The organism is Paenibacillus sp. GCM10027629, from assembly GCF_042676425.1.
GTDB classification, from domain to species: domain Bacteria; phylum Bacillota; class Bacilli; order Paenibacillales; family Paenibacillaceae; genus Paenibacillus_K; species Paenibacillus_K terrigena.
Genome location: NZ_JBHTGZ010000009.1, coordinates 289007 through 404349, shown reverse-complemented (window position 1 = coordinate 404349; position 115343 = coordinate 289007). Strand labels below are relative to the sequence as shown.

The 115343-nt window shown below is 47.6% G+C and carries 113 protein-coding genes, 1 tRNA gene and 1 other annotated feature (1 of these 115 cut by a window edge); of the genes, 23 read left to right on the top strand and 91 right to left on the bottom strand.

The window, feature by feature from the left end:
- Positions 1-238 precede the first annotated feature (238 nt).
- Positions 239-496: a post-transcriptional regulator gene (locus ACFQZR_RS11140; RefSeq protein ID WP_018757063.1), complete on the bottom strand. Its 258-nt coding sequence runs from the start codon at positions 494-496 to the stop codon at positions 239-241.
- A gap of 185 nt (positions 497-681) precedes the next feature.
- Here ACFQZR_RS11140 and spoVB point away from each other — a divergent pair, with 185 nt between their 5' ends.
- Positions 682-2310, top strand: coding sequence for a stage V sporulation protein B (spoVB, locus tag ACFQZR_RS11135; protein ID WP_379345758.1), 1629 nt, complete (start codon positions 682-684; stop codon positions 2308-2310).
- Between the two features lie 8 nt (positions 2311-2318).
- On the opposite strand, the gene ACFQZR_RS11130 is transcribed toward spoVB, so the two are convergent.
- Positions 2319-3047 carry a DUF421 domain-containing protein gene (locus tag ACFQZR_RS11130; protein WP_379345756.1) on the bottom strand — a complete coding sequence of 243 codons (729 nt, stop codon included), beginning with the start codon at positions 3045-3047 and terminating at the stop codon, positions 2319-2321.
- A 200-nt stretch (positions 3048-3247) separates the two neighbouring features.
- Between ACFQZR_RS11130 and ACFQZR_RS11125 the strand changes: the two genes are divergently transcribed.
- Both ACFQZR_RS11125 and ACFQZR_RS11120 read left to right on the top strand, forming a co-directional pair.
- A complete protein-coding gene (locus ACFQZR_RS11125) occupies positions 3248-3640 on the top strand; it encodes a TIGR04086 family membrane protein (RefSeq protein WP_018757060.1) in 393 nt (130 codons plus the stop codon).
- Positions 3641-3714: 74 nt separating this feature from the next.
- Positions 3715-4554: a phosphatase PAP2 family protein gene (locus ACFQZR_RS11120; protein WP_018757059.1), complete on the top strand. Its 840-nt coding sequence runs from the start codon at positions 3715-3717 to the stop codon at positions 4552-4554.
- A gap of 89 nt (positions 4555-4643) precedes the next feature.
- Here ACFQZR_RS11120 and yajC read toward each other — a convergent pair whose 3' ends face one another.
- The 32 genes from yajC to ACFQZR_RS10960 all read right to left on the bottom strand — a co-directional run bounded on the left by yajC (position 4644) and on the right by ACFQZR_RS10960 (position 34045).
- Positions 4644-4949 (bottom strand): preprotein translocase subunit YajC, encoded by a 306-nt coding sequence (gene yajC / locus ACFQZR_RS11115; RefSeq protein ID WP_379345753.1) that lies wholly within the window; start codon positions 4947-4949, stop codon positions 4644-4646.
- A gap of 49 nt (positions 4950-4998) precedes the next feature.
- Complete coding sequence (gene tgt, locus ACFQZR_RS11110; protein ID WP_379345751.1) at positions 4999-6135, bottom strand: tRNA guanosine(34) transglycosylase Tgt; 1137 nt, start codon at positions 6133-6135, stop codon at positions 4999-5001.
- A gap of 23 nt (positions 6136-6158) precedes the next feature.
- On the bottom strand, positions 6159-7187 hold the full coding sequence (gene queA / locus ACFQZR_RS11105; protein WP_379345749.1) for a tRNA preQ1(34) S-adenosylmethionine ribosyltransferase-isomerase QueA: 1029 nt from the start codon (positions 7185-7187) through the stop codon (positions 6159-6161).
- 10 nt (positions 7188-7197) lie between these two features.
- Complete coding sequence (locus ACFQZR_RS11100; protein ID WP_379345747.1) at positions 7198-9291, bottom strand: SpoIID/LytB domain-containing protein; 2094 nt, start codon at positions 9289-9291, stop codon at positions 7198-7200.
- 54 nt (positions 9292-9345) lie between these two features.
- Positions 9346-10356 carry a Holliday junction branch migration DNA helicase RuvB gene (gene ruvB / locus ACFQZR_RS11095; protein WP_314587157.1) on the bottom strand — a complete coding sequence of 337 codons (1011 nt, stop codon included), beginning with the start codon at positions 10354-10356 and terminating at the stop codon, positions 9346-9348.
- Positions 10357-10433: 77 nt separating this feature from the next.
- Entirely contained in the window at positions 10434-11057 is a 624-nt protein-coding gene (gene ruvA / locus ACFQZR_RS11090; protein ID WP_314587155.1) for a Holliday junction branch migration protein RuvA, read from the bottom strand.
- The gene (gene ruvC, locus ACFQZR_RS11085; protein WP_379345744.1) at positions 11050-11556 is read right to left on the bottom strand and encodes a crossover junction endodeoxyribonuclease RuvC; all 507 of its coding nucleotides are present in this window, start codon (positions 11554-11556) and stop codon (positions 11050-11052) included. The genes ruvA and ruvC overlap by 8 nt, the downstream gene beginning before the upstream one ends.
- Positions 11557-11674: 118 nt before the next feature.
- The gene (locus ACFQZR_RS11080) at positions 11675-12817 is read right to left on the bottom strand and encodes a cation:proton antiporter (RefSeq protein ID WP_379345742.1); all 1143 of its coding nucleotides are present in this window, start codon (positions 12815-12817) and stop codon (positions 11675-11677) included.
- 109 nt (positions 12818-12926) lie between these two features.
- Positions 12927-13529, bottom strand: coding sequence for a BofC C-terminal domain-containing protein (locus tag ACFQZR_RS11075; RefSeq protein WP_379345740.1), 603 nt, complete (start codon positions 13527-13529; stop codon positions 12927-12929).
- A gap of 137 nt (positions 13530-13666) precedes the next feature.
- The gene (locus tag ACFQZR_RS11070) at positions 13667-15031 is read right to left on the bottom strand and encodes a LysM peptidoglycan-binding domain-containing protein (protein ID WP_379345738.1); all 1365 of its coding nucleotides are present in this window, start codon (positions 15029-15031) and stop codon (positions 13667-13669) included.
- 221 nt (positions 15032-15252) lie between these two features.
- On the bottom strand, positions 15253-16134 hold the full coding sequence (gene pheA / locus ACFQZR_RS11065; RefSeq protein WP_379345736.1) for a prephenate dehydratase: 882 nt from the start codon (positions 16132-16134) through the stop codon (positions 15253-15255).
- 2 nt (positions 16135-16136) lie between these two features.
- Positions 16137-17099 (bottom strand): homoserine kinase, encoded by a 963-nt coding sequence (gene thrB, locus ACFQZR_RS11060; protein WP_379345734.1) that lies wholly within the window; start codon positions 17097-17099, stop codon positions 16137-16139.
- 36 nt (positions 17100-17135) lie between these two features.
- The gene (locus ACFQZR_RS11055) at positions 17136-18422 is read right to left on the bottom strand and encodes a homoserine dehydrogenase (RefSeq protein WP_379345732.1); all 1287 of its coding nucleotides are present in this window, start codon (positions 18420-18422) and stop codon (positions 17136-17138) included.
- A 27-nt stretch (positions 18423-18449) separates the two neighbouring features.
- Complete coding sequence (locus ACFQZR_RS11050; protein ID WP_379345730.1) at positions 18450-18887, bottom strand: ACT domain-containing protein; 438 nt, start codon at positions 18885-18887, stop codon at positions 18450-18452.
- 198 nt (positions 18888-19085) lie between these two features.
- Entirely contained in the window at positions 19086-20399 is a 1314-nt protein-coding gene (obgE, locus tag ACFQZR_RS11045) for a GTPase ObgE (protein ID WP_379345728.1), read from the bottom strand.
- A 12-nt stretch (positions 20400-20411) separates the two neighbouring features.
- Positions 20412-21137 (bottom strand): Spo0B domain-containing protein, encoded by a 726-nt coding sequence (locus tag ACFQZR_RS11040; RefSeq protein WP_379345726.1) that lies wholly within the window; start codon positions 21135-21137, stop codon positions 20412-20414.
- A gap of 181 nt (positions 21138-21318) precedes the next feature.
- The gene (gene rpmA / locus ACFQZR_RS11035) at positions 21319-21630 is read right to left on the bottom strand and encodes a 50S ribosomal protein L27 (RefSeq protein WP_018757042.1); all 312 of its coding nucleotides are present in this window, start codon (positions 21628-21630) and stop codon (positions 21319-21321) included.
- Between the two features lie 22 nt (positions 21631-21652).
- Positions 21653-21985 (bottom strand): ribosomal-processing cysteine protease Prp, encoded by a 333-nt coding sequence (locus ACFQZR_RS11030; RefSeq protein WP_379345723.1) that lies wholly within the window; start codon positions 21983-21985, stop codon positions 21653-21655.
- An 11-nt stretch (positions 21986-21996) separates the two neighbouring features.
- A complete protein-coding gene (gene rplU, locus ACFQZR_RS11025) occupies positions 21997-22308 on the bottom strand; it encodes a 50S ribosomal protein L21 (protein WP_018757040.1) in 312 nt (103 codons plus the stop codon).
- A 199-nt stretch (positions 22309-22507) separates the two neighbouring features.
- A complete protein-coding gene (locus ACFQZR_RS11020) occupies positions 22508-23746 on the bottom strand; it encodes an Rne/Rng family ribonuclease (RefSeq protein ID WP_379345721.1) in 1239 nt (412 codons plus the stop codon).
- Positions 23747-23780: 34 nt separating this feature from the next.
- Positions 23781-24635 (bottom strand): M50 family metallopeptidase, encoded by an 855-nt coding sequence (locus ACFQZR_RS11015; protein ID WP_379345719.1) that lies wholly within the window; start codon positions 24633-24635, stop codon positions 23781-23783.
- Positions 24628-25524, bottom strand: a complete 897-nt coding sequence (locus tag ACFQZR_RS11010) for a peptidoglycan DD-metalloendopeptidase family protein (RefSeq protein WP_379345717.1) — start codon at positions 25522-25524, stop codon at positions 24628-24630. Before ACFQZR_RS11010 ends, ACFQZR_RS11015 begins: the two co-directional genes overlap by 8 nt.
- A 244-nt stretch (positions 25525-25768) precedes the next feature.
- Complete coding sequence (locus tag ACFQZR_RS11005; protein ID WP_379345715.1) at positions 25769-26917, bottom strand: FtsW/RodA/SpoVE family cell cycle protein; 1149 nt, start codon at positions 26915-26917, stop codon at positions 25769-25771.
- 5 nt (positions 26918-26922) lie between these two features.
- Complete coding sequence (gene minD, locus ACFQZR_RS11000) at positions 26923-27717, bottom strand: septum site-determining protein MinD (RefSeq protein ID WP_379345713.1); 795 nt, start codon at positions 27715-27717, stop codon at positions 26923-26925.
- 5 nt (positions 27718-27722) lie between these two features.
- The gene (minC, locus tag ACFQZR_RS10995; RefSeq protein ID WP_379345711.1) at positions 27723-28388 is read right to left on the bottom strand and encodes a septum site-determining protein MinC; all 666 of its coding nucleotides are present in this window, start codon (positions 28386-28388) and stop codon (positions 27723-27725) included.
- A 61-nt stretch (positions 28389-28449) separates the two neighbouring features.
- Complete coding sequence (gene mreD, locus ACFQZR_RS10990; protein WP_379345709.1) at positions 28450-28968, bottom strand: rod shape-determining protein MreD; 519 nt, start codon at positions 28966-28968, stop codon at positions 28450-28452.
- An 18-nt stretch (positions 28969-28986) separates the two neighbouring features.
- On the bottom strand, positions 28987-29829 hold the full coding sequence (gene mreC / locus ACFQZR_RS10985) for a rod shape-determining protein MreC (protein WP_281167124.1): 843 nt from the start codon (positions 29827-29829) through the stop codon (positions 28987-28989).
- A 24-nt stretch (positions 29830-29853) separates the two neighbouring features.
- Positions 29854-30888 (bottom strand): rod shape-determining protein, encoded by a 1035-nt coding sequence (locus ACFQZR_RS10980; RefSeq protein WP_018757031.1) that lies wholly within the window; start codon positions 30886-30888, stop codon positions 29854-29856.
- A 71-nt stretch (positions 30889-30959) separates the two neighbouring features.
- Positions 30960-31649, bottom strand: a complete 690-nt coding sequence (gene radC / locus ACFQZR_RS10975; protein WP_018757030.1) for a RadC family protein — start codon at positions 31647-31649, stop codon at positions 30960-30962.
- 60 nt (positions 31650-31709) lie between these two features.
- The gene (locus ACFQZR_RS10970; RefSeq protein WP_379345705.1) at positions 31710-32309 is read right to left on the bottom strand and encodes a Maf family protein; all 600 of its coding nucleotides are present in this window, start codon (positions 32307-32309) and stop codon (positions 31710-31712) included.
- Between the two features lie 124 nt (positions 32310-32433).
- Positions 32434-33684: an SPOR domain-containing protein gene (locus ACFQZR_RS10965; protein WP_379345703.1), complete on the bottom strand. Its 1251-nt coding sequence runs from the start codon at positions 33682-33684 to the stop codon at positions 32434-32436.
- A gap of 154 nt (positions 33685-33838) precedes the next feature.
- Entirely contained in the window at positions 33839-34045 is a 207-nt protein-coding gene (locus ACFQZR_RS10960; protein ID WP_018757027.1) for a DUF1657 domain-containing protein, read from the bottom strand.
- A gap of 142 nt (positions 34046-34187) precedes the next feature.
- Between ACFQZR_RS10960 and ACFQZR_RS10955 the strand changes: the two genes are divergently transcribed.
- From ACFQZR_RS10955 to ACFQZR_RS10940, 4 genes are read left to right on the top strand one after another with little or no spacing between them, the layout of a single operon-like run.
- Positions 34188-35048, top strand: coding sequence for a DUF421 domain-containing protein (locus ACFQZR_RS10955; RefSeq protein ID WP_379345700.1), 861 nt, complete (start codon positions 34188-34190; stop codon positions 35046-35048).
- 38 nt (positions 35049-35086) lie between these two features.
- On the top strand, positions 35087-35578 hold the full coding sequence (gene spoVAC, locus ACFQZR_RS10950; RefSeq protein ID WP_379345698.1) for a stage V sporulation protein AC: 492 nt from the start codon (positions 35087-35089) through the stop codon (positions 35576-35578).
- Positions 35578-36597: a stage V sporulation protein AD gene (gene spoVAD / locus ACFQZR_RS10945; protein WP_379345696.1), complete on the top strand. Its 1020-nt coding sequence runs from the start codon at positions 35578-35580 to the stop codon at positions 36595-36597. Before spoVAC ends, spoVAD begins: the two co-directional genes overlap by 1 nt.
- A 52-nt stretch (positions 36598-36649) precedes the next feature.
- Entirely contained in the window at positions 36650-37270 is a 621-nt protein-coding gene (locus ACFQZR_RS10940) for a YitT family protein (protein WP_379345694.1), read from the top strand.
- Between the two features lie 92 nt (positions 37271-37362).
- On the opposite strand, the gene murC is transcribed toward ACFQZR_RS10940, so the two are convergent.
- Genes murC through ACFQZR_RS10925 form a run of 3 tightly spaced genes read right to left on the bottom strand, consistent with a single transcriptional unit; the run spans position 37363 to position 42816 of the window.
- The gene (gene murC, locus ACFQZR_RS10935; protein ID WP_379345692.1) at positions 37363-38739 is read right to left on the bottom strand and encodes a UDP-N-acetylmuramate--L-alanine ligase; all 1377 of its coding nucleotides are present in this window, start codon (positions 38737-38739) and stop codon (positions 37363-37365) included.
- 7 nt (positions 38740-38746) lie between these two features.
- Positions 38747-40126 carry a bifunctional folylpolyglutamate synthase/dihydrofolate synthase gene (locus tag ACFQZR_RS10930; RefSeq protein WP_379345690.1) on the bottom strand — a complete coding sequence of 460 codons (1380 nt, stop codon included), beginning with the start codon at positions 40124-40126 and terminating at the stop codon, positions 38747-38749.
- Between the two features lie 20 nt (positions 40127-40146).
- Positions 40147-42816 carry a valine--tRNA ligase gene (locus ACFQZR_RS10925; protein WP_379345688.1) on the bottom strand — a complete coding sequence of 890 codons (2670 nt, stop codon included), beginning with the start codon at positions 42814-42816 and terminating at the stop codon, positions 40147-40149.
- A 116-nt stretch (positions 42817-42932) separates the two neighbouring features.
- Positions 42933-43208, bottom strand: a binding site (T-box leader).
- A 133-nt stretch (positions 43209-43341) separates the two neighbouring features.
- On the opposite strand from ACFQZR_RS10925, the gene ACFQZR_RS10920 reads away from it, so the two are divergent.
- Positions 43342-43506: a hypothetical protein gene (locus ACFQZR_RS10920; RefSeq protein ID WP_379345686.1), complete on the top strand. Its 165-nt coding sequence runs from the start codon at positions 43342-43344 to the stop codon at positions 43504-43506.
- Between the two features lie 206 nt (positions 43507-43712).
- On the opposite strand, the gene ACFQZR_RS10915 is transcribed toward ACFQZR_RS10920, so the two are convergent.
- The 21 genes from ACFQZR_RS10915 to ACFQZR_RS10815 form a co-directional block, all read right to left on the bottom strand.
- On the bottom strand, positions 43713-45047 hold the full coding sequence (locus tag ACFQZR_RS10915; RefSeq protein WP_379345684.1) for a LysM peptidoglycan-binding domain-containing protein: 1335 nt from the start codon (positions 45045-45047) through the stop codon (positions 43713-43715).
- Between the two features lie 305 nt (positions 45048-45352).
- Positions 45353-46231: an RluA family pseudouridine synthase gene (locus tag ACFQZR_RS10910; protein ID WP_379345682.1), complete on the bottom strand. Its 879-nt coding sequence runs from the start codon at positions 46229-46231 to the stop codon at positions 45353-45355.
- Positions 46228-47526 carry a glutamate-1-semialdehyde 2,1-aminomutase gene (hemL, locus tag ACFQZR_RS10905; RefSeq protein WP_379345680.1) on the bottom strand — a complete coding sequence of 433 codons (1299 nt, stop codon included), beginning with the start codon at positions 47524-47526 and terminating at the stop codon, positions 46228-46230. Before hemL ends, ACFQZR_RS10910 begins: the two co-directional genes overlap by 4 nt.
- A 17-nt stretch (positions 47527-47543) precedes the next feature.
- The gene (gene hemB, locus ACFQZR_RS10900) at positions 47544-48539 is read right to left on the bottom strand and encodes a porphobilinogen synthase (protein WP_018757014.1); all 996 of its coding nucleotides are present in this window, start codon (positions 48537-48539) and stop codon (positions 47544-47546) included.
- Positions 48540-48597: 58 nt separating this feature from the next.
- Entirely contained in the window at positions 48598-50151 is a 1554-nt protein-coding gene (gene cobA / locus ACFQZR_RS10895; protein WP_379345677.1) for a uroporphyrinogen-III C-methyltransferase, read from the bottom strand.
- Positions 50152-50155: 4 nt separating this feature from the next.
- Entirely contained in the window at positions 50156-51097 is a 942-nt protein-coding gene (gene hemC / locus ACFQZR_RS10890; RefSeq protein ID WP_379345675.1) for a hydroxymethylbilane synthase, read from the bottom strand.
- A 52-nt stretch (positions 51098-51149) separates the two neighbouring features.
- Positions 51150-51818 carry a precorrin-2 dehydrogenase/sirohydrochlorin ferrochelatase family protein gene (locus ACFQZR_RS10885; RefSeq protein ID WP_379345673.1) on the bottom strand — a complete coding sequence of 223 codons (669 nt, stop codon included), beginning with the start codon at positions 51816-51818 and terminating at the stop codon, positions 51150-51152.
- A gap of 5 nt (positions 51819-51823) precedes the next feature.
- The gene (gene ccsA / locus ACFQZR_RS10880) at positions 51824-52651 is read right to left on the bottom strand and encodes a cytochrome c biogenesis protein CcsA (protein ID WP_379345670.1); all 828 of its coding nucleotides are present in this window, start codon (positions 52649-52651) and stop codon (positions 51824-51826) included.
- A gap of 14 nt (positions 52652-52665) precedes the next feature.
- Complete coding sequence (gene hemA / locus ACFQZR_RS10875; RefSeq protein WP_379345668.1) at positions 52666-54066, bottom strand: glutamyl-tRNA reductase; 1401 nt, start codon at positions 54064-54066, stop codon at positions 52666-52668.
- 170 nt (positions 54067-54236) lie between these two features.
- The gene (locus ACFQZR_RS10870) at positions 54237-54779 is read right to left on the bottom strand and encodes an S-adenosylmethionine decarboxylase (RefSeq protein ID WP_379345666.1); all 543 of its coding nucleotides are present in this window, start codon (positions 54777-54779) and stop codon (positions 54237-54239) included.
- 122 nt (positions 54780-54901) lie between these two features.
- A complete protein-coding gene (gene speD / locus ACFQZR_RS10865) occupies positions 54902-55300 on the bottom strand; it encodes an adenosylmethionine decarboxylase (RefSeq protein WP_018757007.1) in 399 nt (132 codons plus the stop codon).
- A gap of 309 nt (positions 55301-55609) precedes the next feature.
- The gene (locus ACFQZR_RS10860) at positions 55610-56197 is read right to left on the bottom strand and encodes a non-ribosomal peptide synthetase module (protein ID WP_379345664.1); all 588 of its coding nucleotides are present in this window, start codon (positions 56195-56197) and stop codon (positions 55610-55612) included.
- 179 nt (positions 56198-56376) lie between these two features.
- The gene (gene yihA / locus ACFQZR_RS10855) at positions 56377-57015 is read right to left on the bottom strand and encodes a ribosome biogenesis GTP-binding protein YihA/YsxC (RefSeq protein ID WP_379345663.1); all 639 of its coding nucleotides are present in this window, start codon (positions 57013-57015) and stop codon (positions 56377-56379) included.
- Between the two features lie 32 nt (positions 57016-57047).
- Positions 57048-59387, bottom strand: coding sequence for an endopeptidase La (lon, locus tag ACFQZR_RS10850; RefSeq protein ID WP_379345662.1), 2340 nt, complete (start codon positions 59385-59387; stop codon positions 57048-57050).
- 358 nt (positions 59388-59745) lie between these two features.
- On the bottom strand, positions 59746-61479 hold the full coding sequence (lonB, locus tag ACFQZR_RS10845) for an ATP-dependent protease LonB (RefSeq protein WP_379345660.1): 1734 nt from the start codon (positions 61477-61479) through the stop codon (positions 59746-59748).
- Positions 61480-61789: 310 nt separating this feature from the next.
- Positions 61790-63220, bottom strand: a complete 1431-nt coding sequence (locus ACFQZR_RS10840; RefSeq protein ID WP_379345658.1) for an alanine/glycine:cation symporter family protein — start codon at positions 63218-63220, stop codon at positions 61790-61792.
- 222 nt (positions 63221-63442) lie between these two features.
- Entirely contained in the window at positions 63443-64546 is a 1104-nt protein-coding gene (gene ispG / locus ACFQZR_RS10835) for a flavodoxin-dependent (E)-4-hydroxy-3-methylbut-2-enyl-diphosphate synthase (RefSeq protein WP_379345656.1), read from the bottom strand.
- 120 nt (positions 64547-64666) lie between these two features.
- Positions 64667-65926, bottom strand: a complete 1260-nt coding sequence (gene clpX / locus ACFQZR_RS10830) for an ATP-dependent protease ATP-binding subunit ClpX (RefSeq protein ID WP_018757000.1) — start codon at positions 65924-65926, stop codon at positions 64667-64669.
- 12 nt (positions 65927-65938) lie between these two features.
- Positions 65939-66529, bottom strand: coding sequence for an ATP-dependent Clp endopeptidase proteolytic subunit ClpP (clpP, locus tag ACFQZR_RS10825; RefSeq protein WP_018756999.1), 591 nt, complete (start codon positions 66527-66529; stop codon positions 65939-65941).
- A 380-nt stretch (positions 66530-66909) separates the two neighbouring features.
- Complete coding sequence (tig, locus tag ACFQZR_RS10820) at positions 66910-68196, bottom strand: trigger factor (protein WP_379345653.1); 1287 nt, start codon at positions 68194-68196, stop codon at positions 66910-66912.
- 190 nt (positions 68197-68386) lie between these two features.
- Positions 68387-69331: a hypothetical protein gene (locus ACFQZR_RS10815; RefSeq protein ID WP_379345651.1), complete on the bottom strand. Its 945-nt coding sequence runs from the start codon at positions 69329-69331 to the stop codon at positions 68387-68389.
- Positions 69332-69442: 111 nt separating this feature from the next.
- Between ACFQZR_RS10815 and ACFQZR_RS10810 the strand changes: the two genes are divergently transcribed.
- Positions 69443-69519: transfer RNA gene (locus tag ACFQZR_RS10810), tRNA-Arg, on the top strand.
- Positions 69520-69894: 375 nt separating this feature from the next.
- Here the strand turns inward: ACFQZR_RS10810 and ACFQZR_RS10805 are convergent.
- Positions 69895-69993 carry a YjcZ family sporulation protein gene (locus tag ACFQZR_RS10805; RefSeq protein ID WP_379345649.1) on the bottom strand — a complete coding sequence of 33 codons (99 nt, stop codon included), beginning with the start codon at positions 69991-69993 and terminating at the stop codon, positions 69895-69897.
- Between the two features lie 362 nt (positions 69994-70355).
- Positions 70356-70463, bottom strand: a complete 108-nt coding sequence (locus tag ACFQZR_RS10800; RefSeq protein ID WP_379345647.1) for a YjcZ family sporulation protein — start codon at positions 70461-70463, stop codon at positions 70356-70358.
- A gap of 286 nt (positions 70464-70749) precedes the next feature.
- Here ACFQZR_RS10800 and ACFQZR_RS10795 point away from each other — a divergent pair, with 286 nt between their 5' ends.
- The 3 genes from ACFQZR_RS10795 (at position 70750) to ku (ending at position 73310) form a co-directional block, all read left to right on the top strand.
- Positions 70750-71511 carry an SDR family oxidoreductase gene (locus ACFQZR_RS10795; RefSeq protein ID WP_379345645.1) on the top strand — a complete coding sequence of 254 codons (762 nt, stop codon included), beginning with the start codon at positions 70750-70752 and terminating at the stop codon, positions 71509-71511.
- A gap of 242 nt (positions 71512-71753) precedes the next feature.
- A complete protein-coding gene (locus ACFQZR_RS10790; protein WP_379345643.1) occupies positions 71754-72320 on the top strand; it encodes a TetR/AcrR family transcriptional regulator in 567 nt (188 codons plus the stop codon).
- 132 nt (positions 72321-72452) lie between these two features.
- Positions 72453-73310, top strand: coding sequence for a non-homologous end joining protein Ku (ku, locus tag ACFQZR_RS10785; RefSeq protein ID WP_018756993.1), 858 nt, complete (start codon positions 72453-72455; stop codon positions 73308-73310).
- A 65-nt stretch (positions 73311-73375) separates the two neighbouring features.
- On the opposite strand, the gene ACFQZR_RS10780 is transcribed toward ku, so the two are convergent.
- The gene (locus tag ACFQZR_RS10780; protein ID WP_379345640.1) at positions 73376-74254 is read right to left on the bottom strand and encodes a LysR family transcriptional regulator; all 879 of its coding nucleotides are present in this window, start codon (positions 74252-74254) and stop codon (positions 73376-73378) included.
- Positions 74255-74383: 129 nt separating this feature from the next.
- On the opposite strand from ACFQZR_RS10780, the gene ACFQZR_RS10775 reads away from it, so the two are divergent.
- Together ACFQZR_RS10775 and ACFQZR_RS10770 are read left to right on the top strand one after the other, a co-directional pair.
- On the top strand, positions 74384-75664 hold the full coding sequence (locus tag ACFQZR_RS10775; protein WP_379345638.1) for an adenylosuccinate synthase: 1281 nt from the start codon (positions 74384-74386) through the stop codon (positions 75662-75664).
- 21 nt (positions 75665-75685) lie between these two features.
- Positions 75686-75925, top strand: a complete 240-nt coding sequence (locus ACFQZR_RS10770) for a helix-turn-helix domain-containing protein (RefSeq protein WP_379345636.1) — start codon at positions 75686-75688, stop codon at positions 75923-75925.
- Between the two features lie 168 nt (positions 75926-76093).
- Here ACFQZR_RS10770 and ppdK read toward each other — a convergent pair whose 3' ends face one another.
- The 8 genes from ppdK to ACFQZR_RS10730 all read right to left on the bottom strand — a co-directional run bounded on the left by ppdK (position 76094) and on the right by ACFQZR_RS10730 (position 85549).
- Positions 76094-78802 (bottom strand): pyruvate, phosphate dikinase, encoded by a 2709-nt coding sequence (gene ppdK / locus ACFQZR_RS10765; RefSeq protein WP_379345634.1) that lies wholly within the window; start codon positions 78800-78802, stop codon positions 76094-76096.
- Between the two features lie 226 nt (positions 78803-79028).
- The gene (locus ACFQZR_RS10760) at positions 79029-79229 is read right to left on the bottom strand and encodes a hypothetical protein (RefSeq protein ID WP_018756988.1); all 201 of its coding nucleotides are present in this window, start codon (positions 79227-79229) and stop codon (positions 79029-79031) included.
- 156 nt (positions 79230-79385) lie between these two features.
- Positions 79386-80015 (bottom strand): RNA polymerase sigma factor, encoded by a 630-nt coding sequence (locus ACFQZR_RS10755; RefSeq protein WP_379345631.1) that lies wholly within the window; start codon positions 80013-80015, stop codon positions 79386-79388.
- A gap of 46 nt (positions 80016-80061) precedes the next feature.
- On the bottom strand, positions 80062-81570 hold the full coding sequence (locus ACFQZR_RS10750; protein ID WP_379345629.1) for a sensor histidine kinase: 1509 nt from the start codon (positions 81568-81570) through the stop codon (positions 80062-80064).
- Complete coding sequence (locus ACFQZR_RS10745) at positions 81516-82196, bottom strand: response regulator transcription factor (RefSeq protein WP_379345627.1); 681 nt, start codon at positions 82194-82196, stop codon at positions 81516-81518. Before ACFQZR_RS10745 ends, ACFQZR_RS10750 begins: the two co-directional genes overlap by 55 nt.
- 188 nt (positions 82197-82384) lie before the next feature.
- Positions 82385-83542, bottom strand: a complete 1158-nt coding sequence (locus ACFQZR_RS10740; RefSeq protein ID WP_379345625.1) for an ABC transporter permease — start codon at positions 83540-83542, stop codon at positions 82385-82387.
- Complete coding sequence (locus tag ACFQZR_RS10735) at positions 83520-84260, bottom strand: ABC transporter ATP-binding protein (protein WP_379345623.1); 741 nt, start codon at positions 84258-84260, stop codon at positions 83520-83522. The genes ACFQZR_RS10740 and ACFQZR_RS10735 overlap by 23 nt, the downstream gene beginning before the upstream one ends.
- Positions 84257-85549: an efflux RND transporter periplasmic adaptor subunit gene (locus ACFQZR_RS10730; RefSeq protein WP_379345621.1), complete on the bottom strand. Its 1293-nt coding sequence runs from the start codon at positions 85547-85549 to the stop codon at positions 84257-84259. Before ACFQZR_RS10730 ends, ACFQZR_RS10735 begins: the two co-directional genes overlap by 4 nt.
- Positions 85550-85703: 154 nt before the next feature.
- On the opposite strand from ACFQZR_RS10730, the gene ACFQZR_RS10725 reads away from it, so the two are divergent.
- Complete coding sequence (locus ACFQZR_RS10725) at positions 85704-86627, top strand: DMT family transporter (RefSeq protein ID WP_379345619.1); 924 nt, start codon at positions 85704-85706, stop codon at positions 86625-86627.
- A 181-nt stretch (positions 86628-86808) separates the two neighbouring features.
- On the opposite strand, the gene ACFQZR_RS10720 is transcribed toward ACFQZR_RS10725, so the two are convergent.
- On the bottom strand, positions 86809-86931 hold the full coding sequence (locus tag ACFQZR_RS10720; RefSeq protein ID WP_379345617.1) for a hypothetical protein: 123 nt from the start codon (positions 86929-86931) through the stop codon (positions 86809-86811).
- 176 nt (positions 86932-87107) lie between these two features.
- On the opposite strand from ACFQZR_RS10720, the gene asnB reads away from it, so the two are divergent.
- Positions 87108-88952, top strand: a complete 1845-nt coding sequence (gene asnB / locus ACFQZR_RS10715) for an asparagine synthase (glutamine-hydrolyzing) (protein ID WP_379345615.1) — start codon at positions 87108-87110, stop codon at positions 88950-88952.
- 53 nt (positions 88953-89005) lie between these two features.
- On the opposite strand, the gene ACFQZR_RS10710 is transcribed toward asnB, so the two are convergent.
- Positions 89006-89263, bottom strand: a complete 258-nt coding sequence (locus tag ACFQZR_RS10710; RefSeq protein ID WP_379345613.1) for a hypothetical protein — start codon at positions 89261-89263, stop codon at positions 89006-89008.
- Positions 89264-89794: 531 nt separating this feature from the next.
- Here ACFQZR_RS10710 and ACFQZR_RS10705 point away from each other — a divergent pair.
- Both ACFQZR_RS10705 and ACFQZR_RS10700 read left to right on the top strand, forming a co-directional pair.
- Complete coding sequence (locus ACFQZR_RS10705) at positions 89795-91714, top strand: acyltransferase family protein (protein ID WP_379345611.1); 1920 nt, start codon at positions 89795-89797, stop codon at positions 91712-91714.
- A gap of 197 nt (positions 91715-91911) precedes the next feature.
- Positions 91912-92997, top strand: coding sequence for a GNAT family N-acetyltransferase (locus tag ACFQZR_RS10700; protein WP_379345609.1), 1086 nt, complete (start codon positions 91912-91914; stop codon positions 92995-92997).
- Between the two features lie 68 nt (positions 92998-93065).
- On the opposite strand, the gene ACFQZR_RS10695 is transcribed toward ACFQZR_RS10700, so the two are convergent.
- The 3 genes from ACFQZR_RS10695 to ACFQZR_RS10685 all read right to left on the bottom strand — a co-directional run bounded on the left by ACFQZR_RS10695 (position 93066) and on the right by ACFQZR_RS10685 (position 95701).
- Positions 93066-93692: an XTP/dITP diphosphatase gene (locus ACFQZR_RS10695; RefSeq protein ID WP_018756974.1), complete on the bottom strand. Its 627-nt coding sequence runs from the start codon at positions 93690-93692 to the stop codon at positions 93066-93068.
- 8 nt (positions 93693-93700) lie between these two features.
- A complete protein-coding gene (gene rph, locus ACFQZR_RS10690) occupies positions 93701-94462 on the bottom strand; it encodes a ribonuclease PH (RefSeq protein ID WP_018756973.1) in 762 nt (253 codons plus the stop codon).
- 162 nt (positions 94463-94624) lie between these two features.
- Positions 94625-95701, bottom strand: a complete 1077-nt coding sequence (locus tag ACFQZR_RS10685) for a GerMN domain-containing protein (RefSeq protein WP_379345606.1) — start codon at positions 95699-95701, stop codon at positions 94625-94627.
- A 189-nt stretch (positions 95702-95890) separates the two neighbouring features.
- On the opposite strand from ACFQZR_RS10685, the gene ACFQZR_RS10680 reads away from it, so the two are divergent.
- The 3 genes from ACFQZR_RS10680 to ACFQZR_RS10670 all read left to right on the top strand — a co-directional run bounded on the left by ACFQZR_RS10680 (position 95891) and on the right by ACFQZR_RS10670 (position 98750).
- Positions 95891-96451, top strand: coding sequence for a phosphatidylglycerophosphatase A family protein (locus ACFQZR_RS10680; protein ID WP_379345604.1), 561 nt, complete (start codon positions 95891-95893; stop codon positions 96449-96451).
- Positions 96452-96547: 96 nt separating this feature from the next.
- Positions 96548-96994 carry a Dps family protein gene (locus ACFQZR_RS10675; RefSeq protein ID WP_018756970.1) on the top strand — a complete coding sequence of 149 codons (447 nt, stop codon included), beginning with the start codon at positions 96548-96550 and terminating at the stop codon, positions 96992-96994.
- A gap of 532 nt (positions 96995-97526) precedes the next feature.
- Complete coding sequence (locus ACFQZR_RS10670) at positions 97527-98750, top strand: RNA polymerase sigma factor (protein ID WP_379345601.1); 1224 nt, start codon at positions 97527-97529, stop codon at positions 98748-98750.
- Positions 98751-98818: 68 nt separating this feature from the next.
- Here ACFQZR_RS10670 and ACFQZR_RS10665 read toward each other — a convergent pair whose 3' ends face one another.
- The 3 genes from ACFQZR_RS10665 to ACFQZR_RS10655 are packed head-to-tail and all read right to left on the bottom strand — an operon-like array spanning position 98819 to position 101011.
- The gene (locus tag ACFQZR_RS10665; RefSeq protein ID WP_379345599.1) at positions 98819-99799 is read right to left on the bottom strand and encodes an MBL fold metallo-hydrolase; all 981 of its coding nucleotides are present in this window, start codon (positions 99797-99799) and stop codon (positions 98819-98821) included.
- A gap of 12 nt (positions 99800-99811) precedes the next feature.
- Complete coding sequence (locus tag ACFQZR_RS10660; RefSeq protein WP_379345597.1) at positions 99812-100540, bottom strand: class I SAM-dependent methyltransferase; 729 nt, start codon at positions 100538-100540, stop codon at positions 99812-99814.
- Positions 100541-100588: 48 nt separating this feature from the next.
- Entirely contained in the window at positions 100589-101011 is a 423-nt protein-coding gene (locus tag ACFQZR_RS10655; RefSeq protein WP_379345595.1) for a MarR family winged helix-turn-helix transcriptional regulator, read from the bottom strand.
- A 210-nt stretch (positions 101012-101221) separates the two neighbouring features.
- On the opposite strand from ACFQZR_RS10655, the gene ACFQZR_RS10650 reads away from it, so the two are divergent.
- Both ACFQZR_RS10650 and ACFQZR_RS10645 read left to right on the top strand, forming a co-directional pair.
- The gene (locus ACFQZR_RS10650) at positions 101222-102433 is read left to right on the top strand and encodes an MFS transporter (RefSeq protein WP_379345593.1); all 1212 of its coding nucleotides are present in this window, start codon (positions 101222-101224) and stop codon (positions 102431-102433) included.
- 60 nt (positions 102434-102493) lie between these two features.
- Positions 102494-102913, top strand: a complete 420-nt coding sequence (locus ACFQZR_RS10645) for a universal stress protein (protein ID WP_379345591.1) — start codon at positions 102494-102496, stop codon at positions 102911-102913.
- A gap of 74 nt (positions 102914-102987) precedes the next feature.
- Here ACFQZR_RS10645 and ACFQZR_RS10640 read toward each other — a convergent pair whose 3' ends face one another.
- The 14 genes from ACFQZR_RS10640 to ACFQZR_RS10575 form a co-directional block, all read right to left on the bottom strand.
- On the bottom strand, positions 102988-104517 hold the full coding sequence (locus tag ACFQZR_RS10640) for an amino acid permease (RefSeq protein WP_379345589.1): 1530 nt from the start codon (positions 104515-104517) through the stop codon (positions 102988-102990).
- Positions 104518-104551: 34 nt separating this feature from the next.
- The gene (locus ACFQZR_RS10635) at positions 104552-104677 is read right to left on the bottom strand and encodes a hypothetical protein (protein WP_018756962.1); all 126 of its coding nucleotides are present in this window, start codon (positions 104675-104677) and stop codon (positions 104552-104554) included.
- Between the two features lie 32 nt (positions 104678-104709).
- Positions 104710-105612: an ethanolamine ammonia-lyase subunit EutC gene (gene eutC, locus ACFQZR_RS10630; RefSeq protein ID WP_379345587.1), complete on the bottom strand. Its 903-nt coding sequence runs from the start codon at positions 105610-105612 to the stop codon at positions 104710-104712.
- 35 nt (positions 105613-105647) lie between these two features.
- Entirely contained in the window at positions 105648-107009 is a 1362-nt protein-coding gene (locus ACFQZR_RS10625; protein ID WP_379345585.1) for an ethanolamine ammonia-lyase subunit EutB, read from the bottom strand.
- Between the two features lie 296 nt (positions 107010-107305).
- Positions 107306-108814 carry an ethanolamine ammonia-lyase reactivating factor EutA gene (locus ACFQZR_RS10620; protein ID WP_379345583.1) on the bottom strand — a complete coding sequence of 503 codons (1509 nt, stop codon included), beginning with the start codon at positions 108812-108814 and terminating at the stop codon, positions 107306-107308.
- The gene (locus tag ACFQZR_RS10615; protein WP_379345581.1) at positions 108811-109470 is read right to left on the bottom strand and encodes an ANTAR domain-containing response regulator; all 660 of its coding nucleotides are present in this window, start codon (positions 109468-109470) and stop codon (positions 108811-108813) included. Before ACFQZR_RS10615 ends, ACFQZR_RS10620 begins: the two co-directional genes overlap by 4 nt.
- Positions 109467-110930 (bottom strand): sensor histidine kinase, encoded by a 1464-nt coding sequence (locus tag ACFQZR_RS10610; protein ID WP_379345579.1) that lies wholly within the window; start codon positions 110928-110930, stop codon positions 109467-109469. Before ACFQZR_RS10610 ends, ACFQZR_RS10615 begins: the two co-directional genes overlap by 4 nt.
- Positions 110931-110979: 49 nt before the next feature.
- A complete protein-coding gene (locus ACFQZR_RS10605) occupies positions 110980-111429 on the bottom strand; it encodes a EutP/PduV family microcompartment system protein (protein WP_314587015.1) in 450 nt (149 codons plus the stop codon).
- A 1-nt stretch (position 111430) separates the two neighbouring features.
- Positions 111431-111772, bottom strand: coding sequence for an ethanolamine utilization microcompartment protein EutS (gene eutS / locus ACFQZR_RS10600; RefSeq protein WP_018756955.1), 342 nt, complete (start codon positions 111770-111772; stop codon positions 111431-111433).
- Positions 111765-112085 (bottom strand): EutN/CcmL family microcompartment protein, encoded by a 321-nt coding sequence (locus ACFQZR_RS10595; RefSeq protein WP_379345576.1) that lies wholly within the window; start codon positions 112083-112085, stop codon positions 111765-111767. The genes eutS and ACFQZR_RS10595 overlap by 8 nt, the downstream gene beginning before the upstream one ends.
- A complete protein-coding gene (locus ACFQZR_RS10590; RefSeq protein ID WP_379345574.1) occupies positions 112072-112926 on the bottom strand; it encodes a hypothetical protein in 855 nt (284 codons plus the stop codon). The genes ACFQZR_RS10595 and ACFQZR_RS10590 overlap by 14 nt, the downstream gene beginning before the upstream one ends.
- Positions 112907-113659: a phosphate propanoyltransferase gene (gene pduL / locus ACFQZR_RS10585; RefSeq protein ID WP_379345572.1), complete on the bottom strand. Its 753-nt coding sequence runs from the start codon at positions 113657-113659 to the stop codon at positions 112907-112909. Before pduL ends, ACFQZR_RS10590 begins: the two co-directional genes overlap by 20 nt.
- Before the next feature lie 11 nt (positions 113660-113670).
- Entirely contained in the window at positions 113671-113958 is a 288-nt protein-coding gene (eutM, locus tag ACFQZR_RS10580; RefSeq protein ID WP_018756951.1) for an ethanolamine utilization microcompartment protein EutM, read from the bottom strand.
- A gap of 52 nt (positions 113959-114010) precedes the next feature.
- Positions 114011-115343 carry the 3' portion of an aldehyde dehydrogenase family protein gene (locus tag ACFQZR_RS10575; protein ID WP_379345570.1) on the bottom strand. Its footprint extends 146 nt past the window's final position, so 1333 of the gene's 1479 nt are visible here — the last part of the coding sequence; its start codon lies beyond the right edge, outside the window; it ends in the stop codon at positions 114011-114013.

Sequence of the window (115343 nt, the reverse complement as noted above, 5' to 3'; positions counted from 1 at the left end):
TTCCTATTATAGCGACGCTCTAAAATCGAGTCAATTTATGACGTAATATGGCACATTTGCCAAACTCGCATCGAAGCCTTTTCATTTCCTTATAATGTAAGAAAAACCTCTATCGAAGTCAATTCACAGGGCTGTTCGACCACATTTAGAGGTAGTTTTTATCTACAATAGTAAAGTTATGCAACAGCATCAGCGCTTCATAAAGCTGCACTTGCCTCGCGTTGAGAAAAGCCCTCCTTTATCCAAAAGGAGAGCCCTTAAATGCAGCCATCGTCATATAATTCATAAAGCTTGTCGCTTTTAACGATAGAATATCATTCACCACTTGATGGAGCTGTGGCATGCCTTTCTTAACATATTTATTACTCACACATTCCCAGATTTCTTCTGCCGTGACATGTTCATATCCAATTAAATGAAACTCCTCGGCCTTGCTCTGGCATAGCTGTGCAAATACCTCATCTAAATTTTGGTCTGATTCCCAATCATTGCTCATTGATGCGTCCCTCCTAACCTTTCGGGAACAAGCTTGTCCAATCAACCCTTGTGATGTAGTATTCGATCCTTCATCAGGGTTATCCTGCCCACGATCGGTCCTCGTGAAAAATATAGTTCGATCACCCTCTGCATGTCAAGCATCTTTCATGCATAGATATGAATGGACAGCCTGGAGCTTGACTCATGCGCATAAAAATGAAGAAGGAAGAGGGATCCCTATTGCGCAAGCAATCTTTTATTAAAGGAACTATGATCTTACTCGCTGCCGGTATTATTAATCGAATACTCGGGTTTATCCCTCGCATTACGCTTCCACGTGTCATTGGAGCTGAGGGAGTCGGCCTGTATCAATTAAGCTACCCTTTCCTCATCGTCATTGTAACCATCATTACGGGAGGCATTCCACTTGCGATTGCCAAACTCGTCGCCGAAGCCGATTCGCAAGAAGATGACGCAAAGGTTCGTAAGATCCTGACGGTATCCCTCATTTTCACGATTGGGATCAGTTTGCTATTCACTTTGTTATGTATTCTATTTGCCCCTTGGATTACGACACATGTGCTCACGGATTCTCGCGTCTATCTCACCTTCCTCAGTATGGCGCCAATGATTCCGGTGATTGCGGTCTCGTCTGTCTTCCGCGGATATTTCCAAGGCAAACAAAATATGATTCCTACCGCAGCTTCAGGGATTATCGAGACGTTGGTCCGTATCGTTGCGATGCTCACTCTGTCTTATCTATTCCTGCCAATGGGTATCGAGTACGCAGCAGCAGGTGCTATGTTGGGTGTCGTGGCCGGTGAATTCTGCGGATTCTTCACTTTGTTCTGGCACTATTGGATTAACAAAAGATCAGCAGCTAAATCCTTCAAAAACGATACGTCGAATGCACCTCAAACAGATGCAGTCACAGATAATCAAACCGGCGTTCTGAAACGTATTATGGGTATCTCAATCCCCGTCACCGCAGGTCGACTCGTCGGATCGCTATCGTATCTTTTTGAATCCATCTTAACGATGCAGAGCCTTGCCATTGCAGGCATCGCCACCGGTATCGCAACGGCTCAATACGGAGCACTGCAAGGGATGATCATCCCGATCATCATGCTGCCTGGCGCACTAACTTACTCGCTGGCCGTATCTCTCGTTCCTTCGCTATCCGAGGCAGCTGCACGGAAGGATTCGAAGACAATCCACAAACGACTTCATCAGGCCATTCGACTCTCGCTGGTCTCCGGGGCTCCTTTCGCGATCATTATGTTCGTCCTAGCAGAGCCGCTGTGCCTCTTGCTCTATAATAACGGCGAAGTCGCGAACATGCTCAAATGGATGGCACCTGTTGCGCTATTCATTTACATTCAGGCACCTTTACAAGCTGCGCTACAAGCTTTGAATGAACCTGGTAAGGCCCTGCTCAATACATTCATTGGCGCGGCGATTAAATTGATCCTGATCGTCCAGCTCGCTTCCAATCCGGATTTAGGCATCTATGGTGCCCTTATTGCCATCATGGTGAATATTCTCGTCGTCACGATCCTGCATCTTCAGAGCGTTATCCGTGTCCTTCACTTCCGGATGTCGTGGTTGGATCTGATAAAAGTCGGTGCTTCGATGATCATTATGGGCGCAGTCGTTCAATTTATTTTCCGGCAGCCCAGCTTGAGTCTGGATAACTGGGCCCGCATGCTGATCGCTTGTACTGCCGGCCTTATCATTTATTTGGTCATGATGTTCCTCGTCAAATTAGTGGACAGACATGATATCATTCGGATCCCGATTATCGGCAAATTTTTTCAGAACCGCGCCTCCTGATTAAATATCTACCCCTTCTGCCTTGTATCAATGAATAGTTGTCCTTTATGGTCAATCGTGCAGAAGAATACCTCTTTGAAATCTTGAACGCCTTTTTCTTGAATTTTATTTTTGAGCCAGAACCGCGTCTTCTCGATTTTCTCTAGGTTCTCATCCTGCACTTTCCCATCCATAATCAAAGGTAACGGAAGTGACGCATACTTGATTTGATCCGCATGAGGAATCGCGTTCGTATGTCTATGAGAATCAGCCGGATTGGATGAATTATCGTCATCTGATGACTCTTGCTCTTTCTTCAAAATAACACTTAGCTTCCCTGTCGTCTCCAGCATCGCGAATTGCACATCATTTAAATTCTCTATCTGCTGATCCCTAAGCTGCTGCATCAGATCATCAAGTGTATAGCGCTGTCTACGCATTTCATCCGCATCGAGCTTCCCATTATTCATAATCATGCTCGGCCTGCCGTCGAAGAGAAGACGAACCGTCCGATTCTTGAGTGAAATGTAGGCGATGCTCACTTGAATCACCAATAACGTTAGAATCGGCAAAATCCCGTCCCATAGCGGACGCTTCACATCATCCAAGACGAAAACGGCACTCTCGGCAATCATAATGGAGATCACCAGATCGAATACCGATAGCTTACCGATTTCGCGTTTTCCCATCAGACGCAGCACCAGAAATACAATGAAGTATACGAGCACTGTACGAAAAATAACGGTCAGATTTTCCATTCCGCCCTATACCTCCTAGGTGAATTGTTGTGATTGCCCTGGCTTCATGTATCTGGTATTCTGACCGCCGCTGGCTCGACTCATACTTCGAATGCCGGTTTAAAAAAATGGAAATGGATTGCATCCTTGTACTAATTTATACAGCCTGACCATACACTGTTGGTAATAGATGTAGTTCAAAATAGAGGAGGGATTTACGCATGAATCCGATTAACCGTGTCTCGAAATTCCATATTTCCAGTCCGATTCTTTCGGGATTAACGTATGCTTTTATCTGGATGACGTTAGGAGCACTTGCTCTATCCATGCTGCTCTGGCTAAGCGGTATGCAGGAAGAGAATCTCCCGAAATACAGCTATATTCTCCATGGCTTTGCCCTCTTCATCGGTGGTATGACATCTGGACGCCGTTCGGAGAAACGCGGTTGGTACTATGGCGGGCTGCTCGGCATTCTCTACTGTCTCATTGTCATGCTTATTAGTTTCCTCGCTTATGATGCTGGATTCAATGTCTCCGTCCTTGTGATGCTTGTCGCTGCATTCTCTATTGCAGCCATCGGTGGCATGCTAGGTGTTAATATGAAAAGATCGTAATGTTTCTTCCTGTTAGATATGTGATATAATGTTGCAGGTATCACAATCGCAGTTTAATAGGGAGGCAAAGTACGTTGGTTTTATTTCATTCCATGCAGATGGTAAGCTTGCTGACTGCTGCAGCTTTTATTCTGCTTATATGGTTCGGAGCCATGAAGAATCCGATCAAGATTGCTGGAATTTTCGTCCGCCAACTTTTCAGTTCTCGTAAATATTTATTTCATATCATTGCACTCATTGCGATTCTACTACTCAACAATGTCGAATTGCAGATCGAAAATGCCATGAATCTGACATGGGATTTCACACCGATGATTCACCAGCTTGAAGGGAATTTCGTTCAAACGGTTCAACATTTTTTCGCAAATAACTGGATTACGACGGTTGTCGGTTTTTTTTATGTCGTTATCTTCCAAACATTGCTACTCTCTTCCTTGGCTATCTATACAGCGGAGAAAAAAGATGAAATGGTCTATGCTACGATCTACGCGGTCATTATCAACTATGTCATCGCCATTCCATTCTATCTCTTCTTCCCTGTCAATGAAGTCTGGTCCTATGCGCCAGCACAGGTACAATTCTTAATGCTGGATGTCTATCCGAAATTCGAAGAGCAGTACAGAGCATTATCAGGGCTCAACAATTGTTTCCCAAGCCTGCATACATCGATCTCCGTCACACTTGCCATTCTGGCGATTCGTTCGGGGAACAGACGATGGGCCATCTTCACCACAGCAAGCGCAGCCATCATTGTATTCTCTATTTTCTATCTAGGAATTCACTGGTTGACCGATATGCTCGGTGGAGTAGTACTCGCCGTAACAGCTTCATCCATCGGATATTGGTTCGCACATCGAGGTACTGTGCAGTCACCAGCAAGGCTCCGTGTACCAAATCGAGATGTGGGACAATAACAGTCGATCAATTAGCGCGGAAATGTGAATAGATGCGAAAAAGAGCTCTCTTCCTAAGAAGAGAGCTCTTTTGGTGTCATGCCTATGTACTAGGATGCGTCTGAAGTTTTTGTAATTGTACTAATCGCACTGCGATCGAAAGTAAGCTTCGTCGCGTCATTCACAAGTAGAACAACAACATCTTCCGTAATTTCATGAATTGTTCCGTGCAGACCGCCGATTGTTACGATCTTATCGCCTTTTTTCACTGCGCTAAGCATCGAATTGCGCGTCTTTTGTTTCTTCTGCTGTGGACGAATCAATAAGAAATAGAACACAGCGAACATCAATACGAATGGTAAGATCATTCCCCAAATACTACCGCCAGCTGCTGGAGCTGCTTCTGCTAATGGCATCGTTATCCCCCCTTTCAAAGGCTTTCACTGATATATCACAAGCGGATTCTTAGAACCCGCTTTCATTCTCATGCATGCCGTATTGTTCAAAGAATTCATCTCTGAAATCAAGTAAACGATCATCTCTAATCGCTTGTCTCACATTTCGCATCAAATTGATAAGGAAATGAAGATTATGATACGTTGTCAAGCGTAGACCAAAAGTTTCATCTGCCTTGATCAGATGTCTCAAGTAAGCACGGGAGTAATTCTTACACGTATAGCAATCACAATTCGGGTCAAGCGGACCAAAATCGCGAGCAAACTTTGCATTACGTACGACAAGTCGACCTTGGCTTGTCATCGTCGTTCCATTCCGTGCAATCCGAGTCGGCAGCACGCAGTCGAACATATCGACACCGCGAATGGAACCTTCGATCAGCGCATCCGGTGATCCAACCCCCATCAAATAACGTGGTTTGTTCACAGGAAGTAGTGGTGTCGTATAATCGAGCACTTCATACATCAAATGCTTCGGTTCTCCGACGCTCAATCCACCAATAGCATAACCCGGGAAATCCATCGAAGTCAAATCAGCCGCGCTCTGTCTGCGCAGATCCTCGAACATACCACCCTGCACAATAGCGAACAACCCTTGATCATGCGGACGTGCATGGCTCTTCAGGCAACGCTCCGCCCAACGTGTCGTGCGCTCTAGGGAATTCTTCACATAGGAATGTTCCGCCGGGAATGGAGCACATTCATCGAATGCCATCATAATATCCGAACCCAGTGCATTCTGAATCTCCATGGCAACTTCCGGTGATAAGAACAGCTTATCCCCGCTCAAGTGGGAACGGAAATGCACGCCTTCTTCGGTAATCTTCCGCATTTCTGCCAAGCTGAACACTTGAAATCCGCCGCTGTCTGTGAGAATCGGACGATCCCAATTCATAAACTTATGCAGACCGCCTGCTTCACGAACGATGTCGTGACCTGGACGTAAGAATAGGTGATACGTGTTGCTCAGAATAATGTGAGCATCCATTTGCTTCAGTTCTTCAGGGCTCATCGTCTTCACGGAAGCCTGAGTACCTACAGGCATAAAGGTCGGTGTCTCAATGACCCCGTGAGGCGTGTGTACACGGCCGAGACGCGCGCCCGATTGTTTACAAGTCTTAATATGTTCGTAAGTAATAGCTGCCATTTTATCGCTTCCTCTTGTACCGTCTAGTAGATAAACATTGCATCACCAAAGCTAAAGAACCGGTATTCATGTTCAATGGCTTCTTGGTATGCTCTTAATATCGTTTCTCGTCCTGCTAATGCACTCACGAGCATGACAAGTGTAGATTTGGGTAGATGAAAATTCGTCATGAGCGCGTTCACGAGTTTGAACGTATATCCTGGGTAAATAAAGATCGACGTCCACCCGCTGCAAGCTTCAATTGGCTGATCACCAAATCGTGTACCAATCGTCTCTAATGTTCGTGCTGACGTTGTTCCTACAGCAACGATGCGTCCCCCACGATCTCGCGCAGCTTGTATGAGCGCAGCCGTCTCCGGGCTTATCGAATAGAATTCCTCATGCATAACATGATCTTCGACCCGCTCCGCAGACATCGGACGGAAAGTTCCTAGACCGACATGAAGGGTAATATAAGCGATCTGAATTCCTTTGGCCTCAATTCGCCCCAGCAGCTCCTCGGTAAAATGCAAACCTGCTGTTGGCGCTGCCGCAGAACCCTCGTGCTTCGCGTATACTGTCTGATAACGCTCACGGTCATCCAACTGCTCTTTAATATATGGCGGCAATGGCATTTGACCCAATCGATCCAATATTTCATTAAAGATGCCGTTGTAATGAAAACGCATCACGCGCGCGCCCATCTCGCCCTCAGTCTCAACGGTTGCTGCTAACTCATCGCTGAACTGAATGACGGTACCAATCTTAGCCCGTTTCGCCGGCTTGACTAGCCCTTCCCAGCGGTCATCTCCAAGGTTCTTGAGTAGAAGCACTTCCATCTTCGCACCTGTATCTAGCTTCTCCCCGAAGATTCGTGCAGGGATGACACGTGTATCATTTAAAACCAAGGTATCGCCTGGCTCCAAATAATCGATGAGCTCTGAAAAAACATGATGTTCAATATGGCCTGTTTCTTTATGTACAGTAAGCAGCTTAGATCCTGTGCGATCCAAGAGCGGTGTCTGAGCTATCAAATGCTCTGGTAAATGAAAATCATATAAGTCCACATTCATGATCGCTATTTCATTCCTTAACCAAATTAATATCTTTATAATAGTATTGCAATATCGATTGGTAATCATACCCTTGATCTGCGAGGCCTTTCGCGCCCCATTGAGACATACCAACCCCATGTCCATTTCCAGTACCGATGAAGCGGTATAATGCTTCTCCTGTGATCACATGAACTTGCCCATGCCCACCCATAATGAGGTTCGATCCAGGATTCAACGCAGCATTGCCTTTGCTCGTTGCGGCTTGAACCTTACCATTGCTGCTTGCCAGCGTTCGAGTTTCCCCGTTCGCACCTAATATAGTATAACTGCCCGTTTCTTCAATATCAAATCGGGTACTTGGCAGACCATTCAATGCACTGCGAAGTGTGTCTGGATTCTTGACATCGAATACTTGTCCATTAACCTTGATCTCGGTCACACGATCAGATGGACCACGTCCTGATACTTCAAGCCGTGCAATCGAACTTCCAACGGGGGTCTTTGATTTACCCGACATGGCTTTGACTAATTCGTCCGACGTGTATGGACCTCGAATCCAATTCATCGTATTCGATTGAATCGTTTTGTCCAAGATCACGACTTCCGTACCGATATTTACGATTGCCACCGGTTTCACATCGGCTTGAATAAGTGGGATCTCTCGAAGATTCGTCCCATCGGTTGTAATCGTATAAATCGGTAAGCCTGCATCCGTCTTCCTTCCGGAATCCTTCACCTGATCTTCCCGTACATAACCTGTCGTGTTATCACTTAGCATCACACGATACCAATAAGGCAATCCCTTTTCAGCGACATCATCAGGACTGTCGACACTCACGAGATAGGAAGTTTTATTGCCCCAAATTTCGGAGCTATCTGCAGTCTTCCCACCGCTATTCGAGGAATAGACCGGTTCGATCAGTTTGCCGCCAACCTTCATAACGAGCCCTGTCGTCGCCTCGACAGCCGCATTCGTATTCGGATGCTCCTTGTCCATGCCATAATAGGCTTGACTCTGGGTTGTATCGACTACTTGACCAATCTTGAATTTGTTGCCTTGGAAGAGTGCAAACGTACGAGCCGCTACGGCCTGAGCCTTAAGCGATTCCGCCGGCCAGGAGGGCGAGACTTCCATCGCGACGACAGAATATAGATACTGTTCAAGCGGTAATTCATTCACAAGAGCTAGTCGATTATTATAGGCGCTAATCTCGAAGCTCCCTCGATACGTCCGATTACTTCGTTCCGATAATTTGATTCCCGAAGACGAGCCGTTAATCCACAATTTCGCACCTGCAGGTCCACTCATCGAATATTGGGGTATTGGCTCGCTGCCATTGGCATAACCAACGGTTACGTTATCTCGAGCAAGCAGCCCCATTTGCGAAGCATCTACAGGTTGAAGAGACATGCCTGGCAGCTTTTGTGCTGCTTGATTACGAAGGGCATTCAATTCGGCTTGATCCGCAGCTTGTCCGACCCATACCGCGAACTGCAAGCCTCCTCCGGTCTTCGTGATGGCGATATAAGCATCCATCCCGGCGTCGAGTATTTTCTGCTGAACGGCAGCAGCTTGTTGTTCCGATCCATAACTTCCTGCTCCGAGATGCAGATTTCCCGTAATGACGGGCTTATCTTTCTTATAGTAAGCAGCCAAGCTCGCATCAGTTGTCACGCGGTCACGAACCTTACTCGCTTCAGCAGCACTGACATAATCCCCGAGAACGATTTGATAAGTTGCCACGCCTTGGCGGCGCACCATCATGACCGAAGGGGCTTCCTTCATCGCTTGCAGTCGATTCACTACGCCGTTTACTTCCCGTGTGTCCGTCGTCTCGAGTACCTTCACGGCATACGCATCTAGGCCGAATTTCACCGATTGATTCGCACTCGCATTAAGCCAAGGATCGCCTTGAACGCCGATGTGAAATCCACTTGCTGACGTGAGTGTCACCGTTGATTGAATAGCTTTGTACTGACTGCCTAAATCGGCAAAGATGACGACACGGATCTGATCCGCTTGCTCCGATGTTGTAGCTTCCTTTGCAGATATCGAATTCATCATCATTGGTGTTGTAGCAATAGATAGTGTGAGTATGGCCGCTAAGCCTACTTTCCCCATGAAAGAACGTGCTCTACCTCTCCCTAGTAAGTACATGAGTTCCTCCTCAGCAATTTACTTGTTGTGATCTGTAGGCATAGGAATGCCAAGATGTCTGTATCCTAATTCGGTAACCATTCGACCGCGCGGTGAGCGTTGCAAGAACCCGATTTGCAGCAGATAAGGTTCGTAGACATCTTCAATCGTCTGACTCTCTTCCCCAATGGTCGCTGCAATCGTATCAAGCCCTACTGGGCCTCCTCGGAAGTGACGAATCATCGCCGTCAACATCTTATGGTCGATTTGATCGAGTCCTGCTTCATCCACTTGAATCATCCGTAAGGCTTCATTTGCGATCGTCGCTGTAATAATACCGTCCCCGCGCACTTGCGCGAAATCCCGCACCCGCTTCAGCAGACGATTCGCAATCCGCGGTGTCCCACGGGATCGAAGCGCGATTTCTTCCGCCGCATTGCCCACAATTTGAACGCCAAGAATATCGGAAGCGCGCGACACAATGAATGTTAATTCATCCACCGTGTAGAACTCTAGACGGCTTACAACACCGAAGCGGTCTCGCAAAGGCGCAGACAAGAGTCCCGCACGCGTCGTCGCACCGATCAGCGTGAATGGCGGAAGATCTAACCGTACGGATCGAGCGCTAGGTCCTTTACCAATCATAATATCAAGCGCGAAATCCTCCATCGCAGGATAGAGGACTTCTTCGACCGTACGATGCAGGCGATGGATTTCATCGATGAACAACACGTCATTCTCCTGCAAATTCGTTAGTAGCGCTGCCAGATCGCCAGGACGTTCAATTGCTGGACCTGAAGTTGTGCGTAGATTGACGCCCAGCTCATTGGCAATAATGTTCGACAATGTCGTCTTGCCAAGACCAGGTGGCCCGTACAGCAGCACATGATCCAGCGCTTCCTTACGCATCTTCGCGGCTTCAATGAATACTTTCAAATTCTCTTTCACTTGGTTCTGTCCGATATATTCGGATAAATAACGAGGGCGAAGGCTCAGCTCCACCGCTTGATCTTCCATCATTAAATTCGCCGATATGATTCGATCATCCATTACAGTTCCTTTCGCTCCCCTCGATCACTAATTATTCTGACGTCAGCAATATCCGAAACGTTGCATATCACGTCGAATTAACCCTTGAACAACAATTGAAGCGCCCGTTTCATGAGCGTATCTACGCCGTCCTTGTCGCTCGCATTGTCCTTCATTGTATGCCATACACGATCCAACTCCGCTTCGGTGTAACCGAGTGCTTTAAGCGCTTCTTTGGCTTCTGGCCATGCGCCGCCGCCAAGTGCTGTATCGGTCGCTGTTCCCATCAAAAGACCGCCTGCCGATACATCCAGCCCAAGTCCGATATGATCCAGCTTGTCCTTCAAATCCAGCACCATCCGTTGCGCCGTCTTCTTACCAATACCCGGCAGCTTCGTAAGGAACGCTAAATTCTCTTGCTGAATCGCTGCCACGAGCGTCTCCGGGCGTCCGCCAGCGAGCACCCCTAAGGCTACCTTCGGTCCAATACCAGACACGTCCAGCAGACGACGGAAGAGCTTCTGTTCTTCGCGTGAACTGAACCCGAACAATAAAATGGCATCTTCACGCACATGATGGTGAATATAGACCGTCACCGATTGATCACTCTTCGCAAAAAAATACGGATTCGGGCAGAACACCCGATATCCTACACCTTGTACATCCAGCACAATATATTCTGTCTCTAAATGAGCAACTTTGCCATGTAAATAATCAATCATTTCGCAATACCTCGGCTATTTTATTATTTAATGTACTAGAATGAGCGTGGCATACAGCGACCGCAAGCGCATCCGCCACATCATCTGGCTTCGGAATGGCCTTCAACTTGAGGAACATGCGAACCATCTCCTGCACCTGCTTCTTCTCTGCCTTTCCATATCCGACCACAGCTTGTTTCACTTGCAGCGGTGTGTACTCCGCTACAGGAATCCCGCGCTGCACAGCAGCGAGAATTTGAACCCCTCTTGCCTGCCCTACAGTAAAGGCCGTCGTAACGTTCCGATTGAAGAACAACCTCTCCAGTGCCATCGCATCTGGTTTATATTTATCAATCAACTGCAATGTTGCTTCATAGACCTGCAGCAGACGCTCCTCCGTAGGTGTATGCGCCTCTGTCTGAATACATCCATACTGAACAGGGGTTAGCTTACTCCCCTCTTTATCAATAAAGCCAAAACCGACGATCGCAATCCCCGGGTCAATTCCCAAAATACGCAAAAAAAATCTCTCCCTCATCCAATGAAGCGAACATATGTATCCACTTCATTATAACAAATGTTGATGAGGAAGAGAACTTTAATATTTAGACCTTATGGATACCGTATCAATTTGAACCCTATTTCGACTTCGACTGGAACGACAATTTAAGCATCGGCGGCGTTACCAATGTCGTCAGAATCACAACGATAACAAGCGGTGTAAAATACTCTTGCGCCAGTAAGCCTGATGACAATCCGGTCGTCGCAATAATGAGTGCCACTTCACCGCGCGAGACCATCCCTGAACCGATCCCGATCGATGAACGGAGATCAAATCCTGTTAGACGCGCCCCAAGTCCCGAACCAATCAATTTGGTAATAATCGCAACAATTGTAAAAACGATAATGAACCAAAGTTGACTGCCGACACCATCAAAGTTGACATCCAGCCCAACACTGACGAAGAAAATAGGGACAAAAATCGCATATGCAATCGGCTCTAAACGATGTTCGACATCGTGCTTATATGGGGTCTGTGAGATCGCGATCCCCGCAGCAAATGCACCGATGATTCCAGCAACACCAAGCCATTCCGCCAAATAAGAAAAGCCAAAGCATATTATCAATGCACCGCTGATGAGCGCTTCCGTTACGCGAAGCGGCGCGAATATTTTCATAATCCAAGGTACAGCAAAGATTCCAAGCACAGCAGCACCGGCGAAGAACAGAACTTTTTTCCCGATAACCATGCCAAGGCTTACGTCGGCACCACCGCCGAGCAAACTCATCATAAAAGCAAGCAATATCACAACCAAGACATCGTCAACAACGGCCGCGCCGAGAATGGTCGTCCCTTCACGTGTACTCAATTGATTCATATCTTTCAATGTCTGTACAGAAATACTCACCGAAGTCGCACAGAGCAATAACCCCATAAACAAGGAATAATTATTGCTAAGTCCAAAGAACAAACTTGCACTATACCCTCCGATAAACGGTAAAATAATTCCACCGAGTGCTACAGCGAAGGCAGACTTCCAATTTTTACGCAATTGAACCAGGTCTGTCTCAAGTCCCGCAATGAACATTAATAAGAGTACGCCAATCTGTGCCAGCTCTTTGATCAAATCCCCGTTCTGAATCCAGCCTAGAAGTGCAGGCCCAATAATAATACCTATGATTAATTTCCCCAGCACGGCAGGCTGGCCCAGCTTCACAGTTAAGTCCCCCGCCAGCTTCGTACATACTAGAATAATTACCAATTGTAACACCAAATCCATCCGATCAACCTCCATCACAATCTAACTGTCTGAACATGCAGCTTCGTATATATCATTCCAAAAAAAAGAAGGACGTTATTCACGCCCTCTTCATATCTAATACGTACAACTACGATTTTCGTTTCATAACTTTCTCAGATTGCTCCATGGCATAGTCACTAAATGTAGACAGAACACTATGGTACTCGTCCACATCGCTTACACGAATTCCGCGGTGCAGTTGGTCTAAGACCGATTTTGGAAGCGAACTTTCCATAGAATCAATATCGACCTGAAAAAATGTTCTCATCACTTTTTCTTCTTTTGGAGGTCCATCATAGAGTGTTAAATTCCCATTCTTATCTACACTAATGTACCCATTCTTCTTGCATGTTGCTGACAAATCCTCAATTTCCTCTGTTATCCATACCTTGCCTGCTTCATCCGTCTTCCCACTCCATTCCGGGTGACGCAGCATCAATTCAATAATTGCATTCGCACTCATCGTCCCAAGGTTTAACTGCTCTTGACCACATACATAGGTACGAGTCAAATAAACTTCTCGATCCTGACCTTCCTCTCGAAGTTTCGCGATCACAGGATCTGACGATCCCGTAGCAGATGTATGATAACCGATAGCAAGCAGCATAATCAGCAATACGAGCAGACCGAGCGATAATAAGGGACGTTTGATTCGACGCAGACGCTTTTTGATTTGTTTCCAACTATTCATCAAATTCACGATAATCCCCTTCTATCCTAATTTTCCCCTAGTGTAGCCATGGAACCATCGATTTATACGATCACCTGGGTGTAAAATAGAAAAGCCACCCTTATTCACTCTAAGGGTGGCTCCATAATGGGCATGAATTAACCGTTAATCCAAGGCATACTGCGCGATTTCCTAGGCTTCACTTGCCGGCGTGAGCTGCTGCTCGATTTCTTCGAAGAAGTGCGTGCCTTCCCTTTGGACGAGGATCGGCTCTCGGAAGATTTCGTACTGCTCTGCTTTGCAGGTTCCGTCTTCGCTGGAGTTGGAGCTGCCGCTGAGGTTGCCTCAGGCGCAACCTCATCCTCTCGAGGGTGACATCCGCAATGCCCTGACATATGATCCATCGGGCTTACTGGTTGAAACTGTGAACCGTACATGTCGGTTCCGTAAGGCATACCGTAAGGATTGAATGGCATTCCTGGCATGCCATATCCAGCTCCTGGATGACCGTATGGATGCATCTGCATACCGTAAGGGTCCATCTGCATTCCGTAAGGGTCCATCATACTATAAGGATTCATGCCGTATGGCATTGGATAACCATCACCCCCGCCTTGCGGCATACCACCCCAATTCGCAGATGTATTCACCTGTGGCACTTGCGGCAAGTCATAGAGCGATATCGCTTCTGTCGCAGGGACTTGGAATTGAGCGAATAATTCCTCTGACATGCCTTCCCCTGAGTGGCCTTTGTACATGTCATAAGGCATATGTGTTGACAAGGTATTGCAACCGCAATTATTCGTCGGCATTGTATATACCGGCTGATGATGCGTCTGATGCACCTGGTAATGCGGTAAATTATCGCCGCCCATATGCATACCTTCATGATGCATACCATGGTGATGCATACCTTCATGATGCATACCATGGTGATGCATACCATCATGATGCTTACCATCGTGATGCATACCATGGTGATGCATACCATCATGATGCATACCATGGTGATGCATACCATCGTGATGATGTTTGTGATGAGCCTCATGCATAGCCTGAGAGACGCCTGGGAAGGCATTATTGACGGGAGGAGATACGTTCATACCCCCGTCATGCATCGGCATGTTCGGGTCCATCTGTGGCATCATGTGCGGGTCCATCATGTGCGGGTCCAGCGGCGGCATTCCACCCGTTACCTTTGGAATGTACACGACCTCACCGACCGATAACGTATTCGGATCCTTTAATTGCGGATTCGCCATTAGCATATCTTGCAGCGGAATCCCCCATGCTTTTGCTAACTTCCACAATGTATCGCCTTTCTTCACATCGTGTTTATGCATCATTTCATATTCTGGTTTCACCGGTTTTGCTTCCACAGGGATTTTGATTTTCATCCCGACTTCAAGCTTATTCGGATCCTTCAAATTGGGGTTTGCATCAATCAGTTTTTGAAGGGGTACTTCATATTTGGTTGCTATGGTGTAGAGCGTATCCCCTTTTTTTACAATGTGAATTTTCACGCGTAAGAACCTCCTACATTTTTTTAGCGGAAAATGAGCCCCAACCGTCTGCATTTCACTACAAAAGTTCCTAACACAGTACAAGAGCCCGGAACCAATTAATACATCCTATGCAATATCTGGGCATTTGACATCCCCTCACACAAAAAAATTCCCCGAGCCTTCGCCGCTCGCGAAGATTCGAGGAATTATAAGAGTCCTTTGGTTATTGAGAAGTCTGATTATGACGTATAAGCCGTGTCAAACGTATAACTTGGGTAGCATCCGAGCACGCGAACTTGCGAGCCAATTGCCTCAATTTCAGCAATCGCTGCAGGCAGCAGAACTGAATCCATCGAAGCCAGTACATCAATATAGAAATAATAATTACCTAACTGTTTCTTGGTCGGCCGTGATTCAATCCGTGACAAATTGATTCGGCGCCAAGCAAATGCCGATAAAATCTGATGCAAGGCACCAGAATAATCTTGCGGTGGCGTGATCAGAATACTCGTCTTCACTTGGTCTGAAGGTGCGATGGGCGCCGTCTTCGGACCGACAAGCAAGAAACGAGTGAAATTGTTCTGATGATCCGTTACCTGCGGAGCCAGTATATCGAGACCTTGGCTAGCTGCCCCGAGCGTTGTGCCGATCGCAGCGATTCCTTCGCCCGGATGTTCTTTCACCTGCTTTACCGCTTCTGCTGTACTGCTAAGATGTTCGAGCTCCGCATGCGGTAAATATTCGCGAAGGAAATTACGGCATTGGGCAATGGCAACAGGATGCGACATCACTTTACGAATTTGACTGTAGTTCAGTGATCCATCCGCATTTCGTTCCAGTTCACTCAGTCTTCCAATCAAATTCTGAATGGAAGGATAGACCCATTCGGCTTGAATCGGCAGATCGACTTCATGGACGAGCCAGTCCATATGTAGACTCACAGAGCCCTCAATCGTATTCTCAATCGGGATCACACTATAATCGGTCTTGCCTTCAACTGTAGACATGAATACATCCGAAATCAATCTGTGATGCACCATTTCCACGGGCTCTCCCCGAAAAATGTAAGCCGCAGCTTCATGGGATACCGATCCCTGGGGTAACAATGCAATACGAACCATCCTTACATGTCTCCTTTAACAACGTCCATGAACATTCGACCCTCGATATCTGGAAGAGCAACAGTACCTTCAATACTTGGTTTCAACCACAGGGTCGAAGCGGTAATCTGTTCACGGTTCAATGTATCCATCAAAAATTGCTCTAATTGTTCCTCACGTGACTCGCGTTCATCCACGAGTGCAATAAGTGTAGGTCCAGCACCACTAAGTGCAATGCCAAGCGCACCATAGTCGGCTGCCTTGTCCAGAATCTCGCTCATACCCGGGATCAGGGAAGCCCGATAAGGCTGGTGGATACGGTCCCGCATCGCGTGACGAATCATTCCGAAATTCTCTGTTGCGAGCGCTGCGACAAGCAGTGAAGAATGACTCACATTAAAGATCGCATCTCCCATCGAGAACTGCTGCGGGAGAATGTTCCGTGCTTTCTCTGTCGCAAGTTGGAACTGAGGGATCGCAACAAGCGTGGTTAGATGAGGACTCGGCGTGAGACGGATGTGATGGGCCTGTGTTCCATCCCATGTCGCAGCAATAATCCCACCATATAATGATGCCCCAACATTATCCGGATGCTTCTCCAGCGCTGTAGCCAGCGTGAAGATTCGTTCCTGCGGCAGCGCATAGCCGATCAGCGCATTCGCAGCGAACATCCCGCCAATAATGGCGGATGCACTGCTCCCGAGTCCACGTGTCAGTGGAATATCGCTGTACATAGAGATTCGCAGCTCAGGAACCGAGACCCCTGCATCATCGAATATCATTTGCGCGACTTTATAGATTAAATTACGTTTGTCGGTCGGAATCCCACTGAGTTCTTCCCCATATAAGGAAATCGAAGTCTCCTCCGCTGCAGACATTTCGATGTAGGAATATAGCTGTAACGCCATCCCCAGTGTATCGAACCCAGGTCCCAAGTTCGCTGTGCTGGCTGGCACTTTGACAATTACACGTTCGTAAGCGTTCATTTTCTTTCTCCTTCTAGCTTGCTTGCAAGTTCTTAATTAACCTTCGACTCGATATACACTCTTAATTTTGCGAATTACATCGAGCTTCTCGAAATGCTTCAAGACTTTATCCATGCTCGCCTTGCTCGCATCATGCGTAATGATAATGATTTCTGCTTCCGGATTATCTGGATTTGGCTGCTGCAATACCGATGCCAAGCTAACTTCGAACTCTGCAAATACTTGCGTAATACGTGCGAGTACGCCTGCTTTATCTTGAACATGCAAGAGAATGAAGTTCTTGTACTCAATTTGTTCATCCGTCTTAAGCTTCTTCTCTTTGTACGTAACTATAGCTTGCTGCCCATTCACGCCGAGCTTTAAGTTCTTAATGACCGCGACCAAATCCGCAACGACGGATGTAGCTGTTGGCATCTCGCCTGCACCAGCGCCATAGAACATCGTCTCGCCTACCGCTTCACCATGGACATAGACCGCATTGAATACACCGTTGACCGAAGCAATCGGATGCGATTTGCGTATCATAGTTGGTTGAACGCTTAAGCTAATATGCTCATCCTGACGCTCAGCGATCCCGAGCAGCTTCAATTCATAACCAAGGCGTTTCGCGTAGAGGATGTCCTCTTTGGATACGCTGGAAATTCCGCGTACTGACACATCTTCGAGTGCCACATTGGCACGGAAGCCAAGCGTTCCCAAGATCGCCATTTTACGTGCTGCATCTAGACCTTCAACATCGGAAGTCGGATCCGCTTCGGCATAACCAAGCTCTTGCGCTTCCTTAAGCACATCGGCATAAGATGCACCCTCTTGACTCATCTTGGTGAGGATAAAGTTCGTCGTACCGTTCACGATCCCCATAATTTTGAGAATTCGATCCGAGGAGAAGCCCTCAGACAACGTGCGAATAATAGGAATACCCCCGGCAACGCTAGCTTCATAGAAGACATCGCATTGATGTTCTTTGGCCTTCGCCAAGATCTCAGGTCCATGAAGCGCCATTAAGTCCTTGTTCGCCGTTACGACATGTTTGCCGCGCTCAAGTGCCTCTAATAAATATTCTTTCGTTGTCTCAATGCCGCCCATCACTTCAACAATAATATCAATATCGGGGTCACGAATAATGTCCCATGCGTTCTCAGTCATTTTATGATGCGGCACCGAGATGCTGCGGGATTTGTCTACATTCTTCACCAATACTTTCTCGATAATGACCTCGGATCCTACTTGACTCTGCAAATCACTCTGATGTCCTTCTACAATACGGACTACGCCTGTTCCAACAGTCCCTAGCCCCAATAGCCCTACTCTGATCGGTTTCATGTCTATTCCTCCTGTCTATTCATTCGATTAACCTTGACCTATGATGGTGGCTCGCTTCACACCTTCATGCGATCGAAATGCTTCGAGCAGCGCTGTCAGGTGATCCCCCATTCGAGATGTCTCCACAGTGATAACGACATTCGCCATCCCTTGCAATGGAATCGTCTGGTGAATGGTCAGTACGTTCCCTTCAAATCCTGCCACAAGTCCGAGCACTTTGGACAGCACACCTGATCGATGCTCGAGATCAACCGATATTGTCACAATCCGTTCGCGATCCAACTGATTCACCATGAATATCCCGTCTTTATACTTGTAAAAAGCACTGCGGCTTAATCCCACTTGCTCCGCTGCTTCATTCACCGTATGTGCAGATCCCTCGGCCAATCGTTGTTTGGCCATCACGGTTTTGACAAGTGCATCAGGTAATATATCTTCACGGACCAAAAAAAAACGTTCGCTCACTACAATGTCCTCCTATCGAAGACTTTTGTTCGTATATAGTGGACATTATAACGAATATCGGTGATCCGAGCAATAGTTAAATTCATTATACAAAAAAATGCGAGGACTCGTACAAAAAATACCAAACCAAACATCTATCGCATCGTTCGTGAACTCGAAAAAAAGCCCCTTCGGTCCAACACCGAAGAGGCTTTCATATTAATAATAGTAACTGCTTCCTTCAACAAACTCGAACTCGAAATCGCCGATACGGATGATTGTTCCGTCAACTGCACCGCGTTTACGGAGCTCATCGTCAATCCCCATCTTACGAAGTGTCCGCGCAAACCGGAGGATCGCATCGTGGGAGTTCATCTGCATCCGTTTCATCATACGTTCTACGGCTTCACTCTCAACAACAAACGTCTCGTTCTCGCGACGAATCGTAAACTGCGCTTCTTCTGTCTTCTCGAAGCGATACACCTTACGTTCCTCAACCTCTGCGACTTCTTCCACAAGCACCGCCTCTGGAATCTCTTCCAGAATCGTAGCTGCACGATACAAGAGGTCTTGTATACCCTGTCTTGTAAGGGATGAAATCGGCAAAATTTCGATATCTGGACGCACTTCTGCGACCTTCTTGCGGAATTCCTCCAGATTGTCAGCCGAATCCGGCATATCCATCTTATTCGCAGCTACAATCTGTGGCCGCTCGGATAGCTTCGCATTATAGAGGTCCAATTCTTCATTAATCTTAACCCAATCCTCGAATGGATCACGGCCTTCCGAACCCGCCATATCGACGACATGGATAATAACACGTGTACGCTCGACGTGACGCAAGAATTCATGGCCGAGACCAACGCCTTCATGCGCTCCTTCGATCAGACCTGGCAAATCCGCCATGACGAAGCTGCGTCCATCTCCAACATCAACAACGCCGAGGTTCGGTGTAATGGTCGTGAAATGATACGCACCGATTTTTGGCTTTGCACCCGACACAACTGAGAGTAACGTCGATTTCCCTACACTTGGGAATCCAACAAGTCCTACATCCGCCATGACTTTTAGTTCAAGTACGATGTAACGCTCTTGGCCTTCTTCCCCATTCTCCGCAATTTCCGGCGCTGGATTATTCACCGTCGCGAATCGCGTGTTGCCTCGACCACCGCGTCCACCGCGGGCTACAACAACCTGCTGTCCGTGACGCGTCATGTCCCCGATGACTTCTTCCGTATCTTCATCAATAATAACGGTTCCTGGCGGGATTCGAACGATGGTATGCTCTGCATTTGCACCATGCATACTCTTGTTGCGCCCTTTAATCCCACGGTCTCCCTTGAAATGACGCTGATAACGAAAATCCATCAACGTGCGTAATCCTTCATCTACGCGGAAAATGACATCGCCACCGCGTCCGCCATCACCACCCGAAGGTCCACCTTCCGGTACATACTTCTCCCGACGAAAAGAGACGAGTCCATCGCCGCCGTCGCCGCCCTTAACGAATATTCTAGCTTTATCTACAAACATCGTTTCACCTCATTAGGATTCACAAGGCACAAATAAATGCAAGGTCGCAGCATCTTGCTCCACTCGCATCGTACTGCCTTGAATAACCGATTTCACTTTACTGCCCCAGTCGCTATCTTGCCTTATCTCACCATGATATCGGAAACTGATGCAACATTCATTGTTATTCTTCTCAAACATTATATATAAAATTTGCGGCTCCCCAATCGTCGGCACAGCACATTGACGCGTCGCCCATACCATTTCTTGTACCGCTCTCGACAACGTCTCCTGAGGTACGGTCAAAGGAATTTCCGCCAAATTGAGCTCGTCCACAATATCTATCTCAAGCTGAATCTCATTGCATGTCGTACGGAAAGATTGGAAGAACAATACCAAGGTGGGTATGCCGAGCTTTGCAACCTTACTCTCGGCGTGCATGCGATCTCTTATTCTTTCCACGCTTCGAACTAATTTATCATGCTTCTTCAGCTGGATATATCCTGAAATAATCTGCAAATCGTTCATCCAATCATGTCGATGATGATTCATCGTACGAATGGATTTCAATTGTTCAGCACGTATGATTTCCGCTTGTTCCTTACGTACGGACCATTCCATGACTAAGCCTGCGATGATCAGCCATAGGATCAACATTATGACACTCCATACAAGCCATTGCTGGATTATGACTACGATGAATAAAGGGATGACTAAAGACACCATCGCCGTCATTCGCATCGTTCTCCAATAGTTCACCGTCTCCACATTCCTCTTCCATGAATTGTCAAACGAAACCCTATACAGTATAGCATGTTCATCATAGCTAAGAAAACCCCACACAGTGGGGCTTTAACTACGAAGCCGATTCTGGTACTTTGCGAGGGGCCCCGGAATTTCAAAAAAGCCCCCGGCTTGCGCCGAGGGCTCTTATACCGAATTATACTTCGAGTGCTGCTGCTACTGGAGCTGCGTCCACTGGGTAGACGCTCACTTTTTTGCGATCGCGACCCCAACGTTCGAATTTCACGACACCTTCCACTTTCGCGAAAAGCGTATCGTCTTTACCAATACCAACGTTGTTACCTGGGTGAATTTTTGTTCCGCGTTGGCGAACCAAGATGCTTCCTCCAGTAACGAATTGACCGTCAGCACGTTTAGTACCAAGACGTTTGGACTCTGAGTCACGTCCGTTCTTTGTGGAACCTACACCTTTTTTCGATGCGAACAATTGAAGATTCAACTTTAACATGTTGTCTACCTCCTATTCTTAGTTATTTTTTGTCATGTATTTCAATATACGTTCCGTATGATCCTGCGATCGTATTTAACATGACCACCATCGACTCCAACAGCAATTGTACCTTCGCAGATGTGTCCGGAGAATCTACAGAAGTTACCCTTCCGCTAAGAAATCCGTTCTTCATCTTGCTATCGAGCACAACGCCTGTTAAAGCTTCAATCGAATTTACCGTCCCTACGCTCACGGCCGATACGCCTGCACAGACAATATCTTCACCATGTTTCGCATAGTTTGCATGTCCGTTAATTGAGAAGCTCTCAATTGAACGATCACTTGGATTTCGCGTAATCTTGATGCGTATCATACCGCACCTTCTTATGCTTGGATTTTTTCGATTGTTACTTTAGTGTAAGGTTGACGATGACCTTGTTTTTTGTGGTAGTTCTTTTTCGGTTTGTATTTGAAAACAGTGATCTTTTTACCTTTAACGTGCGATTCTACTTTCGCAGTTACAGTTGCACCAGCAACGACAGGAGCTCCTGTTACCAAGCCCTCACCTTTCGATACTGCCAACACGCGGTCAAAAGTTACGTTCTCGCCTTCACCGGCATTCAATTTCTCAATGAACAATACATCGCCTTCTTGCACTTTGTATTGTTTACCACCTGTTTCGATAATTGCGTACATATTCGTGCACCTCCTCATGTCTCAGACTCGCCCGATTTAGGGTGACTGCGCCACTCATCCGAAGATTCATGCGCTGTACTTAGGAACCCGTCCAGTGCGGTTACAGCATGTGTCGCAATATTTACGAAACACATACCTAAGCATATTACCATACTCATCAGCATAAATCAACGGTTATCCCTAGCAGAAAACCATATTTTTATAGGCGACTGTTGATTCTTCCCGTCCCCTTACAAACCGAACAAGGTTCTGTAAAGGGATTCATCGCATGGTCGCGAACTTTTTTGCGGGTCATTTCGAGCAGCCCGAGCTTTGTCCATCCCAGGATTAAATGCTTGGTTCGATCACTGCGCATTAACAGCTCAAGCTTGTCCCAAATATCTTGCCGATGCCGTTCCATATCCATATCAATAAAATCAATTAATATAATTCCACCAATATCGCGAAGTCGAAGCAACCTAGCAATTTCTTCGGCAGCTTGCATGTTCGTCTCGTAGACGGTATCTTCCAGCGTATTCGATCCAATATACTTACCCGTATTAACGTCAATGACCGTCAACGCTTCGGTATAATCAACGACCAGATAACCGCCATTACGGAGCCACACTTTGTGTTCGAAGGCTCGGTCGAGCTGCTCCTTCACACCATAATGCGTTAGTATCGGCTCACTGCCTTTATAGATCTCAACACGATTCGCCCAGTCAGGCAGCACGCGAGAGAGGAAGGAAGCGATCTCTTCCTTCTGAACAAGATCATCAATGATGACCCGTTCGGTCTGCGGTGTGAACATATCCCGAACCAACCGCTCAATAATGCTCAAATCCTGATGGAGCTGTGCTGGCGCTGACATTGCCGCCGCACGTTCTTCAATCTGAATCCACAATGCGCGAAGCAGTTGAATATCCGATTGAATCGCTTCCTTGCTTTCTCCTTCTGCGACGGTGCGCAGGATCAGCCCTTCACCTGGCAGTCGTGCTTGATCGCCGATCTGCTTCAGACGATTCCGCTCAGCTTCGAGCTCTATTTTCTTCGACACGCCAATATAGTCCGCATGCGGCATATAGACGAGCCATCTGCCTGGCAGCGAATAATGCGTCGTAACGCGAGCTCCTTTGCCACCTAACGGCTCTTTCATGACTTGGACAACAATCTCCTGGCCGGCCTGCAGCAATTGTGAGATGGATGGCTTAACTTTCGGCTGCTTCTCCAAATGCGGATGAAGCACATCATCAATATACAAGAATGCATTTTTCTTTAATCCGATATCTACAAATGCCGCCTGCATACCCGGAAGCACGTTCACAACACGGCCTTTATACAAATTCCCCACCAATTGCCTGCCTTGCGAATTCTCAATTGTAAATTCAACGAGTTGTCCATGTTCCATCAATGCCATTTGTGTGATCTCTTGTTCGCAATGAACAATGATCCTTTTCACATGGATCACCCCTGACTTTAGCCCATTTTTCCATCTATTTTACCATGAAATTCGCGAAATAAGAATCAACAAGCCGTTGCTCTGGTAATACAGCGACAATCTTCCCCCGATCATTCAGTACGTAAATCAGATGATACTTACTCTTCATAAATAGACGCACAACACCGCCCAAAGGTTGCTCTGATCCGACGACAATTGGATATGCAATTGTTCCCTGTTTCATTCGCAGGAGCGATAATCGATCCCGATTCGTCATGAACCGCACAAAGCGGTAAGGCACATTTCGATAGTCTGTCCAGTTCGCATAGATCAGAAAAATACCGATAACGAGCAGATTCAAATGAATAGGTTCTCGGTAATAAAGGGGCATCAGAGCGAAGCCAATCATGAATAGGCTAAAAGCCATACTAATTCGGCCGCACCAAAGCAATGTACGATGATAGGACACAAATAGGCTGCATAGCGCTTGTACGATACGCCCTCCATCCAAAGGAAGCACAGGCAGCATGTTAAACAAGGCGATCATCACATTCGCTTGAACGAAGTACTCTGTCCATGCCTCACTCCAGAACCCCAACATATGAAGCCCATAAGCAGCGCCAATCATAAGCAGGTTTTGAACCGGGCCCGCTAGAGCTACGATAATCTCCTCATGACAAGGAGCCGAGCCTCCTTCATCCGTGACAGCTACACCACCGAAAGGCAGAAGCTTAATCTCTTGTACCTTCCATCCGAAAATCGTCGCCGCAGCTGCATGCCCTAACTCATGAATCAAGACAATCCCGAACAACGTAATCATTTCAATGACATGGCCTGTCAATAGTGAGGCGAGCATGATCATGATGAATAAAGGATGCACGGAGAATGAGGTTCCTCTCCATTTAATCAAAGGAGATCACATCCGTTGGGTCAATAAATCGGTCACCTTTTTTAATCGCAAAATATAAAAGGCTCTCCTGCTCTTCAGCGGATAACGTTCCTAAAGGTTGACCCCCTTGAACCCAATCATTAACTCTGACATCTGCAGCCTGTAAACCACTATATATCGAGCTTAAATCATTCGCATGCTGGACGACGATTCGATACGTACTGTTCTCACTCGGAGTCACCTCGATCACCTGACCTGCATCCATCGCCTTTACAACAATCGGATTCCCGGGTTCAGCTGCAGCAGCTTCGATTTCAACACCTTTCAAAGCTACCGTGTAGGGACTCGTAATCTTCCCATGAAGCGGCGGATAGAGCACGGTTGATGTGTTCACTTTGGTTGCATGATCCTCAGCTGCACCGAAAATTGGAATGAAGGAAGGCGCACCGTGGAACGTCTCATCATACCAGACAGCAATCGCCCCAAAATTCATCTCCTCGTTCATAGCGCTTACGACAAACGCCTTTACCTTAGCGGTCCACGGCTGATTCACTTGAAACGTCGCCCATAGGGCAGCAAAGATCAACGCAGAGAGCATGAATTTGATTTGCAACGACTGTAACCAGCCGCTTGATGTTCGATTGACCGGTGGATCCGAACCATTCGATGGGGAAGCTTCTCCAGCAAGCTGTGAGCGCCACAATCGATTCTGTTCCTTCCATGCAATTTCAGGATCTGCATTCGCATCTGATGAAATATTAGGCACTGGCGTCGGATTCCTGTATGCAGGCGGTGCATAAGCTACAATACGATTCGGTGCTTCTTGCGCCTTGGTGACTGGCAAGCTGTCATCTGTTAATGCCTTCATACGGGCTTGTCTCCGTCTTCGAACATTATCTTTAATCTCCATCCGTAGTCCCCCTTCTTAGAGGTTGTCTTAGTATCATAAATATGACAAGCACACGATGATTATGAATAAGAAGATACGCTTATCGTCATTGAACGGACGATAAGCGTATCTTCGAAAAATATAAGAACAGTTTATTCGTGAAACTTATAAACACTTATATTTCAAAATAACCCCACAAGTTGCTTTGCGTGAGACCCACGAAACCTCTTAAACATGCAAAAAAGCCATCGCGAGATGCGACAGCTTAATCTTCAAGTGCATATTTTTCTTGGTAAATCTTGACGCTTAGCACAATCCCAATACAAAGCATGTTGAGCAACAGCGAGGTACCACCATAACTGATAAATGGCAGCGTGATCCCAGTAATTGGCATAATCCCAATCATCATTCCGATATTCTCGAAAATCTGGAACACGAACATCGAGACAATACCGATGATAATATAAGCTCCTCGCTGGTCATAACACTGGAAGGCAATCAAGATCATCCTATAAATCAATAAGAAATAGAGCAGGAGCAGCACCGAAGCCCCTTGGAACCCGAACTCTTCCCCGATCACAACAAAGATGGAGTCCGAATACGGATATGGCACGAACTTCTTCTTAATCGATTCCGATTGCATATAGCCTTCGCCTGTGAGGCCGCCAGATCCAATCGCAATCATCGCATTATTCGATTGATGCTTCTCATCTTCTGTCGCGGAAGCTGGATTCATGAATGTATTGATCCGCTGGTACCAATGGATTTTGTCTTTGGCTTCCAAATAATCCTTAATATCTTGATTAAAGGTATTAAACAAGAAGACGAACAGGAATGCACCAGCGAGCACAGCCCCGAGTCCAATGACAACATGCGTATAGCGAACATTGCCGATCCAGAACATCCCGAGCAGGATCACGACGTAGATAATCGCATTCCCTAAGTCCGGTTGAATCAATACGAGCAAGAATGGGATGAAGGTTAGGAAACCGATTGGAATGACATCACGCCTAAAACGAAGTGGATCCCCTGATCTTCGGCCCATCAAATATGCAACCATGACAATAATCGCAAGCTTCATCAATTCTGCTGGTTGAAACTGTAGCCCGCCCGGCAGCTTAAACCAGCCGACAGCACCGTTAATTTTGGCACCTAGGAAGAACACGGCGATAAGAAGCGCAACTCCTAGAACGTAGAAATAAATCCAGCCTTTTAGCAATAATCGATAATCAACGAGTGCAATCCCCAGCATGATGGCAAATCCGCCGATATAGAAATACATCATTTTTAAATGAGACCCGACGAACTTGGGATCGCTAAACGTAGCACTCTTGATGACAAATATGCTAATGACCATAAATATGCCTAAGATGATAATGATCGGCCAGTCTAATTTTTTGAATTTATTTACCAATTACATCAGCCCATTCCAAAAAACTTCTTCATGCGCTTGAACATGCCTGGCTTGCCATCAAGCAGCATAAGTGGGACGGTGTCCCCAACAATACGACGCGCAATATTCCGATAGGCAATCGCTGCTCTTGAATCAGGGTTCATCACGGTAGGCTCCCCGCTATTCGCAGCTTTGATTACATGCTCATCATCCGGTACAATGCCGATTAAGTCAATCGCCAGTACTTGGATAATCTCATCAATATCGAGCATCTCGCCAGATTTCACCATATTCTGGCGTATCCGGTTAATGACCAGCTTCGGTGATTCAATATGCGAGTTCTCGAGCAATCCTATAATGCGATCCGCGTCACGTACAGCGGCATTCTCCGGTGTTGTCACGACAATCGCCTGATCTGCACCAGCAATCGCATTCTTGAAGCCTTGCTCTATTCCTGCCGGGCAATCGATAATGACATACTCGAATTCTTTCTTCAATTCCAAAATAATATCTCTAACCTGCTCCGGCGATATCGCATTCTTATCTTTCGTCTGTGCTGCCGGCAGCAAATAGAGTTCTTCAAACCGCTTGTCCTTCACAAGAGCTTGGCTCAGACGGCAACGACCATCAGCTACATCACACAGATCATAAATAATCCGATTCTCCAGCCCCATGACGACATCCAAATTACGAAGACCAATATCTGTATCCACCATACATACTTTGCGGCCGAGTAATGCGAGAGCAGTACCTAAATTCGCGGATGTTGTTGTCTTGCCCACTCCGCCTTTTCCTGATGTGACGACGATAGCCTCTCCCATGCGGACTACACTCCTTTAAATATATGGGTATCTTTGCGCAACCGCGCAATGTTCTGTATTTTATCAATTTGCATATGGCCTTCTTGAAGGTATGCAAATTCCATATTGGACTCTTTGATTTCCCATTCATCCGGAGGTCTGCTGATCACATCGGCAATCCGTAGCTGTGTCGGTGAGAAATAAGACGCAGCAATAATCGCATCGACATTTCCCTCAATTCCTGCATGCGCCATTCCCCGAAGTGAACCCATCACATAGATATCCCCGGTACAATTCACCGTTCCGCCTGGATTCACATCCCCTAGAAACAGAAGATTGCCGACGTGATGCAGCACTTGCCCTGAACGCACCACCCCGGTCATGATCTTCATATCATTCTCACTCACAGATGCGATCTCAGGCTCATCCGATTCAATCGAACGAATCAACAAATTCCCCTTTTGCTTCAGAATATTCAGAATCTCTTCCTTCTCTGCATCCGATATCGCCCTTGCACCGAGCTTAACATCAACATGCATAATCGGTCCTGTCAAAATATTCTGATGCGAATGCTCTAATTTATATTGCAAATCTTGTATAAGTGCTGCGAATTCACATGTATCGTCCAGCAGGAACACAAGGCCGTCTTTCATTCCTTTGATTGTAACATGATGTTGTTTTGTCGTTCCCATATTTGCCTGTCCCTCCTCCCTAATCAATTCGTCCTAGGGTAAGAAAGTTCCTGCTTATGCCTTAATCTTCTTCAAGCTTCGGTCGAAATTCTTGGTCGAGTACTTTGCGAACCGGAACATATACAATAAGAGCAAATAATAACTGCAGGAAGGAGCTAGGAATAATTTGATAAGCTAGCGCCCAATCGTAGGACATATGGTTCACTTTGAACATCGTGTAAATCAAGAATATGATCGAGTCGAACATCCAGCTGCCGAGGATCGAAACCACGATCATCCATCCGATGCCGAGCCGCTTCTCGCCGAATACTTTGCCGATTAAATAACCACAAAGCCCCATACTGAACGAATATACCCCTATCATATTCCCATAATGGATCACATCATGAAGGAGACCGAAGATTAAACCGATAACCAGCGCTTGATATCTCGTGGTATACATCGCATAGAATAATACAATGATAAAGACAAAATGAGGGATAACTCGCATTCTCCATTCCACTGGAATGATCCACGGCATCACCGTGCCCTCAATGATTAATAACAAGATCATAACGACAATCATCCATTTACGATTCATCCGAGCGATTCCTCCACGTTAAGGTACCACGACGAACAGTTCTTTCCAATTATCGAAATTCGCTGCTGGTTTGATCGTCGCTGTATGAGTTAAGCCGTAGTCTCCGACTTGTCTGGAAATAACCGTTCCCATAATGAGTCCGCGTGGAAATGCTTCACCGATCCCCGATGAGACGATCGTATCACCAACGGCAAGCGGGTCCTTCTCATCAATCTTGGTCATGAGATACGTGCCTGTCTGTGGATCGTAACTCTCAATAAGTCCAAACGACTGGTTCTCTTTACCGATGGCCGTTGCCGCAATCGCATTGGAATTCGGATTCTTTTCGTTCAGGTCTGTAAGCAGCTTCACCGTACTCGTAAGCGGCGATACATGACTAATCGTGCCGACCATGCCATCGACGGAAATGACAGCCATATTCGGCTTCACACCGTTCTTCTCACCGATATTGATCGTAATGTTCTTATTGTACGGATCCTGATTCACCGACACGACCTGAGCAATGCGGTAATCATATTTATACAATTTCTTCTGTTCTTCTGTAAAATGCAGTTCTTTCTGGTATCTCTCATTATCAGCAGCAATGAAATTATAATTCGCTTTGTCGCGAATATAGTGCGAAACTGCGATTTTCAGCTGTTCATTTTCTTCATAGATATGGTTCAGGTCGCGAATATCTTCAAACAAGCCCGCTATAAAGCCAGCGGGCTTGTAAAATAAACTTTGAGCGAACCCAAACGTATCGTTAATCATCTTCTCAGGAAATGTTAAGTTCTCTCGTTTGTTACTCAGCGTAAAGCCGAGAAGCGAGATGAATATAATCATGCCGAGCAATAATATGAACAATCGTTTATTCCCCAATAATTTAAACAGTTTAAACACCTCTTATCGTTTCGAGCGAACCGCCGTACTGCTTTTGGATTTAAATAAGTGGATGTTCTCTAGCGCACGACCGGTACCTTTTGCTACACAATCAAGAGGATCTTCCGCAACAATAACCGGCATACCTGTCTCACGTGCAAGCAATTTATCGAGATTACGCAGCAATGCGCCGCCACCTGTCAATACGATCCCGCGGTCCATAATATCCGCTGCGAGCTCTGGTGGACATTTCTCAAGTGTTACCTTCACCGCATCAACGATAGAGTTCACGGTATCCTGCAACGCTTCTGTAATCTCATCGGAGGTGATCGTGAGCGTCTTCGGAAGTCCAGATACGAGATCGCGTCCACGAATTTCAACCGTCTCGACCTGATCAAGCGGCAATGCGGAAGCAATATCGACCTTAATTTGCTCAGCTGTACGCTCACCGATCATGAGGTTATAAATCCGTTTGATATATTGAATGACAGCATCATCCATCTCGTCGCCTGCAACACGAACCGAACGACTTGTTACAATTCCGCCAAGTGAAATGACCGCAACTTCTGTCGTACCGCCGCCAATATCAACAACCATACTGCCTGTCGGCTCCCATACTGGAAGATCTGCACCAATCGCTGCCGCGAATGGCTCTTCAATGGTATAAGCTTCACGCGCACCTGCTTGCTTCGTCGCGTCTTCAACCGCACGTTGTTCTACAGCTGTAATCCCTGAAGGTACGCATACCATCACGTTCGGATGACGCGGGAATACAGAGCGCTGCTTCTGAGCTTGTCTAATAAAATATTTAATCATTGTTGCAGTCGTATCGAAATCCGCGATAACGCCGTCTTTCATCGGACGAATCGCGCGAATGTTCCCCGGTGTACGACCGATCATTTTCTTAGCCGACTCACCAACAGCTTCTATTTTTTTCGTATCTGTACGGATCGCCACAACGGATGGCTCGCGAACAACGATCCCTTTTCCTCGAACATATACAAGTGTATTTGCAGTTCCTAAATCAATTCCTAGATCTTTCGTGAAGCTTCCAAACATGCTGTAATCTCCCTTTCTTTCCTGTAACTCTTCATCGTTTATCTTATCGTGCTGATAATTTAAATATTATATTACATAAGTCCCTGTTCCTTCAAACTTATGTAACGTTGATCACCAATCACGAGGTGATCAAGCACCTCAATGCCAATAATATTGCCGGCCTCGACGAGGCGCTGCGTAAGCTGAATGTCTTCTGGACTGGGCGTTGGATCGCCACTTGGATGGTTGTGAGCGCATATTACTGATGCGCTGCTGCACTTGATGGCAGCTCGGAAAATTTCTCGGGGATGAACGATTGAAGCATTTAAGCTTCCCATCGACAGTGTCTCTTGTTGGAGAACATGATTTTTGGTATTGAGAAATAAACATACAAAATGTTCTTTCTGCAAATAACGCATTTGTTCCATGAGCAAATCTGCTGCATCCGACGGCTTTCGAATGGTAATCTTCTCATTCATTGTCGCTCTTGACAAGCGACGACCAAGTTCAATACCTGCCTTTAATTGAATAGCCTTTGCAGGTCCGATGCCTTTGATTTGTGTCATTTCTTCTACGGTCATATCTACCAAATGGCGAATGTTACCTACTTGCTTAAGCAGCCGTTCAGCGACGCGAACAGCGGATTCTCGCTGTGTTCCTGTGCGAAGAAGAATTGCTAGCAATTCAGCGTGACTAAGTGCGCTTGCCCCATTCTGTATCATGCGTTCTCTTGGACGTTCTTCATGGGGGATATCGCGCAGAACAAGCCCTTGCGAATCCATGAATTCCCCTCTTTCATTGTTGAAATAATCCTAGAATACATCTTCCATAAGTTAGCTTCCTTAAAGTACTTCAATGCCAAATTTAGTGAGCATATCACTAAGCAAGGATAACGGCAGACCCACGACGTTGAAATAACATCCGTCGATCGACTCTACAATCGTTGAACCTAATCCTTGTATCGCGTACGAACCCGCTTTATCCATAGGCTCCCCACTTGCGACATACCGCTGCACTTGCTGTTCTGTTAAATGCTTCATTTTGACATACGTAACACGGTGAGATACATGGGTCTCCCCTGTCTGCGCATCAATACAAGCCACACCGCTATACACCTGATGTGTCTTTCCTTCCAGCAGATTCAGCATCGATATCGCATCTTCTGCATCCTTTGGCTTGCCAAGGACACGATAATCAAGCACCACAATGGTATCCGCACCAATGACAATGCCTTGATCGCCCTCCTGCAGCATTTGATGCACAGCCTCAGCCTTGCGAAGCGCCAATTGCTCTGCGACCTGTGCCGGCGACCAATACGTCGGCGTGGTCTCATCGACATCACTCACACGAATTTCGAACGGGATATTCAGAACGCGAATAAGCTCTTGTCTTCGTGGTGATGCAGACGCTAAGATGAGGCGACGTTGATCCCTATTCAGCATTTTCGACTCCCCTTCACCATTATTTTACACCTTTACACATTATACTTATATTTACGGTTTAACACAAACCAAAAACCGACAGGCGCCTTTAAAATCAGGTCCTATCGGTTAGATATACTTTATATCACACCGCTTGCATAGACGCCATCCAATTTTTCTCACTTACCACGAACGCCATCAATGCGGATTGAATGTTCCAAAGATGGGATGTCGACAGCTGCTTGCCGTATTCATTTAACGAGATAATTGCCGTGTTCATCGACTGGGTCATTTTCCCCCAAGCTTCCTTCGAAGACTCTGGCAGGCCTTTGACCGCCGCTGTACCAAGCTCTGTCCATTTCTGATGTGCATCCTTAATAGCTAACAATTCTGCCTGTGTATAAGCCGTAGGGTCTTTACGCTCTAGCTGCGCTGTTGACATCTGTAATAGAATTTGAACCACCTGATCGCTCTGTTTCAGGAATTGCTCCATCTGCGACGCATCACCAGCATACATCAATTGCGTCGTCTCCGGCAGCTGCAAATCTCGAACATAGAGCTCAGTTCCTTGCAATGCCAGTTCAGCTTTCATCAATTGGGCCTCTTCACGCGATGCCGCCATACCGGCATACACCCGGTTCTGATCCGTAGTATCTCCGAACGCGGCCAAGCCTTTATCCGTCAACTCCTGCTGCGCAGCATTTACACCTGCTAGATCTTTGAAAACACCGTACTGCAGCATATAATAGGTCTTCGCATCACGTTGAATCGTTACGTTAACCGCTTCACCTGGTGTGGTCGCTTCTTGCTTCACTCCGGACTCCGCCACCTTACCTGAAGTCTGAACACTACCGCTTGTACGAACATTATCCGATAAGCCCGACTTCACATCCGGCAGACTCACTTCCCCTTGAAATAACGATAATACAACGAAGCCGAATACAGCACCTGTCACAATTGCGCCAGCGACAGAGGCAACGACTTTAACCCATGAAGGATTTCTTGTTTTACGATAAAATCCACCGACTGGCAGCTCCGTCCATTGTACACTATGCCCTTCTTCACTATGATTTCGTAATTCAGCATCGGATCGTTCTATTTGTTCCTCTGAATCATGGATCATATCCACAATCCGCGGCTGTGACTTTGGAGGGATGACTTCGGGCTGGATCGAAGAGGTTTCGCCGCGAATCAACTTCTCAATACGGTTCGTCTCTTCATCGAATGTGGGGTCCCATGCACCAAAATCGGAGCTGTACCTCTGGATCGGAACAACATGACCGACCGTCGTTGACTCTACAGTTTCTTCTACTGAATCATTATTAGGAATGATCTCTGTGCCTCCCGACTTACGCGGCGGATCATCGAAGCGAAACGTCATTTTGGCCTTACTCATGCTTACCCTCTCCCTTGTCCAATCTTCTAATATCATTCTTATGATAGAGTTGAGAGATTTATAACCGTTTATCCATGGCATGACAAAAAAATCTCGATCCTCTGCTGCTGCAAAGAATCGAGATTTCCCACTCCTGTCCTTCTTATCGAAATGTCTAGAACCCTTTAAATTGCGGCTCTTCATTTTCGAGTTGTTGTACGCGGGCTTCAACTTGCGATACGACTGATTGTGTCGACTGCGCAGCGGACTCGAACATTTTTTTCGCTTCTTGATTTTGCGTTTCAAGCGCGAAGGATTCTAGACTCGCTTGAGCACTTTTCAAACTTGCTAAAGTGGTTTTCACTTGGGATCCAACGGTCATTTCTCACACCTCCTTTTTACAAATACCACTCTAATGTGTCCGAATGTCACAAGAATATTCTTCTCACTTTGCGGGAACATTTCATATGAATCCTGTTCACAACTTTTGACAAAACATTAAAGGGGAAGGAGTCGAAATAACGATGCCTGAATGGTTAGAAGCTGCCCTTCGTACATTGGTGGCTGTTTTGGTTCTGTTTTTCTTCACCAAAGTATTAGGAAAACGTCAGGTCGCGCAGCTATCTCTGTTCGAGTACATTACGGGGATTACGATTGGTAGCCTTGCTGCATACATCTCCATGGATTTAGAGAAGCATTGGGGGCTTGGTATTATCTCCCTCGCCGTGTGGGTTGGTGTATCCTTTATCATTGAAATGATACAGTTGAAGACCAAAAAGCTTCGGGATTTTATAGATAGCAAATCTCAGATCCTCATTAAGGACGGTAAAATTCTTGAAGATAACTTGAAGAAGGTTCGCGTTACCTCCGATGAGCTATTATCCCAGCTGCGCAAAAAGAACGTGTTCAATGCGGCAGACGTTGAATTTGCCATTATGGAATCGAACGGGGAGTTCAATATCTTGCTCAAGCGCGAGAATCAACCGCTTACGCCAAAGCATTTGGGCATTAAGGTCTCACCTGATAAATCACCAGAGGCTGTTATCATGGATGGAAAGCTTATGGATGAGGGATTAGCAGCATTCGGTTACAACCGTAACTGGCTAAATCGAGAGCTAGAGACTCTTGGCGTGGCCATCGAGAACGTATACTTAGGTCAAGTGGATTCGTACGGACAGCTGTATGTCGACCTCTATGACGATCAAATCCAAGTGCCTGAGCCACAGAAGAAAGCAACCCTGTTTGCGACACTGAAAAAATGCGAGGCCGATTTAGAATTATTCGCGTTATCCTCGGAAAATGAAGCTGCCAAGGCGCTTTATACACAATGTGTGGAGCAAATGGACCAGGTCATCGCAGATATGAGACCTTTGCTTACCCGTTAATGCATTGATCTGTTTAGATTTTGAAGGAGGTTATGGTTTTGTCGGAAAAGCAGAAGAAACAGAAGTTAACACCCGTGCAGCAGGAATATCAAGCCCTTGCGAAACGAATTGAACCCAAACGAACGATCTTTAAGAACTGCGTGCGGGCATTTCTGTCGGGTGGGCTCATTTGTCTCATAGGTGAATGTATTACCAAAGCCTTTATCACATGGGGCGGATTTACGGAGAAAACAGCAGGAAATCCAACCGTAGCCATCATGGTGCTCTTGTCGGTCATCTTAACGAGCTTCGGGGTCTATGATAAAATCGCCCAATGGGCTGGAGCAGGGACTGCAGTTCCTGTTACAGGATTTGCGAACTCCATGGCATCAGCAGCAATCGAGCATCGCAGTGAAGGCGTCGTACTTGGCGTGGGCGGGCAAATGTTCAAAGTGGCAGGGCCTGTTATTGTCTTTGGTACCGTCGCAGCCTTCATTGTCGGGATCGTGCATATGATTCTTCAGTTCAACGGAACGGGGGCCGGGTCCTAATGACACTAAGAGGACATCAATCTTGGATATTCGAGAATAAGCCTCGCATATTCGGAAGCGCATCGGTTGTAGGTCCTTTTGAGGGACAGGGCCCACTAGCGAATGACTTCGATATTATCCATGGCGACCTCATGTTAGGTCAGAATACATGGGAAAAAGCGGAGAACAAGCTCATCGAAGAAGCAGCCAAAATCGCCATCGAAAGCGCCGGATTAACGAAAGAGCAAATTCAATTCTATGTCGGAGGCGATTTGCTCAATCAAATTATTAGTTCAAGCTTTGCAGCTAGAACCCTCAGCATCCCTTATCTAGGGGTATTTGGCGCTTGTTCCACTTCGATGGAGAGCCTTGCACTCGCCTCGCTGATCGTAAACTCTGGCTCCGCTCACTACGCTTTAGCTGTAACAGGGAGCCACAATGCAACCGCTGAGAAGCAGTTCCGTTATCCGACGGAATATGGGTCCCAGAAACCGCCAACCGCTCAATTTACTGTCACGGGTGCAGGAGCTGCCGTCGTCTCCAAACATGGCGAAGGCCCTCTCATCACCTCTGCTACGATTGGGCGTGTCATTGATATGGGCATTACAGACCCCTTCAATATGGGTGCTGCTATGGCGCCAGCAGCCGTAGATACCATTCAAGCGCATTTCCGAGATTTGCGGATTGAACCTGGGCATTATGATCTAATCGTTACAGGGGATCTAGCGAAGGTCGGATATGAAATCGCAAGTGAACTGCTCAAGAAACATCACATCCCTATGAATCAGACGGATTTCCGGGATTGCGGCATGATGATCTATGACTATGAGAAACAATCCGTCCAAGCGGGAGCTAGTGGATGCGGATGCTCTGCTACCGTCACTTACGGGCATTTGCTCAAGCAGCTTCGAGCCGGAACGTGGAAACGAATTCTCGTCGTTGCCACCGGTGCGCTTCTATCCCCAATCTCTTATCAGCAAGGTGAAAGTATTCCTTGTATCGCACATGCCGTATCCATTGAATATGACGGGACAAACTAGCATATACATCAGAGAAGACCAAGAATTTATTCGGTTGTCGAAAGTGGAGCTGATGAAAGTGCAGTTATTCAATAAGATTGTTGCGACGATCGCGGGAAGCATGCTACTCGCGATCGGAATCAATCTATTCCTAATCCCCTACAATGTTCTCGATGGAGGCGTTATCGGCATCGCGTTAATTCTCAATTACTTGTGGAAGGCGAACATAGGCATCACCTTTATTCTGTGTAGTTTACCGATCCTGGTGCTCGCCTGGTTCAAATATCGCCATTTTTTCTTCAGCAGCTTCCCAGGCATGATTATTTCCTCCGTTTTCATTGACCTATTCTCAGGCATTAGCCATAACCTCCTTGCTCCGTTGCACATCCATCCCATTACCAGTTCCTTCATTGGAGGGATCTTTATGGGGGTCGGATTTGGCATCATGCTTCGAAACAATATTAGCACTGGCGGAACCGATCTGCTCGCCAAATACATCGCGGATAAATTATCCGTTAATGTAGGATTCACCATTTTCATTCTGGACGGACTCATTATTACCCTGGGTGGTCTATTATTCTCGCCCCGAACCTTCTTCCTATCCATTCTGACCATTACCATCGGAGGCCTCTCGACAGGTGTTTGCTGCTATCGGAGAGCCCCTCGCGAAGTCACATTACCTTGGAAAACATAATTCAAATCGATAGCAACGCCAAAAAACGTCCAACCCATAAGGTTGGACGTTTCTATTGAACGATAGATATGTCTGAATCGAGAATATAACGATTAGACGCGTGCACGCAGTGCCTTTGCTAGACCATCTGCTGCCTTCCAAATATCGCCTGCACCCATCGTAATGACTAGATCGCCAGGTTTCACATCCTCGCTTAACTTCAATAATACTTCTTCCTTCGTTGGAATATACTTCGTGTTCGGATTGCTGTTCTGAATGATCATATCAACAAGTCTGGACGAAGTAATCCCTTCGATCTGCTTCTCGCCTGCAGGCGAATAGATATCTGTAATAATAACCTCATCTGCATCACCAAAAGCTTGACTGAACTGTTCCAGCAGGAAATATGTCCGTGTATAGCGCTGCGGCTGGAACACTGCGATAATACGTTTACCCGTGGACTTCGCCGCTTGGATCGTTGCTTGAATTTCAGTCGGATGATGCGCATAGTCATCAATGACGAGAATATCATTTACTTCACCGAGCACTTGGAACCGACGTTTCGCACCACGGAATTCCTTAATCGACTCTGCAATGGCATAGAATGGAATGTCCGCTTGCATGCACGTAATAATCGTTGCCATCGCATTCGAAATGTTGTGTCGTCCAGGTACTGACAGCTCGATGGTCCCGAGTGGAACATCTTGATAGGTAAAGGTGAACGAGCTCTTGCGATCGCCGAGTACGATATCTGTCGCCCGATAATCCGCAGGCGAGTCGATGCCGTATGTAAGCACATCACATTGGAGATTCGGAATCATGGCTTGCAGAATCTCATCATCTGCACATACGATCGCTTTGCCCCCAGGCTTCACTTGATTGAGGAAACGTACGTAAGCTTGTTTCAACTTCGCATAATCCCCGTCATAGTTCTCCAGATGATCCGCTTCAATATTCGTTACAAGTGCCAGCTGCGGATGATACTGCAAGAAGGAGCCATCGCTCTCATCGGCTTCCGCGACAACATAGTCGCCTTTTCCCGCCTTCGCGTTAGTCCCCATATTCATAATCTCGCCACCGATGATATAGGTCGGGTCCGTACCGCATTGCTCCATGACAAGTGCGATCATTGACGAGGTCGTTGTCTTGCCATGCGCACCCGCTACAGCAACGCCTTTACGGGTATTCATTAACCGTGCTAACATCTGTGCACGATGCAGAACCGGGATATTGAGCGTTTCCGCCCTTACGCGTTCCACATTATCTTTGGCTAAAGCCGTTGAATAGACGACGAGGTCAGCCCCTTCAACATTATCCGCCGTATGGCCAATATATATTTTGGCGCCTTTCTTAGCAAGCTTCTCTGTTAACTCTTGAGCAGCGACGTCTGAGCCCGTTACAGTGTAACCCATCTCTAGCATTACGCGAGCAATCGCGCTCATTCCGTAGCCGCCAATACCGATAAAATGAACATGTTCTGTTGTATTCAAGAAATCCTCACCAACCTTTTTCAGAATCGGTTTGATACAAAATATAAGATCGTACATCTGCGATTAAATACAAAGTACCGGAGACAACGGTTAGATCTGCAGGAGCTGCCATAGACGCAAGCTTTGCAAGCGCCGCCTTCCAGTTCGGTTCGATGATGATCTGAAGATCAGGACGCGGCGACTCTGCCAATACGTTTTGCACGATGGCGTAGAGATCCTCCGCATTCATTTTTTTACGGAAATCAGGCTCGGTCAAAATGAGCGTATCCACTATTGGTAGTATATGCCGTAAATAGTCTGTATGATTCTTCGTTGATAACATTCCCATCATCAAATGTACACGCTCGTACGTATACGTCTCGCGCAGTGCTTGTGCGAGGGTTGCTGCACCTTCAGGATTATGGGCCCCGTCAACTAATAGGCGCGGCTGCTCCGAGATCATCTCGAGCCGTCCAGCCCATGCAGCTGCTCGCAATCCTTCCAGCAAATCTTCAAAATCAATCAGCAATGCATAATATTGTTTCAGTACTTCCAGCGCCATCACTGTTACACCAGCATTTTTAATCTGATGCGCACCATTCAATTGAATCGTTAACTGCTCCAACGTACGGAACGGTCCTTGGAACTTAAAAACTTGTTGATTCTCTTCACTTGATAACGTCGTGAGACGATATTGATCATTCATTAAGTACAAAGTTGACTTCTGGTGCTGCGCCGTATTACGAATCACTTCAATCACTTCAGGCTGCTCCACGGAGCTAACGATCGGCACGCCTGGTTTGATAATCCCTGCCTTTTCCCGGGCAATCGCCTCAAGCGAATCGCCGAGAATATCCATATGATCGTGGCCGACATTCGTAATAATCGAAATGATCGGTGTTACGATGTTGGTCACATCCATACGTCCGCCAAGGCCTGTCTCCCAGACGACAAAGTCAGGGAACACAACCTTCGCATAATAGATAATCGCAATCGTCGTCGAGACCTCGAACATCGTTGGTGATCCCAATTCAGACGCGGCTATCTCTTCAACGAGAGGCCTCAAAGTATTCGTGATCGCTAGCAAAGTCTCTTCAGGAATGTTCGTGCCATTATACTGGAAGCGATCTGTAAACTTCGTAATATACGGTGATGTGAACGTTCCGACATCATAGCCCGATTGACGAAGCACAGAGGTAAGAAACGCACACGTCGATCCTTTACCGTTCGTCCCCGCGACATGAATGAATTTCAATGTGCGCTCCGGATGCCCGAGCCGCTCCATCATCAGCTCAATACGCTGCATACCAGGACGAATCCCGAATGGAATGAGTCCGTTAATCCAATCTACTGCTTGTTGGTATTGGTCGAAAGGGGCTGTCGTTACAGCCCCGCGATTGTCCGCCATGGTGATCTCACCCTTCACTCTTAGCTTTGCAGCTCTTGAATGCGTGCAAGCACTTTGTCAAGCTTATCGGAATAATCCTGCTGTTTCGCGCGCTCTTCTTCGATGACTTTAGCAGGTGCTTTGGCAACAAAACCTTCATTGGCAAGCTTCTTATCGACACGTTCAACTTCGCTTCTTAAATTCTTCACTTCTTTTTCAAGACGCTCAATTTCCTGCGCAATATCGATCAACCCTGCAAGCGGAAGATACAGCTCGGCGCCCGTCACGATGGCTGTCATCGCTTTTTCTGGCACAGCAATGTCTGTAGAAGCTTCGAACTGCGAAGTGTTACAGAAACGTTTGATGTAGCCTTCATTGTTACGGATAATCGCATCACTCTGCGCATCAGCCGATTTAATGACAAGTTCAATTTTCTTGCTCATCGGAACGTTCACTTCTGCACGTACGTTACGAACAGCGCGGATAATGTCCATCAGCAAGTTCATTTCTTTCACGGCATCCGGAGCTTCCAATTTCTCATCGTATGTCGGCCAAGCAGCAAGCGTAATCGTCTCGCCTTCATGCGGCAAATGCTGCCATATTTCCTCGGAAATATAAGGCATGAATGGATGGATCATCCGCTGTGTACGATCAAGCACGTAGGACAATACGGATTGGGTCGTACGTTTCGCTTCCGCATCCTCACCGTAGAGGCTAAGCTTCGCAAACTCGATGTACCAATCACATAGATCATCCCAGATAAAGTTATACAAGAGGCGTCCTGTCTCACCAAATTCGTAAGAATCCATCAGACGTGTAATATCGCGTGCAGTTTCGTTCAAACGGTGTAGGATCCAGCGATCCGCCGTTGAGAGATTGCCGCTGATATCGATCTGATCAACCGTGAAGCCTTCAAGATTCATCAACGCAAAACGGGAGGCATTCCAAATTTTATTGGCAAAGTTACGAGCTTGCTCAACCCGCTCCCAGCGGAAACGCAGGTCTTGCCCTGGCGTGCTGCTCGTGGAGATCATATAGCGCATGGCATCTGTACCGTATTTGTCGATAACCTCAAGCGGGTCAACACCATTGCCGAGGGATTTGGACATTTTGCGTCCTTCGGAATCACGAACAAGACCATGCATTAATACATCTTTGAATGGAATTTCATCAGTGAATTCCAGCGCCGTGAAGATCATGCGAGCAACCCAGAAATAAATGATGTCGTAACCTGTTACGAGCACATCAACCGGATAGTAGCGTTTCAAATCTTCTGTATCTTCTGGCCATCCAAGTGTTGAGAAAGGCCATAACGCTGAACTAAACCACGTATCCAGTACATCCTCGTCTTGTTTTAGGTTCGCGCTGCCACATTTGCAGCAAGCCGTTACATCTTCATGCGCCACATGAAGCTCACCGCAATCACTACAATACCAGGCCGGAATACGGTGTCCCCACCAGAGCTGTCTGGAAATACACCAGTCACGAACATTCTCAATCCAGTTCAAGTATGTTTTCTCGAACCGATCCGGTACAAAGTTAACGCCTTCGCCTGACTTCTGCGCTTCAATCGCACGTTCAGCTAATGGTTTCATTCGTACGAACCATTGTGTTGAGAGATACGGTTCAACCACAGCTCCGCTGCGCTCGCTATGTCCTACCTGATGAACATGATCTTCAATCTTGATCAATACACCTAGTTCTTTCAAGTCATTTACGATTTGCTTCCGGCAATCCGCACGATCGATTCCTTGGTACTTACCAGCAAGCTCGTTCATGACGCCTGACTCATCCATCACTGTGATTTGTGGAAGATCATGGCGAAGACCCATTTCAAAGTCATTCGGATCATGTGCTGGCGTAATTTTCACCGCGCCGCTTCCGAAGTCTTTCTCAACATAATCATCCGCAATCACCGGAATTTCACGCCCAACAATTGGAAGGATAAGCATCTTGCCAATCATATCTTTGTAACGTTCATCTTTGGGATGAACTGCAACCGCTGTATCACCGAGCATCGTCTCCGGACGCGTCGTTGCCACTGTGATCGAACCGCTGCCATCTGCAAGTGGATATTTCAAATGATACAAATGGCCTTGTACTTCCTTATACTCTACTTCAATATCCGACAATGCTGTGCGTGCTGCCGGATCCCAGTTAATGATATATTTGCCGCGATAGATCAAGCCTTTTTCATAGAGCTTCACGAAGACTTCACGTACCGCTTTGGACAGACCCTCATCGAGTGTAAACCGCTCACGGGAATAGTCGAGTGACAACCCCATTTTCGCCCATTGCTCACGTATCGTGTTCGCGTAAGTTTCTTTCCAATCCCATACTTGCTCTAGAAATTTCTCGCGTCCCAGATCATGGCGCGTTACGCCGCCTTCACGCAGCTTCTGCTCAACTTTCGTCTGTGTCGCAATCCCTGCATGGTCAGAACCTGGCAACCACAACGCATCATAACCCTGCATCCGCTTCGTACGCACAAGAATATCTTGCAATGTAAAGTCGAGCGCATGCCCAATATGAAGCATTCCTGTTACGTTCGGCGGTGGGATCACTATGGAATACTTCGGCGCATCCGGACGTTGACCTGCTTTGAAAAATTCATTTTTCATCCAGAAATCGTACCACTTCTGCTCGGCCGCTTTTGGATCATACGTCGTTGGCATTGACGTCTGGTTTTTATTATCCTGTGCTTCTGACATGATAAACCCTCCATTTATTTACATTCAGAGTCTACACCTACACGTTCAATCCATGTATAAGTCTATAGGTAAAACCAATAAACTTGGGAGTTGAACAAATAAAAAAACCCTTCGTCTCAAAGGACGAAAGGATATCTTCCGTGGTACCACCTTTGTTTCGCATACCGCTAACAAACATCATCTACCTTATAGCATGCGACACTCAACAGATAACGGCTGCAACCGGTTTGCACTAGCTCTTCCATTCATCGCAGATACATCTGCATCTAGAAGGATTCGAACAAACAACTCCAGGGCGACTTCAGCAACTACATCCTGCGGAGCCTCACAGCGTCAGTCAGCTCCACTCTCTGAAGGGTTCGGTGCCTACTATTCCCTTTCAATGTCTTTCCTATATAGAATATCCAATATTTTATCATTTAAATCCCTCATCGTCAATCATTGCAAGCAGATGCACAGAAGCTAGGCTTCCTAGTCATACCAGCTCGTCAATCCTCATAGAATACGATAAGGTGGTGGTCCAACGTGGAACGATGGTGGTACAAAAACCGCTATACCGTCAAAGGCGTCATTTTCCCTTTAATCTGCATCCAATTTGTCCATACCCTCATATTACCTACGGGTTTTGGTGTCTTCGTCCTTTTTGCACTGTTCTTAATCTACTTAGGATTTTTATTTAACGTCTATTAGCATACATCATGTCTGGGAGGCTTTGCAGGCGAGGGTCTGTAAGGCCTCTTTAACATATATAAGGCAAGACACTCACAGAACAGCAAAAAACCCCTCACCTGACCCGGTCGAGATTCTCTCGAAGTGGCTCTGGTTACGGGGCTCGCTCATCCGATCCACGCTGAACATCATGATCATCGAATGTCATTTTGCTCCACTCAATTCAATTATGGGATATACAAAACTTGACCTTCCGCTATCGTATGATCATTCAATCGATTATATAACAGCAGTTCACGTGGATTCATGTTATAGCGATCGGCGATCATATCCAAGGTTTCTTCCCGCTGAACTATACAAATCTTTAACTTGCGGAAGGCTCTCTTCTCATCTTCATGATTCAAGAACAGACTCTTCCATTCGACTTCTTCACCATTCGAACTAGAACGCAGCTTCTTCGCTTGCTTCTCCAGTTCTTCCACGGCATGACGCGTCTCAATTTCCTTGATATTCTTACTCGAATAGAGCAGCGCACTAAGACCCATATTATTAGCATTCTCAGGTTCTGGCTCTTTCTTACTGTTAAAAGCAACCTTGAGCGCTTTCTTCTCTTCCTCGATCCGCTCTTCAAGAGAAAGCTCCTCCGCTTCGGAGCTCGTGTTCTCCTCTACTAACCCGTAATCATAGAAAGGTGCCTGCTGTGACTCTTCGATCGGGTGCTCCGAATTTGAAATAAACACTTTTTCTTTTTCTTGCTCAATCGGTTCTTGAGGTGTGAATTCCAGACGAGGTTCCTTGTCCGTCTCAAGTGAATCGATCTGTTGTGGCTGATCGCTGAGCGTTACCTCGGCAATGCGTTCCGTCGATTCACGATCTTCTTGCTCAATCCGATTCTGACTATCCGCTCCCTCGGCTTGAACGGTTATAAATTCGGGGTGAAACGTTATACCTTGATACTTCTCTTGCTCAATCTCTTGCTCAATCTCGTGCTCAATCTGTTGCTCACGCTCGTACAAGCTGACGGATTCGAGAATATCGCCAACATCATTATTCTTCGAGGCCTGGAACGCCTCTTCCGGTACGTCTTCTTCCGATTGGGAACGGAAATCCTTCGGTGCAGCTGCCTGAACTTTTGCCGGCTCGGTCTGGTGAACAACGGTAAATTGCTCGGCCATCCAAGGCGATTGCTCCGGCTGTGTAAGTTCAATCCCTTTGAGCGACAGTACGCCATTAATGTTAATCGTTCGCGTCGATAGCAGATCCACATCGAAATTCTCAATCTCGACTGAAATATCGTCCAGACTTTGTACTCGATTCATTGGCAATGTAATTTCCACAGGAATAAAGTGCGCGAGGGTAAGCGTTGAACGCTGCTCATCATCGCCTTTATATACGCCAGACAGCAGCAGATTGCCGCGCAGCGTTGCGTGGTCTCCATGCGGAACGACTTGAACATTCGGAACAAGCTCGATCTCTTCTAATTCTTGTATCCCAACTACTTCATCTGATAAGTGAACCCGCTCGTAAATGTCAAATCGCAAACCATAGGATTGATCAAACAAAACGAGGTCCTCCCTTCTGCATATAAACCTAAATGACCATCATTGTCAGATGGATATCATGACTACTTACATTTATCTATATGCCTGGAAGGAAAGAGCATGCCATATATTTTTAAAAAGTGGGACAAAGTTTATGAACTTCGTGGAAATTTGCTATCTTAGCAAAAAAGAACCTGGCCGTTGGCCAGGTCCTTCAAGAAACTGCTACGTTCGAGCACGTGAAAGGAGGAGTACGGGGTTCCACCCGCTGTTGAAATTCGTGTTCATTGAATGAAGTTTAGCGATTATCGTCAGATCCAACACGTTTATGTATTCGAGCCACTGAACTTCGCATACAGCTCCTTGAACATCGACGTCCATGGCGCCTTAACCTCAAGCCGCTCTCCGTACATCGGGTGCTCGAAGCGAAGTAATTCACCATGTAACGCCTGATACGCTGCATGCTCATCGCTGCCGCCATAGAGGGTATCTCCGAGCAGTGGATGGCCCGCATGACTCATATGGACGCGAATCTGATGGGTTCTTCCTGTCTCAAGCTGAAGACGTACTAGGCTCACTCCTGCATGCGGGAATGTCTCGATTAGCTCAACATGGGTCACTGCATGATCTCCTGTTGGCGAGACACGACGCCGCTGCTTATGATGACGATCTTTACCGATCGGCGCATCAATCTTGCGCAGCTTAGGATCAACGATCCCCTGCACGAAGGCGACATAAACCCGTTCAATCGCTTTCTCACGCATCGCTTCATCGAGTCGAACTTGGCTGAACTCATTTTTCGCATACAGGACCGGGCCTGTCGTATATTCATCCAGCCGATGAATATGCCGGACGCGATGCTGCTGTCCCGAACATGTATAATAGCTGGCTACGGCGTTCGCAAGCGTCTCCACTTGATCCGGCACCGTGGGATGTATGAGCATCCCTGCTGGCTTGTTCACCACCATACAGAAATCATCTTCGTACAGAACCTCAAGTTCTGTCCAATAAGCCGGGATCGGATCCGTCTCTTCTGGAAACAATCGGACCCGCAGGCGATCTCCCGCCTTCACGAGATCACCCCTATGAGCCAGCTTCGATGCAAGCTTCTCCGGTAAATGAAGAGACGACTGCGGTGCAGTCGTCACGAGCCATTCCCCTTTGCGTATCCATTGTTCCGGGGATAGATAACGTTCCGGAATCATAGCTGCTTGAGCGCAATGTAGTTCGCTTCGATCGTCGCATCGATATCTGCATCGCTATGCGCCGCAGAGACGAACATGCCCTCGAATTGCGATGGAGCGATACTTACACCCGCATTCAGCATATTGCCGAAGTAGCGACGGAAATGATCCAGATTCGCTGTCTTCGCCGTATCATAGTTAATCACGAACTGATCTGTAAAGAACGGACAGACCATCGATCCCACGCGGTTTATCGTCACGGGAATACCCAATTCTTTGGCATTTTTCTCAAATCCAAGATGCAATTTCACCGCTTGCCGTTCAAGCTGCTCATACACATCTTGCGTTAGAAGCTTCAAGGTCGTATACCCTGCAATCATCGCTAGAGGATTACCGCTTAGCGTTCCTGCTTGATAGATCGGACCGGATGGAGCCATCTGTTCCATAATTTCACGTTTACCGCCATATGCGCCTACTGGCAGACCGCCACCGATCACTTTACCCATACAAGTCAAGTCAGGCTTAATGTCATACAATCCTTGTGCACAGTTAATATGTACCCGGAATCCTGTCATGACCTCATCGAAGATCAACAAACTGCCGTATTGTGTGGTGATATCACGCAGCCCTTGCAAGAACCCAGGCAATGGCGGAACCACACCCATATTTCCTGCAATCGGTTCAACGATCACGCAAGCAAGCTCTTCACCGTAGCGTTCAAAAGCAACACGCACCGACTCCATATCGTTATAGGGCACCGTAATGGTATTCGAAGCTACGCCCTCAGGTACGCCAGGGCTATCTGGAAGTCCGAGTGTCGCTACACCGGAACCCGCTTTGATCAAGAGACTATCGGCATGGCCATGATAAGAACCTTCAAATTTCAATACTTTGCTGCGTCCCGTGTAACCCCGAGCCAGACGGATCGCACTCATCGTCGCTTCTGTCCCCGAGTTCACCATCCGCACAATATCCACCGAAGGTACTCGTTCGCACACAAGCTTCGCCATTAACGTCTCAATTTCAGTCGGCGCACCGAAGCTTGTTCCTTTGGAAGCAGTCTTCTGAATCGCTTCAATCACTTCTGGATGGGCATGCCCCATAATGAGCGGTCCCCAGGAACAGATATAATCGATGAAGCTGTTGCCATCAATATCATAAATTCGCGAACCCGCCGCATGATCAATATATAACGGTGTTAAACCTACCGATTTAAATGCACGAACGGGGCTGTTTACGCCACCTGGAATATATTTTTTCGCCTCTGCAAAAGCTTCTCTAGCACGGTCATCTTTACGTGTTTGAAGATTGTCCATTTCGATTCCTATCTCCTTTACTTCAGCCATCTTGCCGCATCTTTGGCAAAATACGTAATGATTAAATCAGCACCCGCACGCTTCATACCGATCAACGTCTCTAGCACAATGGCCTTCTCATCGATCCATCCATTCTGTGCAGCCGCTTTGACCATCGAATATTCCCCACTTACGTTATAAGCGACGAGCGGAAGATCAAACTGATCTTTGAGCGTACGAATAATATCCATATAGGCAAGCGCAGGCTTCACCATCAGCATATCCGCACCTTCGAGCACGTCGGATTCTGCTTCACGAAGCGCTTCTTGTGCATTGGCAGGGTCCATTTGGTACGTCTTGCGATCCCCGAATTGCGGCGCCGAATGTGCAGCTTCACGGAACGGGCCGTAGAAAGCCGATGCGTATTTGACCGAATAAGACATGATCGCAATATGAGCGTAACCCGCTTCATCCAAGCCCGCACGAATCGCCTGCACGAATCCGTCCATCATATTCGATGGCGCAATAATATCCGCACCTGCCTCAGCTTGTGATACAGCCGTTTTCACGAGCAGTTCGAGCGAAGCATCATTATCCACTTCACCATGCAGCTCGCCGCAGCGATCTTCCACATGCACCATGCCGCAATGTCCATGATCTGTGAACTGACATAAGCAAGTATCCGCCACAACGACAAGATCTGGATATCTCTTCTTAATATACCGCGTCGCTTGCTGTACAATACCGTCCTCCGCATAGGCAGATGACCCTACAGCATCCTTGGTCTCAGGTACGCCGAACAGTAGTACCGAAGGAATGTTCAAGCTGACGATCTCATCGATCTCTGCATCCAATTGATCCATAGACAAATGATACACACCAGGCATCGAAGGAATTTCTTCACGGACATTCGTTCCGTATGTAACAAAAATCGGCGCAATCAAATCATTTACCGTTAGTACCGTCTCACGCACCATGTTGCGAATGCCTGCCGTACGGCGCAGACGGCGATGTCTCACGATTGGAAAACTCATTAAGGTACCCTCCTAGAAGTGAAATCAATATATAGTTGAAATGAGAACACAAACATGTTTATCTTTTCGCTAAAGCGCAAAGCGCATGTACAAGCGATTCAATCGTTGCTTCTTCCGATATGGCTGACACGGTCAGCCCTGCTGCTACGGCGGTCTCCGCTGTGAGAGGCCCAATACAAGCGATCTCCACACCGCTTAGCATATCAGCTAAATTGGTAACGCCTAGCCGTTGGAAAGCTCGAATGAAATTCGTAACCGTCGAGGAGCTCGTAAATGTAATCATATGAATGTCACGGGCCTCAAGCTGTTCCAGCAGCTCTCGTCCTTCTTCATTATCGTTCACTTGAACCGTCTCATATACCTTCAGATCCGTCACATCAAGACCCAAGCTATGCAACTGCTCTGGCAACCATTTGCGTGCAAGGTCTCCTCGAGGAAGCAGCACGCGCTGCCCTGGATTCAACTCCGTACGAATTGCTTCTAGAATACCCTCTGCCCGATATTCTTCCGGCAAGCATTCTGTCATGATCCCACGAGATTCAAGGGCTTCTGCCGTCTTCGGACCTACCGCTACCACACGTGCTCGCGTTAACCGCCGGATATCCATCCGATTCTCACGCAGATGCTCGAAGAAACACTCTACCCCATTCACACTCGTAAAAATAGCCCAGTCATACGACTCCAGCTGATGCATCGTCTCACGGATAACAGCAAGCTGATCCGGCGATGAGGTACGCCTTGTCTCAATGACAGGAAATTCGACCGGTTCCCCGCCAAGATCATCGATGTGCTGCACAAGGTCACTTGCTTGCGATCTGGCACGTGTTACGAGTACCCGTCTTCCGAACAGAGGCTGATGCTCCACCCATTTTAATTTCTCACGCTGCAAGACCACATCGCCGACCACGATAACCGCGGGAGATTGGAAATTCGTCACTCTGACTTGCTCCGCAATCGTTGCAAGTGTTCCGACGAGCGTCTCTTGCTCGGGCCGCGTCCCCCAACGAACGAGGGCAACGGGTGTCTCCGGCGACCTACCGTGCTTCATCAATTGCTCACTTATGTAATCGATCTTCGCTACACCCATCAGAAATACAAGTGTACCTGTCGCATTCGTTACTTTGTCCCAATAAATAGATTTATCCAACTTATCTGGACTTTCATGCCCTGTGATGACGGAGAACGAAGAGGCAAGATCACGATGTGTAACTGGGATTCCCGCATAAGCTGGGACCGCAATCGCAGAGGTAATGCCCGGCACGATCTCATAACCAATATCATGCTGTCGTAGCAATTCGGCTTCTTCCCCGACACGTCCGAATACCGTTGGATCCCCGCCTTTAAGGCGTGTAACCACTTTACCCTCCAAGGCAAGATCAACAAGCAATTGATTGATGTCTTCTTGCTTCATTGTGTGCCGATCCGGGAGTTTGCCGACATAGACCTTCGTCGCGCCTGGTTTCATATATTTGAGCAACCTTGGAGAAGCAAGACGGTCATATACGATGACGTCTGACCGCTGAATGCACTCCAGACCTTTTAATGTAATGAGCTTGGCATCTCCCGGCCCTGCGCCGACAAGATAAACGATTCCTTTCCCCAATCCGTCCATCTCCCTACTGATTCAATTCCGCCAAAATTCGGTCTGCTCCCTGTGCTATAAGTTGATTAGCCACCTGTTCCCCTAGCTGTTCAGGGTTATTCCCGCGAAGCGTTTCTTTCAGTATAACACGTCCATCAGTTGTGCCGACCATCCCTGTCAATTCAATCACAGGATGCTGTTCATCATCCGACACGAGCGTCGCAAATGCGCCAATCGGCACCTGGCATCCGCCGTTCAACCGTCCAAGGAAACGACGTTCAGCTCGAACCGTCAACGCAGTCGAGTGATCATTGAATAGCTGCAGCAATTCGCGAACCTCAGGATCATTCTCCCGGCACTCAATCCCAAGCGCCCCTTGTCCAACCGCTGGCAGACATACATCCGGTGACAAATGTTCTGTTATCCGATCTTCCCATCCCATACGAACAAGCCCCGCTGTTGCGAGCATAATCGCATCAAAGCCTTCTGTCTCCAGCTTCCGCAGTCGAGAATCAATATTTCCGCGAATCGACTCCAATTTCAGGTCAGGTCGTACATGCTGTAATTGCGAAGAACGACGCAGACTGCTCGTTCCTACTTTGGCTCCAAGCGGAAGCTCCGACAGCTTGAGTCCTTCACGAGAGATAAGGCAGTCCCGCGGGTCTACGCGCATCGGTATAGCACCATTCATGAGGCCTGCTGGCAGCTCCGAAGGCATATCCTTCATACTGTGAACAGCCATATCAATCACTCCATCGATTAGGGCCTGTTCAATTTCCTTCACGAACAGCCCTTTGCCCCCGACCTTTGACAAGGTAACATCTAGAATCTTATCGCCCTTTGTTACAATTTTATGGATCTCGAATTGATAGGGCAGTCCATGCTTCTTACAGATTTGTTCCAACTTTACTATGACTTGTCCTGTTTGTGTCAACGCAAGTGCGCTCTGCCTTGTTCCTACGATCATCTTACGCATCGTGTTGCCTCCTCGTTCTGACTTGCAAATATAGCAATATTAGATTTAGCTTTTATTCGATCACAGCAATCTGTTCCTTTATCCATTTCTCCATCCACCCTGAATCCGCTGGAGGAAAGACACCTTGCTCGATCTGCTCTAACCAGTTCAGCTCAAGCATCTGCTTCATCAGTTGTCCTCGAACGCCAGCATCAGGAATGCTGCGTTGTATCATGTAACGCAGATCAGCTAGTACATTCAAATAAACCTCATATGCCTCACCATACTGCGCATCAATCTCTGACACAATCCGCTTCGCAACCTCTGGGCTCGCCCCCGAGGTCGATACCGAAATAATCAATTTCCCTCGCCGCATCGTGCTCGCATTCACAAAGTTGGAGCTGCGTGAGGAACTCGCAACATTGACCAGAATGCCTAGAGCATGCGCATCGATTGAGACACGCTCATTCACTTCCTCCGAATCGGTCGCAGCGAACACGATTTGAGCCCCTTCGAGGTCCCCAGGTTGATAGGTTCGATTCCTGTCCGTTATTCGCCCTTCTGCGATCCATTGGTCGATTTGCGGGGAATAGTCACTGCTGACAACATGCACCTTCGCCCCTGCTTCGAGCAAGCCTCGAATTTTACGTTCCGCGATACGTCCACCGCCAATGACAATGCATCGTAGGTGTTCCATCTGCAGTAATATCGGATAAAACACCGCGTCCGAGGCCTCTTCCATAGCAATCACTCCCATATCCAATGATGGAATGTAGAGAAAGAATTCACTGCGAAATTGATCACCATGAGTGTGTATGCAAGCAGCGCCCACCGTGCCAATCGATATCCTGTATGCTTGAGTGAAACTCTTTTAATAAAATAATACACGTAACAAATCGCGGCCACGAGCGTCAGCAGCACCTTCACATCGAGGAGAAGATTCAACTTTTCTTCCATATAAATCGATGAGATAGCGACTGCTAGTGATAGGATCAACAGTGGCGTACCAATCATGATCGACAGATTCGCGTAGCGATCGATTTTCTCCAAGCTCGGCAATCGACGAACGGAGTCATCCCACTGCTTTTCCTTCAGCTTCCGGTGTAAGTACATGTACATCCCTGAGAATATGCTCCCAATCGTAAATGCAGCAAAACTGCATATCGCAAACGCAACATGCAGAATTAGAATTTCTTTGACAATCTGCCAGTGTTCTAACCGTTGCTCCCCGATCGGACTGCTAAATAAATTAAGTAAAAGTACGGCAAACCCTATTACGTTCACGATAAACACGATATATTCAATCTTAAAAAAGAGACTGATGAGCAGCGAGATCGTGACGAGTAACCAAGATAAAAGAAACATAAATTCAAGTACAGACAACAATGGAACGGCCGGCTGCTCAATTAATTTCCCTGCAAGGAAGAGTGTCTGCAGGCCCCATACAAAAAGAAGAAGCCCCGTGCCCATCCGCTTCGCACTCCGATTTGGCTGTGCAAAATCGGAGAAATAAAACAGAAGGCTCAGGGCGTATATATAGATAATCGCATCATACATCCAATTCTGAGTTAACATCAAACCTTCACCACCTACTTCGTTACGGTCGCCCATGCAAATCCAGATTTTGATCCGGCAGACGATCTTTCGTTCATTCTCATCTCGGGTGATGATGGTTGCTCAAGTGCCTTGTTCTGACGCTGCTCTTCTGCTTCCGCCTTCTCCATCTGCTCTTCGAGCGCGAAAATCTGCGTGAACATTTCGATTGCCTCGTCGCCGTTCTTCTCTACAGCCATTTCCTTAATCCGAAGAATCGGATCATGCAGCATCTGATTGACAATACTCTTCGTCAATTTGCGGATGACCTTCGCTTGTCGTTCATCCAGATCCGGCAGCTTCTTGAATAGGCTCTCCATGGTGTCTTGATGGATTTGCGCTGACTTCTGCTGCAAAGCATAAATGACAGGGCTAACGCCAAGGGTCTTCAGCCACTGACGGAAAGCTTCTATCTCCTTCGCAATCATCGCATCAATCTTCGTCGCTTCCTTCCGGCGAAGCTCGAGATTGCTCTCAACAATCCCCTCAAGATCATCAATATCGTACAAGAACACATTCGGTATCGAACCAATCGCAGGGTCTAAGTCACGCGGCACCGCAATGTCGATCATGAAAATCGGTCGATTCTTGCGCTTCTTCATGCTCTCCTGTACTTGCTTCACATCCAGCACGAAACCATCTGCCCCTGTCGAGCTAATGACGATATCCACCTCATGAAGCAGCGATATCCCGCCTTGAATCGAACAAGCCCGTCCATTGAACTTCGACGCTAATTGTTCCGCACGCGTTAGTGTACGATTCGCGACGATCACTTCGTCCGCTCCGTTCGCATACAAATGCTTCACCGTTAACTCGCTCATCTTCCCGGCACCAAGAATGAGAACCTTCTTCTTCGAAAATTGCCCGAAGATTCGTTTGCCGAGCTCCACCGCCGCATAACTAACCGAGACAGCAGCTTCACCAATGGTCGTCTCCGCATGGGCACGCTTGGCCATCGTAATGGCTTGTTTGAAGAGCATGTTGAACCATGTTCCAGTTGCTCCGTACTCTTGTGCAAGCAGGAAAGCATCTTTCATCTGCCCAAGTATTTGCGTCTCCCCAATGACCATCGAATCAAGTCCGCTTGTTACTTGGAATAAATGCTCCAGTGCGCGATCATCCTCATAGATGTACAAATAATTTGTAAATTCTTGACGAGGAATCTGGAACCATTTCTCCATAAAGCTGCGAATGAAATGTCCGCACATGTGCAGACGATCCACAACAACATAAATTTCCGTCCGATTGCAAGTCGCAACAATCACACATTCTAGAACGCTTTTCGTTGCCTTAAGTTGTTGTAACGCCTCTGGTAAAGCTTGTTCGGCAATGGCGAACCGCTCCCTCACTTCGACCGGGGCCGTCCGATAATTGAGTCCGACCGCTAAAATGTGCATTGTGTCACCTGCCTTCTCTATCGCTATATCATGTAAATTATATCACAGTTCGACAAATCCATTACGTTCAAATTTGAAAAAATTATGAAATGGGAAACATTCGTATTTAGTGTAGACCTAAGCTCTTTCACTTATACCAAGACCGACGCCCCATGTTACAATCTATTCCATTAAGGATTCATATGCTTCTCCAGAAGTCCCCTCATTGCTTCATCCGCTTCCGTTACGATGACCGCTTCTGAGCTAACCAACTTACCGCTACCTGTTATGAGCTGCTCGTAAGCTTCGTAGAGCTCTCCATATCGTTTCTGAACCTCCTGCAGTAAGACCTTCTCCTCTTCATGCAGCGGACGGTATCCTGCGATCTGAACACTCGTAATAAATTCGAGCAGCTTATTCAAAGACTCTAATCGCTTCAAATGATCGTTCCCATATGCCTTCACGAGTCGGTCATGCGTATAGTTCGCCGAATAGATCGCGAGCTTGACGGCATCCAATTGGCTTGTATTCTCAATGGCAGACGCTTCATTTAACGAATTCTGTACTAGACCCATTTGAAATGAGGCGACTTCGTAGAGCATTCGTCCCGCATCTTCCTTGGCATCACTACCACCTATCAGCTTATAAATCTGATAAGACGGCCAGACAATAACGAGAAAAACCATAACGACGATGAACCATTTTCCTGATATTCGACTTTGACCTCGGCGCATACTTCGAACCCCTTTGCATGTACATTGTTCAACCTTGTACATTCTATGGGGTTCCGAGAAAACAAATAACCATGGAGATGAATCAATCTTCTCCATGGTTATCTATCACTTGCTATGGCGTACTATGCGAATTGAGTTTGCTTCATCACAGGGTTCTCAACTTGAAGCTCCCCGATACCGCGAACCAATTTTTTCGCATACGTTTTATCCGGTTTAAGTACGGATACCAGGTAGTCAATTGCAACTTGCGGGTCTACTGTCTCGCCGCATGTATAACAATCAATTGCAGCAAAACCTCTTTCAGGATACGTGTGAATCGAGAGATGACTCTCAGATAACATTACTAATACCGTTGCACCTTGTGGTTCGAATTGTTTGGCTTGAACAGACAGCACAGTTGCACCGCTAGCTTCAGCCGCCTCTACCATTTGAGCTTGCAAAAATTCAGCATTGTTTAGGAGTTCAAAATCAACACCCCAAGTGTCAACTGCAACGTGTCTTCCGAAAGTTGAATATTCCATCTTCCGGTTCCCCCTTCCTAGGAATAAAATGTTTGAAAAATTTCATCCGCTAGGACCTACGTCATTCACTTCCCGAGGGAAAACTCTCTCGCAACATACAATGTCCTGAGTGAATCCTGGTTCCTATATTCTTTTCAACGAGAATAAAAATAACATCTTCTGCCCAGAAAAGCAATACTTTTTTTTGGTGATTATTTGAAATGAGCTGGAGCCCTCAGCCCCGTATACAACATATGCAATTCACTTGTATATGTGTCAATACAAAAAAAGGAATCCTCACGGACTCCTTTGTGATATAAGTGCACGATTTTACGCTTCTAGTACGAATAATTGCTGGGTATACACGCTTAACTTCGCATCAATTTGGGCGATCTGTTCAGGGTTCTCCGCCCGATTTCTTGCATCGAGCAACATATTAATCTGATCTTGGATCCCCTCAATCTCAGCTTCCACTTGACACTGATTAAATAATTGCTGCAATTGACCAAGTGTATCTTTATACTCGAATACGAGACGATCTTGACCATCCACATGTTCAATAATTCGAGATACTTTGCCCTGATCATACTTGTATTCCATCGTATATCCTCTGTAAATTCGATTCACGATCGCGTTTCCTTTAAACGCTGCTAGCGCTTGACGCATCGCATTGGTCAACTTCGGTTTAACCAGACGGCAGGACGTTTCACATACATACGTCTTCGCCTTCCGTTGAAACGGTAACCGAATCTCCTCCCCTGCACCATCCTCAAGAACAACTTCTTGATTGCCGTTATCGAGCACGAGCACATACGAATGGATGTGCTGCTCTTCAAAACTATGCACAAACTTGGACATCTCTGCTTCCGTTAACTGTAAACTGGCTTTAACATACTCTGTGGCCAACCGTTGACCCATACAAATCTCCTCAATTCTTTAACTTACAACTTCGAAAATTCAATGCCTTAAGGATATTATACACTACCAAGCACAATTATTCCTGCTCATCAGCATTGATTTTTCTTCATTTTTCACGAAAAATACGTATTTATCCGTGAAGAAATTGAGGTTTTAATGAAGATACTCTGTTTCCTACACTAACTTTGAGGATTCCCTACATCATCTGTTGAATCTTCCACAACTTCCTCTGCCTGCTGTGTGTAGCGGCTAATAATTTCCCACAGCTCGTCCTTGCCCAGGCCGAGTTCTGACGAGAACATGACCATTGGATTCTCTGCGGTCAACTGCAGGTCATTTTTGATCACTTTCATATGTTTATGCCACTGACTCTTCGGCAATTTATCCGCCTTGGTCATAACGACGCAGGTCGGGATTTCATAATGAATCAACCACTCACGCATCATGATATCGTCTTTGGAAGGTGGATGGCGTAAATCTACAACTTGAAGCACCAATTTGAGTGTATCGCGCTCCAGCAGGTAGCGTTCAATCATTTTTCCCCACGCTTGACGCTGAGTCTTTGATACTTTCGCATAACCGTATCCCGGAAAGTCTACAAAATATAATAAATCATTAATGCGGTAATAGTTCAGACATTGTGTCTTACCGGGCTGCGAGCTTGTCCGCGCCAGGTTCTTGCGGTTAATCATACGGTTAATAAGCGAGGACTTCCCAACATTAGAACGCCCTGCCAGAGCAATCTCCGGCAAGGCATCATCAGGATATTGGTCAGGTCCTACAGCGCTTATGATGAATTCTGCTTGTGTTACTTTCATGTCGTCTGTAATTCCTTTCTTGTTCAACAACTTTATTCGGATAACGTAATAGGTTCTACAAGCGCGTGTTCCAGGACTTGATCCATATGTCCGACGAGCACGATGGTCACGTCTTTCTTGACGCTGTCTGGAATATCCCGCAGATCGCGTTCATTCTCCTTCGGAAAGAGGATCTTCTTAATCCCGGCACGATGTGCTGCAAGAGACTTTTCCTTCAGGCCGCCAATTGGGAGCACACGACCACGCAAGGTGATCTCTCCTGTCATCGCAACATCCTTCGATACATAACGGTTCGTAAGCGCTGAGATCAGCGCTGTTGCGATCGTAATCCCTGCGGATGGTCCATCCTTCGGAATCGCGCCTTCCGGCACGTGAATGTGTACATCATATTTTTCATGGAAATTCGGTTCTAGCTTCAGCGCTTCCGCACGTGAACGCGTATAGCTGAACGCCGCTTGAGCTGATTCCTTCATGACATCCCCAAGCTTGCCTGTGAGCGTCAGCTTCCCGGTTCCCGGCATTACGGTGACTTCGATATTCAACATTTCTCCGCCAACCTCTGTCCAAGCAAGGCCTGTCACTGAACCGATCTGATTCTCTTCTTCTGCATGACCATATCGGAATTTCGCAATGCCCAGATAATCCTTCAGATCATCCGGTGCAATGACGACCTTCTCATGCTCATGAGCGACGATTTGCTTGGCAGCTTTCCGGCAGAGCGCGGCAACCTGCTGTTCTAGATTACGAACCCCTGATTCCCGTGTATATTCACGAATAACCTTTAAGAGTGCAGCATCCTCGATCTCGAGCTGTTCGGGCTGTAAGCCGTGTTCCTTCGTCTGCTTCGGAACCAAGTATTGCGTTGCAATTTGTTGCTTCTCGAGTTCCGTGTACCCCGGAATATATAGCATCTCCATCCGGTCAAGCAGTGGTCTTGGGATATTGTGCACCGCGTTAGCCGTCGTCACGAACATGACATTCGATAAGTCGAACGGCAGCTCAACGAAATGATCGCTGAAGGTGCTGTTTTGTTCAGGATCGAGCACTTCGAGCAGCGCAGCAGACGGATCACCGCGGAAATCCGAAGCCATCTTATCAATCTCGTCAAGTAAGAACACTGGGTTCATAGAACCGGCTGTTTTCATGCCTTGAATGATTCGACCCGGCATTGCTCCTACATAAGTACGTCTATGCCCGCGGATTTCCGCTTCATCTCGAACACCACCGAGCGAAATACGCACGAACTGTCGACCAAGTGATCTTGCAATAGAACGCGCCAAGGAGGTCTTTCCGACCCCAGGAGGCCCTACAAGACAGAGAATCGGACCTTTCAATCGTTTTACCAGCTGCTGCACCGCAAGGTATTCCAGCACGCGTTCTTTTGGCTTATCCAGACCGTAATGATCCTCATTCAATATTCGTTCCGCTTCCTCAATATCCAGATGGTCTTCCGTCTTGTTCGACCACGGCAAAGACAATAACCAATCGACGTAATTACGGATTACGCCGCCTTCTGCTGAAGAAGCAGGCGTCTTCTCGAGACGATCAATCTCCTTGTTGATCTTCTCCTGCACCGACTCCGGCGCATTCAATTCCGTGAGCTTCGCACGCAGCTCCTCGACTTCGCCGAGGCGTCCTTCTTTCTCACCAAGTTCCTTCTGAATGGCCTTCATCTGTTCGCGGAGATAGTACTCCTTCTGCGTCTTCTCCATCTGCTTCTTCACGCGTTGGCTGATCTTTCGTTCAAGCTCCAGCACTTCACGCTCGTTATTCAGGATGTCGAGCAGCTTCTCCAGCCGTTCTGTCACATCAATCGTCTCAAGAATTTCTTGCTTATCCTTCATTTTGAGCGACAAATGACTTGTAATCACATCCGCGAGGCGCCCAGGTTCTTCAATATCTGTTACGGCAGCAAGCGTCTCCGGCGTTACTTTCTTCGACAGATTTATGTAGTATTCAAACTGGTTGAGCACCGTACGCATCAGCGCATCGGTCTCCGCATCGGATAATTCTTGTTCCGGCAGCTCCTGCACCGAGACTTCGAAATATTCCGCATTATCCACATACTGTAGGATCTCAGCACGGATTACACCTTCAATCAATACACGAATCGTACCATTCGGCAGCTTCAGCATATGTTTAACCTTGGCAATCGTGCCAATCGAGTAAATATCATCCTGACCCGGATCTTCAATATTGACGTCCGATTGAGAACACAGCAGAATCATATTATCATCTACCATTGCTCGCTCTAAAGCCTTAACTGACTTATCCCGTCCCACATCCAAGTGCAATACCATGCTAGGATAGACAAGCAGTCCCCTTAATGGCAGTAGAGGGATACGGCGACCTTTTGCTTTATTTAGGCCCATGTGTTTCGCACCTCCAGTGGCTCTCAATAAGATGTTTATAGAGGAAGTTCAAAAAGTCCCCTTTTGCACGAAGAATAGCAGGGAGCAAACTCGACATCGAATCTTGCATTCAACTTCGAACAGCTTATGCTTACGATGCATGTTCCCTCAGAAACATTCAGGTACTCATGTAGGTACTGCCTACATTCCGTTCCTCCTTCTTCACTTTCATACAACCTAAGTATCGCTTCGGAGATAGTTTTCTTCGAAAACTCTTTCAGGTGCTGAAAAGCCGGCTTTTTGAACCTGCATTTATAACATTTTATCAAATGTTGCTTAAAAAAACCAATTGCCCTGATAGTGCCGCTCAATCAAGCGATTATACTCCGCCGGACTCTGTGGAACGCACATCATCCATCGATTTGGCCTGCAAAAACGACGTCGCAGGCGGCGTGATAAAGAGGTCCTTATCCTGTGGAAGCTCTAACAGAACTTCTTGTACCGCTTCACCGAATACATGCTGGAATACCTCTTGGATTGTGTCAACAGGAATGACTTTCAGACCGTTCAAGCCCGAGAAAATCTCCTGCCAATTCTCCCGAGGGATAATGACGGTTGTTGCCCCCGCTTGGAAAGCAGCCTCTACTTTCGCAATAACCCCGCCAATCGGCTTCACCTTTCCGTGTATGCTCACTTCCCCTGTCATCGCAAGCTTATTATCAATCGGAACATGGTTCATCGCTGACGCAATCGCTGTAGCCATTGCAATACCAGCTGAAGGACCATCAATCGGCGTTCCGCCCGGGAAGTTCACATGCAAATCAAAGCTATACGGATCGAGCCCAATGGTCCGAAGTACAGTTAAGACATTCTCAATGGATCCCTTCGCCATACTCTTCCGGCGCAGCGTACGCGACCCTCCGCCCAATTCTTCTTCGTCGACGACCCCTGTAATGTTCACTTTCCCTTGACCCGGTTTACTTCTTATCGCCGTTACCTCAATCTCCAACAGCGTGCCCATATTCGGCCCATAGACGGCAAGACCGTTCACGAAGCCAATACTTGGCGCTTGCGGAATTTTACGATCAGGACGCGGTGGGATTTGACTGCTATTTACAACCCACTCTACATCTCCGGATGTAATCGAATTACGTTTCTCAGCCATCGCAAGTCCTGCAGCCAGCTGGATGACATTAACGGCTTCACGTCCATTGGTTGCATAACGCGATACTACATCTACCGCTTCAGGACATGGATCGAACCCAATTTTACGCACGGCATCCGATGCAATCACCCGAATTTCTTCCGGAAGCAATGGACGGAAGAAGATCTCCATACAGCGCGAGCGAAGCGCAGGCGATATCTCTTGCGGCGAACGTGTCGTTGCCCCCACAAGACGGAAGTCTGCAGGCAAGCCATTTTGGAATATGTCATGAATATAGACAGGAATATTCGTATCCTCGGAGTTATAATAAGCACTCTCCAAGAACACCTTGCGATCTTCTAATACTTTTAACAGCTTATTCATTTGGATCGGATGCAATTCCCCAATCTCGTCAATAAACAAGATGCCGCCGTGCGCTTTGGTGACCGCACCTGGTTTGGGCTGCGGAATGCCAGCTACCCCCATTGCTCCTGCACCTTGATAAATCGGATCATGCACAGACCCAATCAACGGATCGGCGATCCCTCGTTCATCGAATCTTGCAGTGGTTGCATCAATCTCTGTAAACTTCGCATCTGACAAAAATGGAGAATTTGAATTTTTCTTCGCTTCTTCTAGGACGACACGCGCGGCGGCTGTCTTCCCAACACCCGGTGGTCCGTATATGATGACGTGCTGCGGATTTGCACTGCATAGCGCAGCCGTCAGCGCCCGCAAGCCGTCCTTCTGTCCTACAATGTCCCGCATCGTTGTCGGTCTTGTCTTCTCCGCGAGCGGTTTCGTCAGGGAAATCGAGCGCATTTTGCGCAGCTTATCCATCTCCTTACGTGATTCGCGATCCACAGCCGTCCGATTCGTTTTTTGCGATCTTAACAAGTTCCAGAAATAAAGGCCGATAATAATCGCAAAAAATACTTGAATGAACATTAACGCCATACTGAAATCCATCCATCATTCCTCCTCAATGCATCCTCGTTATCTCTCTTGAATCAAATCTCTTGAACAGCACAAAGAAACCGAGAAAGTGTAATACGTCATAGTATTTCCCTTTCTCGGCTCAATTAACCGCTTAGAGGTAATTCAAAAATCATCTTTTGATCACGAAGTATTCCAAGAAGCCTACTCGACATCGAATCTTGCGTTCACCCTCGAAATCCGGTACTCATGTAGGTTTTGCCTACACTCCGTTCCTCTTTCTTCGGCTTCTCGCAACCTTCTCGGTGCTGAAAAGCTGATTTTTGAATCTTATTTCATTTTTTTAATTACTTTTGATCTCCCAGCACTCCGCATGCTTCAAACCTGGAATGCGATCCGCCGTAAATACCGGATCCAGTCCCTGCTTCCTCTGTTCTCGATAATCCTTGAGCGCTGCGAGCGCATATTTGCCAATCAGCGCAATAACGATCAGATTAATGAGCGCCATAAAGCCCATGAACAGATCGGCCATATCCCACACGAGCGAGACCTTGGCTACGGATCCTAGAATGACCATGGCAAGCACGATGAGCCGATAGATCAGCATCCAGATTCGTGTATGACGTCCTTTGCTTATGAATTCAATATTACTCTGACCATAATAATAGTTCCCAATCAAGGAGCTAAATGCGAACAAGAAAATGGCAAGACCAATAAATCCATTCGCCCAGTCGCCGACTTGTGAAGCTAGTGCTTGCTGCGTTAATTGAATACCATCATAATCCCCGCTCGTATGAACGCCTGAGAACAGAATAATGAACGCCGTCGCGCTGCATACGAGAAGCGTATCTACGAATACCCCGAGGGATTGAATCATCCCTTGCTTAACCGGATGGCTTACGCTTGCCGTAGCCGCCGCATTCGGTGCACTCCCCATCCCGGCTTCATTGGAGAATAGACCGCGCTTGATCCCCATCATAATCGCTGTACCGAGACCCCCAGCAGCCGCCTCTTTCCAACCGAATGCATGCTCTATGATTAATGCGAACACGCTTGGAATCGCCGTGAAATTCATGACAATAACAAAAAGTGCTAATAAGATATACCCTGTTGCCATAATCGGTACGATGATGGAGCTTACTTGTCCAATTCGCTTCACGCCGCCGAAAATTGTAAGTGCCAGCATAATAGCGAGGACAATTCCGATCCATAACGGATCCCACCCGAACGACCCTTGAAAGGCAGAACTCATCGTATTGACTTGTACCGCATTAAAAACAAACCCGAAGCTAAATGTAATTAATATAGCAAAAATAATGCCTAACCACCGCGCATTCAGCGCTTTTTCCATATAATAAGCAGGTCCACCTCGGAAGGCCGATCCGTCTCGTTCTTTGAAAATTTGGGCTAGTGTTGACTCGATAAAGCCGGATGCCGCGCCAAAAATCGCCATAACCCACATCCAGAACACGGCGCCAGGTCCACCTAGTGATATGGCAATCGCTACGCCCGCAAGGTTCCCTGTTCCGACCCTTGACGCTGTACTAATACAAAAAGCTTGGAAGGATGAAACGCCCTTTTTGCCTTCTGCATCGCCCTGTTCCTTCTCCACTAATAATCTCAACGTCTCACGAACCGCCGTCACTTGCACAAACCGAGAACGAATCGAGAAGTATACTCCTAATGCGATAAGGATCGCGATTAGAATGTAAGTCCACACGAAATCATTCAATACTATTATTTGCTCATGAATCCACTCCACGAAAGCTTTCATCCCTTCTTCTGCCGAATCTTGATGTCATGTTTCTTGACATAAGATACATTTTAACGTAACTTTCAGAAAATGAACACTTTTTTATCGTTATTCACCTTATATAAATTTTACCTTTCGCAGATCTGCCACAAACTATACAAAATAATCCCACCTATACCAACAAAAAAAGCATGCCCTCCTTCTGCATGAGGACATGCGAATGAAAGACATGCTATGTGTTTATTAAGCGTGCTGTTTACGTCCTGGAATTTCTCCCGTACGATTATACACGTCAACGATTATATCTATTTCTTTCTTCAATTCATTCAATAGTTCCGCTTCTGGCACCTTACGGATCATTTCTCCATAACGGAATAACATCCCTTCACCGCGCGCGCCTGCAATTCCGATGTCAGCTTCTCTCGCTTCACCCGGGCCATTCACGGCACAGCCCAACACAGAGACTTTGATCGGAACCTTAATCTTCGCGATGTACTCTTCGACTTCGTTAGCAATCGAGAAGAGATCAATATCGAGACGCCCGCAAGTCGGACAAGAAATTAAAGTCGCTGCGTTAGAAATCAAACCGAATGATTTGAGAATTTCTCGTGCAACCTTCACTTCCTCCACCGGATCCGCACTCAAGGAGATACGTACCGTCGAACCGATGCCCATCGATAAAAGCGCACCGATCCCTGCAGCACTCTTTACAGCGCCTGTGAACAAGGTTCCTGCTTCTGTAATCCCGAGATGAAGCGGATAGTCAAAGCTCTCCGAAGCCATCCGATAAGCCTCAATCGCCATCGGAACATCCGATGCTTTAAGAGAGACGATAATATCGTGAAAATCAAGTTCTTCCAAGATTCCGATATGGAACTTGGCACTCTCGACCATCGCTTCGGCCGTTGGATAGCCATACTTCTCAAGCAAGTGGTTCTCAAGCGAGCCCGCATTCACGCCGATCCGAATCGGAATCCCCTTCTCTTTACATGCCTTAACGACCGCTTCAACCTTCTCACGACGACCGATATTCCCCGGATTAATCCGTACCTTATCAATCCCATTCTCGATGGCCGCTAATGCAAGGCGATAATCAAAATGGATATCCGCCACGAGTGGAATATGAATCTGCTTCTTGATCTCCTTGATCGCCTCTGCCGCTTCCATATTGTTCACCGTTACACGGACGACTTGGCAGCCTGCTTCTTCGAGACGAAGAATCTCCGCCACGGTTGCTTCCACATTTGCCGTCTTCGTTGTACACATGCTCTGAATGATGACTTCATCACTGCCGCCAATCGTTAGGTTGCCGACTTTGATCGGTCGTGTCTGCTTTCTCAAGAACATATTTATTCTCTCCCAAGAACGTCAAAACTCCACCCGTCATCCACCAGCGCTACCTAGCACGGATTTCCGAATGAACAAGTGGAGAATTTGAGTCGCGTTATATATTCACTTCACGCCAGCTTAGGCGCTCTCTTCTTTTTTCTTGCTCGGTTTCTTCGCAGTCAACTCAGGCACAACTTTCTCCTGAATGACTTTCTCTGTAATGACGCAGTTCGTAATATCGTCGCGCGATGGAACTTCGTACATTACATCTAGCATAACACCTTCAATAATGGAACGCAAACCGCGTGCACCGGTATTCCGCTTAATCGCTTCTTTCGCGATGGCTTCTAATGCCGCATGCTCAAACTCCAATTTGACGTTATCCATCTCAAGTAGCTTCTGGTATTGCTTCACAAGCGCATTCTTCGGCTCGGATAAAATGCGAACAAGCGTGCTCTCATCCAGTGGCTCAAGTGTCGAGATGACAGGCAGACGTCCTACAAACTCAGGAATTAATCCGAATTTGAGCAAGTCTTCCGGCAGTACCATCGATAGATACTCGCCTGGTTTCAATTCTTTCGTGCTATCTCCAACGGAGTTAAATCCGATGACTTTCTTACCAATCCGGCGCTTAATCAACTGCTCTAGGCCATCAAATGCCCCGCCGCAGATGAACAAGATGTTCGTCGTATCGATTTGAATGAACTCTTGATGTGGATGCTTCCGTCCGCCTTGCGGAGGAACCGATGCAACCGTACCTTCAAGAATTTTGAGAAGTGCTTGCTGCACGCCTTCGCCAGAAACATCACGCGTGATCGAAGGATTCTCCGATTTGCGAGCAACTTTATCGATTTCATCGATATAGATAATGCCGCGTTCCGCTTTTTCTACATCGTAATCAGCAGCTTGGATTAGCTTCAGCAAGATGTTCTCAACGTCTTCACCCACATATCCCGCTTCCGTCAAGGAAGTTGCATCCGCGATTGCGAACGGAACGTTGAGGATTTTGGCCATTGTCTGCGCAAGCAACGTTTTACCTGAACCTGTGGGTCCAACTAATAGAATGTTACTCTTCTGAAGCTCAACATCTTCGATCTTGCTTTGGGTGTTAATTCGTTTGTAATGGTTATACATCGCCACGGATAATGACTTCTTCGCTTGCTCTTGACCAATGACATATTGATCTAGAATATTGCGGATTTCCATTGGCTTCGGAATATCTTTGAGATCGATATCCTCATCGTGACCAAGTTCTTCCTCCACAATCTCTGTGCAGAGCTCGATACACTCATCACATATATATACACCAGGACCAGCTACGAGCTTACGCACTTGTTCTTGCGATTTGCCGCAGAACGAACATTTCAGCTGACCTTTTTCTTCGTTAAACTTAAACATGGAATCCCCCCCTTAGTTCAAAATGGGCCGAGTGAGAACTTGGTCAACCAGACCATAAGCTACGGCTTCTTCTGCACCCATAAAATTGTCGCGGTCTGTATCACGTTCGATCTTCTCAAGGGGTTGACCCGTCGTATCCACATAAATTTGATTCAATTTCTGCTTCGTCTTAATGATCCAATCCGCATGAATCTTAATATCGGTCGCTTGACCTCTCACACCGCCTAATGGCTGGTGAATCATCACTTCACTATTCGGCAAGACGAATCGTTTGCCTTTCGCTCCAGCTGTCAAGAGTAGAGAGCCCATACTTGCAGCTAGACCGACACAGATCGTTGATACATCCGGTTTGATGAAATTCATCGTATCCAAGATACCCAATCCAGCTGTTACCGACCCACCCGGGGAATTGATATATAGTGAGATATCTTTCTCCGGATCTTCGGCTGCCAAAAAGAGGAGTTGGGCAATGACTGTATTGGCTACATCATCATCAATCGCACTCCCCAAAAATATAATGCGATCCTTTAACAATCTCGAGTAGATATCGTAAGATCTTTCGCCTCGATTTGTTTGCTCTACAACCATAGGTATCAGATTCATTTGACCAACCTCTTTTCCTCTTCAATTAGTGAATTACTGTTATTTTATCACGTTCCAGGTGCCATGTCATTTCCTCTGCAACGACGCTATTACATTCTATGTATCATGGTACTGGAAATTGTGTCTTGCACGAACCTTGGGGCACAGCAATATGTGAAAAAACAATGGGTTGAACGTGATTACACCGCCTTCAAATCCATTTCGCTAGCGAACGACTTATAAGCCTTGCGAAGGCAAAGCTATCATAGGCTGCATGAGCGACTCGAAGTAGATGACCTCAACGTTCATTATGTATGTATTCATGTCTTACGAAGGCTGAATTGGTACAAATAAAGGCACGCATGTGATATACGTGCCTTATTGACCTGCTTCAGTTGTGATTAGTTCTTGCTGTTATCAACAAGGAATTGAACCGTTTTACGGATTGCAACTTCCTCTTGAAGATTTGCAAGGGAACCGTTCGCGCTCAAGATGCTGCGGATTTCGTCTGTGGAGCGTTTGTACGCTTCAGCCATTTTCGAAAGTTCTTCCGTTACATCTTCTTCCGTCGCTACGATGTTCTCTTCTTTTGCGATTTGCTCAAGAACAAGGTTGTTGCGAACGCGTTTCTCCGCATCCACTTTCATTTGACCTCTCATGTCTTCGATCGTTTGACCGGAGAATGTCATGAACATGTCAAGGTTCATACCTTGTGCACGAAGACGGTTGTCGAAGTCGCGAACCATTGCATCAACTTCAGTGTCGATCATTGGCTCAGGAATTTCAACTTCAGCTGCTTCTGCTGCTTTCTCAACGATTTCGCCTTCACGTTTCGCTTCGTTTTCTTTCACTTTGCGATCAGAGATTTGTTTTGTCAAATCTGCTTTGAACTCGTCAAGTGTATCGAACTCGCTTACGTCTTTAGCGAACTCATCATCAAGAACTGGAAGTTGCTTGCGTTTGATTTCATGAAGCTTCACTTTGAATACCGCTGGTTTACCAGCAAGTTCTTCAGCGTGGTACACTTCAGGGAATGTTACATCAACATCTTTGAAGTCGCCTGTTCCAAGGCCGATCAATTGCTCCTCGAAGCCTGGAATGAACGATTTGGAACCAAGTTCCAAGGAGTAACGCTCGCCTTTACCGCCTTCAAATGGATTACCATCAACGAAACCTTCGAAGTCGATAATAACTGTATCGCCTTCTTTAGCTGTATCTTCGTCGATAACAACCAATTCAGCGTGACGTTGTTGAAGACGCTCAAGCTCAGCAGCTACTTCTTCGTCTGTAACAGTTACACTTTCAACTGGAACGGAGATACCTTTGTATTCGCCCAATTTCACTTCAGGCTTAACCAATACTTTCGCTTTGAATACGAAGTTCTCGCCTTTACCGAATTGTTCAACATCGATCTCAGGACGATCAACAGGCTCGATGTTCGTCTCCGCAACCGCTTCAGTGTACACTTCCGGAAGCAAGATATCGATTGCATCTTGGTACAAACTTTCAATACCAAATCTTTTCTCGAAAATAGGGCGTGGAACTTTACCTTTACGGAATCCAGGCACAGCTACTTTCTGTACAACTTTTTTGAATGCCTTGTCCAAGGCACCTGTAACGCGCTCTGCGTCAACTTCAACTTGTAGAACCCCAAGGTTCTTCTCTATTTTTTCCCAGCTTGCTTTCATTTTATGCCTTCCCCTCCAAAAAATTCACATGGCTCGATGCACATGATCAGCGTTTTCGTTGATTCAATGCGCAAGACCCATGACTCGTCCACGTTCGAAACAACCATTATATTATATACAACATCTCGACTTTAAGCAAGAATGCGACTTGACAGAAACCGCCTAAAATGCGTTTCCTCTCTATAGTTCGTTATTCCATGCGTAATAGCGGGCTTTCGATTAAGTTTTTGAGGTGCTTATGCGCTTGCTCCATTCGGAACCTTAGCGCGTCCGTAATTCCGTAATACTCCCTAATTTCGATACGTTCTGCATCGATGTCATGGCCGCCTGACAGCATCTCTCTCATCCAAATATGCAGCGCCGCCGCCCAAATATCAATCGTCGCATCCTCATCGGCCAGAATACTTCGGTAAGCAGGTGTACCGTACATTGCCATTACACATTGCTGCCATAGATCTAACGCAAGTAATGAGAGCCCAGGATCTTGTACCTCTGTCTGCTCTCGGACCCGTTCTGGGACACTGCGTACCGCGGATGGAAAATCATCATATCCAACAGGCGTATCTTGAATCTCGAGTTCTACCGTCTCTTGGCCGCGGGTGAATTGAATGGTCCCTCTGGCCCCGCGTTTGCGCAGCGTCTGAAGAATATGGAACTGCAGCAGTGCAGGAAGCCGCTCCATAACCAACCACGAACGCAGGACGTCATCGATCTCGGGGTGGTCCAAATAAGTGAGCTGCTCTAGCCCTAACAGCTTCTGCGGCGTCAAGGGACCGTTCACGATGCTATCGAGAAGCTTATTCACATAATCAGGGTCTTGGTCCACCTTATTACGAAAATACTGCTCAGCCATGTCTCCTTCGCTCTCGTCCACTTCATCCAGCGGAACTCCTTCAATCGCCCCGGCATCTGGAAAAGCCCCGAGCAGCCAGTCCAATAGAGCCTGCCATTCGGTCTTATGCTGTTCAACGCCCTGACAACCCAGTAGAAATTGAAGCAAACGAACGGCTTCTCCATACTGTTCTGTCTCCAGAAAACGCGTCAGCTGAATCTGATACACATCCAGCATCTTTGGGAATAATATAATATTGTTCGGATAGGTGTCTTGCTCATGCGATTTCGTAATAAGATGCACCAACTTTCTCCTATGCAACGCGTGCTTATTCTGATCAAAACTAATTATACCGAATAAAATTAAAATTTTCTATTGCACTTCATCAAATCTTTTGTTACAATAGGTTCTGTTGTCCCAGTAGCTCAGCTGGATAGAGCAACGGCCTTCTAAGCCGTCGGTCGGGAGTTCGAATCTCTTCTGGGACGCCATTTATTCTTAAATTACATAGATTGATTGTATAGATAATAAGCCGTAAACCTTTGATAATTAAGGGTTTACGGCTTTTTGCTTTATTATACATAAGGTCATTAGAATACGTTTGAATACGATAGAAGCTCATATCACTTTACACATTTTTTACACATGAATTTCTGCACTAAATAACCCGGCATAACCGGGTCTATTCCATGAAATATTCAGCTATCATTCCCCGTTAAGTTAATCTGTCACTGCAAATTTAACCTATGTAATCGAAAGAAGAAAGAACACTAGTAGTTAGTTATTGGCTTAGGAAGCCCCGGATCACTCCGAGGCTCTTTTCATTTCTATATCCACGTTTTCATCATCAGGCACTAATTATTCTGTTATACAAAACCAATACATGCACAAGAGACAATTACTAACAAGATGAACAATACAAGGATAGTACCTGTGCTTGTAAAGCGTTCACGAAACTCTCCCATGATAACACCTCCCTGTTTTTGAGTACATGTTATGTTATGAAGGCTGAGCTCACTTTGTTTGGATGGTTGTTACCGGTTATTCCACTATATTGGAATCAAGATAACCATCGTCTGATCCTCGGTGCAGAAATTACGGTTATTTTCAGAACGGATCGCAACGCGAGTATGACGATAATGCCCTCGTCTTCGGAGTTTTCCCGTTAAGTTAATCTGTCACTGCAAATTTAACCTATGTAATCGAAAGAAGAATGAACACTAGTAGTTAGTTATTGGGTTAGGGAGCCCCGGATCACTCCGAGGCTCTTTTCATTTCTATATCCACGTTATCATCATTAGGCACTAACTGTACTTTATCGGCATTATTAGATACCAAAACCACCAATACATGCACAAGAAACAATTACTAACAAGATGAACAAAACAAGGATTGTACCTGTGCTTGTAAATAAACCTCCACGGAAATCACCCATGTCAACACCTCCTTATTATTAAGTACACGTTATGTTATGAAGGCGGATCTCACTTTGTTTGGACGATTGTCACTGGTTATTCCACCTAAATTGGAATCAAGACATTCATCGTCTGATCCCGTTAAGTTTCAGAAATTTTCTTTTCCTTATCTTTCAGTCATGTTGCACAGAGAGAATAGTAATAAACCCCCTTTTCTTTAGGAGCTTGAAATTTGACACGAACCCGAAGACATCTCTATAATTTTTAATGAACAACTGTTCAATAAAATTTTCGGAGGGACTCGTCATGCGTTTAGAAGGTAAAGTAGCGGTCATAACAGGAGCAGCATCAGGTATGGGGAAAGCGATTGCGGAATTATACGCAAAAGAAGGCGCAAGTGTTGTCGTTTCCGATTTGAACATTGAAGGTGCGGAAGCTGTTGCGAGCAGCATTATATCAAGCGGGGGTAAAGCCATCGCCATCAAAACGAACGTCGCTGATGCGAACGATATTAAAGCGATGATCGATCAGGCCGTCAATGAATTCGGAACGCTCGATATTCTGGTGAATAATGCCGGCATTATGGATAACATGGCTCCTGTCGGAGACGTGGAGGATGAGAGATGGGATTTCATCTTTGAAGTGAATACGAAAGCGGTCATGCGGGCCATTCGCACAGCGCTTCCGATCTTCCTGGCGAAAGGAAAAGGCGTCATTATTAACACGGCGTCGACGGGCGGCTTCAGCGGCGCGCATGCCGGGGCAGCTTATACCGCTTCCAAGCATGCGGTGGTCGGCCTCACCAAGAATACGGGCTTCATGTATGCACAGCAAGGCATTCGCTGCAATGCGATTGCGCCTGGAGCAACCATGACGAACATCGCTTCCACGATGAAAAATGTCAACGAGTTTGGCGCTTCGCGAACACAGGTGACGCAAGGCGTCATTCCACGTGTCGGACAAGCGGAAGAAATCGCGCAAGTGGCTTTGTTCCTGGCATCGGATGAATCAAGCTTCGTGAACGGCGCGGTGATTACGGCGGATGCCGGTTGGACAGCGGGCTTCTAATACGAGCAATCGACAAGAGTGTTAGCGGAATTCTAACATCATATCGAATTTGAATGTAAGGCTGTAGACAGCTTGGCTGCTTACAGCCTTTTTCACATGCTATCATGAGCGCACTCTCGGTCATGTACATTTCGTAGGCAACATTATATAATCACTTCATTGAAAATTATTGAACAGATAATAATAGAGTTGTTCATTAAGCGGATCATAGCCGTGATTTAAATAGGAGATGAATACCGGGAATGAATGAAAGTGATTTAAGGGTCATTAAAACAACACAAGCATTTCAACGGGCGCTGCTCGCGCTATTAAAAACAAAAACGCTCGAATCTATCTCTGTATCCGCCCTTTGCCGGGAGGCCGGGGTCAATCGAGGCACGTTTTACTTGCATTATAAAGACGTCGAAGAAATTTTTGACGAGCATCTTCAACATTTGCTTCAAGATTTGGAGGATTCGTATTACGAACCCTATCGGCACGATAACCAGATCACCCCAAACCGTTTGGACCCTTCGACGATTCGGATCTTTCATCACGTGAAGAAGTACCAGCCGTTCTATGAGATCGTGTTCAATCGGAAATCATCGCTGACCTACTACTACTCGCTGCTGGAGAAAATAAAAAGCTTAATGCAGCAAAGCGCATCGTCTTACCCGCTAGGTCATAAAGACCTCTCGTTGCTTCTCTCTTATCAAGCGAATGCGATAATGGGTCTGCTCATCCAGTGGTGTGAAGACGGTTTTGCACACAGCCCCGAATATATGAACGAACAGCTCACCTACATCTTGGGGGCGGAGGTTAAGACATAAGGTCACATGGAAAACTTTCGTCTGTTCCGGATAAGCAAACGGCATTCCTACACGTGAATTTTCTAAATACTTGGTATCAACCCCTCCCCATGCGGATATAAATGATAAAAAGAAGTGTTGGAGGGGAAACGAATGCATACGGTCTGGAAAGGCGCGATCAGCTTTGGCCTAGTCAACGTGCCTGTGAAAATGTTCTCAGCAACTGAAGAGAAGGATATCTCGATGAAGACGTTGCATAAAGACTGCGGCTCACCCATCAATCATGTGAAGACGTGTCGGACATGCAATACAGAAATCGCATCAGAGAGCATCTTCCGCGGCTACGAATATGAACCGAACAAATACGTTACTTTCGATAAAGACGAGTTGGACAAACTGCTGCCGGAAGCGAATAAAGCGATCAAAGTTTTAGATTTTGTCGATCTGCATGAGGTGGATCCGTTATTTTTCCAGAAATCTTATTATCTTGGACCGGCTGAGACGGGAGCTAACGCATATAGCCTGCTTGTAGAGGCTCTTAAGCGTTCCGGCAAAATCGCCATCTGCAACGTCGTGATCCGTTCGCGAACGAACCTCGCCGCCCTACGAATCATCGATGACTGTATCGTGATGGAGACCATCTATTACCCCGATGAGATTAGACCGATTGGACAGGTTCCCAATCTGCCGTCCCAACCTGAGATCAATGAAAAAGAACTAGCGATGGCACAACTGTTGATTCAACATCTATCCAGTTCATTTAGCCCGGAGAAGTACAAGGACGAGTACCGTCATCAGTTGGTCAACCTGATTGAGAAGAAAATTACGGGTGAAGAAATCACGGTGGCGCCAGCAGCAGCTCAATCGAATGTGCTTGACTTGATGGCGGCCCTTCAGGCTAGCATTGATGCAGCCAAACCAGCCGAAGTCGTGGCAGAGGTCAAAAGCACGAAAAAGAAAGTAACGAGCAAAAAAGCGATGAAGTCGTCGCCGGAGGAGTCTGTTTCATAAAAAAAGAGTCTCGGGATCCCGGGACTCTTTTCATGTGTGTGAATCTATGCTCCCCTCACATCCACTCACAACAGCATTTCATAAATCTGTCTTGCAGCCGCAGGCAGCGGCGTGCTCCGCAGCTTGATGATACCCACCCGTCTTGGGGGGATCGGCGTCTGAAGCTTAATCTCATATAGTGATTGATCAGACAATTCCGCTTCAACAAATTCTCGCGTAACGCAGGACACCCCAAACCCACTCCGCGCAAACTCTACCAGTAGATCAACACTTCCGAGTTCAATTTCGGGCTTCAGGACAAGACCCTGCGCGGCCACAAACCGATCAACATAGGTACGCGTACTACTTCCCTGCTCTAGGGAAATGATGGGGTGCTTGAGCAAGTGTTCAAGTGAAATCGGGGACTTCGATAAAAACTTAAACTTCTCGCCCGTCACGAAGCAATCGTGAATCTCCATACTTTCTTGCACATCGATTTGATGATCTGTGATCGGCAGATTGACGATCCCAATATCGATCTTCCCCTCTTTTAACAATCCGATAATTTCCCTTGTCGTCCGGTTCGTCACTTGGATCTTGATCTGCGGGTAAGCTTCATGGAACGTCTGCAAATGTGGCAATAGAAAATGCCTGCATAGCGTATCACCCGCGCCAATCTTGACCTCCCCTTCAGTTAGCTGCTGAATTTCGGCCATTTTTCGTTCGCCGTTGAGTATAAAATGGTAGGCTTGCTCAATATAAGTGAAGAGAACCTCGCCTTCAGCCGTTAATCGCACACCCTTAGACGTGCGGAAAAACAATTGTCCTCCTAGCTTCGCCTCCAGCTGCTTGATGGAATGCGTCACAGCAGGCTGCGTGATGAACAACTCGGTCGCAGCCTTGGAGAGACTGCCTGCTTTGGCCGTTATATAAAACACCTGATACAATTCCATATTCTGAATCAAAGGGGATGTCACCTCTCCATGTATAAATCAGATTAATATCAACTATTATAAATATTAATTATATTAATAAGGGGAACTTTATTATACTGAAGTTAGAACGAAATTCCAACCATGAATAGGAGTGCAGAAATGACAGTTACAGCGATTGTGGGTGCCAATTGGGGCGATGAAGGAAAAGGTAAGATTACGGATGTGCTTGCGGCGAAATCGAACTATGTTGTTCGTTATCAAGGAGGAAGCAATGCAGGACATACGATTATTAATCATTACGGAAAGTTCGCGCTGCACTTGCTCCCATCAGGCGTATTTAATCCGGGCGTAGGCAATGTGATTGGGCCTGGCGTTGCACTGAACATTCCCAATTTACAAAAAGAATTAAACGAATTGATCTCCCGAGGCGTACCTGCGCCCAAACTTCATGTATCGGACCGCGCACAGGTTGTTCTTCCGTATCATATTTTGTTCGACGAATTAGAGGAAGAACGCCTTGCAGATCGCAAGTTCGGCTCTACGAAGCAGGGTATCGCGCCATTCTACTCGGATAAATATATTAAACTCGGTATTCAAGTCAGCGATTTATATGACGAAGAACTCCTTAGAACCAAGTTACTTCGTTCACTTGAAGCGAAGAACGTGTTGCTTCAGCACTTGTACCATAAACCGGCCTATGAGATTGAAGGACTCATGAACGAATTGCGCGAGCAAGCAGCCTTCCTGAAGCCCTATGTGAGCGACACAACAACGCTATTGCATCAAGCGTTGAAGCAAGGGGAGCAAGTCTTGGTGGAAGGACAATTAGGAGCCCTTCGCGATCCTGATCACGGGATCTATCCTTATGTCACTTCATCTTCTACCTTGGCTGGCTTCGCTCCTGTCGGCGCAGGCGTGCCTCCCTATGCAATGACACGCATTGTCGCAGTAACCAAAGCTTATTCCAGCTGTGTCGGCGAAGGACCATTCGTCGCAGAAATCTTCGATGAACCAGCGAACGAATTGCGCAGACGCGGCGGGGATGCAGGCGAATTCGGCGCAACAACCGGAAGACCGCGCAGAGTTGGATGGTTCGATGCGGTAGCTACGCGCTATGGTTGCAAGCTGCAGGGCGCAACGGAAGTGGCACTGACGAACCTCGACGTGCTCGGCTATCTGGATGAAATTCCAATCTGCACAGCATATAAAAACAACGAGCAGATTACGCAAGAATTCCCAAATACGCCGCAACTGCAGAAATCCGTACCTGTCGTAGAGACGATGCCAGGCTGGAAATGCGATATTTCCCATATCCGTTCGTTCGACGAACTGCCATCGGAAGCGAAACAGTATGTAGAGCATTTAGAACGCTTAATCGGCGTACCTATTCGCTTCATCTCCGTCGGTCCAAACCGTGAGCAAATGATGGAACGCGCGTAAAGGAATGGAGGCGATCACGATATGAAGCTTGAATTAGGTCGTTGCTTATTGATGGATCGGTTAGACGAAGCGAATATGACTATCGATCAGCTCGCGCAGAAACTGCTCCTTCGACCGGAGCGGTTAATCGACTTGGCTGAGAACAAGCGCATCATGTCGCTCAAGATCGCCTTATCCATCGCAGATACGATCGGGTGTGAGGTGAGGGAATTGTATGAGGCTTTTCCCTCACCTCACCTTGCGCCCTCTCGAACAGAATAGCTTACTCTGAGCATGCCAAAAAGGCTTCTCTCATCGTAGTTCATCTACGTTGAGAGAAGCCTTTCCAACTATATATGACCTCCGAAGCTTACAACCAGCCTACTGCCTTCACCTTCCTCCAGCAAAGCGTTGCTCGGCAAATAGGCGGTCACAATATCTCAATACGCATTATACCGCTTTTCCTTTCACCTGCACTGAAGCCTCTTCCACGCTCCGCTCCTGCGCAATAACAGCCTGCGCCGCTGCAATACGAGCAAGCGGAATGCGGTATGGCGAGCAGCTCACATATTCGAGCCCAATGGCATGGCAGAATTGAATCGATTGCGGATCACCCCCGTGTTCCCCGCATACCCCTGCCTTTAATTGGGGCTTAACAGATTTACCCGCCGTGTTCGCAAGCTGAATCAATTGACCAACCCCATCCTCATCAAGCACCTGAAACGGGTTATGAGGCAGAATGCGATGGTCCAAATATTGCGATAGAAATTTCCCTTCCGCATCATCACGGCTGTAACCAAGCGTCATCTGGGTCAAGTCATTCGTCCCGAACGAGAAGAAATCCGCATGAACAGCGATTTGACGAGCCGTTAGCGCAGCACGCGGTACTTCAATCATCGTGCCGACTTTGTAGGCGCATAGTTGCAATTGCATCTTGCTCAGTATCTGACCCGCGATCTGTTCAATCCGATCCCGGAAGAACTTCAACTCTGTTACATGACCGACGAGCGGAATCATGATCTCTGGTCGAACAATGATCCCACGCTCCAAGCAGCTTGCCGCCGCCTTAAAGATGGCCTCAATCTGCATATCGTATACTTCTGGGTAGACAATACCAAGCCTGCAGCCACGCTGCCCCAGCATCGGATTGACTTCTTCCAAGGCTTCCACCTTCTTCATCGCTGCTTCTACTCCAGCGATTTCACGAGCCATTCCGACCTGCCCGCGTAGTTCTTGCAATCTATCTTGCAGTTCCTTTCGTTTCGGCAAAAATTCATGCAGAGGCGGATCTAGTAGTCGAATCGTCACCGGCAGCCCTTCCATTGCTTCGAACATACCTTCGAAATCCGATTGCTGCATTGGTAATAACTGTGCCAAAGCATCTCGCCTTGCTTCAGCATGATCTGCAAGAATCATGCGCTGGACAACAGGAAGCCGCTCCTTATCGAAGAACATATGCTCCGTGCGGCAGAGACCGATCCCCTCCGCGCCGAATTGTCTGGCCACTTGTGCATCGTGCGGGTGATCTGCATTCGCTAGTACGCGCAGCGCGCGAACTTCATCAGCCCATGCCAGCAACTCCGATAATTCCTGCGTCATCTCTGGTTCCTTCAGCTCGAACTCGCCTAGACAGATCAAACCGCGATGACCATCTATTGTCACCCAATCTCCCTCTTGAATAACCTGATTCCCGATTTGGATGCAGTGCTCTGCTTCAAGGAATTGAATCGTCTCACAGCCGCAGACACACGGTTTCCCCATCCCACGCGCCACGACCGCAGCATGACTCGTCATCCCGCCCCGAAGCGTCACGACGCCTTCAGATGCCAGCACCCCTTCAATGTCCTCAGGTGTGGTCTCCGGCCGAACGAGAATAACCCGCTTCCCTTCCTTGCTCCAAGCTACGGCTGTGTCGGCATGGAATGCGACTTGCCCAACCGCAGCCCCAGGCGAAGCAGGAAGCCCCTTCGCAAGTGATTGTTGCTGTGCCTCTTCGCTAATTGCCCGATGTAACAATTGTTCCAGGTGCATCGGGTCTATTCGCTCAATCGCCTGCCGCTTCGTAATGATCCCTTCACGTACCAAATCCACAGCAATCTTTAATGCCGCCTGTGCATTTCGCTTCCCGCTGCGCGTCTGAAGCAGATATAACTTGTTATGCTCTATCGTAAATTCAATATCTTGTATGTCTTGATAATGAAGCTCAAGCTGCTTCACCGTTCGTTGCAATTCGTGATATACGTCTGGCATGACCTGTTCAAGCGCTGCGATCGGCATCGGTGTTCGAATGCCCGCAACGACATCCTCGCCCTGTGCATTTAGCAGGAACTCCCCGAACAATGCATTCTCTCCTGTAGATGGGTTTCTCGTGAAGACAACACCCGTTCCGCAAGTATCGCCCATGTTCCCGAACACCATGCTCTGCACGTTCACAGCCGTACCTTGGTCATCCGGTATCCGGTGTAATCGCCGATATACCTGTGCTCTGGTATTATTCCACGAGCTGAATACAGCTTCGATGGCAAGACGCAACTGATCTACGACGTCCTGCGGGAAGATTCTACCGGTCTTCAATTGAACGAGCAGCTTATATTCCTGCACCAGCTGTTTTAAGCCATCTGCTGAAATCTGTTCATCGCGTAATACCCCTTCACGTTTCTTCATCCGTTCTAGTTGATGCTCGAACAGCTGCGAATCTACGCCCATAACCACATGACCGAACATTTGAATTAATCGGCGATAACAATCAAAGGCAAACCGCGGGTTGCCTGTTAGTTCACTGATTCCGACAACCGTCTCATCATTTAAGCCAACATTTAGAATTGTATCCATCATCCCTGGCATGGAAGTTACTGAGCCCGAACGGACAGAGATGAGCAACGGCTTATCCCGTTCACCAAAAAACTGTCCCTTCTCGCGCTCGAGCTGTGCTAACCCCATCAGAATTTGATGCATAACATCATCATTTAACTGATTCCCATCCCGGAAGTAAGCGAGACACGCTTCCGTCGTCACCGTAAACCCTGGAGGAACGGACAGACCTGCACGCGTCATTTCTGCGAGATTTGCCCCTTTGCCACCGAGTAAATCTACCATTTTTGCATGACCTTCTTGAAAAGCAAATACACATTTGCGGTTCACCATCGTTGCCATGTTCATCGCCCATTTCCCCCCAAATAATTATGATGTCATAAATATAACTAAATAAAGCTCATATTGCAATATATAATGCATTATTTATTTATTATGACACATTAATAAGTGGATTTTTGGTGAAAATAGCGTCCATTTATGCACACAAAAAGAAATAAGCTGTCCAAAAAGTCATACCATATGACCCTTTGGGCAGCTTATTTATATCGATCAGCATTGATCAGCTACATATTTAATTGTTCAAGACACTATGCAGCAGCGCATCTACACTCTGCGGACGTCTACGTTTCTTCGGCTCAATGACCTTCGTACGATTCAGTTCCTCTGCTCTTGCACCGGTTCTACCATCGCTAGATTCAATCTGACCGATAAGTCCCATGATCCGATCCATATCCAAATAAGGAAAAAATTGATTTCGATTATTGCTGCTCATGTTGCCCACTCCAATGATTATTAATACCGGTCATCCTGCAAGCGGAATCCCGTACGATTGTTAAAAAAAACGACAATATTCATTGTATACCATTTTCCATCAAAATTCTACATAAAACAAGAAAGAGCAGCCTTTATACTAGCTGCCCTCTACATCCTATCCTTGTGAGACATTCGACAACATTTTGCTCGGGTCACCCTTCAATACAGCATATACCCACCGTTCAACGCGGGATGGATGCTTGGCGTCTTTCGGCCTCGTATGTTGAGGCCGCTTTGGCGAACGAAGCTTCGTCCGCGTTCGATGAAGGGCTGACTTCACGGCCGGAACCGATATATTATGCATGACTGCAATCTCTTCCATTGAGTAACGGAATACATCCTGCATCAAGAACATCTCCATATGGCGCTCAGGAACTTGGTCAGCTACATGCTCCACAAGCTCGCGTACTTCCACATAACGGTTTGAGTCCACACCGCCAACCTCGATCTGCTCGCAAGGGATGATACGCCCCCGGTGCTTACGATACATGTCGACCCAGATATTTTGAGCCATTCGGTAGAGATAAGCCTTCGTAAATGGCACCGTGCCGCAGCATACCTTGTTACGATAGACGAACGCTTTTAACAATACTTCCTGGTACAGATCTTCTCCTTCCCAAGTCGATGCAGCAACATATATACAATAAGAGCGCAGCTCATCGAGATACGGCGCCACTTCCTCCATGAAATCTCGGTTTCGCTTCACCTTGCTTCGATCCGCGTAATGGACTGACATTTCCATCATGTTAAGTACCTCCTTTTATCCCGTGTCCTAAGCTATTCTTCATGCCTTATGAATCAGAATGACTTGCATACGGTAGAGCAAATGTAAATTGCGTGCCTTCACCAAGCTCACTCTCCACCTGAATCGTCGTTCCATGACGTTCGATGATGGTCTTGACAATGGATAATCCGATTCCGGTTCCATTGCGCCGTGTTCGAGCTTGATCAGCTTTGTAGAATCGATCCCAAACCCGTTCCAGCTGTTCCTTCTCCATGCCAATCCCATAATCTTTCACGATAATGACGGCCTGATCGCTCGCGATCAAATCCACGAGAATCGGCTTGCCATCTGGGGAGAATTCAATGGCATTCTGGATCAAATTCGTAAGAACCTGCTTAATACGGTCTGGATCGCCATAAACTTCGATATCCTCTGCCTCTCCTTCCGAGACCAATCCCGATTTCGGATAGACGCGGAAAATCACTTGATGATTCACAAACTGCGGCTCCATACTCGCAAGCACTTTGCGAATCGTCTCCGTGACATTAAAGGGCCGAAACTGCATCTCTAGCTGCCCGTTATCGATCTTGCTCATATCGAGCAAATCATTCACCAGTCGAATTAACCGCGTATTCAAATCTTTGACGATGCGCAAATAATGCTTCATCCGCTGTTCCGGAACGGTCCCATCCAGGATTGCCTCCATGTAACCATTCATTGATGTAAGCGGAGAACGCAAGTCGTGGGAGACATTCGCAATGAAATCTTTACGCATCCGGTCTACCCCTTCTAGGTCATGCGCCATCTGCTGCACCGTGCTCGCCAGCTCACCTAGTTCGTCTTTGGACTTGAGCGGGATGAACGGCTTGAAATTTCCTCTGGCAATCGCCTGCGTCGCTTCGGTCAGCTGCTTCACCCGCCGCGTCAACTGACGCGACAAGATCAACGTGAAGATAAACGATACAATGAGGGTTACACATATCGCCATGAGCATTCGACTGTGAAATCTGGAGAAATCAGCCTGGAATGCCCGCGATATCACCACGACCGTCCATTTTGGCTTCCCATTGATCAGCACAGAGCCAGCCGTGAACATTTCCTTGCCGTCCTCTTTGTCGATGATATACTTGCTCTGTGTCATCTCTGTGTCTCGTATGACTTCTCGAATCAGATTAGGGTCCGGCTGCAGATCAGCCCGGTTCTCATTGGCGATGCGAAGAATGACCTTCCCTGTCTTCCGATCGAATAGATACAGGGAACGCATCTCCTTCGGAACAACCAAGGATAGTCCGGCATACACGGCATTTTTACTCCAACCTTCGACATAGGCTTGTTCAATGTAGTTCGTAATATCTTTCAACTGACGTAGATCTTGATCTCGATGCGAATTTAATAAGTCGCCACGGAAGAACCAGTTAAACACCAAAGCTAGTGTCAACGTCGAGACGATCAGGAACCCGAGAATGGTTAGTAATATTTTGGTGAAAATACCAAACTTCCACTTCAGCTTCGGCACGCGTATCATGAGGTCACCTCGAACTTGTAACCGACGCCCCAAATGGTAACGATCCGCCACTCCTCGGTTTCACCCAATTTCTCCCGAAGCCGCTTAATGTGCACATCGACCGTGCGGAAATCGCCCGCATAGTCATGTCCCCATACCTGATAGAGCAATTGCTCACGCGTGAACACTTTATTGGGATGGGTCGCGAGTCGATGCAGCAATTCCATTTCTTTGGGCGGCAGCATATATTCAGCATGATTCAACACAAGTTTGTACTCATCCATTCGAATAGTTAAGCCCGGATACTGAATAATCTCCTGTACTAGACCTGCCTGCGTTCTGCGAAGCACGGCCTTGAGGCGGGCAATCAGTTCCTTCGGATCGAAGGGCTTCACGATATAATCGTCCGCACCAAGCTCAAAGCCTTTGAGCTTATCGTAGCTCTCTCCCTTGCCTGTAATCATTAGAATCGGCACGTTGTTATAACGCCGAATTTCTCTGCATACCTCGAAGCCATCCATTTCCGGCAGCATGATATCTAGCAATACAATATCAGGCGGATTCGCGAGGAAGAGCTCAACCCCCTCACTCCCCGTCTCCGCCATATCGTAATCAAATTGATGTTTATCCAAATATAAGGAAAGCATATCGCGAATAAATTCATCATCCTCAATCACAAGGACCTTTGGCTGCCTCATCCCTCGCACATCCTTTCCCAACGCCTTATGATCACGAAGATTAATCATGAAGTAAATTCGGCATCGAATCTTGCATTCAACTTCGAAGTCCGATGCTCATTTAGGTTTCGCCTAAACTCCGCTTCTCCTTCTTCAGTTTCATTCAACCTTCTCGGTGCTAATAAGTCGATTTTTGAACATTTCTATCCTTAATCGTACCTCAGCGCATCTACTGGTTTCAAATTTGCTGCTTTGTTCGCCGGGAATATGCCGAAGAAAACGCCTATAAAGACGGAGAATCCAAAGGAGATCAAGATGATGTTGAGCGAAGCCTGTACGGTAAGAGAGGTGATTTGGCTCACAAGAACACCGCCGCCAAGCCCGACCAGAATCCCGATCATGCCGCTAATTCCGCTGATCACGATCGACTCAATTAAGAATTGGAGAAGAATATCGCGTTTCTTCGCGCCAACGGACTTGCGTATACCAATCTCACGCGTTCGTTCGGTCACGGAGACCAGCATAATGTTCATAATGCCAATGCCGCCGACGATTAAGGAGATCCCCGCAATGCCACCAAGCGCTATAGATAACGTATCCGTGATCGAACTGACCGTCTTGAGCATTTCCTTCTGATCGGTCACCGTATAGCTATCATCGGTAGATCGAAAGATCTGGCTTAGCTTCTGTTCCGTACGTGCCTTAACAATAGACGTCAGATCTCCCGTCTCGGCCTGCATATAAATTGTACGAATTCCTTTGGAACGCAATAATCGCTGAGCAGACGTGAGCGGAACCTTGATCGTATTGTTCGAAGAGCTCTTCTCTTCCAATAATCCGACCACCTTGAAGCGCATTCCGTTCAGCATCACATAAGAGCCGACAGGATCGCTCGTGCTGAACAGGTCCGTTGCCGTCTCCGTACCGATCAGTGCGACCTTCTGCGAGTAATCCACGTCGATCGGGAGGATGAACCGCCCGCTCTGCACCTTCGTCGAGCGGACCTCTTCATAATCTGCCGTGATGCCTTCTACCGAGACGTTCACATTCTTATTCCCGTTCTTCGCTTGAACATTGCCGCTCACCGTCGGCGCAACCGCATTGACCCCTTCGATCTCTTCAAAGGATTGGGCTTGTTCGTAGGATACCGACGTCTGCACCCCCCGCCCGCTGATGGATACGGAGAGCAAATTCGATCCTAATCCCTGAACCTGCGCCGTGACGGCACTCGTCGCGCCTTGCCCAACGGAGACGAGGAGAATGACGCAGGAGACACCGATAATAATGCCCAGCATTGTCAGCAATGTCCTCGTCTTGTTCGATAGAATACTTTTCCAGGCCATCTTAAACGCTTGGGTCAGCTTCATGCTGCGTCACCTCCATATGTGAAATTTGACCATCCACAATATGAATCACCCGCTCCGCTTGCGCGGCAATTTGTGGATCATGCGTGATCAGAACGATGGTGTGTCCTTTGCGATGCAGCGTATGAATCATTTGCATCACTTCTAGACCTGTCTTCGTATCGAGCGCACCTGTCGGCTCATCGGCGAGCAGAATCGGCGGCTGACCTGCGAGCGCCCTTGCAATCGCAACCCGCTGTTGTTGACCGCCTGATAATTGCGATGGACGATGATGCATCCGTTCTTCCAGCCCAACTTCGCGCAGCGCATGCTGTGCTTGCTCCTTGCGCGCCTTGGCCGACATCCCGCGGTATACGAGCGGAAGCTCTACATTCTCCAGTGCCGATAGTGCCGAGAGCAAATGAAAACTTTGAAAAATAAACCCGATTTTCTGATTACGAATTTCAGCCAGTTGAGAATCTTTCATGCGGCTCACTTCCTGACCATAAATCCAATACGAACCACTCGACGGAACATCGAGACAGCCAATCATATTCATAAGGGTTGACTTCCCTGATCCTGACGGACCAACGATGGCCACGAATTCCCCTTGATGAATCTGAAGCGAGACGCCTTCGAGCGTCGTTACCTCTTCGCCGCCCATGACATACCGCTTGAATATGTCTTCAAGCTTCAATAATGGCTTGCGCTGCGTTACTGGCGTAATGGCTGTGGAACTCATCGCGTACCGCCCCCGCCGCTGCCAGTTCGCTGTGTGCTTCGCGTGCCGCCACCCATGCCGCCTTCCGGACGGAATCCTTGGCCGCCGCCCATGCCGCCAAAGCCTCCGAAGCCGCCTTGCATTTGAACCGCGCCCGTCTTCGAAGCTGCGACGGCAGGAAGCAGCACAGATTCGCCTTCATTCAGTCCGCTCAGTACTTCAATATAAGATTCATTATGAATGCCGACGGTAATCTCCTTCATATTCTGCATCATCGCAGCATTGCGCGCGCCTCGGCCGGCGTTCGCGCTTCCTCTGCCTGGCTGGTTCCCCTCAGGTGGCACGGACTTATTATTCCCGTTGTCCTTCGCCGCCGCAGGCTCTCCCTTCTGCGCTTGTGTTCCGCTGGATGCCAGCTGCACGTACGACTTGCCACCGAATTGATGAACGGCTTCGATCGGCACGACCACTGCGTTTTCTTTCTTTTCTACTATAATATCGGCCTGCAATGACATGCCCACCTTGATTGCATCGGACTTATCGAGGCCAATGGAGACGTCGAAGCTCGCAACGCCGTTCTGTGCAGTTCCTTCCTGGGACACCGAAGTCACCTTCCCTTGCACCACTTGATCTGCTACCGCATCGAGCGTCATCTCCACGCCCTGTCCGGCCTTAACCTTGCCGATATCCAGCTCGTCGATCTGAACGACGGATTCCAGATGATCATAGTCCGTGATTTCCGCTAAGACGGTATTCGACGACACTTGGTCAGAGACATGAATATCGCTGGTGACAACCGTACCATCGATTGGAGAGACAACATCCGCCGTCTCCTTCTGCTTCGCTTGCAAATCCTTCAAATCAAGCTTCGCAACCTCGATGTCCAGCTTCTTCTGCTCAATCTGCGTCTTCATCGTATCGCGCTCTTCGTCAGAAGCCTGCATGAACTTCTGCTTCAGCGCATCGTAATCCATCTGCTTCTGCTCAATTTGCAGCTCAGATTTGCGAACCTGTGAGCTCATGTCATCTTGTTCGAACGTGACCAGAACCTGTCCCTTCTTGACCTTTTGCCCTGTTTTGAAGGTGATGCTCTTGATTTTGCCCGAGTCGGAGGATTTCACGGTCGCTTGATTGACGGGCGATACGGTTCCCGTACCGGACACTTTCACGACGAGGTCCATCTTCGAGACTTTGGCGGTCATCTGAACCGTAGGCTCCACCTTCTTGCCCTTCGCATACAAGTTATATCCGAAAATAAGCCCTCCAAGGATCACCACCGAAATGACAACGATCCCAATCTTCTTCTTCATCTTTCATACCCCTCTCGCCTATTCTTCCATCAGTCTAGCAAGAAAATATGAACAACCTATGAACACCCGCAACCACTTCCTGCTTGACGGATATAGGGGGAGAAGATAGACTGAGTACGGCAATCTACATTTGAATTTTTGGAGGACTATGAACGTGATCAAACCTCGGTCCATTTATTTATATATCGCATTATTCATCGGTGTTGCAGCTTTGTCCACTTCCGCCATTTTCGTGAAGCTCTCAGCTGCTCCTGCGCCTATCGTTGCCTTTTACCGTATGTTATTCTCCACGATATTAGTTCTGCCGTGGCTCATCTTCAATAAACACAGCCTTCCGGAATTACGGTCCATGAAACGTCGCGAGCTCTATACGATGATTCTATCGGGCGTGCTGCTCGGCGTTCATTTCGTGCTCTGGTTCGAATCGCTTCGATATACCAGTGTCGCCAGCTCGACGGTGCTTGTGACGCTGCAGCCTATTTTCGCATTTGCAGGGAGCTACTTCTTATTCGGTGAACGTCTGCGCAAAATGGCGATTCTCGGTGGCGTTCTTTCGATTGTGGGGAGTTTCGTTATCGGAATTGGGGATTTCCGCATTGGTGGGATTGCACTACTCGGGGATGTGCTAGCGCTGCTTGGCGCGGCAGTCATTACAATTTATTTTCTCATCGGCAAATCAGTTCGTCAGGTGTACTCGCTGCCGGTCTATACGTTCATCGTCTATCTCAGCAGCAGTATATTCCTCGCGCTCTATTGTGCCTTTCTTGATACACCATTCATCGGTTACGCAGATCAAGACTGGCTCTTATTCCTTGGGCTTGCGGTTGTTCCTACGCTATTCGGTCAGACCGTGATGAACGGACTCATTCGCTGGATGAGCGCATCAACCATCTCGATGAGTATTCTCGGCGAGCCTGTAGGAACTTGCATTCTAGCCTATCTGATCTTAGGCGACAAGCTTACATTGGAGCAATGGATCGGATCTTGTGTCATTCTGATTGGGATTCTCGTCTATACCCTAAGCACACGAACCAAAGAAACGAAGGTCTCTCACGCGATCTCCAGTCATACCGCATAAAGTACAAGGCCATGGTCATCTTCCACAGGTCACCCCCATATAGTAATGCCGCTCCAGGATCGAGCAGTAGACTGCTTATGATCTTCGATCTGTTCGATCTTGGCATGAGGTGTCTGTCTCAACGTCAAAAAAACCGGCTCCCGTACGCACGGGAAAACCGGTTATCACCTTCACATTCCAATTAAACTCTATCTTTCGGATTATTCTGCGCTTCTTGCTTCACATTCTTCGCCACCACTTCACTTGCAAATTCCGCCTGATTCGCGAATTTATTGCCCTTATTTTTCTTAAACTTCTCAGCCATCCTTCTCACCTCCCATCTATGTGCTTCATGTACATGATGAGCCCCAATTTTCTTATGGTATCCTGCGGGACATACATTTTATTCTACAGGGACGCATATACCTAGAAACATTCCTGACTTGCCGGAAAAACTTACAGAGCGAGAACGAATTTCCATCCAGAAGGAGATGAGCGAAGATGTGCGGAATTACAGGTTGGATCAACTGGCAAAAAGACCTTACACAAGATTCGACCATTCTAGAAAATATGACAGAGACCTTGTCGGAACGCGGTCCTGACGCATCAGGCACTTGGATCTCAGGGTCTTGCGCCCTTGGGCATCGACGCTTAAGTGTCATTGATCCAGAGAACGGGTCACAACCGATGATTCGAACGGCTGGCGATGACCGATATGCCCTTGTCTATAATGGTGAATTATACAATACACTGGAGCTGCGCAAAGAATTGGAATCACGAGGACATACGTTCCAGACGTCATGCGATACCGAAGTCCTGCTCGTCTCTTATATCGAATGGGGGCCAGCTTGTCTGGACCGATTCAACGGCATTTTTGCGTTTGCCATATGGAATGAACGGGAACAGCATCTTTTCATGGCTCGGGATCGCCTTGGCGTGAAGCCGCTGTTCTATGCGGAAGTGAACGGGATGTTCCTCTTCGGTTCCGAGCCGAAGTCCATTCTTGCGCATCCAGCGATTGAACCCGTCGTTCGTGCCGAAGGACTTGCTGAGATTTTTATCGTAGGTCCTGCAAGAACACCGGGTCATGGCGTATACAGTCAACTCTCCGAACTCCGTCCAGGTCACTGCCTCGTCTATGATCATAATGGATCTCATATTTCTGTCTATTGGAAGCTTGAAGCCATCCCTCATGAAGATGATGTCGACGCAACCGCTGCGAAGGTTCGGGAATTACTGCAGGATACACTCGAGAGACAGCTCGTCTCCGATGTTCCGATCGGCACCTTGCTGTCGGGTGGTCTAGATTCGAGTGCACTTACAGCATTGGCCGTTCTCTACAATCATCGAATGGGCAAAGGCACGCTGGATACATTTTCGGTGGACTACGTCGATAATGATAAATATTTTACCGCGAATACATTTCAACCTAACGCGGATAGCCCATGGATTAAAAGGATGAGCGAACACCTCGGCACCAAACATCATTGGATTCAATTCGATACCCCTGAAGTGGTGGATGCGCTGCTCCCAGCAATGAAAGCCAGAGATTTACCAGGCATGGCAGATGTGGATGCATCGCTATATTTATTCTGCCAAGAAATTAAGAAAGAAATAACGGTGGCTGTCTCTGGCGAGGCGGCGGATGAAATTTTCGGTGGTTATCCATGGTTCCATCGAGAAGAAGCATTGAATGCAGGGACGTTCCCTTGGTCACTCGCTTCGAGCTGGCGCGCGGATCTGCTCTCCCCTGAAATCCATGATTGGATTGAACCGCTCCCGTACATTGGTGATCGATACAGTCAAGCCGTTGCTGAAGTTCCACATCTAGACGGAGAGACGGAGCAACAGCGTAAAATGCGTACGATGTCCTACTTGAATATTACCCGCTTCATGCCGACCTTGCTCGACCGTAAAGATCGTATGAGTATGGGGGTCGGACTCGAGGTTCGCGTCCCGTTCTGTGACCACCGACTCGTCCAGTATGTCTGGAATATTCCGTGGGAAATCAAAGCCGCCGGCGACAGAGAGAAAGGAATTCTACGCAAAGCGCTGCATGGCATTGTCCCCGATGATGTCATTACACGCAAGAAAAGCCCATATCCGAAAACGCATAATCCGAACTATCTCACAGCGGTCAAACGCTGGTTCTTAGAGATTGTGGACGATCCGTCCTCCCCGCTGCTCCCGCTCATTAATGTGAAGAAGCTGCGCGAACTGGCCGCCTCGGATGAAGCCAAATCGAACATCCCATGGTTCGGTCAGCTCATGAGTGGTCCGCAATTATTTGCTTATCTCATTCAAGTCGACGCTTGGCTGCGTCAATATAAAGTGAGCATTCGATAGAAAATGAAGACGCCTGCGGGAACTCCTTCGCAGGCGTCTATTTCATAGTAAAATTAGTTCAAAATCCCCGATTTACCCTCTTCATTCGCAAGGGTCGCACTGTTGGCCGCAAACGTGACGTTCTTAGCGGCTGTTGTCTCCATCGCTCTTAACACCAGTTCAACGACCGGCTGCGTGTCTGACGCTGGTATATTTGAGAGCTGATCCGTTTTCGACACAACGACTTCCGCATGCGTGGTTCCTTTCATTAAGAAAATTAATGGAAAACAAGCCCCTGCATATATCGTCGTTACGACTAAAGTAGACACCAATATTCTTCTAAATATCCCTTTCACCATAAATCCTCCCAAAACATTAAATGATCATTACAATCTCCATCATGATGGAATTAGTCATTTATTCGTTTTTTCCACTCTTTTAAAACTATTCCAAAACTCAAAATGACACAATAGCTTCGACAAAGGTTCCTAGAATAAGCTACTATGGTCGAATTTTGTGTCTGAACTGTGGCAAATGGATCGACACGAAACTTTTTATATCACTGTTTCGTCAAATACCAACAGGCTTTTTGAGTACATACATAAGAAAATGAGCAGCATTGCACTTACATCATGATGACGGAAAATCTTGCGGACATGAAATCCCCCCGTGATCTGAATCAGTCCGGGGGGATTTCATGTTGTTGCAGGAATGGAAAGGAAGAATTTACGTGAGTCGAGCCCGTACGAAGAATTCAATACATAACTATCTAAAGTTATCTGACAAGCATCGTCAGACTATATATCAATTAAAAGCAGTGAACCTTCTGCTCCGCATGAGTATCGATCGAGAGGTCATCATTTATGTCTAACACACCCCTTGGAACGAAACGTTATTTTACAGGACTGGATGGATTACGAGCCCTTGCCGTTATCGCTGTTATTGCTTATCACTTGGATATTCCATGGGTCCCAGGGGGATTCCTCGGTGTGGACATGTTCTTCGTCCTCTCCGGTTACCTTGTTACCGACTTATTGCTCACACAGCGGTCGTCTGAAGGTCTCCATCTAGGCCGCTTCTGGTACCGTCGATTTCGTCGATTAGTCCCCGCGTTAGCCGTAATGATGGTTACGGTTGTCGCCTGGATTACCATCACAGACCACGACTTACTGCGAACGCTTCGCGGAGATGTGTTCGCCACAACCGTGTACGGGAATAATTGGTGGCTTATATTCCATGAAGTATCGTATTTCGATCGATTTGGCGTTCCGAATCCGTTCGTCCATCTCTGGTCGCTCGCGGTTGAAGGGCAATTCTATATCGTATGGCCACTGCTCTTAGCCATCGGCTTACGATATACCCCCAAACGCATTCATTGCGTAGGTATCACCCTTCTGCTCATCGCCTTATCTGCGATTGCAATGGCATGGATGTATGAGCCTGGGAATGACCCCAGCCGCGTATACTATGGAACAGATACGAGGGCATTCGGCCTCCTCATCGGCGGCGTACTCGCCATGCTTCTGCCAAGCGGAAAATGGTCGCAAATCCGGACCGCTTCAAGCCGCAAGGTGCTGAACCTCCTAGGTGGAGGGGCTTTGATCATCCTGTTCTATCAGATCAATGTGATGAATGAATTCGAGGATTATATTTATGAGGGCGGACTCGTAGCTGTGGCGCTCACGACAGCGATACTCATCGCTGCGCTGCTAAGACCCGATACGCTGTTGAGCAAACTATTCAGCTGGACACCATTGCGATGGATCGGCGTTCGAGCTTACGGCATTTATCTATGGCATTTTCCGGTCATCGAATTAACGAAACCCGCCGTGGACACCGATGGATTCAATGTGCTGCTGGCCATCATGCAAGTTATCGTCAGTGTCTTCCTAGCTGCACTCTCTTACCGCTACATCGAGGAACCAATTCGTCGTGGAGCCATTACAGCAAAATGGAAGCAAATACGGTCGCGTGGCTGGCAATGGAGCCGGATCTCCAGATCCCAGTGGATTGTATCCGCAAGCTCCTGTTTGGTTGGAATCATATTCTTTGTTGGCATGTTCAGCGGAACGACGATTGCAACTTCAGGGACAGTCATTCCAGATTCACATTTCAATGCCTCAGAGAGTAACCCTGAAGATCTATTCGGCCCATTGCCGCCGAATCCATCGCTCGGTCCTGTTGATACGCCACACGAAGAGAAACCTGTAGATCAGGCTGATCGTACTTCGACGAAAGGTACAGAAACGATACAACAACATCCATCCACTCCTAAGGAGAAGGATACACCCACGAAAGATGCAGCCTCCAAGTCGTGGAGCGATGTAACGGCCATCGGTGATTCGGTTATGTTGGATGGTAAACCTTATCTGGAAGAACTACTTCCTGGCATCTCTGTGGATGCAGAGATCGGACGCCAAATGTCCAAAGCTGTAAATGTATTAGGTCAACTCGCGCAAAATAATCAACTTGGCAATAAGGTTGTGATCGGCCTCGGCACGAACGGGAACTTCAACAAAAAACAACTAATAACGTTTCTTCATTCCCTTGACGGTGTGGATCATATCTTCCTAGTGAATACGAGGGTGCCGCGCAAATGGGAGCGTCTCGTCAATACAGCACTCGAGGACGTTTCAAGTACCATGCCGAACGTCACGCTCATTGATTGGTACTCCGCTAGTGGACACCATGATAGTTATTTTAGTGAGGATGGCGTACATCTCACAATACAAGGTTCCAAGGCTTATGCCGCACTTATAGCAAATGCGATAAAACGTACATAGCACTCATCCATACGAACTTTTAGACCAGCTAATTGCACTGTCCTACGGACTTTGACAATATAGCTGGTTTTTCTATGCCTCCTGGCCTCTTTGGCGTATAATAGGAACTTTTGTCGAATGACGGCAAGGGGCAGGATTTCCATGGATTTAGCGCGTAATTACTAGGAATTAAGATTTTGTGGGTTGGGGTGTGAAGAATGGAAACGATGGTCATTCGGAATAGAGAAGATTTGTCGCAGTACGAGACGCAGTGGAAGGAATTAATTGAACATCTAGAGCACCCGGAAATTTTCGCGACTTGGGAATGGATGAGCGCGTATCTCCATCATATGCTTAATCCCACTGCACAATTATTCGTTGTGGTCGTCACCGATCAGGATCGCTGGGTTGCGCTTGCTCCTCTATGTATCGTGCCACAAAAGCTGAAGTGGCGCTCGGTACGATCGCTGCAATGCATCGTCTCCGGCACCGGCGAGAACAACAGCTTCTATCTACACCGCGAATACCACTACATTAAGTTGCTCAAACATATTGCCAAAGCCTTCACAACCCATCAGGAGGAGTGGGATTGGATTGACCTATACAGCTTCCAATCGCGCAATCCGGTAACCGCCTTGGTGGAACAGACCCTAGGGGAGCAATTCGAGGTTCATTTGCGCCCTCTATCAGCTTCCCCATATGTGAATATTGATCAACATAGCGAGCTGAAATTTGATAAAAGCCGCTTAAAAGCCATTGAACGTAAAGAACGCAAGATTCGCCGTGAACATGAGGTAGTGATTCATTTGAATCAGCCGTTTGATATGCAGATTTGGAACCAGATTGCTAGCCTGCATAAGAAACGGTGGCCACACAGTCTTTTCAATGAAACTCGTGAAGCGTCTTTCTTGCAAGATCTTGTTCGTCAGTTGGAATTACAAGATAGAGCTCATATCTCCTACCTCCAAATTGACGGTCAAATCGCGTCTGCTTGGATCACCCTCGTACATCAAAATAAAGCATATATGTATATCACGGCCACTTCCAAGGAATATCCCGAATATGGGGTCGGACTCATTCTTACCCATCGCGTGATGCAGCATTTTCTTGAGCAAGATGTGAACGAGATCGATTTTCTAGCCGGCGATCAGGACTATAAATTCTATTGGTCCGACACGATCCATATGAATTACCACATCCGTATCTTCAATCATCACTATCGGAAAAAGACCAAGCTGCTGCGCACCTACACGCTGTATCAAATCAACAAGCGCCGCTTCAAATCGATCCTGCTCAACCGTTAATTTGCATTAAAAAAGCTAACCTCCGGTCCAAGACGCCGTGAAGTTAGCTTTTTTGTTGATCTTATGTGCTATTTCTCAATCTTCTTAAGTAATTGCTCTAATGCTCTGCCACGATGACTAATGGATTGCTTCTCATCCACCGTGAGCTCTCCCATCGTCTTCTCGAACGCTGGCAGGAAGAATAATGGGTCATATCCAAATCCGCCAAGACCACGCGGTTCTGCAATAATCCAGCCCTCAACCTGACCAGATGCCTCCACATGCTCTTGGGTGTCTGGATCGAAGAGAACCAACGTACAGACGAACTGCGCAGGACTAAGCAGTGATTGCTCCGTATCCTCACCCTCTGTCAATTCGCCAAGGGCATGCAGCAGCTTATCGTTATTCGCTTGATCGGTCGCTCCTTCGCCCGCATAACGTGCAGAATAGACACCCGGGTCTCCGTTCAGCTTATCGACACATAGACCCGAATCATCCGCTAGAACCGGAACGCCAAGAGCGAGAGCAACGGTCTTCGCTTTCTTATAGGAGTTCGCGAAGAACGTTTCTCCATCTTCAACAACATCCGGGATATCCGGGTAATCGTACATGCTCTTCACCTGTTTGCCGATGGCAGCAAAAGCATGAGCGAATTCCTTCACCTTCCCTTTATTCCTTGTTGCAACGATAATCGTATCTTGAGCAATGCGAGTCATGGTGTTCGTTACCCCCGTACCGCTGCAGCGACAGCTTCAATCTTCGCGGAAATAACGGGACCTAATGCCGATTTCTGTATCTCGATGAGCTCCAGAATGCCTATTTCACCAAGCTCCAGCAGTTGGTTCAACTCTTGACGAGAGAACGGTGCTTCCTCACCCGTACCTTGCAGCTCAACAAATTTGCCGTTCCCTGTCATGACGACGTTCATATCGACTTTCGCTTTGGAATCTTCCTCGTAGTTCAAATCGAGCAACGCTTCATTCTGAATCACCCCAACACTAACGGATGCGAGGAAATCTGTAATCGGGAATCTGGCTAATTTATGCTGCTCCGCAATCCGATTGATCGCAATCGCCATCGCGACGAATGATCCTGTGATCGAAGTCGTTCTCGTGCCGCCATCGGCTTGAATAACATCACAATCGAGTGTAATCGTACGTTCGCCAAGTGCATGAAGATCTACGACAGAGCGTAACGCACGGCCAATCAAGCGTTGAATTTCCATTGTACGTCCTGTCAGCTTGCCTCTTGCTGATTCACGTTGGTTACGTGTTTGGGTTGCACGCGGCAGCATTGAATATTCCGCCGTAATCCAACCTTTGCCTTGCCCCTTCATAAAAGGAGGAACCTTCTCATCGACGGTCGCCGTACAGATCACTTTCGTATCTCCAAATTCGATAAGGACAGAGCCCTCAGCATATTTATTCGCATTTGTTGTAATGGAAACCGTCCGAAGCTGATCCTGTTTTCGTCCGTTTATTCTCATGTAGCAACCTCCTCTATTTTGAACCTTGCCTGTATTCGTTATGAACATAACTTTCTTATTCTACCAAAGACCCTGCGGAAAAGCACCTTTTACAGCCGGAAATGTAAAGACAAAAAGCGGGGGATTCGCATCCCCCTTTGTTTACAGGCTATATCATTCGATTTATGCTTTCATTCCATTCACACCGGTTGGACGCGTTACAGGCTTGCCATAATTCTGATTGTCATCACCTACGACATTGGTCTCACCGTTGATTTTAATTTGAACTTTTTTCGCCGCCGTATTCTCGGTGAGGGTCAAAATCACGGCTTGCAGCATTTCGGCAGGCGTCTTCTGATTCGCTTCGAACATCGAGTCCGTCAGGTCGACGGTAATCGTCGTGCCATCCTTCGTCCGCTCGATTTGTTTGACCTTCGTCTCTGGCGTCATGACGGGTTCAAGCGCATCCGAGTTGAGCGGACCAACGATAAGTTGCTCGAGCGAAGCTGTCGCGATATCCGCCGACGGCTCAATCAGGCGCGTAACCGGAACATAATATTGCACATTATCCGGTGATACCGCGGAGAAGTATACCGTCACCGGCATCGAGTTCATGTACGTCACATTATCTGATTTCTCCAGATTGATCCCCATCTCACGCGTCATCGGCTCATCCATCGGCAATCCATCGACAGGCATCTCGTTCAGGGCTTGCCCTTCAAGCTTCAATTGGACCTTTTGGATGCTCGGATCATTGGTTACAGCCCATGTGACCGCTTCAACAATTTTGCGTTCATCCGTCACATTATAATCTGCGAATTGTTGGGAGAACTCCACCGTCGCAATTTTGTTCTCAGTATCACGTGTAATATTCTTCACGACCGTACCCTTAGGCAGTACAGCTTGGAAGCCAACGGGCAGCAGCTTCTTATCTTTATTGTCTTCAACCATCATTTCAAGCGCCCGCTTCACTGCATCCTCACCCTTCTTCACCTGTACATCCAGTGTGATCGGAGCGAGCATGCCGCTGCTGTCCTTCAAGAATACCGTTAGTCCATTTTTGATTTGCGGCTTCGTAGTTGTTGGCTTGAGGACGTTTAAGGTGTCGGTTTCATTCATCATGTGCATTTCGACGTCAGCGGGGGGAGCATCAATCTTCTCGTTGGCTTCTTTGGAAAATAGGCCGCAGCCCGACAGTGTTAAGGGTACAGCAATAAGTCCCCCAAGAGCCAAATTGCGAAGCCATTTGTGGATAAGCATCTACGATTTCCTCCTTAAAACGGTTTAATGTGACTTGTACTACTATGTATACGAGCCTCCCTTGTGCGATATAACTACTTTTTGTCCAAATCTATTCGCATGAATGTATATTTTTTCATACGGATGAAAATAACGGTTCGCGTATACTATAAGGAGGAATCCAAAACAACATCGGGGTGTGTACTACATATGGAAGACTCCACAACGCCTTATAGTCTCGACAGCACCAAGGTCGCAGAAGCAACAAGGAGATTACTAACAGAGCGCGGGGTAACCGTCGAACAAATCGGTGAACTCGTGCTGTTCCTGCAACAGAAATATTTCCCTACTTTAACGATGGAGGCGTGTATCGAGAACATCAACATGGTGCTATCCAAACGCGAGGTTCAGAATGCTGTCCTCACTGGCATTCAGCTCGACCTGCTCGCCGAAGAAGGCAAATTACTCTCTCCACTTCAAGAAATGGTGCGCAATGATGAGAGCCTCTATGGGGTCGATGAAATTCTAGCCTTCTCAATCGTCAATGTATACGGAAGCATTGGCTTTACGAATTACGGTTACGTGGACAAGCTCAAACCAGGGATCTTGGAGAAGCTCAACGATAAACATGATGGTCAGATCCATACCTTCTTAGATGATATTGTTGGCGCGATCGCCGCTGCCGCGAGCAGCCGAATTGCCCACAGACAGCAGGCTGAGAAAGAAATTGCGGAAGGCAAAATCAAACCTAATCCACAAACTTCGGAATAGGGGTAGCCAAACATCGCGCGGTATGTTATTATGAATTCACGGGTTATTTAGAATTATTATAATTTAGTAATAAATTTAAAAGAGGAGAGATTACACATGACACAAAATAATAATCAAGTCGTCGAGGTCCTTAACAAACAACTAGCGAACTGGAATGTTCTCTTCGTGAAATTGCACAACTACCACTGGTATGTCAAAGGGGATCAATTTTTCACTTTGCATGAGAAATTCGAAGAGTACTACAACGAAGCAGCAACGTATGTCGATGATATTGCTGAGCGTATCCTCACCCTTCAAGGCGCTCCAATTGCGACAATGCGTGAGTACCTTGAGACTTCCAGCGTGAAAGAAGCAACGGGCAAAGAAAATGCCAAAGAAATGGTTGCCTCTATCAAGAACGACTTCGAAGTTGTCATCGCTGAATTGCAGCATGGTATGGAAGTAGCTCAAGCGGCAGAAGACGAAGCGAGCTCCGATATGCTCCTCGGTATCAAAGGAACACTAGAGAAACATGCTTGGATGCTAAGAGCATTCTTGGCCTAAAAGCATGATTAACGCCTAGCGTTGTCCCCCTAAAGGGCGCCGCTAGGCGTTTTCTATATAGAAGTGGATGAAGGCGGCATGCGATATTACACCTCACCTGCTCTCGCACCTACCTACTCCTACTCCAACGCCTATATCTTGGAGTTTTGCATTGTAGGAAGTCATAATAGCCACGATAGAACTTCTATGATGGATTCTCGCAGTAATTTTAGACATGATACGAGGTTTGAGAACGGTTTGAGCCCGCTATATTGCTGCAATCCAGTATAGCTCCTAATAGAAGCGTATTTGACGTGTCTACAGTGCACAGATACAACATAGGCCTACATGATCAATCAAGAGCGATCCCGAAATGTCGGGCTGAGCTCTTTTTTTGTCTTGGCTGGTCACCACGTTTCCTGTAACTTTAATCCAGTCACTATGTCTCTATGGTGACAGGTCTGCGGATTTTGAAATTCATTAGCACGTGGATGTGGCTTTTTACCTTCCTGTGGTGTCTAATGAATTGTAAGTTCAAGAGGAGGTTCTTCAGGTGTCACGAGCTCAAGACAAATCGCAAAACCCTGTTCTTCCGGAGGAGCAGGAGCACATCCAGCAATTTGAAGCCATCTATGATCAATATCGCGAGAGAATTCGCAATTATATCGCAGTAAAGACGAATTCGGCGGTAGCCGACGACTTAACGCAACACACCTTCTTGAAAGCAATGGAGAACTTCCATTTATTCAAAGGCAACGCCAGTCTGTTCACTTGGATATTCAAAATCGCCCAGAATATCGTAAAAAACGAATATCGTACGCGATCTCGACATAAAGAAATCGCGCACGAAGTAATCGATTTTGAGTCCCAATCGATTTCCCTCGATATGGCTAAGGATGTCGATATCCGCATTGATATTAGCGCTGCATTAGCCAAATTGAATGAATTAGACCAGCAGATCATATCTCTACGATTTTTCGTCGACTGTACTTTATTGGAAATATCCAAAATTATCGGGATGCGCGAAAGTGCGGTCAAGAACAGGCTCTATCGGGCCTTAGAGAAACTAAAAAAAGAATTAAAAGAATGGGGTGACATTACAATCATGTCTATTCAAGAACTGATATCGATTGTGAATAAAAGCGAGGCGTCCAGCAAGAATGATACGATGAAAAAGGTATACCAAGATTTATTCGATGAACTTAAAGGCCAAGTGGAGCGGATAACTACAACCTATCGACATCAACCTTCTCAGAAAATCGTGATCGAAATCTATCCGGATCTGCCTACTTTCCATCAAGCTGTAGGCGAAACGGATGCACCAAATTGGTTCATGGGAACCTATGACCATAACATATTAAAGATCGTGTCTCCATTGAACCCAGGACCTGAGCATACGTATCAATCGATTCTGAAATCCACTGTACATTTATTTACGATGTGGTTGATCAGTGACATCAATCCGCTCGCGCCCAAATGGTTACGACAAGGCATTGGTGGCTTTGAAGCGAAGCAAATGACGCCCGAATATATTAAGAACACGACTTATGATGCGATTAACAACCACGCAGTCCCTACACTCCAAGCATTAAACGACGATTCATGGGATTTCGGAACGATGGGAGGATTTCAATTCTCCTATCTATTGGTGGAATACATTCTTCAGGAATACGGCATCGATGCACTTAACAAGCTGATTCGCAATCCTACGGACTTCCCAGGCGTATTTCAGTGCACAGAACCCGAATTCCATCAGCAATGGGTCGGCATTTTATAAGGTAAACGTTAGAAAACGAAAAACCCACCTATGGAGATTCTATCCCCGGGTGGGTTTTCAAGTATGCACTAAGCTTTCTTATACACGATACATCCTTCGGTATTCTCCTCGGCACGCACAAGTCCGCGCCGCTCCAGCTCAATCAAATGGGCGAGCGTCTCCGACATCGCAAACCGCAGCTGATGAACGGTCAATTTCGCGTTAAACACTGCAAGGCAGCATTCGTAGGCCGTTTTCGGCTCCGTTAGTAATTCAACAAACTTCACTAACCGTTCCTCATGATGCGTGAGCAAATCCGCGATACGTTCCTGATAATGGCGGAATGGATGCCGGTGCCCCGGATAAGCAATCGTAACATCATAGGCTTGCAGCATTTTCAGACTCTCCATGAATGATTGCAACGGTTGTAGGTCACTGCCCGGTATGTAACTGATATTTGGCGAAATTTGTGGCAGGATCTGATCTCCACAGAGCATCTCCTGTGAAGCCTCATGATAGAAGCAAGCATGCCCTGACGCATGTCCATTCGTCACAATCACTTGCCACTCGCGGTCACCTAGTCGAATGTTCGATTGTTCTAGGTATGTAACCTCCGGTTGAGGAGAGACATAAGCGATGAAGCTGTCAAAATGATCCTTGATCTCAGCACGGATAGAAGCATCCATCCCGTGATGCGCGAGCAATCGATCCATCGCGGCGGTGGCCGCCTGATCCTTCCCCCACATCATCTGTGCATGCGCATGAGCTATCTCTGTCATATAGACCGGCGCACCCGTCTGCACCTGGAACCACCCGGCCAGACCATAATGATCCGGATGATGATGGGTCAGTACAATTTGCTCAATATCTTGCATTGTGATGCTTAATTCCGACATTGCAGCACGCCAAGCTTCGAGCGCATCCGCTGTATGCTGCCCCGGGTCGATTAACGTATATCCTTGAGAACCTCGCACCAGATAGCTATTAACCCATTTGAGTGCATTCGGCAGCGGGATTTGAATTTGAATCAGATCTTCTCCCCACTCTGATGTCACAACCTGATTTGCCATTTCTGATCTCTCCTATCCTCGGCCAACGAAGATCATTCTTGGTGATGTGTCTTCCTCATAGACGCTCTCATCATAATTGCCGTATATCTGTTCAATATGTAAACCGGCTTCCGACAGCATCGATCGAAATGCATCCAGATGATACAACTTCACACGCTCATGATATCGGCGAACGGATTCCTGTGCATCCGTAATGACGATTTCTTTTTTCACATAACCCGCTTCAATCTTACGGTATTGATCAATGCGCAGCCCGACTTCTTTGTGTTCCGTATAAGGGACAAGATTTCGCTTAACATAAGACGGATTGAGAAAATCGATAATGAAAGGCGCTCCCGGCGCCAGCATCCGTTTAATTTCGTGAAGCACCCTGCCGTTCTCTTCATCAGAATCGAAATATCCAAAAGAAGTAAATAAATTCACCACCGCATCATATCCACCATCTAAAGGAATCGATCGCATATCTGAACGCACCCAGCGCACACGTTGTTCGATATCTTGCGCCTCTGCTTCACTTAAGAGGACCTCCGACAAATCGACGCCCGTCACATGGTATCCAGAGTCTGCAAGCACGTTCGAATGCCTTCCCATCCCACAGCAGAGATCGAGCACCTTGGCCCCAGCAGGCAGATGCAGCCAACTGATCATTTGCTGCACTTCCTCGTAAGCCCCATAACGATCTCGATGCTTATAGACGATTAAGTAGTCCTCGCCAAAACTTTGTTCAAACCACTCACTCATACCAACAATTCCCTTCTGCGCACACAATCCTCTTATAAAAAAATTTATTTATTCCGCATGATTCAATCGAGCCAGATACGTAGTGAATTGTACCATTTCCTCTTCCGTCCAGCTCTCGAAAATTTCTTCGAAGCGTTGTACACGCGCGGTTTTAGCAAGCATAAACTCATCCATTCCCGCGGGGGTAATCTGAATCAGACTAGCTCGTCCATCCTTCGGATCCGGAAGCCGCTCTACATAACCTTTCGCCTCAATAGAGGCAATCTGCCGACTGATCGTTGAACCGTCGAGTCGAAGCTCCTCTGCAATCGCCTTGATCCCCATCGGACTTTTATTCTTCAATAAATAGAGCAGCAGATAGGCCGCCCGGTCTAATTTCCCAAGACGCATCTCCGATTGTACCGATAATGCTCTACGAATCAACATCGCTAATTCGAAATCCATCGTATCCATCAGCTTCTGTTCCATCATTCATCACCTGCTTCTTAAACTCTCTTTCGCTTAATGTAACAAAATTCGGCAGTTCCTTCAAACCATATTGACAGTTCATTGAATAGATGTATAATACATATATATTGATGTACTATACATGTAGATGTAAAATAATCCAATTATGATGATTTGTTTCTTGCCTAATTGGTCATTGTATAGGTACAACGAAAAATTATGGGGGCTTGATGTATGATTTCATCCAATTCACAGTATCAAGAAATTGAAAAGCGCGCAGGGATGTTGAACCAGCCTATCTCCGTATGGGCCATTGTCTTTGCCAGCATCATTTCTTTCATGGGATTGGGTCTTGTCGACCCGATTCTACCTGCGATTGCCAAGCAATTGCATGCAACACCAAGTCAAGTGTCCCTCTTGTTCACCAGCTATAACCTCGTGACAGGGATCGCCATGCTCATTACCGGCTTCGTCTCTTCAAGGCTCGGAACGAAATGGACACTAATTACCGGAATCTTCATGATTATCGTCTTCGCAGCGCTCGCGGGCAGCTCTAATGCCATTAGCAGCATCGTATGGTTCCGCGGCGGATGGGGACTTGGCAACGCCTTGTTCATTGCAACGGCATTATCTGCGATTGTCGGATTGTCCAGATCCGGAACAGCCAAAGCGATTATTCTCTATGAAGCTGCATTAGGTCTTGGGATCTCTGTCGGTCCACTCCTTGGTGGAGAGCTCGGTTCCATCTCCTGGCGTGGTCCTTTCTTCGGCGTTAGCGGTCTGATGGCTCTGGCACTCATCTTCATCCTATTCATGATGCCGAATGTCGCAAAACCGAAAAAAGCGATTCCGCTGTCTGCTCCATTCAAAGCTCTTACGTACCCAGGGCTGCTCACGCTCGGCGTAACAGCATTCCTCTACAATTTCGGGATGTTCACGTTGATGGCTTATGCACCTTTTGTTATGGAGCTTGATGAACATGGACTTGGATATGTTTTCTTCGGATGGGGACTATTGCTCGCCATTACTTCCGTATTCGTAGCACCGAAATTCCAGCGCTGGCTTGGTACGATCAAGTCGATCAGCATCGTGTTAACCTTGTTCGCTCTCACGCTTATTGTGATGGGTATTGGGGCTGATACGCCGAAGGTTGTTATTGTCGCTGTTATCGTATCCGGGATTTTCCTGGGTATTAACAATACATTGATCACCACAGCGGTCATGGAATCTGCACCGATTGAACGCTCAATTACCTCTGCCGCTTACAGCTTTGTACGGTTCTTAGGTGGAGCTGCGGCTCCGTTCCTAGCCGGTAAATTAGCAGAATGGTTCAACAGCCGAATTCCTTTCTATTTTGGCGGCGCGATGGTTCTGATCGCGGTCTTCTTCCTAATCGCAAGACGCAGACATCTCGCTGGCATCGACGACGCAGTAACTCATCATTAATCGAATGCAGTTACCTGCATAGGGTCCACCTAGTCTGAACAATCTAAAGGGGGAATCACCATGTATGAACATATTATTGTTCCAATCGACGGGTCGAAGCATGCCATGCTCGCCTTGCAGCATACCATACAGCTCGCGCAGAACGAGGCATCCTGCTCGATCACGCTCCTGCATATTAATCCGCACATCTCCATCAATGAAGTGGCAATCGGCGTGGATCTCATTGCCCTGCAAGAGGAGGAAGGCCGTCTAATTCTGGCAGATGCGGAGAAGTTGATTGTCGGGACAGGCATTTCACACAAATCAGAGTGTTACACTGGTGATCCCGCACAGCTTATTGTCAAAAAAGCTAAAGAAGAGAATGCCGATCTTATCGTGATGGGCAGCCGCGGGCTGAGCTTGTTCTCCGAATTGTTCATCGGCAGCGTCAGTCATAAAGTTGTGCAGCATGCCCATTGTGCTGTGATGATTGTCAAATAAGAAAACAACACAAAAGAGACCTCCAACTATGATTCGAATAGTTGGAGGTCTCTTTTTCTGGCTATCCATCCCTATTAACTTTCAAGTTCTTTCTCTCGCTTAAGGATGTCTTTCATCGATGTCTTCAGTGCAGCCTGTGGCCCCTCAAAGTGCTTGTTGTAATAGAGCAAATCCATCAGAATCAGCAGAATGAACATCCCAATCAGCGCATATCCTGCGTTCTGGTTCGGCGGGATGACCATCAAGACGCTGATAAATACAATCCACAGCAACGAAATTACATTAATAAGACGACCATATTTGCCTAGGTTCCACGGTCCTAGATGTTTCGGCTGGAATTTGCCTTTGGCTTGTGCGACTAAGCGCAGCAGCATTGGAATCCCATAAGCGACATAGAGGCCTACGACGCTGATCGCCGTCATAAAGACGATCGTCCCAACGGTGTTATCTGGATTAATGAGCTTCAGAATATAGTCTATCGCAGCGAGAATGAAAGAGAGAATGACGGCAAGCCAGATCGCTTTTGCAGGTGTGCGGAATTTACGCGAGATCTCAGCCCACTGCTTGCTGAACGGCATGCCTTTGTCGCGGGAGAATGCATACATCATGCGAGAGAACGAGGTAATCGAAGATAGGCCGCAGAACCACATCGCGAGTGTCACGAGCCAGAGGAGAATGTTGCCGAACGTGCCGCCCAGCGCTTCCGTAATGACATAGATAAATGCATTGCTCGCCCCCGCTGCCGCACTTGCATCTTGGATGGATAGCGTCACGAATACGAGCATAATAAATCCGAAGACGAAGGAATAGGCAACCGATGTGAATATCCCCCATGGTGCGCGAATCCGCGGATTGATCGTCTCTTCAATCGTATGCGCAGAAGCATCATAACCCGTGAACGTCCATTGCGCCTGCAGGAGTCCGATCAAGAATGCAAAGGCATAAGGCTTATCCGAGAACGTCTGCCCCACCTGGAAAATATAATCGAGCGGCTTGAGCCCTGAATTCGTGAAGAAGGCAAGACTAACAACCAGTACAGCTACGATGATGATATGGTACCAAGCAGAAATGTCATTAAATTTCGCTACCAGCTTGATCCCCACATGGTTCAAGATCCCATGGCTGAGCAGGATGATCGCGAAGACGATCAGTATCGTCGTATCATTCGACGTATAGCCGAAGACGGAGGCGAGCAATGGATCTGCAAACAAGGCAACCGAATAATCGATCCCTGCCACAATTCCGATCTGGCCGATCAAGTTGATCCAAGCCGTATACCAACCCCACCGCTTATTTCCGAGCAGCGATGCCCAGTGATATAATGCGCCAGCCGTCGGAATCGCTGAAGCAAGCTCTGCCATCGAAGCAGCGACCAAGATGACGAAGAGCGCAACGAGCGGCCACCCAAACCCCATCATCCCCGGACCGCCATAGAGCAGTCCATGTCCGTATAAGGAGACGGCTCCTGTGAGAATGGATATGACCGAGAATGAAATCGCAAAGTTCGAGAACCCGCCCATACTACGCAATAATTCTTGCGCATAACCGAATCGATTCAAATCTTTCTTGTCCTCTAGCCGTTGTTGTTCTGAGACTTGACTCATGGATTTCCCTCCTTATCAGTTCCGCTTCATACCATTAACTTAAGAAGTTCTCGTGATTCTTCTCGTCATAATTCCGAATATTGCGATTTGCGAGCAATACAATACCGAGAATGACAGCACAGGTTAAGATCACCAATAAAATCCCGAGAATCAAGTTCATCTTCTCACCTCCTCACACGTGGATTCGGATCGCTACATGATGAGTTTGATGCCGCTGGTCTCCTGCTCTAGCATCTTGTGCAGCACGGTGCCCATATGGGCTCCCGCTTCAATCGGTGGGGTTCCGCCGCGATGAATATTCGAGATGACGGTACGGTCGGATTCGACCGTTCCGGCATGAGGGCGATAACACATATAAGCGCTCATCGATTCAGAGGAGACGAGACCCGGACGCTCGCCAATGAGCAGAACGAGCACCTCGGGCTGTAGAATATCACCAATGTGGTCCATGCTGCCTACGCGCCCGCCTCGGACGAAGAAAGGCGTTCCGCAGGATAAGCCATAGACCTCAAGCGCATTCATTAAGGAGGGGTATACGTCACGTATATTGCTTTCTATGGCATTTGCACTGAGGCCATCTGCCACGACAATTTGTACTTGCGGTCTGTGCACACATTTCTCTCTCATGAGGGCGACTCCCTCATCGTTGATCCGACGGCCTTTATCCGGTCTGCGCAGGAAGGTCTCCATGTCCCCATAATGCGTCTCGACGGTGAACAAATTCATCTCCTGCAGGAGGTCTGGCGATACTTCGCTGAACACCGCATCGATCGCAGCCGCATGCGCATTACGCAGTGCCAGCATGGTTGAAGTGAGCGGCCGAGTTCCCGTTCTCCAGACGCCTATGCGCGCCGGCGTGCTCGCGAGCAGCTCCTCCATTCCTTCTGCCCATCTAGGTTCGGGAATGTTATGAGCAAGCACTTCATTGATCGAATGGTCTGAAGGCAGCTCGTCACTGTGAGATTGAGCTAATATTTCATAAGGGGTTGCAACTTCAGCAATCACATGAGGCTTGGATTCCCCATCCTCCCCCTTCTTCTCCAGCGCCTTCATCACTTGATCGACTAGCCAATTGAGCGTGCTCGAATCGTTCATCCGAGTTCCTCCTCTCGATTAGACTCTTAAGCTCGTTACATGAACAATGTCGGATCACCGGCTAACGGAGTCAGTCTACCGTTCTGCATCAGCCCCATATCCTCCAGCCAGCGTTCGAAATCCGGCGACGGGCGTTTCCCGAACAATTCGCGTACAGTCGCAATGTCATGGAAACTAGTCGATTGGTAATTCAGCATGCAGTCATCTGCCATCGCAACGCCGATCAAATAATTCACCCCAGCTGCAGCAAGCAGTACTGCTAGATTATCCATATCGTTCTGATCTGCCTTCATATGATTCGTATAGCAGACGTCTACCCCCATCGGGAGCAAATGCATTTTGCCCATAAAATGATCTTCCAGCCCCGCTCGAACGACCTGCTTATTGTCATAAAGATACTCTGGGCCAATAAATCCAACCACCGTGTTCACGAGAAAGGGCTTATACTTGCGCGCCAATCCGTAACATCTGGCCTCAAGCGTCACCTGATCTATGCCGTAATGCGCCTCAGCTGAGAGCTCTGATCCTTGCCCCGTCTCGAAATACCATAGATTGGGCCCTGCCGCAGTTCCGTCGCGATGAATCAGATCATCCGCTTCATCGAGCAGCTGCTCATGAATACCGAAGGCTTTATTACCCGCTTCCGTCCCTGCCAGGCTCTGGAATATCATATCCGCTGGCGCCCCCTGCTTGATCGCTCTCATCTGCGTCGTGACATGCGCGAGGACGCAGTTTTGCGTCGGGATACTCCACTTCTGCATGACTTCTTTGGTCATTTTCATCACTTCACGAACACTATCCGTCGTATCGATCACCGGGTTAATCCCAATTACAGCATCCCCGATCCCATAACTGAGTGCTTCATAGAGTGCTGCCTTAATACCCAGAATATCGTCCGTCGGATGATTGGGCTGCGCCCGGCCCGATAGCACGCCACGCTGCCCAATCGTGTAATTGCAATGCGTCAGCACTTCAATCTTCGATGCCGCCTGCATCAGATCCAGATTCGACATCAGCTTCGCTACTGCCGCAATCATCTCACTCGTTAAGCCGCGACTCATTCGGATGATCTCCGGCTGAGTCGTTTTCGGGTGCAATAGATATTCGCGCAGCTCCGCAATCGACCAATTGCGAATTTCTGTATAGATCTTCTCGTTCACCTGCGACTCGATTATACGAGAGACTTCATCCTCTTCTGGCGGAAGGAGGGGCTCATTGCGAATATCTGAGAGCAATGCATCTGCGAGCGCCGCCTTCGCTGCCATCCGTTCACTATTATCCGAAGCCGCAATCCCAGCGAGTTGATCCCCGGACTTCTCTTCATTGGCTTTGGCCATAATCTCCTTAAGGTTTGCGAATTGATAGGTTCTGCCAAGTAAATGAATAGTCATCTTCATTCGGGCCACCTCCTTTCTATATTTGCGATCGATAGACTAGAAGTGCGTGTTCAAAAAGTCGGCATTTCAGCACCTTAGAGTTTTCGAAGAAAACTTACATCGTAAGCATAAACTCAGGTTGCGAGAACCCTCGGATAATGCTTCCGTAGCGAGTTTTTCTTCGAAAAACTTTCAGGAGGAACGGAGTTTAGGCAAAACCTAAATGAGTACCGGACTTCGAAGGTGGGCGCAAGATTCGATGTCGATTATGCTTCTTGAATGACTTCGTGATCAAATGACGACTTTTTGAACTACCTCTAGAAGGCTAACGTCTTCACCATGACGGGAATCGCTCGATCCTGTACTGGCAACCCAATATCGACATAGTCTCCATGCGTCACACGAATCTGATCAATACAGACCAACTTGGGATGGCCTTGTAACAGGAGACGCAGTCGATGCCCTAAAGCTTTCGCCATATCCTGCTCACAGACCAGCACGAGTGTCTCTACATGCAGGCAATGGGTGCGAAATTGCGCGGCTAACTGCTCCGCGAGCTTGTCAAACGCCTTATAAGAAAGATGCTGGAGCGCTGGAAGTGCAATCCCCATCTCTTGACTTCGCTGTTCTCCGGAAGCGATGGAGCCTGATGGTCCACCATACCACTTGGCTGCTTGTTCAAAAAACGTACCAAACGTAGCCATCCATTGTTCGTAAGTCCTTGTTCGATCCAATGGCGGAAGCTGAATGATCGGTACGTTACGAAGCGGTAAAATATCATCCTCAACGTAGACCGTAGATCCGCTTACTTCGGTACTCTGCATCCCGGCCCCGAGCACCGTCGCTCGAACCGTCTGGGAGGGCACAGCGGTAATAATCCCCATTTGATCACAACTTTCTCGCAGTGCGCTCGCGAGCAGTGGACCCATGTCGCCGTGTACCGTAACTTCATGTAAGCTGCGCGGAGATGCCTCTTTCGCATAGAACCATTGGCCGATTCCTCCGGAAACCATAAGGCGTGTATAGATCGGAGGTGCTTTATGGCGGCTTTTCTCACGACCGATTCGAAGAAGCTCTACAGCAGGATCCCTCCCGTTCGGTAGCCCTTGGGCGCCGGATAATCCGGATAGAAGACTTCGGCTCAATGCCGCAGCGATGGCGCGAAGATCATCGTATGTGCATCGCTCCCCTTCGCGGAGATGGAACGAGTTCATGCGCAACCAAGGCTCGAGTGCGGGCGCAACATAAGTGACACAGCCATCCGGTTCAAGGCGGATCAGGCGCCCGCCAACATGATAGGTTACGGTGTGGATGACGTTGCCGCGATAGCAATAAGCAGCATTCGCCGTCCCTCCGCCGATGTCTACATTGACGATGATGTCCTTGCTCTCCCTGGAGTAAGCTTCAGCCCCCGACCCCTTCGCTGCGAGCACGGCTTCTAAGTCGCTCCCCGCTGTCGCAACCACGAAGGCTCCGGAGTCTTCCGCAATCTGCTGCAAGAAGGGGGCTGCATTGGATTTCCCAGCACTCTCCCCTGTAAAAATAACCGCCCCTGACATCACATCCTGCGGCGATATATTCGCCACGAGATATTGTTCACGCACCCACTCACCAATCGCTAGCTCATCGATTTGATCCTGGATCAATGGGGTCGTAATTACAGGGCTCTCGTACTGAATAAGGCGCTCAACAATCGCATACCGCGGGAGTGCAAAAGTGCTGGACATGCGGGCAATCCGCAACCTACTGACGATCATCTTGGTTGTACTTGTTCCGACGTCGATCCCCACGCTGGTAAGCCATTCTTCCCGTCGCCCCGATCTCATAGGAAGCTCCTCCCCGTTGTGCCATGGCCCCCATACCCTTCCGGGACATCATTCAACGGTTCTTGTACGATCTGCATCGCTAGTCCGGCCATCGATATCCGTTCTCTCATACTCTGCTCTCGCAGCCAAGAATAGGCGTGCTCCTCCATGAGACCACGCTCCGTCATTAATCTGCCTTTCGCACGTTCGATCCACTTCCGATCCTCTAGAGACTGTCTTAGCACTTGCAGCTCCTGCTTCACTCGCAAGAATTGTGCCCGCTGCCCGCAAGCAACTTCAACCGCTGGGATGAGTCGCTCCTCTGTTACAGGCTTCACGAGATAAGCCGTAACGCCCGCTTCCTTCGCTTGTTCAACATAAGTCATATCGCTATAAGCGGTTAACAGAATGACAGCAGGAGAGCCTTGCGGCCAGCGGTCACTCATCTTATGAATTCGTCTTGCCGCTTGAATTCCGCTCTGTCCGGGCATTTTGACATCCATAAGAATCAGTTCCGGTTGTAAACGATGCGCCATTTCTATCGCTTCTTCCCCATTCCGCGCTTCCCCTACGACCTCATATTCGTACTCCGTGAGCATTTCTCGCAAATCCATTCGAATGAGCGCATCATCGTCGACGATCAAGGTCGTTTTTATCGTCGCTGCAACGTGAATCATCCCGACTCCCTCCCCCCATTCGATAGCGGAAATTGCAGCTCTGCGACCGCCCCGTGCCCGGTATTCTCGAAGCGAAAAGTCCCGTTCAGCTGCCCTTGAACCAGTGTCCGCACCATATTTAAGCCAAAATGGGACCCGCCCGTCGCTGAGACACTCGTCTCTCTATTTGGCATATGAATACCCGCGCCATTATCGATAAGCGCCATCGTGACCATATCATCCGACTGATGAATGGTTATCGTAATGATCGGTTCCTGGTTCATGACGTCTCCAAAGCCGTGCTTGATACTATTCTGAATAAGCTCCGTCACGATGAGTGCCAGTGTAGTAGCTTGTTCAGGCTCGATCCATAAGGTCTGCATCGCTGGAAGATCACAGCGTATGTTCTGATCTAGCTCCGTAAGTGAATGAATCACCATCGGGCAGAGGCGATGGATAACTTCGTACAGATTAATCTGATCCAGCCCTTTATACGCCAAAATATCATGGATCAACGCGATGCTGTTCATCCGTTGAATCATATCCCGGTACGTCTGCTTCACTTCCTCATGCTGCGTACGCCTCACTTGCAGCCGAAGAAGTCCCGCGACGGTCTGGAGATTATTTTTGACCCGATGATGCATTTCTTGGATAAAAGCGGACTTGAGTATAAGCTCTTTCTCTCGTTCCTTCAGCTCCGACAAATCACGGATGAGCAGCAGACCGCCGACTGGATGACCCTCCTCATAGAGCAGCATGGACTTGACCTCCAGTGCGTACGTTCCGCTCACTACCTCATGGGTCAGCATTTGATTCTGGAGCACATTCCGTTCCTTCGGTAATAACGTTGTAAGCCATCGTCTGACCTCGAGCTCTTCCGTCATTCCGAGTCTCATCAGCCATGCTTCCGCGCTCCGATTCGAATAGGTTACGCGCCGCTCTGCATCGAACAGAATCATTCCTTCATGCATCAAGCCTGTGGTCCGATCCTCCTGTAATGCCAGATGCAGCAAGGTTTTACCGAGCTGTTCCGTCTTCTCCTTCAGGAAAGCGACGTTCTTCTCCTGCTGTACCTCATGCGTAATATCACGCTCCAGAATCAACACGCCAATCGGTTGGCCCTGTTGATTCTGAATCGGAACGACATTCTGCTGCATTTCTTTCTGCTCCTGCGAAATCCCTCGTGACCCAGTCACAGACTGACCAGAGAGCAAGCAATACATGACGGCTGGTTCGTGCTGAGCGTACGCGAATTGTCCAATGACGGAGCCAAGGTATAGACTTGATGCCGTCGTCGGTTTCGCCTCGGCCACGACAATTGCGGACTCTCTGTCTCGTGATAGACAGTCAATGAATAGGTCCGCTTGAGACAAATCTGCCATCATGGGAAGCTGAGCTGCCAGCGTTCCGAGGATTTGGATATCCTCAGGCCGTAGTTCCGTATGATCAAGACAGAGCTGCTGAAGATGCGATGATGACATCCGACAGATTCCCCTTTCTACAATGAATAGCGTCCAAGAATGAGATCGATTAGGTAAGAAGGAAGGTCAAGCGCCCGCGCAGGGCATCAATATTATGCTTCGTGATGGAAGACGTCTGCCATAATTCCCCTTCCGGCAGTGCGACGCGAATGAGCGATTCCGCACGAATCAGATCCGCTTCGGGGTGATCCATCTTCGTAATGACGCCCATCGCTGGAATCGGAAACCCACCTGCAAATCCTGGTGGAAGCGCGATATGTCTTGCCGTCGCATCCTGTACAATGAGGAGTAGACCCGCTTCGAATGAGGTCGCCATCAAGGATCGGTAGTACATCGGATTTTCGGTATATTCGCCAGGGGTATCGATGATCCAATCCCGAAATTCCAAACTCTGCGTCTTGCGCGCCGGTAGTTCATCTTGGAACAACGCTTGGAGCAGGGTCGATTTGCCGGCGCCCACGGATCCGATCAACATGACACGTTTTTTGGGTTTTACCATATCAGGACCTCGTCAATAACGCGGGGGTATATAATAGCTTACCGGAGAGAAAAGAATTGATCGCTTCCATCGCCATCTCCACAGCAGCCACTTCACCCGTAATCACAAGCGAACCAGTGAACCGATCCAAATACCCCAGCGCGACATCCGCAGCCTTCGTCGCAATGTCCGCAGCAATAATTGACGTCTCCGTCGGCGTCAGCGTGAGGATACCGATCGCACCGGCATCATGGAGCCCCAGCTTCGTATAGAGGATAGGATCGGGGTTCGCGATTACATGCGCGAGGGTCACCTGCTTGCCGGGTACATATTCCTGCACGACTCGCTGCTTCTGTTCACTCATTCGCTTCCCCTTCCTCTCCTGAACTTTCATGGAACATAATAACTTCATCCGACAGTTCGTAGGCATCGACAATGCCGACAACAATGGCGTCAATCGGCACGCTCCGATTATCGAAGAGCATCCGCGCCGGGTTCCCACGCGATACGATCACATTCTCCCCAATACCCGCACCGATCCGATCAGCCGCGATCACGGTACTGCCTTGCGCTTGCCCTTTGAAATTCATCGGTTGAACGATCATGAGCTTCAGATTCTCCATTCCGCTCTCCTTATGCGTCGCCCAGACACTGCCGAGCACTTTACCGAGGAACATCGTTCTTCACCTCATCTACGAACCGAAGTTCAGCTCTATGCTCCCGAAGGACATCTCGGGCAAGCGGCGAGATCAGTGTCCCTCTTGCAACGGATAACACACGACCCTTACGATGGCTAATCAGCCGAGCCGCCTCCGAAGCAGTTAGCAGTCTTCCTTCGAACACAACACTGCCCGATTTCTGCTCTAGCGGTGAATCAACGGTCTGCTCCGGCTGCAGCGCAGCGATAATCCGCTCAGCTAATTGATTGAAATCCGCCAGGTGAACGCCAATCTCTTGCAGCTCCCGCAGCTTTGTACGATAACGTTTGTCGTAACCAGGCGGCAATGCGGTGACTTGCAGGGTACGGCGATTACCCCGTGAAATCCCGCTCCCATCCGAAGGGATAAAGACGGGCTTGCTTATGAGCAATGCCGCATACACAAGCTCGGACAAGACGGTCCCCTTCAAGCCGTGCACGATGCGAGAAGCCTGGTCCAGATCAAGCTCCGGAACGACAATGGCCGCATAACGCTGTGGCAGCTCGATCGGCGCTGGTGCAAATTCGTCCATAGCGATGCATTTGCCCGCCCCTGTACACTCAATGCACTGTGATCCAATCCAACCAGAAGCCTCACCATCGAGCAGGAGCAAATCATGTGCTACGCCTGCTTGCTTCAGCGTCACGAAATGATCCAGATAGAGGTCAGCCGCACGTGAATCATTCAGAATATACAAGACCTGCGGAGACGGCTTATCGGCTTTAGGCATGGATCGCAGCAATTCACGAACCAGCTGCTCCACCGTTTGTGTCAGATCCACGGAATCGCCTCCTTCCCCTTCAAGGTGTAATAACTTCAACGTGATTTCCCGTATGCAGCCCTGCCGCATTGGCCTCATCCATGTCTATATGGAAATCAAGCACATATCGCTCATGCACACGTACCGCCACAGATGGGAAAACAAGGGGTCTCCCCTGCGTATGCAACGTTCGCAGCATAAGGGTATCGCCAGACTTCACTCGAAGAGCAGCAGCATCGGAGGGGGACATATGAACATGGCATTTGGCGACGATCACCCCATGATCCAGATGCACTTGCCCTGCGGGGCCAATGAGCGTGACTCCGGGTGTATTCGCCGTATCGCCAGATAATCGGAGCGGCGCCTGCAATCCAAGCTGAAACCCGTCTGTACGCGATATTTCCACTTGTGTTTCTTCCCGGGTAGGTCCGAGCACGCGAACGCCTCGAATTTCACTTCTCGCTGTTCGCAAAGTAACCTTCTCCATCGCCGCATATTGACCTGGCTGAGATAGAGGACGATCAGGTGTTAACGACACGCCCGTGCCAAAGAGCTGTTCCATGTGCAGCTTCGACAAATGAACATGGCGGTTCGATACCCCAACCGGGATCAACGGAAATGCTACGGTCGATCGTGATGCGTCCATCTCACTCGTGATCCTGACCTTAATCCCTCTCGATTTCAGAAAATCTGCGGCTGCCGGCGTCAGCTTCCCATTCGGCTCCAATGTAAACGGATTCGGAATTCCCGATGGAAGCATCGCCCTTAGGCTCGATTCAGTCACAATCCCCATATCGCATCTGACTACCCTTCTAATTTAGGCAAAATATGCTCAATATCCGAATGTGGACGCGGTATGACATGAACCGAGATTAACTCGCCAATTTTCTCCGCTGCTGCTGCGCCCGAATCGGTTGCTGCTTTTACTGCGCCAACATCGCCGCGAACCATTACGGTCACGAGTCCACCACCGACATGAACTTTCCCGATCAGCTTCACATTCGCTGCCTTGACCATGGCATCTGCAGCTTCCACCGCTCCCACTAACCCTTTTGTCTCAATCATGCCTAATGCCGACATTTCTCCAGCCATTTAATACGCCTCCTTCGCTATTTTACAATTCGGACGAGCCAATTACCCCATTCTATGAACGCTCTACTTCGGCTAGCACTCTTTTTACAATTTCCATCACATCTTCCCGGCTTATGCTGATTGCTGGCTTCGTATCATGATCAGTGGCGACTGTCACAGGCTGTGCGGGTTCTCGTTCAGGAATGTCTTGCATGTGAAAAGCAACCCGCTTCACATTCATCAAATGCTGTGGACCGATATTGTCGGACGTAATATTATTGCCATACGAGCCGCAGCCGAGCGTTAAGGAGGGAAAGATTCCCGTACTCATGCCGATGCCGCCGAAGGTCGTTCCCGAATTGACGACGATTCGCGAGGCCGGCTTCTCCAGACCGAACGCTTCGATCACTTGAAGATCTGTCGCATGAATCCCCAGTGTATGACCTAATCCGCCCAGCTCGAGCAGCTTTTTGCATAACATACAGCCTTCCGTTTCATCCTGCACCGTATAGAGCGCAAGAATTGGACACAGCTTCTCGATTGAAAAAGGGGCATGCTTGCCGATTTCCTCTTCCTCAGCGATGAATACGGTCGTGTGAGCCGGAATCGTGATGCCAGCGAGTGCAGCAATCGCTTCGGGAGATTTGCCGACAATCTGCGAATTCAGGCCGCCGTTTCGGAGGATGAGTCCTTCGATCGCTCGTTTCTCCGCATGAGATAGCATATACGCCCCACGACGGATGAACGCATCGATAATCGCTGATTTAACAGCCTGATCAACGACTAACGCTTGCTCCGAAGCACATATGGTGCCGTAATCGAACGTCTTACTGCGAATAATTCGTGATACTGCTTGCTCCACATCCGCACTGCGATGTATGTAGACCGGGACATTGCCCGGACCGACGCCGTATGCAGGTTTGCCAGAGCTGTAAGCGGCCTTTACCATCGCGGTGCCGCCCGTGGCGAGGATCAGATCCGTATCCCGATGCGTCATGAGTTCTTTGCTTGCTTCTAGTGTTGGAAGTGCGAGACATTGAATACTGTGGGGCGGTGCGCCTGCTCGTTCTGCCGCCGCTTGCATCTGAGACGCTGCTTCGAAAGAACATTGCTTCGCCCCCGGATGTGGACTGAATACGATACTGTTGCGTGCTTTGAGCGCGATCATCGCCTTGAACATGACGGTTGAGGTCGGATTCGTAGACGGCACGATGCCGGCAATAACCCCAACAGGCTGCGCAATTTCCCATATTTTGCGTTCATCATCCCGGTGAATGATCCCAACTGTCTTCATCGATTCGATCGCGGGGTAGATCGAATCGGCCACGAACAAGTTTTTCGCCGCTTTATCCGGCACATTACCGAAGCCTGTCTCTTGAACGGCAAGCTCGGCCAATGCTGCAGCA

Bases quoted from the DNA above. Each gene is read 5' to 3' on its own strand.
- ACFQZR_RS10800 (WP_379345647.1), bottom strand. From the start codon at position 70,463: ATGGGTGATTTCCGTGGAGGTTTATTTACAAGCACAGGTACAATCCTT.
- ACFQZR_RS10705 (WP_379345611.1), top strand. From the start codon at position 89,795: ATGTCTAACACACCCCTTGGAACGAAACGTTATTTTACAGGACTGGAT.
- eutC (WP_379345587.1), bottom strand. From the start codon at position 105,612: ATGAACGATTCGAGCACGCTCAATTGGCTAGTCGATCAAGTGATGAAG.
- ACFQZR_RS11030 (WP_379345723.1), bottom strand. From the start codon at position 21,985: ATGATACGCATCAAGATTACGCGAAATCCAAGTGATCGTTCAATTGAG.
- ACFQZR_RS10980 (WP_018757031.1), bottom strand. From the start codon at position 30,888: ATGTTTGGAAGCTTCACGAAAGATCTAGGAATTGATTTAGGAACTGCA.
- ACFQZR_RS10655 (WP_379345595.1), bottom strand. From the start codon at position 101,011: ATGATGGAACAGAAGCTGATGGATACGATGGATTTCGAATTAGCGATG.
- rplU (WP_018757040.1), bottom strand. From the start codon at position 22,308: ATGTACGCAATTATCGAAACAGGTGGTAAACAATACAAAGTGCAAGAA.
- ACFQZR_RS10645 (WP_379345591.1), top strand. From the start codon at position 102,494: ATGTATGAACATATTATTGTTCCAATCGACGGGTCGAAGCATGCCATG.
- ACFQZR_RS10860 (WP_379345664.1), bottom strand. From the start codon at position 56,197: ATGGGTCAACGGTTGGCCACAGAGTATGTTAAAGCCAGTTTACAGTTA.
- ACFQZR_RS10925 (WP_379345688.1), bottom strand. From the start codon at position 42,816: ATGTCAGAAGCACAGGATAATAAAAACCAGACGTCAATGCCAACGACG.
- minC (WP_379345711.1), bottom strand. From the start codon at position 28,388: ATGGGAACGACAAAACAACATCATGTTACAATCAAAGGAATGAAAGAC.
- ACFQZR_RS10790 (WP_379345643.1), top strand. From the start codon at position 71,754: ATGAATGAAAGTGATTTAAGGGTCATTAAAACAACACAAGCATTTCAA.
- ACFQZR_RS10685 (WP_379345606.1), bottom strand. From the start codon at position 95,701: ATGCTTATCCACAAATGGCTTCGCAATTTGGCTCTTGGGGGACTTATT.
- tgt (WP_379345751.1), bottom strand. From the start codon at position 6,135: ATGGCAGCTATTACTTACGAACATATTAAGACTTGTAAACAATCGGGC.
- minD (WP_379345713.1), bottom strand. From the start codon at position 27,717: ATGGGAGAGGCTATCGTCGTCACATCAGGAAAAGGCGGAGTGGGCAAG.
- ACFQZR_RS10940 (WP_379345694.1), top strand. From the start codon at position 36,650: ATGAAAGTGCAGTTATTCAATAAGATTGTTGCGACGATCGCGGGAAGC.
- ACFQZR_RS11100 (WP_379345747.1), bottom strand. From the start codon at position 9,291: ATGGGGAAAGTAGGCTTAGCGGCCATACTCACACTATCTATTGCTACA.
- ACFQZR_RS10755 (WP_379345631.1), bottom strand. From the start codon at position 80,015: ATGATGGAAATGTCAGTCCATTACGCGGATCGAAGCAAGGTGAAGCGA.
- ruvB (WP_314587157.1), bottom strand. From the start codon at position 10,356: ATGGATGATCGAATCATATCGGCGAATTTAATGATGGAAGATCAAGCG.
- ACFQZR_RS10760 (WP_018756988.1), bottom strand. From the start codon at position 79,229: ATGAGCAGCAATAATCGAAATCAATTTTTTCCTTATTTGGATATGGAT.
- ACFQZR_RS10675 (WP_018756970.1), top strand. From the start codon at position 96,548: ATGACACAAAATAATAATCAAGTCGTCGAGGTCCTTAACAAACAACTA.
- ACFQZR_RS10650 (WP_379345593.1), top strand. From the start codon at position 101,222: ATGATTTCATCCAATTCACAGTATCAAGAAATTGAAAAGCGCGCAGGG.
- spoVB (WP_379345758.1), top strand. From the start codon at position 682: ATGCGCATAAAAATGAAGAAGGAAGAGGGATCCCTATTGCGCAAGCAA.
- rph (WP_018756973.1), bottom strand. From the start codon at position 94,462: ATGAGAATAAACGGACGAAAACAGGATCAGCTTCGGACGGTTTCCATT.
- ACFQZR_RS10615 (WP_379345581.1), bottom strand. From the start codon at position 109,470: ATGATTCACGTTGCAGCGACGATAAAAACGACCTTGATCGTCGACGAT.
- yajC (WP_379345753.1), bottom strand. From the start codon at position 4,949: ATGCCATTAGCAGAAGCAGCTCCAGCAGCTGGCGGTAGTATTTGGGGA.
- ACFQZR_RS10775 (WP_379345638.1), top strand. From the start codon at position 74,384: ATGACAGTTACAGCGATTGTGGGTGCCAATTGGGGCGATGAAGGAAAA.
- ACFQZR_RS11140 (WP_018757063.1), bottom strand. From the start codon at position 496: ATGAGCAATGATTGGGAATCAGACCAAAATTTAGATGAGGTATTTGCA.
- ACFQZR_RS10805 (WP_379345649.1), bottom strand. From the start codon at position 69,993: ATGGGAGAGTTTCGTGAACGCTTTACAAGCACAGGTACTATCCTTGTA.
- ACFQZR_RS11125 (WP_018757060.1), top strand. From the start codon at position 3,248: ATGAATCCGATTAACCGTGTCTCGAAATTCCATATTTCCAGTCCGATT.
- ACFQZR_RS10605 (WP_314587015.1), bottom strand. From the start codon at position 111,429: ATGGTAAAACCCAAAAAACGTGTCATGTTGATCGGATCCGTGGGCGCC.
- ACFQZR_RS10695 (WP_018756974.1), bottom strand. From the start codon at position 93,692: ATGACTCGCATTGCTCAAGATACGATTATCGTTGCAACAAGGAATAAA.
- ACFQZR_RS10730 (WP_379345621.1), bottom strand. From the start codon at position 85,549: ATGAAGAAGAAGATTGGGATCGTTGTCATTTCGGTGGTGATCCTTGGA.
- thrB (WP_379345734.1), bottom strand. From the start codon at position 17,099: ATGAACGCTTACGAACGTGTAATTGTCAAAGTGCCAGCCAGCACAGCG.
- cobA (WP_379345677.1), bottom strand. From the start codon at position 50,151: ATGGACGGATTGGGGAAAGGAATCGTTTATCTTGTCGGCGCAGGGCCG.
- ACFQZR_RS10665 (WP_379345599.1), bottom strand. From the start codon at position 99,799: ATGGCAAATCAGGTTGTGACATCAGAGTGGGGAGAAGATCTGATTCAA.
- ccsA (WP_379345670.1), bottom strand. From the start codon at position 52,651: ATGTTAACTCAGAATTGGATGTATGATGCGATTATCTATATATACGCC.
- ACFQZR_RS10745 (WP_379345627.1), bottom strand. From the start codon at position 82,196: ATGAGGCAGCCAAAGGTCCTTGTGATTGAGGATGATGAATTTATTCGC.
- queA (WP_379345749.1), bottom strand. From the start codon at position 7,187: ATGAATGTGGACTTATATGATTTTCATTTACCAGAGCATTTGATAGCT.
- radC (WP_018757030.1), bottom strand. From the start codon at position 31,649: ATGGATTCGCAAGGGCTTGTTCTGCGCGATATCCCCCATGAAGAACGT.
- speD (WP_018757007.1), bottom strand. From the start codon at position 55,300: ATGGAATATTCAACTTTCGGAAGACACGTTGCAGTTGACACTTGGGGT.
- pheA (WP_379345736.1), bottom strand. From the start codon at position 16,134: ATGGTTCGTATTGCATTGTTACCCCAGGGATCGGTATCCCATGAAGCT.
- clpX (WP_018757000.1), bottom strand. From the start codon at position 65,926: ATGTTTAAGTTTAACGAAGAAAAAGGTCAGCTGAAATGTTCGTTCTGC.
- ruvA (WP_314587155.1), bottom strand. From the start codon at position 11,057: ATGATTGATTATTTACATGGCAAAGTTGCTCATTTAGAGACAGAATAT.
- tig (WP_379345653.1), bottom strand. From the start codon at position 68,196: ATGAAAGCAAGCTGGGAAAAAATAGAGAAGAACCTTGGGGTTCTACAA.
- ACFQZR_RS10700 (WP_379345609.1), top strand. From the start codon at position 91,912: ATGGAAACGATGGTCATTCGGAATAGAGAAGATTTGTCGCAGTACGAG.
- ACFQZR_RS10840 (WP_379345658.1), bottom strand. From the start codon at position 63,220: ATGAAAGCTTTCGTGGAGTGGATTCATGAGCAAATAATAGTATTGAAT.
- ACFQZR_RS11075 (WP_379345740.1), bottom strand. From the start codon at position 13,529: ATGAATAGTTGGAAACAAATCAAAAAGCGTCTGCGTCGAATCAAACGT.
- ACFQZR_RS10795 (WP_379345645.1), top strand. From the start codon at position 70,750: ATGCGTTTAGAAGGTAAAGTAGCGGTCATAACAGGAGCAGCATCAGGT.
- ACFQZR_RS10610 (WP_379345579.1), bottom strand. From the start codon at position 110,930: ATGTCATCATCGCATCTTCAGCAGCTCTGTCTTGATCATACGGAACTA.
- eutM (WP_018756951.1), bottom strand. From the start codon at position 113,958: ATGGCTGGAGAAATGTCGGCATTAGGCATGATTGAGACAAAAGGGTTA.
- ACFQZR_RS10625 (WP_379345585.1), bottom strand. From the start codon at position 107,009: ATGAAGATGACTATTCATTTACTTGGCAGAACCTATCAATTCGCAAAC.
- ACFQZR_RS10595 (WP_379345576.1), bottom strand. From the start codon at position 112,085: ATGTTCCTCGGTAAAGTGCTCGGCAGTGTCTGGGCGACGCATAAGGAG.
- ACFQZR_RS10735 (WP_379345623.1), bottom strand. From the start codon at position 84,260: ATGAGTTCCACAGCCATTACGCCAGTAACGCAGCGCAAGCCATTATTG.
- ACFQZR_RS10660 (WP_379345597.1), bottom strand. From the start codon at position 100,540: ATGAGTGAGTGGTTTGAACAAAGTTTTGGCGAGGACTACTTAATCGTC.
- ACFQZR_RS10870 (WP_379345666.1), bottom strand. From the start codon at position 54,779: ATGCGCCGAGGTCAAAGTCGAATATCAGGAAAATGGTTCATCGTCGTT.
- lon (WP_379345662.1), bottom strand. From the start codon at position 59,387: ATGGGCCTAAATAAAGCAAAAGGTCGCCGTATCCCTCTACTGCCATTA.
- hemA (WP_379345668.1), bottom strand. From the start codon at position 54,066: ATGCACATTTTAGCGGTCGGACTCAATTATCGGACGGCCCCGGTCGAA.
- ACFQZR_RS10770 (WP_379345636.1), top strand. From the start codon at position 75,686: ATGAAGCTTGAATTAGGTCGTTGCTTATTGATGGATCGGTTAGACGAA.
- ACFQZR_RS10930 (WP_379345690.1), bottom strand. From the start codon at position 40,126: ATGGCGGACAATCGCGGGGCTGTAACGACAGCCCCTTTCGACCAATAC.
- ACFQZR_RS10910 (WP_379345682.1), bottom strand. From the start codon at position 46,231: ATGATTCCGGAACGTTATCTATCCCCGGAACAATGGATACGCAAAGGG.
- spoVAD (WP_379345696.1), top strand. From the start codon at position 35,578: ATGACACTAAGAGGACATCAATCTTGGATATTCGAGAATAAGCCTCGC.
- ACFQZR_RS10960 (WP_018757027.1), bottom strand. From the start codon at position 34,045: ATGACCGTTGGATCCCAAGTGAAAACCACTTTAGCAAGTTTGAAAAGT.
- hemB (WP_018757014.1), bottom strand. From the start codon at position 48,539: ATGAGTTTTCCAATCGTGAGACATCGCCGTCTGCGCCGTACGGCAGGC.
- ACFQZR_RS10740 (WP_379345625.1), bottom strand. From the start codon at position 83,542: ATGAAGCTGACCCAAGCGTTTAAGATGGCCTGGAAAAGTATTCTATCG.
- ACFQZR_RS10965 (WP_379345703.1), bottom strand. From the start codon at position 33,684: ATGAGTAAGGCCAAAATGACGTTTCGCTTCGATGATCCGCCGCGTAAG.
- ACFQZR_RS10640 (WP_379345589.1), bottom strand. From the start codon at position 104,517: ATGAGTCAAGTCTCAGAACAACAACGGCTAGAGGACAAGAAAGATTTG.
- ppdK (WP_379345634.1), bottom strand. From the start codon at position 78,802: ATGAACATGGCAACGATGGTGAACCGCAAATGTGTATTTGCTTTTCAA.
- hemL (WP_379345680.1), bottom strand. From the start codon at position 47,526: ATGGACAATCTTCAAACACGTAAAGATGACCGTGCTAGAGAAGCTTTT.
- ACFQZR_RS10955 (WP_379345700.1), top strand. From the start codon at position 34,188: ATGCCTGAATGGTTAGAAGCTGCCCTTCGTACATTGGTGGCTGTTTTG.
- clpP (WP_018756999.1), bottom strand. From the start codon at position 66,529: ATGAATCTGATACCTATGGTTGTAGAGCAAACAAATCGAGGCGAAAGA.
- ku (WP_018756993.1), top strand. From the start codon at position 72,453: ATGCATACGGTCTGGAAAGGCGCGATCAGCTTTGGCCTAGTCAACGTG.
- obgE (WP_379345728.1), bottom strand. From the start codon at position 20,399: ATGTTTGTAGATAAAGCTAGAATATTCGTTAAGGGCGGCGACGGCGGC.
- mreD (WP_379345709.1), bottom strand. From the start codon at position 28,968: ATGAATCGTAAATGGATGATTGTCGTTATGATCTTGTTATTAATCATT.
- ACFQZR_RS10680 (WP_379345604.1), top strand. From the start codon at position 95,891: ATGGAAGACTCCACAACGCCTTATAGTCTCGACAGCACCAAGGTCGCA.
- ACFQZR_RS11130 (WP_379345756.1), bottom strand. From the start codon at position 3,047: ATGGAAAATCTGACCGTTATTTTTCGTACAGTGCTCGTATACTTCATT.
- eutS (WP_018756955.1), bottom strand. From the start codon at position 111,772: ATGAGTGAACAGAAGCAGCGAGTCGTGCAGGAATATGTACCCGGCAAG.
- pduL (WP_379345572.1), bottom strand. From the start codon at position 113,659: ATGGGGATTGTGACTGAATCGAGCCTAAGGGCGATGCTTCCATCGGGA.
- asnB (WP_379345615.1), top strand. From the start codon at position 87,108: ATGTGCGGAATTACAGGTTGGATCAACTGGCAAAAAGACCTTACACAA.
- hemC (WP_379345675.1), bottom strand. From the start codon at position 51,097: ATGCGTAAGATGATCGTAGGAACAAGGCAGAGCGCACTTGCGTTGACA.
- ACFQZR_RS10720 (WP_379345617.1), bottom strand. From the start codon at position 86,931: ATGGCTGAGAAGTTTAAGAAAAATAAGGGCAATAAATTCGCGAATCAG.
- lonB (WP_379345660.1), bottom strand. From the start codon at position 61,479: ATGGATTTCAGTATGGCGTTAATGTTCATTCAAGTATTTTTTGCGATT.
- ACFQZR_RS10885 (WP_379345673.1), bottom strand. From the start codon at position 51,818: ATGGAAGAGGCCTCGGACGCGGTGTTTTATCCGATATTACTGCAGATG.
- ACFQZR_RS11055 (WP_379345732.1), bottom strand. From the start codon at position 18,422: ATGAAACCGATCAGAGTAGGGCTATTGGGGCTAGGGACTGTTGGAACA.
- rpmA (WP_018757042.1), bottom strand. From the start codon at position 21,630: ATGTTAAAGTTGAATCTTCAATTGTTCGCATCGAAAAAAGGTGTAGGT.
- yihA (WP_379345663.1), bottom strand. From the start codon at position 57,015: ATGAAAGTAACACAAGCAGAATTCATCATAAGCGCTGTAGGACCTGAC.
- ACFQZR_RS10970 (WP_379345705.1), bottom strand. From the start codon at position 32,309: ATGCTGAATAGGGATCAACGTCGCCTCATCTTAGCGTCTGCATCACCA.
- ispG (WP_379345656.1), bottom strand. From the start codon at position 64,546: ATGTTCTTGAGAAAGCAGACACGACCGATCAAAGTCGGCAACCTAACG.
- ACFQZR_RS10620 (WP_379345583.1), bottom strand. From the start codon at position 108,814: ATGAGATCGGGGCGACGGGAAGAATGGCTTACCAGCGTGGGGATCGAC.
- ACFQZR_RS11080 (WP_379345742.1), bottom strand. From the start codon at position 12,817: ATGGATTTGGTGTTACAATTGGTAATTATTCTAGTATGTACGAAGCTG.
- ACFQZR_RS10635 (WP_018756962.1), bottom strand. From the start codon at position 104,677: ATGAACTTGATTCTCGGGATTTTATTGGTGATCTTAACCTGTGCTGTC.
- ACFQZR_RS11010 (WP_379345717.1), bottom strand. From the start codon at position 25,524: ATGGAGATTAAAGATAATGTTCGAAGACGGAGACAAGCCCGTATGAAG.